Origin of the sequence: Chryseobacterium sp. SN22 (assembly GCF_008329705.1) — a bacterium.
Classification (GTDB): domain Bacteria; phylum Bacteroidota; class Bacteroidia; order Flavobacteriales; family Weeksellaceae; genus Chryseobacterium.
Genome location: NZ_VTSX01000014.1, coordinates 1 through 115,343 on the forward strand (window position 1 = coordinate 1; position 115,343 = coordinate 115,343).

Genomic DNA, 115,343 nt, shown 5'->3' on the forward strand with positions numbered 1-115,343 from the left:
GACAATTATTAGAACTTTTTTTTTCATAATTTATTTTAATTGTACGTTTTTTGTATATATTTTACCATTATCTACATTATATTTTCCTGCAGTAATTATATATTCATTGCCTAAAATAATATCTTTATCAAAAACTAATATGTTATCATTCTTTTCGGCTAATTTTATTGCATCATCAGTTAAATTAATTACGGCATAGCCTCCCTGAATATTTTTCACTTGATGGCTAAAAGAAGGATAATACAAACAAATACTTGTACTATAACTATAATGATGTCCAAAGATAGTACCTTCATGTGTTTCTTCATAACAGATTTTTTTTATTCTTATCCTTTGGACAGTTGGTTCGAAAGCAACTTCACCATCTATCACTTTATATAAACCAGCTTTCATCACAGATTCCTGTCCATCTGCTTCTAGGCTATTGTCTTTATCTATAAGAGTAATGTCTTCTTTAACTTCAATTTCAGATCCTGTAAAATCAGAACCATCATTATTTTTTAAATTTACAACGGCTACTCTTTTGCCTGTAACAATATAATGACATTCTTTATCTGACCAAATTTCAATTCCAAATGCGCCAACTGAACAACACGAAATTGTAGTGCAAAATAATAATCTTCGCTTTTTAGATGTGGCATCCCTAGTTGATTCTAATAATTCCTTCGCATCCTTATTAACATAATTTTGAGCAAAGCCAAAACTACTATAGGCTAATGCAATAATACAGATTAACTTAAATAAATTTTTCATAATAATTTAATTTTTAAAATTTTTAATTAATTTTTGTCATATAAACCCTGACATGGGATCTTTGGTAAGTTTTGAAGTGCGCACAACAAAACAAACATTTGTGTTTTTACCTTTCGCAAAGATGTAGTGATTCAATAAATTTTGCAAACAAGGCTTCTCTAAATTGATCAATTTCGAATAGCCACAATTCGAGATTGATCAATTTGGATATTCAAAATGCTGAAAATCAATGTTTAGTATAATTCTCTTTTTTATGAAAATAAAGCTTGAAAATTTGTAATTTTGCATCTCAAGTTATGCACAGATTATATCTCACTTTTCTATTGGCTTTTTGCCAAAGCTTATATTTCTCGCAAAGTATAAAAGGTTTTCATATTCCGGACTCTTTAAAAAGCAAAAACTTCGAGCAGCTAAAGAAGTCTTATGACAAGGTATTTAGAATAGACAACAGCAAGGCTGAATTATATGCAAATACGATTCTCAGCAAAGGAAAGAAGGAGAAGAATAATGATCTTATATATGAGGGATATTATAAAACAGCACATGTTAAAGGACTAAAATCTGAAAATGGACATCCTTATGCAGATACGTTACTCAATATCACGAGAAATATAGATACAAAAGAGTATCCTGCAAAAGCATATATTATAAAAGGTATTTTGTTTAATTATGATTGGAAATATAATGAGGCATTAGATTATTATATTGCTGCTCAAAAATTATCTAAAAACAAAAATCCGGATCAGTTTTATTATATCAAAAAGCTTTTAGGAATTCTAAAAACAGCCACTGATGAAAATAAAGAGGCACTTCCTCTTTTTTTAGAATATTATAACTATCAGAAGCAAAAAGTAAATACAAAAGACAAGGATATTAAAAGTTATATTGGATCTATATTTTCTCTGGCAAATGGCTATAGCAAAAACAAACAATATAAAAATGCTCAGATTTATATTAATATTGGGATCAAAGAATGTAACAGATTTAAGGACTATACCCATTATCCTTACTTTATATCTGCCACAGGGATTGCCAATTATTATTTAAAAAACTATAAAAAGGCTTCTGATAGCCATTTAGAGGCGGAAAAAAGTTTCGTCAAAAATAATGACTATGGAAATCTGGCGATCACTTATTATTTTTTGGGGAAGATTAATTATGATATTCATAAGGAAGAAATTGCCGTAAAATATTTTATTAAAGCAGATTCGGTTTTAGTACTGTCAAAAGACTTTTATCCCATCACCCGTGACGGATATGAAGTCTTAATAGATTATTATAAAAAAACCGGCGATAAAGAAAAACAGCTGCAGTATATTGATAAATTATTTTATGCAGATAGTATAATCAATAATAGTAAACAATATCTTTCAAAAGAAATTTACAAAAAATATGATACGCCTATATTGTTGGAGAAGAAAGAAAAATTAATCAATGAATTAAGCAATAAGAATTTTTTATTGTATTGGTGTTTAGGAATTGGTTTTCTAATTATTTCTGTTTTAGCATATATGTATATAAAAAATAAAAAGAAAATAAAAGAATATAAAAAACAGGCAGAGTTATTACTGGAAAAATCCAAAGAGGTGTCGATAGTTTTGACTGTTCCAAGTCATAAAGTTATAGAAGAAGATAATTTTAAAGAGGAAAAAGTTAAAAGTATACCGGATAAAAAGTTGCAGGATATAAAAACAAAATTAGAGCGCTTTGAAAGTAACAGAGACTTTTTACAAAAAAATATTACTGTGGATGGCTTAGCAAAAGATTTGGGAACAAATCGGGATTATCTTTCGAAGTTGGTGAATGAGCTTAAAGGGAAAAACTTTTCACAATATTTAAATGAGTTACGGATTAATCATATCGTAGAAGAATTAAATAATAATGAAAGACTGAGAAAATATACGATAGCAGCAATAGCGGATGAAATAGGCTATAATAATTCAGAATCTTTTTCCAATGCTTTCAGGAAAATAACAGGTACCTTGCCTTCTTATTATATAAAATTATTGCAGGAACAGGATTGATTTTAAATATTTGAAAAACAATAAATTAAACTAAATTTCATCTCGGAATTTACCAATTTCGAGATACGAATTTTTGATAGCCCGAACAAAAGGAGTTACTTTGCCTTGCAATTAAATACTAAGAAAAATAGATCAAAATGAGAAAAGAAACCGACATTGAAAAAAAACTATCTTTAAAAAAATTACAGCTAACTAAATTAAATCTGATAAGAGGTGGCGATGGAAATGATGGTGGAACGAATGGAGATACTACAAGTAAAAATTGTCCTCCTACTAAACCTGTAAAAGGAACTGTTGGTCTTGATGATGGAGTTACAGTTGCTCCTTAATCGCATAGCCTAACCTGACACTATGAAAACTCAGATTAATTTTTTATTAATGAAAATAACACTATTAATTTTAGTGTTATTTTCATTAAATTTTCAATCACAAAATTATTACTTTAAATTTCCTGGAAATATAGAGAACAGTTCTATTAATGATAATATAAAAAAGTTAAATGTCGAAATCTTAAGAATCTATAAAAATGGTGATAAAATTAAATTTAATGATAATATATTTCGGCTTTATATCCTAAATGGAGATTATAAAAAAGGACTATTTTATTTAAATGAATTAAAAGGCTTTCCTAAATACAAAGGTTTAGACTATCAAGAGATCATTGGAATACAGTTTGAACTATATGCATTATCTAAATTAAGTTCTGAAAATAAATCTTACCGAGATAAATTTGAGAATACATTTAATAGAAAAATAAACTCCATATCAGATAAGTCTAAAATTTATTTAGGCGATTTTTTCAGATATACAGAAGAAGCATTGAAAAATGACATACTTAAATTTATAAAAACCGATGTTGTAAATGACAGTATTTCCGAGGCTAATGCAGTGAAGCTCTGCCGTTATTATATTTCTTATATTATTGCAAAAGAAACCAATCATATTGCACTTCCCTTAATAGAAAAAGTGGATCGGGAAGAATATGCAATAAATGATAGTGTCATTATAAAAACAAAAAGTGGAAATGAGATTTCATTAGGCTTTTTAAGATATAAAAAAGGAGAAAATAAAGTTCCGACAATACTCAACTTTAGTATCTATAACAGAAGAAGGTTGAACAATAATGAAAAGCTCAACTCTTTGAGAGGATACGCAATCGTCAATGCTTATAGCAGGGGAGTTTATTTAAGTCATGATCAAATTACACCCTTTGAATTTGAAATAGAAGATGTAAATGAAGTAATTGATTGGATTACAAAACAATCCTGGAGTGATGGCAAAGTTGGAATGATTGGAGGAAGCTACGATGGTTTTAGCCAATGGGCTGCGGCAAAAAATCTTCACCCCGCTTTAAAAACAATAATTCCTTCGGCTTCAGTAGGCTTCGGAGTTGATTTTCCTATGTATAATAATTGTTTTAGTCCTTATATGTTACGTTGGCTAAGTTATGTAGATAAGAAAACACATTATGAAATTTTCAATGATGAGAAAAAATGGCTTTCTGTGTACAATTCTTATTACAAGAATGGAACTGCATTTAATAAATTAGATAGTATATATGGAAAAACCAATGTTATTTTCCAGAAATGGTTAAAGCATCCGTCTTTTGATGAATATTGGCGGTCTAAAATGCCTTATAAAAGAGACTTTGCAAAAATTAATATTCCTGTTTTAACATTAACAGGTTATTATGATGCTGACCAAAGAGGTGCTATGTACTATTACGATGAACATCACAAATATAACAAGAATGCAAATCATTACTTAGTGATTGGCCCTTATGGACATAGTGGGGTCATATCAGGAATAAATGAAGAATATAATGGATATAAAATTGATTCTGTTGCAAAAATTAATATTGAAGAAATTTCTTTTCAATGGTTTGATTATATTTTGAAGGAAAAGAAAAAGCCGAAATTTTTAAAGGATAAAGTAAATTATCAGGTTATGGGCTCGAATCAATGGAAAAGTGCTTCTAAAATTGATCAAATAAGTAACGGAAATTTAAAATTGTTTTTAAATAAAACAAAACTTGAAGAAACAGAGCCTAAGTTGGATTATATTTCTCAAATGGTAAGTTTTTCAGATAGAGCAGACACTTTACGAAGTTTTAATGATGAAAAAGTATTTAACGATAAGATATCTCCGGAATATTTAAAAGACAGACTGGTTTTCGAGAGTGATGTTTTTGAAAACTCTTTTGAAATAAACGGTAGTTTTACAGGGAATTTAAAGACAGCTATTAATAAAAAAGATATGGATCTTATTTTAACTGTTTACGAAAAATTATCTTCGGGTAAATATCTAAAATTATCACATGAATCTTTTGCACGGGCAAGCTATGCAAAAGATAATACTAAGAGAAATTTGTTACGACCAAATGTTGTAGAAAATATTCCGATAAAAAATACTTTTTTCACCAGCAGAAAAGTAGAAAAAGGAAGTAGAATTATTGTGGTTTTAGGCATTAGAAAGAGTGCAGATACACAAATCAACTACGGCACAGGAAAAGATGTAAGTGAAGAAACCATAGCAGATGCCAAAGAACCTTTGGAAATAAAATGGTATAATGACAGCTATATAGAAATTCCCGTAATGCAAAATTAAAATGTCCCAGTTTCCTTATCAATTTTTTGAAGAGTTCGCTGTCCGTACTCCTTTATTTTCATGCAAAGATTTTCAGAAAATCTTTAGTAATTTGGAAATTTCAAAAAGTAAACTAAAAGAAATTTGTTCCGATCCTATATTTCTGGAAGCTCTTTATCTGGCTTCACCTAATCTTTATGGTGAAGTAAACAAATGGCTTACTTTACAGAAAGAATCTGGATCAAAAGATTTTGAAAAATTAAAAAATACAATACTGAAATATTACAGCCGGATGAGCACGCGCTGTACACCATTCGGCTTGTTTTCCGGAGTAGGCTTAGGACAGTTTGTCCCAGAAAAATCAAGACCTTTCAATAAGGATAATAATGCAGTATCAATGAGTAGCCTGATACGTGATACCAAGCTGGATATGCATTTTCTTGTTTCCCTTGCTCGGCATTTTGAGAAAAGTCCGCAGCTCAGGAACAGGCTTACATTTTATCCGAACAATAGTATTTATAAAGTGGGCCGCAAAATCCGCTATATAGAATTTCAGTATAAGACCGGGAAAAGAGAATACCTTATTTCATCTGCACCGCTTTCCGAAGAACTGCAGCAGGTATTGGATTTTTCCCGGAAGGGGAAAACCATGCAGCAAATTGCACAGATACTGATCAATAAAGAAATAACAAAAGAAGAAGCTGAGGAATTCATTGAAGAGCTAATCGATAATCAGGTTCTTGTAAGTGAGCTGGAGCCTAATGTGTCCGGAACCGATTTCTTCGACATTATACTTTCTGTTCTTAATAAAATAAATGCAGAACATGAAGTACAGATTTTAACATCAACTAAAAAAAAGCTTGAAGAGATTGATCGTATTATAGGAAATCCCATTTCTCTTTATACAGAAATTGAAGAACTGATCCGTTCTTTTACAATAGATTATGAGCAGAAATATTTGTTTCAGACAGATCTTTATCGTGGGGCTGAGTTCACATTAGCCCCAGCCTGGAAAAAAGAATTAAAGAAAGGAATTTGCTTTCTGAATAAAATAACGTTACCACAAAAAGAAACTCAGCTTGAGCAATTTAAAAAAGCATTTTTAGAAAGGTTTGAAACTCAGGAAGTCCCTTTGTTAAATGCTCTTGATACCGAGATTGGGGTCGGATATCTTCAAAATAATTCGGCAAAGGGAATTCATCCTTATCTGGAAGATCTAAAGTTTCAGGGTTCCGGAAAAAAACAAAATTTACAGTTGACATTCAATTCTATTCACGGAATACTAAATGAAAAATTACAGGAAGCCTTATTAGAGCAGCAATATACAATTGAGCTTTCGGATGAAGATTTTAAAGATACCAATGACGAGAACTGGGATGATCTTCCCGGAACAATTTCTTTTATGGCTGAAATTATTTCAGATCATGGTGAGGAAAAGATGATACTGAGCGGCAGTACGGGAAGAAGTGCGGCCAATCTTTTAGGAAGATTTAGTTCAGAAAAATTGAAAGTCAGAGATTTAGCACAAATCATAGCAAATAAAGAAGAAGAATTTTATAGCGAATATATTCTTGCTGAAATTATTCACCTTCCGGAAGCAAGAATAGGAAATATTGCAAGAAGGCCGACCTTAAGGAAATACGAGATTCCCTTTCTTGCACAATCAGTTTTATCAGCTGATCATCAAATACCCGTAGATGATCTGCTTATTTCCGTGAAAAATAACAGAGTTGTATTACGGTCAAGGAAATTAAATAGGGAAATTAAGCCATATCTTACCAATGCCCATAATTATTCTGCCAACACTTTACCGGTCTATCATTTTTTGGCTGATCTCCAATTTCAAGATATTAGATGGGGGCTGTATTTCAACTGGGGTGGTCTAGATAATATTTATAAATTTCTGCCGCGGGTTGAATATAAGAATATAATTTTATCAAAAGCGTATTGGAATATAACAGAAAAAGACCTTGCTTTTTTATCTGAAAAACATGTAAACAAGAATCGTTTAATTTCAGAACTGAGAGCGTGGAGACTGAAAAGGAAAATTCCTGTTTGGATTCAATTGGTGAAATCAGACAATACTTTACCTGTTAATCTGGAAAACTATGATATGGCATCCCTTTTTTTACAAACCGTAAAAAAAGAAAAGACAATTATAATAGAAGAATTTTTGTACAATGAAAATGATGCTTATAAACGTGAATTCATTTTTCCTATGTACAAAATAAAAGCACTAAATAATGATGAAAAGAAAATTCGATCCGGGAAGCGAATGGTTATATCTTAAAATTTACACCGGGATAAAAACTGCTGATCTTATTTTAGAAGAATCGATAGGAAGCGTAGTACTGTTTTTAGAAGAAAAAAATTATATATTCAAATGGTTTTTCATTCGTTACAACGATCCGAAACCCCATCTTAGAATAAGATTTTTGCTAACAGACACAGAAAATTATAATGAAGTTTTAAAAAGTGTCACTGCTTCTCTTCAAAGTTTTACAGAAAGCGGAGAGATATCAGACATTGTCATAGATTCTTACAAAAGGGAGATTGAACGTTATGGAGAAAATACCATAGAAGATGCCGAAACATTGTTTCACAGTAACGCTAAGCTCACCCTGCAATGTTTGCATTATAATGATGAAGAAAAGATTATCGTGAGTTTGTTTCTGATTGATCAGATACTAAATAAAATTAACCTGTCTGTTCACGAAAAACTGGAATGGATCAGAAATTTTAGTGAAGCCTTTAAAAGAGAATTTAATGCAGATAAAAAACTTAATTCCCAGCTGGATAAAAAATACAGGAACTTTAAACCCAAATATTCGGATTTCTTAACTTCAGATGAATTTTCAGAAGATAGAAATGTAATCACAGCTAACATTGCAGACAGCTGTATGGCTTTATGTAATATTATTAATCATAATGCAAATCAATCTTTAGGAATTATTTTATCAGATCTTTTTCAGAGTATATTCCATATGAATATCAACAGGATTTTTATTTCTAATCAGAGACTGTTTGAGATGATCATTTATGATTATTTGCTGAGATATTATAAATCAGTTGCATTTTATGATGTTCATCAATCGTTATATTAATATTCAAAAGTTCTCTCGATTTAACAGGATAGAGACAAAAGGAATCACGCAACATTTAAAATTATAAAAAACAAAACCGCCGGAAACTTCCGGCGGTTTTGTTTATCATATTTTGTTAAATTCTATCTGAGGAGTCTAATGACAATTCACCTTACTATGCTCATGCGAGCTGTGATCTCCCGGCAAATGGCAGTCGCCCTGATTATCTTTAGAAACCGTCATGGCTTCTGCTCTGGGGGAAATGTAAGGAATGCCCAATTCTAAACCTCTGACAATAAACAGTCCTCCTAAAATAATCATGACAACCGGGATGGCTTTCAAGACTTTTACCCGGAAAGCCTGATTCATCAGGTTTCCCACCAAAACAACGGCAAACATAAACGGAAGGGTTCCCAATCCGAATAAAGCCATATATGATGCTCCCTGCCATATTCCTCCGCTTGCAAGGCTTGCGGTTAGAGCCATATAGACCATTCCGCAGGGTAAGAATCCGTTCAGTAGACCAGTGGTAAATCTGGAACGGTAATCTGCTTTCTGAAGCAATTTTCCGAGATTCGATTTTACTTTAAATAAAAATTTAGAAATAAAAGGAATCTTCGAGGCAAAATCTTTACCGCCAAAGGAAAACAGCGCCATGACAATCAATAAAATTCCTACCGCAATGGTAAGGTATTTTTGAAACCCGGCCATTTCAAATCCTTCGCCGATAATTCCCAGGATTGCTCCCAAAAGAGAATACGTAAAGATCCTTCCGAATTGGTACGTCAGGTTCTGAAGATAATAGTTCGTGGCCTGTTTCTTCGTTAATCCCATCGAAAGCGCAATTGGCCCGCACATTCCCACACAGTGGAATCCTGAAGCGAAACCTAATCCAATAGCCGATACAATAAGTGCTATTTCCATATCACATCATAATCGATTCGGTAGTCGGTCTTATCTTTGGTCCAGCTTAATCGCAACGTATAATTTCCCATTTTCAAAACCTGGGAAGGAATGATAAAAGATCGGTTGGCATCCAGCTGTACGGCTTTATGAACGTCGAGATTTTGGTCATCGGTTCTGTTTAATACAAATTTTACCGTAGTATTGGAGTTGTTGTAATCTTGTGGAAAAGTAATTTTAATACCTGCTTTATCCTGGCTATATACCGGTTTTTCCTGAAGCTTATCAGCTCTCTTCTTAGCATCGATGACATCCTGGTATTTCAGTTCTTCCTCATAGTAATTATCCGTTACCATTTCAGAATTTTTCTGTCCGTTCGGGAAAAGAAACAACATCGACAAAATAAATATAATAAATGCTGCTAATGCGATGAATACGCCATGCCCCCAACTAAAATTTTTCATTTCTTTCTGTATTGTTGTAAAAAAGCCTCACGACCAATCATTAGATCGTGAGGATATCTGATAGTTAAAATTGTAATTTAAAAGGTCCTTCAAAGTAAGTCTGGTAAGAGTCAATCAGCTTGCCGTTCAAATCATAAACTCCAATAGTGATATTCTGTTTGGAAAGATTCATCTCACTTTCAGGGAAACTGATATTTACTGTCCCTTTGGTGATTTTATCTCTTTCTACAGAAATTTTGCTTGACCCGCTGTAGATTACCTCTCCATGCTTCGGTTCAATAACTTTAATAGTTACTGTTTTCTTATCATTCGTTTTATTAAGGAAAGTATAGTTGTAGGTATTGGTAATATTTCCGTCTCTCACAAAGAAAGTGCTTCCTGCAGGCTTGATGAATTTAGCTTCCATCTCACCTCTGTTATACAAGAGATATCCTAAAAAGGCTGTCAAAAATACAAGAATTACTGCAAACCCTTTCATTCTTCCTGAGAATTTAAACTCAGTCTGTTTCTCGATCTCGTTTTCGGTAGCGTACCGGATCAGCCCTTTCGGCAATCCTACTTTTTCCATGACTTCATCACACGCATCAATACAGGCCGTACAGTTTACACATTCCAGCTGCTGTCCGTCTCTGATGTCGATTCCGGTAGGACAGACCACAACACATTGATGGCAGTCGATACAATCTCCTTTACCAACAGCTTTCCGGTCTTCACCTTTTCTCCATTTTGCCCTGTTTTCACCTCTGTTGAAATCATAGAATACATTCACCGTGTCTTTATCAATCAATACGCCCTGTAATCTTCCGTATGGGCAGACTAAAGTACATACCTGCTCTCTGAACCAGGCAAATACAAAGTAAAAGGCTGCCGTAAGGAGAATCATTACGATAAAATTGGTAGGGTGGGCGAATGGTCCTTCAGATACGATTCTGATTACTTCCTTATAACCCACAATATACATGAACATAAAATGGGTAATGATCAAAGAAATAAAAATGTAAATCGTCCATTTCAGTCCTCTCTTCCAGATCTTTTCGGTATTCCATTCCTGTCGGTCGAGCTTCATCTGCTTATTCCGGTCTCCTTCGATCGCATATTCTATTTTACGGAAAATCATTTCTAGGAAAATTGTCTGAGGGCAGATCCACCCGCAGAAAATTCTACCGAAAGCAATCGTGAATACAATAATAAATATCAGAGATGCTATGGCTCCCAAAGTAAGGATGAAAAAATCCTGAGGGTAGAAGGGTTGTCCGAATATAAAGAACTCCCTGTCGATCACATTAAATAAGATCAGCGGATTCCCATTAATTTTAATAAATGGTACCGCAAAATAAATCAATAATAAAATATAGCTTACAATATGTCTATAGTTGGTAAATTTTCCTCGGGGTTTCCTAGGATATACCCATTTCCTTTTCCCGGACTGATCCATGGTGCCTATAGAATCTCTGTAAGTTTCAGGGTCCAGAACCTGGCCCTGTCCGCCGCGTGCTTCTGTTTCTTCTATGTTTGACATTTGCAATAGTATTTAAAAAAGAAAAACATAATTCGTTACTATTTTTATTCTAATAACAAATTATGTTTCTCATATGCTTAATTTTTATTTAAAATTATTCTTTTTCCCAATGCGCTTCAGGTCCCTGAGGAGCTGCACCGCCCTGAGCTTCTGTTACCGGAGGTAATTCCTGGTTGATATGGTATACATAAGCTGCAATTTTTTCAATTTCAGCTCCCGAAACCTCTCCGTTTTTACCAAAGGCTCTCATCGCAGGATTATTAGGAGATCCGTTCCAGTCCATATGGAAGACGTTTTTAAATAACGTTTTCTCAGGCTGGTTGATCCAGTATTTGTCGGTAAGGTTCGGGCCTATACCGCCGCTACCGTCTTCCTTGTGACAAGATGCACAGTTGGTTTTAAACAATTCCTTACCTTCTGCAATATTATCGGCTGAATATTTAGCTGTTTCGATTGTTACAGGAGGCTGGGTTTTGTTATATAGATCAATTGCTGCAATCTGCTCTTTATATTCCTGCTCGTACTCGTTGATCGGGTGAGCGAAATCGGTAAAGGAGTAGGCTGCTACATACAGAATACAAAAAACGGTCCCAAAATAGAACAGGCCTACCCACCACTTCGGCAATTGGTTATCCAATTCCATGATTCCGTCAAAACCATGGTCGATAAGGATATCTTTTTCCTCAGCGGCAGACTGCTTTTTGAATGCTGCGTCGTATAGTCTCTTTAAATAAGGTACTTTTTTCTCAGCTAAATAAGCTGCTTTTTCTTCAGGAGATAATTTTTTGAACTTGTTGTTTTCAACAAGGTCTCCGATAGCTCCGTGGATGTAAGCCAGGATACCGGCAATGATCACGGTTCCCCAGAAATAAGGTGAGCTTAAGAACTGATAACTTTGTACAAACAGATAGTAAAAAATAACTAACAGTACTACTATGATTAGGATGTTTATAACAACCGGTGTTCTTTGTTTCATAATAAAATTAATTTTTTAAATTAAAATCGTCATCCTGATCATCCTGCAAAGGAGCTTCTTCTTCTTCCTTATAATATTTTTTAGGCTTGCTAAAAACATAAATTACCAGGCTGATGAAGAACAGCAAAAAGAAAATCAGAGCCAACGTCTGGTAAAAACCAGCATTGTCAGTGTTGGATAAGATGTCTTTAAAATTCTGCGGAATCATGATGTGAACCTTTAATATTAGTTATTACTTGCTGTTTTAATTTCCGTGGTCTTAATATCCGTTCCTAGTCTCTGAAGATAAGAGATCAGTGCTACCACTTCTTTTTTCTCCAGTTCTCCTTTAGGTCTCTTTGCATAAGCCTGCTTCAAATCCGGTGCCTCAGACATAATATCTCTTACGATTTTTGAAGCCTGGTTGTTAGCCCATGAATTAGCAGAGTCAATTTCAGCTTTGGTGTAAGGTACTTCGAAAGCATTCTTCATCAGCTTCATCTTGTCTACCATTTTAGACCGGTCAAGATCAGTAGCGATCAGCCAAGGATAACGTGGCATGATGGAACCTGCAGAAGTCGATCTTGGGTTATACATATGTTTGTAATGCCAAGAACTTGGGTTTTTACCACCTTCTCTATGCAAATCCGGTCCGGTTCTTTTTGATCCCCAAAGGAAAGGTCTGTCATAAACGAATTCCCCTGCTTTGGAATACTGTCCGTTCTTACCGTTGAATCTTACGATCTCGTCTCTGAACGGTCTTACCATCTGGGAGTGACAGGCGTTACATCCTTCTCTGATATAAATATCCCTACCTTCCAGTTCAAGCGGAGAATATGGCTTTACTGCTGAAATCGTCGGTACACTTTTCTTAAGGGAAAGTGTAGGGATAATTTCCACCATACTACCGATTGAGATTGTTAATAAAGATAGGATTCCCATCAATACTGGAGTTCTCTCCAGCCAAAGGTGAGTTCCTTCTCCCTCCTTACGTTTTCCGCTGATGTTCGCTAACGCCGGAGCTTCTGCCGGTACATCTTTCTGGAATGATCCTTTTCTCACCGTTGCTACCAGGTTCACCACCATTAAAATCGCTCCTGAAAGATAGAACAATCCTCCTACGAATCTCATTTTAAAGTAAGGGATGATCGCCGTTACAGTGTCCAGCCAGTTTTTCCAAACCAAAGTTCCGTCCGGATTGAACTGTTTCCACATCAACCCCTGCGTGAAACCTGAAATATACATCGGTACTGCATAGAAAATGATACCCAATGTTCCTAACCAGAAATGCCAGTTAGCCAGTTTTACAGAATATAATTTCGTTCTCCAAAGGATCGGGATCAGGTAATAGATTACCCCGAATGCCATGAAACCATTCCATCCAAGAGCACCTAAGTGTACGTGTCCGATTACCCAATCGGTGAAGTGACCGATTTTATTAATGTTTTTTGTTGCCAAAAGCGGACCTTCAAAAGTGGCCATTCCATAACACGTTACGGCTACCACGAAGAATTTAAGAATAGGATTTTCTCTTACTTTATCCCAGGCACCTCTTAAAGTCAGAAGCCCGTTCAGCATCCCTCCCCATGACGGTGCGATAAGCATGATCGAAAACCCTGTTCCTACAGCCTGAGCCCAGGCCGGAAGAGCGGTATACTGAAGGTGGTGAGGACCAGCCCAGATGTATACGAAGATTAATGACCAGAAGTGAATGATCGATAATTTATAAGAGAATACCGGCCGGTCTGCTGCTTTCGGTAAGAAATAATACATTAAACCAAGTACCGGTGTCGTAAGAACGAATGCTACGGCATTGTGTCCGTACCACCATTGTACGATAGCGTCTTTTACCCCTGCATAAGCCGAATACGATTTCCATCCTGTAAAAGACAGAGGAACCTCCAGGTTGTTGAAGATGTGCAGCATGGCTACTGCAATCCAAGTACCTACATAGAACCAGATGGCCACATAAAGGTGTCTTACCCTTCTTTTTGCAATGGTCAGGAACATATTTGCTCCGAAAATAATCCATGAGAAGGCGATCAGAATATCAATCGGCCATTCATGCTCTGCATATTCTTTGGAAGTATTAATTCCCATAAAGAATGTAACGTAAGTTACCAGGATCATAATCTGCCATGTCCAGAAATGGATCCATGATAAGGTGTCGCTGTACATTCTTGTTTTTAATAATCTCTGTAAAGAGTAGTAAACCCCTACATAAACCACATTCATTACGAATGCAAAAATTACAGTGGTCGTGTGCAACATCCTGATCCTTCCGAATCCGAATGCACCATGCGTATTTATCAATCCGTCGATACCGCCACCCAAACTTTTAATGGTAGTATCATCAGTCCCGAAAAAGAATTCCGGAAGCTCAGGATAGAAAAGCATTAATGCCGCCGTAAGCCCGAATAAAAACCCTATGATCCCGAAAGCTACGGTCGCATAGAGGAATGCCCGGACAATACTGTTGTCATAACTAAACTTTTGTGTTTCCATATCAACTATTCACTTTTATCTTCAATTTTATTATTTTCTCCTTTTTCTTTTGTGTTTTCTTTGTTGTTAGGTTCTTCTTTTTCCTTGATTTCATCGGAGTCGAACAGAATTCTCACAGCCGGGGACTCATCATCCTCAAACTGCCCTTTTCTTGCGTATATGATAAACACAACCAGGAAAACAGCAGCCAAAGAAACGCTGCAAAGGATCATTAAATACAGAATATCCATTAGACAACAAAATTAACCTATTTTCGGGGTTCAAATTTAATGAAAAATAATGACTTTCATCACGAAATACGGCTTTTAGCTAATTTAAAATCAGTCTAAATAAGCATGTTTAAGGCCGCTTTTTAAAATATTTTCTGCCCAGGATCCAGGTGGAGAGTGTTGTAAAGGAAACTACCGTAATTGAACTTGCGGGCATGATGAGCGCAGCAAAGAGAGGATGCATATGTCCTGTCACCGCGTAACTTAAACCAACGATATTGTAAAGAAAACTAATTATAAATGTGATTTTCACAATCGTGATCGAGCCTTTGCACACATTCAGGTACCGGTCGAGTTCCACTACCTTTTCCCCATTCATGATCACATCCGATGAAGGGGTAAAGCTATTGGAATCATCGGCAATTGCAATACCTACATTGCTCTGTTTCAGTGCGCCTGCGTCATTTAGCCCATCACCCAGCATAGCTACTTTCATCTTCTGGTTTTGAAGGTTCTGAATGTAGTTCAGCTTATCTTCAGGGTTTTGGTTAAATGCCATCGCCTTATAATTCGGAATCAGCTCTTTCAGTTGGCTTTCCTCTGAGGCATTGTCGCCGCTTAGAATATAAACTTTGTATTGGGTCAGCTTTCTGAACAGGTCTTTCAGGTTCTCACGGTATTCATTTTTAAAAATGAATTTCCCCAAAAACTGATTATTCTTACTGACATATACGGCAGTCTCAAGGTTTTTGGATTCCTGATTGTTATATTTTGCCGAACCGATCTTGTAAACATTTCCTCTTACACTTGCTTCATACCCTTTTCCTGAAATCTCTCTGAAATGCTCCGCCGGGAAATATTCATCCTTTACTTCAATAAATTCATACAGGGACTTGGAAAGCGGATGATTGGAATTCTTTAATAAAGTTTTGATATTCAACAGATCAGATTCGGAAATCTCCGTGCCTTCAAATCTGATATTCGATTTTTTACGATGGGTAATCGTTCCTGTTTTATCAAAAACAATCGTATCCAGTTTTGCGATTTTTTCAATCGTTAAGGTATCCTTCACATAGAATTTATTCCTGCCCAGAATCCTCATAATGTGTCCGAACGTAAACGGAGCCGACAAAGCAAGCGCACAGGGACAGGCAATAATCAGAATAGCTGAAATGACTTGGAACATTTTCTCGAGATCAACGGTCGCCCAGTAAATTCCTGCAACAAGCGCAATGCCTAAAATAATGAACGTGAAATATTTACTGATGGTATTCGTCAGCGTATCAAGTCCTGTTTCATGCTTTTTAAAGGCTTCTTTATTCCACAGCTGAGTCAGGTAGCTTTGGTCAACATCCTTGATTACTTCCAGTTCCAGCGATGAGCCAATCTGTTTTCCTCCGGCAAAGATCTTATCTCCCGGCTGCTTGCTGATGCTTTCGCTTTCCCCAGTGATGAAACTGTTGTCGATATTTCCTTCCCCATTGATCAGAATAGCATCTACCGGAATGATTTCCTGGTTTCTTACTAATATCCGGTCTCCGACTTTTACATCGGAAAGCAGGATGTTTTCCTGTTTTCCCTCAAAATCCACTTTCGTTACGGCAATCGGGTAAAACGATTTGTAATCCCGGTCGTATGAAAGCGCATTGTAGGTTCTTTTCTGGAAGATCTTACCCAGCAGCATGAAGAACAGAAGTCCGCACAGCGTGTCGAAATAGCCCGGACCGTAATTGGTGGCCACTTCGTACAGGCTTCGTCCGAAAAGCACAATGATTCCCAGTACAATCGGGACATCGATATTTACGATCCTGTTTTTAAGACCGTACCAGGCCGATTTATAATAATCCGATGCGGAATACACCACCACCGGAATCGCCAGTAAACACATCAAAGCTCTGAAAAGCCCTTTGTAATGCTCCATCCAGTAATCTTCGCCGCCGATGTATTCCGGAAAAGCCAGGAACATCCCGTTTCCGAAAGCAAATGCGGCAATGGCAAATTTTACCAGTAAGGATTTATCTAAATTTTCAACGTTTTTATCCGCTGTTTCAAGGCTGATGACAGGCTTATATCCTAAATTAGTTAAAAAACTAGCTAATTCGCTTAATTTTAATTCATTGTGATTAAAAGAAATCTGTAAGGTCTTTCTTGTAAAATTAACCTGGGAATATTTGATATTTTTGTTCAGGGTATGCAGGCTTTCCAGCAGCCAGATACATGAAGAACAATGAATAACGGGAATCTTGAAAGTCACCAGGCTGGTGCCGCCTTCCGAAAAATCCGTTACCTTATCAAAAATTTCCTGGGTGTCCAGGTATTCAAACTGTGAGGAGCTTTCGTCCGGACGGATCCCGGCCCGTTTATTTAATTCGTAAAAATTACTTAAGTTGTTGGTATTTAGAATTTCATAAACCGACTTGCAACCGTTGCAGCAGAAAGTCTTTTCATCAAACAGAATTCTTTCCTTTTCGATCCCCTGACCACAATGAAAACAGTTCTCGCTCACCTCCATAAATTATTGAACTACAAAATTATAACAATTTTTTTTGTTTATCGAGTTTAAAAGTTCTATTTTTGTGATAAATGTCATATAGAATGTCGCAGGAACAACAGATTGCAATTGAAGAGAGATTTGCCAGGGTTTTTAGTGATAAATCGTTCAAGGAAAGGCTTTCCAGCGCCGATTTTGAGAAATACATCAACGGTAAAAAGAAATTCTCTTTTCAGAAGCATGAAACTATTTTCGAAGACGGCGAAACACCGAAAGGCGTTTTTGTGTTGGAAAAAGGGGCTGCCAAGCTTTCCAAATCGGGAGCTTTCGGAAAAGACCAGATTTTACGGTTCATCAAAGAGGGCGATATCATCGGTTACCGCTCTTTGCTTTGCGGTGAAAACTTCCAGGCCAAGGCCGAAGCGATGACGGATATTGAAGCTACTTTTCTGCCGGCAGACATTTTCATGTATCTTCTGGAAGTTGATCCTCAGCTTTCTTTTGTAATGCTTCAGAAAATTGCCTACGAATTGGGGGAATCTTCCAATACCATTACCTTCCTGGCGCAGAAGACTGTCCGTGAAAGGCTGGCTGAAATCCTGCTGCTCCTCGAGCAGAAATTAGGTGTTGATCCGGAAGGCTTCATCAAAATTTCTTTAACGAGAGAAGAAATTGCCAACATTATCGGTACGGCTACCGAAAGTGCCATCCGCCTGATCTCCGAATTCAAAGGAGACCAGCTCATCGAAGTAGACGGGCGGAACATCAAAATTCTCAACCACGACAAATTAATGAAACTCGGTCACGTAGTTTTATAAATCATAAAAAACTTTAAGTCGGCTCAGTGCCGACTTTTTAACTTTTAAAAAATAGATACGTTATGTCTGTTCACTCTGAAATTAAAAAAGTTACCACAGAAACCTTGCGTAAAATGAAATTCGACAAGGAAAAAATAACGATGCTTACGGCATATGATTATACCACTGCGAAAATGGTGGATGCAGGAGGAATTGATGCTGTTCTGATCGGAGATTCTGCAGCGAATGTAATGGCAGGTTTTGAAACGACACTGCCCATTACCCTGGACCAGATGATCTACCATTCCCAAAGTGTGGTGAGAGGAACCGACAGGGCATTGGTGGTGGCCGACCTACCTTTCGGAACGTACCAGAGCAATCCTGAAAAGGCCCTGGAATCTGCAGTAAGGATGATGAAGGAAGGCGGTGCGCATGCTGTAAAGATCGAAGGTGGAAAGGAAATTTCAAAATCAATCAAGAAAATCATCAATGCAGGGATTCCGGTGATGGGCCATTTGGGATTAACCCCACAGTCGATTTACAAATTCGGGACCTATAAAGTAAGAGCAAAAGAAGAGGCGGAAGCGGAAAAACTGATTGCCGATGCACAGCTGCTGGAAGAATTAGGATGCTTTGCCGTGGTTTTAGAAAAAATCCCTGCGGATTTAGCTAAAAAAGTAACGGAAGCGGTTTCAATTCCTACCATTGGAATCGGGGCCGGGGCCCATTGTGACGGCCAGGTGCTGGTCTATCACGATATGGTGGGGATGAATAAAGGCTTCAGCCCGAAATTTTTAAGAAGATACCTGGATCTGTATACGGAAATCACCGGTGCCGTAGCGCAGTATGTAAAAGACGTAAAAGGCCAGGATTTCCCTAACGAAAGCGAAAGTTATTAATTCATGAGAAACCAACAGCAAACCCAGGGGGTTATTTCCATCATCGCATTGTTCTGCCTTGTTGTAGGATGGTTCAATCTTTTTTCCCCGGAAATCAATAATTTATTATCACGGAAAATTTTTTACGTTCTTATCGGAATCAGCTTCTTTCTGCAGGCTCCTTCCTTAAAGAACAGGAATTTCGTCTATGGAATGTATGCGGCCGCAGCCGTTTGTGTGCTGGGAGGATTACTGATCCCGGTAGGCTCAAGAATGGAATCTCTGAAAACCCTTGCCGTTTTTGTAGGCCTTATTCTTACATTTTCAGGCAGACAAGGTTATCGTCAATAGCGTATGGAGGAACAGATTGTATACGAAGATAACCATCTTCTGGTGATCAACAAAAAGGTCGGACAGCTAGTACAGGGGGACAAAACCGGCGACGAATCCTTATTGGAAGCCATTAAGAATTTCATAAAAAAAAGGGACGAAAAACCGGGGAATGTATTTCTCGGGCTGGTTCACCGGATCGACCGGCCGACTTCAGGGTTGGTTATTTACGCTAAAACGTCCAAGGCATTATCACGTCTGACACAGATGGTGAAAAACCGCGAAATTAAAAAAACATACTGGGCGGTAGTAGCAAAGGAAATGGTCCCCAAAACCCAGAGGCTGGTCCATTACTTAAAGAAAAATGAAAAGAACAATAAAGCCATTGTTTTCCCGAAAGCCACGGACGGTGCCAAAGAAGCGATTCTTACCTACCAGGTGATTAAAGCTTTGGAGAATTACCTTCTGCTGGAAATCGATCTTGAAACAGGGAGGCATCATCAGATCCGGGCCCAGTTATCCAAAACCGGCGTGCCTATTAAAGGTGATCTGAAGTACGGGGCTCCTCGCTCAAATCCCGATGGCGGAATCAGCCTTCACGCCCGGAAACTGGAATTCATCCATCCCGTGACCAAAGAAAATATAGAAATCACAGCACCGGTTCCGCAGAATGATGCCGTCTGGAGGGCTTGTGAAGATTAACTTAACATGATTACGGTATAATAAAGGGTTAAAAATATTTGATTACTAAGATATTAAATGCTTATCGGTAACGTCGGCCTTAACCCGATATAGTTATATTAAAGGTGTCTAAATTAACATCAGTCCGGATATTTTTGCAATGCAGCAGAGAAAAATTGTATCAAGAATTTTATAAATGAAACCTTCAATCGATAATTCGGAAACTTCGAATGGGTTCATTTATTAAATATTTGATATTTAAATAAATAGCATCGGGTTCACGTTAAATAAGCATTTAACTACAGTTATTCTTACTGATTAGAAACAATGCCGGTCTGCTGCTTCATACTCCGTTATGATGTTAGCAAAAACTTCCGGCATCCGGCTTGCCTCTTCCAGCCTCTATGCATAATGTATTGATTGTAAAATATATCCGTATAAATACCTACTGAAAAGACGGGATTTTCCCGGGCAGGGCTTTGCTTTTTTTAATAATTTTACGGGAGTAATTTTAAAACAAAAACCATGCTTACACTCGGACAATTAAAAGAAGCCACCTGCTCTAAATCAGACTATGCTTCCAGGTTTTTACCTTATGTAATCGAAACGTGCAATAAATTTTCCATCAACACACCTTCGAGAATGCTTAATTTCCTGGCACAGGTCGGACATGAAAGCGGCGGACTTTTTTACACGGAAGAACTGGCCAGCGGAAGTGCTTATGAAGGCAGAAAAGATTTGGGAAATACCCAGAAAGGCGACGGAATAAAATTCAAAGGCCGCGGCCTCATTCAGATTACCGGAAGAACCAATTACCAGGCGGTTTCCAAATCACTGGGCACGGATTTTATTGCGAATCCAACCCTTCTTGGCGGAAAAAACGTTACCAAATGCAGCAATGCCCAACTGGAAAACGCAGCGGAAAGTGCCGGATGGTTCTGGAATGCCCGGAAACTGAACGATCTTGCCGATCAGATTGATATCACCAAAAGCATCGATAGCGGAAACAATCTTGTGGTTTTTAAGAAAATCACCAAAGCCATCAACGGAGGCTATAACGGATTGCCGGACCGGCTGAACCGCTATAAAGCGGGACTGACTTATTTTCTTTAATAAAAGACATTTGTGACAAAGATTATCTCAACGGATAATCTTTTTTTTGGTCTGAATTGTATAGCCTTGAATTTCCAGCTCCATCATCCGGCCACCATCTTTCATCATCATCCTTTAAAAAAAATTTGCCCGTTCAGAAAAAATGGCTACCTTCGTCTCAGACTTTAGGGGTGTCTGTTGAAAAAGCAGGCTGAGAATTACCCTTTGAACCTGATCCGGATCATACCGGCGTAGGGAAAAGTGCAATGACTTTGCCGTACATTCTATTGTACCGTCATGGGCATTCCTAAAGCAGATAAAAAATTTAGGAATGGAACTCACAATCAACTACACCCAAAAAACTTTTGATGTACTTCCTGCTACACTGGAAGTATTACTGGCTATGGAACTTCCTCAAAAGCAGAAAGGCATTGCCGTAGCCCTTAACAACTGTATTATTCCGCAGCATTCCTGGCCGGAGACATTGCTCAATGACAAAGATTCTATTTTAATCATCACTGCCACTCAGGGCGGTTAATCCCAATAAAAACAAATTATATGGCTCATAACATCACCCGTTCGCCTTTTCCGAACTCAAAAAAAATCTACGTGAAAGGGGAAATCCATCCCATCCAGGTAGCAATGCGTGAAGTAGAACTCAGTCCAACGAAACTTTCCAACGGAACACGGGAACACAACCCGCCGGTTACTGTTTACGACACTTCGGGACCGTATACCGATGAAAATTCTGAAATCGACATTGAAAAGGGGCTTCCCAGGATCAGGGAACAGTGGATCCTGGACCGGAACGATGTCGAAATCCTGGAGGGCATTACCTCAGAATACGGTAAGACAAGGCTCGCCGACCCGAAACTGGATGAACTTCGGTTTTCTTACAACCATAAACCGAAAGTAGCGAAAGAAGGAAAGGAAGTTACCCAATTGTATTACGCCAAACAGGGAATCATCACTCCTGAAATGGAGTACATCGCCATCAGGGAAAACCAAAGGATCGAACAGCTGGAGACCGTTCCTGACGAAATGGCTTTCCAACATGCCGGAAACAGTTTTGGAGCGAGAACACCCAAAGGTAAAATCACTCCCGAATTTGTAAGGGACGAAATTGCTGCGGGAAGGGCCATTATTCCCAACAACATTAACCATCCGGAAAGTGAACCGATGATTATCGGAAGAAATTTTTTGGTGAAAATCAATGCCAACATCGGGAACAGTGCCGTTTCCTCAGGTATTGAAGAAGAAGTTGAAAAAGCGGTCTGGGCCTGCCGGTGGGGTGCCGATACGATCATGGACCTTTCCACCGGAAAAAATATCCATGAAACAAGGGAGTGGATCATCCGAAACAGCCCGGTTCCTATCGGTACCGTGCCGATTTACCAGGCACTGGAAAAAGTAAAGGGAGTCGCGGAAGACTTAACCTGGGAAATTTTTAAAGATACGTTAATCGAACAGGCGGAACAGGGCGTTTCCTATTTCACCATTCATGCCGGTGTCCTGTTGAGGTATATCCACCTGACGGCAAAACGGGTAACCGGGATTGTTTCCAGAGGCGGTTCGATTATGGCCAAATGGTGCCTTTTCCATCATAAGGAAAACTTCCTGTACGCGCATTTCGAAGAGATCTGCGAGATCATGAAACAATACGATGTTGCTTTTTCCCTGGGAGACGGTCTCCGTCCGGGTTCCATTGCCGATGCCAATGATGAAGCGCAGTTTGCAGAATTGGAAACATTGGGAGAGCTTACAAAGATTGCCTGGAAGCACAACGTTCAGGTAATGATCGAAGGCCCTGGCCATGTTCCGATGCACATGATCAAGGAAAATATGGACAAGCAGCTGGAAGAATGTCACGAAGCTCCTTTTTATACCTTAGGGCCTCTGACAACGGATATTGCACCGGGATACGATCACATCACTTCCGGTATCGGTGCGGCTATGATCGGCTGGTTCGGCTGTGCCATGCTGTGTTATGTAACTCCGAAAGAACATCTTGGGCTTCCGAACAGGGACGATGTAAAAGTTGGTGTAATTACCTATAAGCTGGCTGCCCATGCGGCAGATCTGGCAAAAGGCCATCCCGGAGCGCAGTACAGAGACAATGCATTGAGTAAGGCAAGGTTTGAATTCCGTTGGGAAGACCAGTTCAACCTTTCGCTGGATCCGGAGACCGCAAGATCTTACCATGATGAAACCCTTCCTGCCGACGGCGCCAAGGTGGCACATTTCTGCTCGATGTGCGGACCGAAATTCTGCTCGATGAAAATCACCCAGGAAATCCGTGAGTCTGCCGAAAAAGGAATGCTGGATAAATCCCAGGAATTCATCGAAAAAGGGAAGGAGATTTATATATGATCATTGTAATCACCCCTGAACAACCCGTCCCGAATGAAATTGAAATCATTAATGAATTGTTTCAGGAAGGGCTGGAGTTGCTTCATGTGAGAAAACCGGTGATGGATGCCGCAGCGATGAGAAATTATATAAAAAATATTGATTCCGGCTACCATGAACAGCTGGTTCTGTACAGCCATTATATCCTGGCTGAAGAATTTGGTACTTCCAGGCTCTACTTTAAAGAATCGGAAAGACCGAATATTCCGGATCATTTTTTTGAAGAATATATCGTATCGACTTCCGTGCATAGCATTAATTGCTTCAATACACTAGACGCCCGGTGGGAATACGCGCTGATCAGTCCGGTCTTTCCGAGTATTTCCAAAAGAGGTTATGGAAACGGTACGAAAATTCTGGAAAGCATCCGGCAGCGGGAAAATGACGATTCGGGACTTATTGCCTTGGGCGGCATCAATAAACATAACATCAAGACGGTTTTTTCAGAAGATGTTGACGGAGCCGCTTTGCTGGGAGCAATCTGGGAAAGTAAAGAACCTTTAAGAACATATATTCAATGCAGGGAGAACGCCCTTTTGTTATGACCGTTGCCGGCTTCGACCCAAGCGGCGGAGCAGGGATCCTTGCCGACTGTAAAACTTTTGAACAGCTAAGGGTCCAGGGATTAGGCGTGTGTACGGCCATGACAGTACAAACTGAAAACAGATGTTTAAATCTGGAATGGCAGCCCTTGGAACAGGTGGTGTCAGCCCTTGGGATTTTAATAAAAGAATATCCGGTTAAGGCAGTCAAGATCGGAGTGGTAAAGGATGCTGAATTTTTAAATGAGATTATCAATACCATTAAACTCCATGCTCCCGAAGCAAAGGTTGTCTGGGATCCGGTGCTGAAAAGTACTTCTGAGTTTACCTTTTTTGATTTGAATACGGTATCACAATTAAAAAATATTTTAAACCAAATGGATCTGATCACTCCCAATTATAATGAAAACCAGATTTTGCTGGATAGCAACCTGTTTGACCAGGAGGGGAGTTCCTGTGCGGTTCTGATTAAAGGAGGGCACCGGAAAGACTTGCCGGGAACCGATGTTCTTTGGGAGAAGGGTAAAGAAATTTTTATTTACCCAAATGAGAGAATATTAACTTATTATCCTAAACACGGCTCGGGCTGTGTGCTGTCATCTGCTATCGCGGCGCATCTGGCGAAAGGAGAACATATGGAAACTGCCTGCCGGCAAGGAAAAGAATACATTGAAAAATTTTTAACGGGTACTCCCGGTTTGCTGGGATTCCATTCCTGAAAAATTTCTTTATTAAATTAAAAAATAAAATGGAAAAACTACAATATATTTCGCAGGGCTTTACACAAGCCGAACAGGAATTCAATATTAAAAATGCCTTAGACAACGGGATCCAATGGATACAGGTCCGTTGGAAAAATTCTACTGAAAAAGAATTGATCAGACTTTGTGAAAATGTAAAAAAGCTCTGTTCGGAATACAAATCGGTGTGTATCATTAACGATCATGTTAAAATAGCAAAGGAGATCGATGCGGATGGCGTTCATTTAGGTTTGGATGACATGGCTGTTGAAGCAGCAAGATCTGTCTTAGGAGAAACCAAAATCATCGGTGGTACGGCAAATACATTTTCTGATGTCCTTCAGCGGATAAACGAATCCTGCGACTATATAGGTCTGGGGCCTTTACGTTTTACCTCAACTAAAGAACAGCTGAGCCCGGTCCTGGGTTTTGACGGCTATGAAACAATCATCAGGAACCTTCGGGAAAAATCAATTGAAATTCCAAAAATATTTGCAATCGGAGGAGTGGTTTTGGATGATATCAGACGGCTGCAGCAATCCGGGATTTACGGTGTGGCTGTTTCAGGGCAGATTACAAACCAGCCTTCGATGATCGGTGCATTTAGAAATGCTTTGTATCAGGAGGATATGATTTTACAAAACGGATAAAAATTTACCTATGAATAATCAGAATTTAATTATTGCCGGCCGGACTTTTGAATCAAGACTGTTCCTGGGAACCGGGAAGTTCGGTAACCTTTCGGAAATGACGGATTCCATCATCGCTTCAGGCAGCGAACTGGTAACCATGGCTTTAAAAAGGATCGATTCCCAATCGCAGGAAGACGATCTGCTGAATGCCTTAAAACCCACAAAAGCACATCTGTTACCGAATACTTCAGGCGCAAGAACGGCCAAAGAGGCAGTACTGGCTGCGGAATTGGCGCGGGAAGCCCTGGAAACAAACTGGGTTAAACTGGAAATCCACCCCGATCCTAAATACCTGCTCCCTGATCCGATTGAGACCTTATATGCGACGGAAGAACTGGCCAAATTAGGTTTTGTGGTAATGCCTTATATTCATGCTGATCCGGTATTGTGCAAACGCCTGGAGGATGTGGGAACAGCTGTTGTTATGCCATTGGGTGCACCGATCGGAACCAACAAAGGTCTGAAAACCCTGGATTTTTTAGAGATTATTATCAGCCAGAGCAACGTTCCAGTTGTCGTGGATGCCGGGATAGGAGCGCCTTCCGACGCGGCAAAAGCGATGGAAATGGGCGCCGACGCAGTGCTGGTGAATACGGCGATTGCCGTTGCCGGAGATCCCGTGCGCATGGCTTTAGCTTTTAAAGAGGGTGTTGTTGCCGGAAGAAGGGCATACGAATCAGGGTTGGGAGCCGTTTCAAAACATGCGGAAGCATCAAGCCCGCTGACTTCTTTTTTGTTTGATTAAATCTGAAAGATGAAAAGTTTTACATCTGTTTTTGAACAGTACCGGTGGGATGAAATCAAATTCAGGCTGGAAAAGGTAACGCTGTCCGATGTTGAGAGAAGCCTGCACAAAAACAACAGGACGATTGATGATTTCCTGAATCTCATTTCCCCGGCTGCTGCCGGGAAGCTTGAAGTGATGGCTGGGATAACGCAGCAACTCACTCAAAAACGTTTCGGGAAAACCATTCAGCTGTACGCACCGCTCTACCTCAGCAACGAATGTCAGAATATCTGTACGTACTGCGGCTTCAGCCTTGATAATCTGATCAGGCGCAAAACCCTGTCTGATACGGAGCTGATGATTGAAGCCTCGGTTTTAAAATCGATGGGTGTGAATCATGTGTTGCTGGTGAGCGGAGAAGCCAATAAGACAGTCGGAATCAGTTATTTTCTGAATGCCGTAAAACTGTTGAAGCCTCATTTTGCCAATATCTCCATTGAGGTCCAGCCGTTATCGGAGGCAGAATACCGTCAATTGCATGAAGCAGGGGTAAATGCCGTTCTGGTTTACCAGGAAACCTATCATCAGGAAGTATACAAAGAATACCATCCGAAAGGCAAAAAATCAAACTTCAGTTTCCGTCTGGAAACGCCTGACCGGATCGGGAAAGCGGGGATCCATAAAATGGGACTTGGGGTCCTGCTCGGGCTGGAAGACTGGAGGGTAGACAGCTTTTTCAACGCACTCCATATCGATTACCTTCAGAAGCAGTATTGGAAATCCAGGTTTTCCGTATCCTTTCCAAGGCTCCGGCCGGCGGAAGGCATTATCGAGCCGAATTTTATTATGTCTGATAAAGATTTATTGCAGCTGATCTGTGCCTACCGCATCTGGAACGAGGATCTTGAAATTTCCATTTCAACCCGGGAAAACGAAACGTTCAGGAACCATATCATTTCCTTAGGTGCAACGGCTATGAGTGCTGCTTCCAAAACCAATCCCGGCGGATATGCGGTAGACAAAGAAGCCCTGGAACAATTTGAAATCAGCGATGAGAGAGGCATGGAAGAGATACAAAGTATCATCAGAGAAGCCGGCTACGATCCGGTCATGAAAGACTGGGATACTGTTTACAGCGGAGTATAAAACGAAAAGACGATTAAGCTTTTATTAAAGAATTAAGCTTAAGTTGCGTGAACCCGAAGAAGAAATAAGGTTAATAGGCTGGAAGAGGGAAGCTGCAGGTTTCCTGTGTCAATGTTACACCAAAAGTATTGATGATCAGATGAAAACATTTGTCACTTCATCAGAGGGGACCTTGTTGAAATCTTTATTCAGAATTTGAATTTATACTTTCTGTTTTGATAACCCGCTGAATTTAAATTAAATAGGGTCGAATTCATATTGGTTTAAAAATTATGCATTGAGCTTATTTTATTCGCTTGCGAATACTTAATATTTCTTACCTGCTGAAATCAATCTTAAAATAAAGAAAATGAAAGGGGAAGATATTTTTGCCCGTTACAGCCGCCAGATTTTCATAGAGGAAATCGGACTGGATGGTCAGCGGAAAATCATGAATGCCAAAGTCCTGATTATCGGGGCGGGTGGGTTAGGCAGCCCGGTGATCCAGTACCTGGCTGCGGCGGGAGTCGGTAATTTAGCCGTAGCAGACTTCGATGAGGTGGAACTTCACAATTTAAACCGGCAGGTCATCCACCACGAATATTCAGTCGGCATTTCCAAAGTGAAAAGTGCGGAACAATTCGTTAAGAATCTCAATCATCATGTTAATTTTATCGGACATCGCCTGAAAATAGATGCTGCCAATGCGGAAGAATTAATTTCAGCTTATGATATCATCGTGGATGGCTCTGATAATTTCGCGACGCGATACCTGGTGAACGATACCTGTGTAAAGCTCGGAAGACCGCTGGTCTACGGAAGCATTCTAGGCTTTTCGGGCCAGGTTGCAGTTTTTAATTACCAGGGTAGCCACAACCTGAGGGATATTTTCCCGGAACCGCCTTCAGATGAAAACCTCCCCGACTGTGACAGCCTGGGGGTACTGGGCCCCTTGCCTGGGATCGTGGGAAGCATAATGGCCCATTTAGCACTGAACATCATCACTGATCTGCCTGTACCAGTAAACAGGCTGACCTTAGTTGATACATGGAACTGGACTTTTCAAACGGTGGATTTTTAAACGGAAATTTCATAGACCTAAGGTAGTTCAGATTAATAGGCTGGAAAAGGGAGGCTGGGTGCCGGAAGCTTTTTCGAATTAATGTCACAACCCAACAACCTAATTATCAAACCGAATTTTTTGTCAGCTGCTAAAAGAACTTTGTCTGAAATCTTGAATTATTCCGCTTTCTACTTTATTGAAATAATTGATCAGGTATTGGCTTTACTCTAGAGGAGCAATATCTGTGTAGCAGATCATTCCGCGGAAGTTCTATTTTTAACCGTTAAGCCCGGCAACGAGATTGATGGTAAGTGCCACGACAAAGGTATTCATAAAAAAGGCGAGCAGTCCGTGGATCATGGTGATTCTCCTTAAATTCCTGGACGTAATACTGACATCAGAGACCTGAAAGGTACAGCCCATGCAGAAAGAATAGTAAGCAAAATCCAGATAATCGGGGTGATAAGTTTCGTTTTCATCTTCCGTCGGAAATTTAAGTCCTCCGGCTTCCTCTTTTTTGCCGGAATCATCCTCATCATAATACTCGCGGGCATAATGAAAAACGTATTGGGTTTGCACCATCACCCAGGATAGGATCATTGCACCAAGAACGGCAGGAAGGAAATAGATTTCTTTTTGCACCCCTTTGTCTTTGGAAGTAACCAGAAAAAATATGGCAAACATGCTTGCTAAAGATGCAATGATGATGGTGGCAAAAACAAAAACGGCGTTGCCGTCATCGGCCCTGGCTTTTTTACGGATGTCATCCACTTTCCGGTGCAGGATCACCTGCCAGTCAAGGAAAAGGAAGACCAGAGAAAACGCCAGCCAGCAGAAAATCAGAATGATCATTGGTTTAAGGTCCAGCCTGAAAATCAAAAAGAAAACCACGGCAGCGGCCAGAAGACTAATGATGCCTCTTTTCACAGGGCTAAGGCTTAATAACAAGCTTTCCTTTGTTTCAATTTTTGCCATCCGGAATTTTTTTTAAAAATAGAGAAAAATCTTTTGCGCTGCACCTGGTAAAAGGGAAATTAAGTTTTTTTTAATAGCGGAAGTGACGACCTGAATAAATAATAAGCCCCTTTAATTTTTACATTAAAAGGGCTTATTATTTCTGTTTATTTAAACGGTTTACTGCCCCTGCGGAACCATTCCGCCGTTGTCATCTTTTTTGCTTTCTTTCAGGATGCTCTGGTCTTCTTTTGCCAGCTTGTTTCTGGTTGGAATTTTATAGTTTACCGATAATCCGAAGTTTCGGGTGTCATATTTATTTCTCATGTAAACCGATTGTCCCTGCGGCGGATTGGATCGGACCTGCATCACCTGCCCGTTGAAGATATCATTGGCAAATACGGAAACCGTCAGTCGGTTATCCATAAATTTTTTCGTCAGTGTCAGGTCAAAGGAGTTATTGAATGGTTTTTCTGCCGTAAAATAAAAATATCCGGCTTTAGGTGTCAAATAACTGTAATTGGCCGTCAGCTTGATTTCCTTCGGTAAAATAATCTGGGTCATGATATTAAAGATCCAGAAACCTTTATTGTCCAGATCGGCAATATCATGTTTCTGATAACCGGCATAGATGTACATAAAGTTGATCTTATCCGGATTGAAGTTGAACTTCATGATCTCGCTTAACGGTTTGCTGAAAATCATAAACGGAACCGGCAGTCCGACATTGAAATTATGGATTTTCATTTCCGATATGTTGATCTGCTCGTTGAAAAGGTTTTTCCCTTCCCTGCGGATGATCTGGGCTACCTGGTTTTTTGCTGAGCTCACACTGTAGCCGATGAAGGCATAGTCGAAAGCTGAAATTTTCAGTTCGTAATTGTCAAAGATCGTAGGCTGTAGATTCGGGTTACCCGTCACCTGAGTGTTCGGGCCCTGGAAAGTGACATTATTGGGATTCAGGGCGGAAATGCTCGGCAGGCTGATCTTTTTGTTGTAATTGGCTGTTACGTGCACCTGTTCCATCAGGTTGTACTGAACGCTGGCATTCGGGAATAATTTAAATTTATTAAAAGGCAGCAAACCGGCTTCTACCAGAACATCATTATTGTTCTTATCCTTTTCATAATATCTGGTAATTCCTGAAATATCATAGTTTTCGGCTCGGGTTCCCAGGATAAAATCGAATTTTTTCAGTTTGGCCTGTAATTCCAGATAGGTAGCGGTGGTTTGTCTCTGATAATCGAGGTTCGTGATTCCAAAGCTTTCCGTTTTAAAGTCCTGTCTTTCATATAACCCTCCCAGGCTTACCTTACCGCCGTCCATCAGCTTGAGAGGCTGTGAATAGTCTACTTTGAAATTGGCAATCCGCATTGTAGAGGAGTTGCTTAGAACCCGTCCTAATGAAAAGGCATAGGGTTCTTCAGGATTAGAATATGCCCCGCTTCTAAAAATATTGTCCTGATCAAATTGGCTGTCGGATTTTGTGTAGCCAAACTGAAAATCAAGCTTCTGCGTTTTTTCTGAAAATCTTTTCTGATAGGTTATAACGGCTTCCTGTCTGGTATTAAGCGTATTTGCAGCATCCGAAGCATCAAAATAAAAGTCTCTGTACTTATATTCCTTCGGATCAGTATTCGGAATCAGCTCTTTTTTCTCGCCGTCACCATGACTTAAAGTATAATTATCATTGTTGTTATGGTAAATATCGTAGTTTAAAAGCAACCGGTCCTGTCCGAGATCGAAAGTAATTCCGGATTTTGCAAAATATCCCCGGCCATAGCGGTTGGTATCGCTGTATAGCAGGGCATCCTGATCGGTGCTGAGCATGCTTTCGCGGTAATTCTGGCCGACGTTCAGCTGCCAGCCGAAAATTTTGTTTCGGGCATTCAGGTTCAGGGAATTGCTGGTGCGGCTTCTGAATTTATCGTAATTGGTGAAAGAGTAGTTTCCGGAATAGGTAGCGGTTAAATATTTATTGGCATTCTTATTCGTAATGATGTTCATGATCGCGCCTCCTGAAGTTGCCGGGAATTCCGCACCGGGCTGGGTAATCACTTCAATCCGGTCCACCGAATTGGCAGGCATTCCTTCAAGGAAGGAATTCAGTTCGTTGGAAGTGATATTCAGAGGTCTTCCGTTGAGGTAAACGTCCAGTACCTTACCCTGGTACATCATGCCGGCAATATCGGTAGAAACCAGGCCGGGAAGTTTTTTGATTCCTTCCAGCACATTCCCGTTGTTCAGCTGGGGCTGTTCCGAGAAATCGAAGATTGTACGGTCGGCTTTTTGCTCAACGGCTTTTTTAGTTTTGGTAATGACAACGCCTTCGATCTGCTTCTCTTTAGTCGCCTGGGTATTGGTTTTTTCCTGGGCGGAAGCAAAGGCCAAGCTCAGGAAAGATAAAGTAATAAGTGTTTTTTTCATGCTCTTTCAATTCGATTGATTAGACACCGGAAAACAGATTTTGTTACAGGTCCGGAGAAAATTATGAATCTTTGATCAAAAAGCTTGCTTTAAGCTTAACAATATTCTTAATGATTAGAATTTAGTTGATATGAAGCTTATATCCTTTCCTTTTCTTCAAAATTAATGGTCTTTTTCCGGATCTTCTTTTTTTGGCCTCCGAAAGTATAGTTTACACTCAGCCGGAAACTCCTGCCGTCCCAGTAATTATTGATTTGATGAATGCTATCGGTAAAATAGATATCACCACGGAACCGCTGGGCAAAAATATTGGTGACGGTCGCATTGATCTGCAGCTTCTTTTCCATCAGGAAAAATTTAAGACCTGATGAAAGATCGGAGAAATTATGATAATAGTAATTTACATTCCGGGAAGGCAGGCTCTGTTCGTAGTTCAGGAAAAAAGCAAGGGTTTTGGTTTTATTCAGGGTAAAGGTATTGTTGATGGAATAACTGAATGAATTCCCTTTCTGCGGTTGGGCATCCAGCCCGAAAATTTCCGAACGCTGCCTGCTTGCGTTTACTGCTATTGTAGACTCCCAGCATTTAAAAAAGGTATCGGTATAGGAAATAGTAAGCCCGAAGGAATTATTGTTATAATAATTCAGATACGTTGAGATCTGTGAAAGCCCGTCCTGGAAAGAAACCTGCCCGAATGCATTTTTAAGTCTCATATAATAAAGGCTTGTGGTCAGCTTGTTGTTAAAGGTGTAGCCCAATTCCAGGTTATTGATATAGGACGGTGTCAGCAGAGGATTTCCGGAAGAATAGGAATAAGGGTTGGAATACCATCGGAACGGATTCAGGCTGCCCATTCCCGGGCGGTTGATCCTTCTTGAGTAGGCCAGGCTGAAAATATTTCTATCTTTTTTGTAAGAAACATAGGCAGACGGGAACCACCGGCCGTAACGATATGAATTTGCGGTGCCTGTAGAAGGCGTATAACTTTCTGCCGACGTATTTTCGTAGCGGAGACCGGCTTTGGTTTCCCAATGCTCCCCAAAATTTTTAGCATAACTGAAATAAGCGGCATAATTCTCTTCCCTGTACCGGAAAAGATCGGCCCTGTTTTCATCAGACACATACCCGTTCCCGGCAAGATTGAAATATTTTAAATCGGAATTGTTTTTAAACTGATTAAATTTCACCCCGGTTTCAATGGTTCCGAAAGAAAACGGAAGTTCAAGGTCTGCCTGTGCGGAAAAGATCTGCGGTGAAACCAGGGAAAGGGTTTTTACATTCTGCAATGTATTGTCGGAAAGCTTCTGGGTAGCAAAGTTAACCTCCGTATCTGAATTGTTTTTGTAAAAATTTCCTGTAATGCTTAATTTCTTTCCTAATGAATCCAGTTTCAGGTCATAATAGGCGCTCAAGGTATGGGTAGGTTCCTTTTCGCGGTGGAAAGTGTTGGTGAGAAGGTTTTCTTCCTGGCCGGCCGGACTGATATTCCTGGTTCTGTTGACGATATCCATTCCGGACCTCTGGTGGGCATAAAGATATTCGAATCCGGCTTCAGAATTTTTGCTGATTTTATAGGATATGCTGATGCCGGGTGTCAGTTCGTTCCACATATCCCTTCTTACGGAGCTGCTGTAATTCCGGGTTGCCCCGATCATGCTGTAATTTTCATCGGACCTTTTGGCGGAGTCGTAATAGACCAGTTTCAGGCTGCTGCTGAATTTTTCGGTCTGGTAGCTCAGGATTCCGTTGTCGCTGAATCCGGAGTAAGTCCTCTGGATCAGGTTGGAGCTGATGCTGCCGCTGAATCCCAGGTTCGGATTTTTCTTCAGGATGATGTTGATCAGTCCGCTGTTGCCCTGGGCTTCGTATTTTGCCGGCGGTGTGGTGATCACTTCTATTTTGGCAATATTTTCCGAACGGATGGATTTCAGGTAATTCAGCAGGGCCTGTCCGGAAAGGTTCAGCATCCTGCCGTTGATCATCACGTTCACGCTGCTTTTCCCGACGATAGAAACAGAGCCGAGATTTTCATCCACTTTGATCATCGGAACATTGGCCAACGTTTCCGAGCCGTCCATTCCCTGTGAAGCGATGGAAGCTTCCACATTAAAGATCATCCGGTCGGCTTTCCGCTCCAGCAGTTTTTTCTTAACCAGGATTTCAATTTTTTCAATAGTCTGAACGCTGTCTTTTTTTACTTGTGACCAGAATAAGGAAGAAACCAAAAGGCAAGCTAACACAGGAATATTTTTCATAGTAATTTTTTTCGACAAATGTATTTTGATATAGAATAGGATAAAACAGCATTTAGACATGCATCGGTTTTCATCCGATCAACCTTATTTCGTCGATAATTTCAGACGTTTCGCCGATTCCGATGCAGAAAATGCCGTGGTCCTGACTATTTTTGAGCTATGAAAAATGTTATTCTTATTTTCAGCTTAATGTATGCGCATTTCTGTATGCCGCTTCACCGGGTGGATGTATGGAAGACCCTGACGGTACATCCGGGGGAAAATCTTTACATTAATGAAGTAAAAGCTCCGGTGACCCTGGAAATAAAAAATCTTTCCGATAAAGAAATCCATCTGTCCTCAAAGCTCACGATGCCCCAAAGTATTGCGGTAGGATCCGGATTCAGATACCGGTTGCCGAAAAAAGGCAGCCTTACAATGGAAAACAGGAATACCGTAACGGTTTCGGTATATTTGCATTATTCCTCCTCAAAAAGTATTTTCGTTAATAATAAAGAATTACGATGAAAACGTATAAACTTGTTTGGTTCCACATTTTTTTCTGGACAATTTATATTATCGGATCGGTAGTGATCCCTTATTTCGTATTTGATTCTGAAAAATCCCTTACCTTTAAAATCACTTTTTTCCTTACCAGCTTTATATCCTTTTATGTGAACTATTTTATTATTGTTCCCCGGTTTTATGAGCCGGATAAAATCTACAAATCCGTTATTGCCTTTTTGCTGAGTGTAACGTGTTTTGTGATCGTGCGCTATTCTATAGAAGAAGTCTTGCTGCCAGCGACGTTGGGATTCAGGAACTATGATCCCGATACGGGAATTGCCTTTTATTTTTTCGATAATATTTTTTTCAGCAGCACCGCCATTTTCATCAGTACGACATTTTGGTTCCTTCAGTATTTTATCCATGCAGAATCTGAAAAAGCGGAGCTCATCGAAGCCAGGAAAACGGCAGAGCTGCAGGCCTTAAAAACCCAGATCAATCCGCATTTTATTTTTAATTCGTTAAATAATATTTATTCGCTGGTGTACCAGAATTCCGAAAAAGCTTTGCCTGCCATTGAAGAACTGAGCCGCCTGCTGAGGTACAGTACGAAAGACCTTACCGAAGATTCTATTACTCTGGATAAAGAAATCGGGTACATCGACAGCCTGACCGCTCTGGAAAAACTCAGGATTAAAAAACCCGAACTGTTGATCTTTGAGAAAAAAATCAGCCATCCCGGACTGAAAATTTCCCCGATGCTTTTGGTGCCGTTTGTGGAAAATGCTTTTAAACACGGAGATTTCCGTGATAAAGGTTTTGAAATGAGGATTTCCGACGATAAGAAAATATTGCATTTTTATCTGTTAAACTATAAAAGTGAAAGGATGAAAGATGAGGTTTCCGGAATCGGAATTGAAAACGTCAAGAAAAGGCTTTCTATCCTGTATCCCGGAAAGCATGAACTGGATATAAAAAATTCGGATACAGAATTTACAGTTGATTTAAAAATAGATTTGCGGAATGATTAAAATTAAATGTGTCATTGTAGATGACGAACCGCTGGCCATTTCGCTGCTGGAAAGCTATGTGAATAAAGTGCCGTTTCTGGAAATGGTTTTCTCTACGGAAAATCCGGTCGAAGCAATGGAATATGTTCAGAAAAATGAGTCCGATTTAATTTTTCTGGACATCCAGATGCCGGAACTTACCGGAATCAATTTCATGAAAATCCTGGGAGATAAAAAGAAATACATTTTAACCACCGCTTATTCCGAATATGCATTGGAAGGGTATGAGCATCACATTATCGATTATCTGTTGAAGCCGGTCCCGTTCGAACGGTTTTATAAAAGTGCGCTGAAAGCACAGGAACGTTTCACAACCGCAGAAAGTAAAGAAGAGACGCATTTTTTCGTCAAGTGTTCAGGTCAGCAGCATCGGATTAATTTTAAAGATATTCTGTATGTGGAAAGCATCAGGGACTATATTAATATTAAAACAGCAGAACAGGAATATATCGTCCTGGACACCTTAAAATCGATGGAGCAGCAGCTTCCTGAAACATCTTTTGTGAGAATCCATAAATCGTTTATTCTCAATTTACATAAGATCCATCATGTTGCCGGCAAGAAAGTAATACTGGTATCCGAACATGAAATTCCGATAGGCGAGAGCTACCGGATGGGTTTTCTGACGAGGATAAAGTAAACTTGAAATAATGGTTGGAAGAGGTGGGTTGGATGCGGGAAGCTCCTTTTTCAGAAATACGCTCACAAGTATTGAATAATCAAGCTAATTGTTTGTTATTCTATTTAAAACTTAATGGCCTACTTTGTTTTTGTTTCATAACTAAATGAATTGGACCTTAATACGGTCAGGTTCACATTGTTTTAGAATCCCGGAGGAGCAGCTTTTTACAGGGTAGAATAAAATCCCATCAGAAATGTTATAACAAGTACCCGAATATCCGTTACTTCATGATTAATCTCAAACATAATTTCGGGAATCAAAAAGTAAAAAAAACAAAAAACAGAAATAAAAACCGCCGGACAAAAGAGCTTGTAAAAGTAATTGAAGATGATCAAATGATTGTCATTCATAAAAGTCTATAAACAATCATATTTAACGAATCCAAAGCAGAGATCAGGGAAGCAGGAGACGGTAAGTTTCTTATATTAAATAAAAAAGCAGTTTCAAACGAAACTGCCTTTTTCTATTAAGAATTAATGTTATTATTAATTTTTTTCCTGCTGTTTGATCAGGTTCAGGGCAGAACCCGCTTTAAACCATTCGATCTGCTGGTTGTTGTACGTATGGTTGGCCATGATCATGTCTTTGGTACCGTCTATATGGATGAATTCCAGCGTCAGCTGTTTACCAGGAGCAAACTGGTCAAGGTCCAGGAAATTAACTACATCATCTTCCTGTACTTTATCATAATCCGCTTCATCAGCAAACGTCAGTCCAAGCATACCCTGCTTTTTCAGGTTGGTTTCGTGAATCCTCGCAAAAGATTTTACTAATACCGCTTTTACGCCAAGATGTCTCGGCTCCATTGCCGCATGTTCTCTGGAAGATCCTTCTCCGTAATTCTGGTCTCCGACAACAATCGAAGGGATTCCGGCAGCTTTATAAGCTCTCTGTACGGCAGGAACTTCACCGTATTCACCGTTCAGCTGGTTTTTCACCTTATTGGTTTCCATGTTATAGGCATTTACGGCTCCAATCAGCATGTTGTTGGAAATATTATCCAGGTGGCCTCTGTATTTCAGCCATGGTCCTGCCATGGAAATATGGTCGGTGGTACATTTGCCGAAAGCTTTGATCAGAACCCTTGCTCCGGTAATGTTCTGGCCATCCCATGCAGGGAATTCTTCAAGCAGCTGAAGCCTGTCTGAAGTCGGGCTAACATCCACTACTACGCCTGAACCATCTTCAGATGGTGCCTGATAGCCATTATCTTCTACGGCAAAACCTTTAGCCGGAAGTTCGGAACCTTTAGGCTCATCCAGTCTTACCTGTTCTCCGTTTTCTGCGGTTAAGGTATCGGTAATCGGGTTGAAATCCAGTCTTCCGGAAATTGCCACGGCAGCTACCATTTCAGGAGAAGCTACAAAGGCGTGGGTATTCGGGTTTCCGTCTGCTCTTTTTGCAAAGTTTCTGTTAAATGAATGGATAATGGAGTTCTTCTCACCTTTTTCAGCGCCTTCCCGATCCCATTGTCCGATACAAGGCCCGCAGGCATTGGTAAAGATCCGGGCATTCTCAAATTTTCTGAAAGAATCCAGGAATCCGTCTCTTTCTGCAGTATATTTTACCTGTTCCGAGCCCGGGTTGATTCCTAAGATGGCTTTTGGCTTAACCCCTTTTGCTACGGCATCTTCTACGATAGAAGCTGCTCTCGAAAGGTCTTCGTATGATGAGTTGGTACATGAACCGATTAAGGCCCATTCAACTTCCAGCGGCCATCCATTGGCTTCCGCTTTGGCTCTGAATTCAGAAACAGGCGTTGCCAAGTCCGGAGTAAACGGTCCGTTCAGGTGAGGCGTAAGTTCGGAAAGGTTAATCTCAATTAATTGATCAAAATATTGTTCCGGATTAGCATATACTTCAGGGTCGCCGGTTAAGTGCTCGGCAATCTGGTCTGCGGCATCCACAACATCCTGTCTTCCTGTAGCGGCAAGATATCTTCTCATCGAATCATCATACCCGAAAGTGGAAGTGGTTGCACCGATTTCAGCACCCATATTACAGATAGTCCCTTTTCCGGTTGCCGAAAGCGATTCCGCTCCTTCACCGAAATATTCTACGATGCAGCCGGTTCCCCCTTTTACGGTAAGAATTCCTGCTACTTTTAAAATTACATCTTTCGGAGCTGTCCATCCGCTCATTTTACCGGTTAATTTTACTCCGATCAGTTTAGGCATTTTAAGCTCCCAGGCCATTCCGGCCATTACGTCTACGGCATCTGCACCACCTACCCCGATGGCGACCATTCCCAAGCCTCCGGCATTCACCGTATGGGAATCGGTACCGATCATCATGCCGCCCGGAAAAGCGTAATTTTCCAATACCACCTGATGGATGATTCCTGCTCCCGGTTTCCAGAAGCCGATTCCGTATTTGTCACAGACAGAGCTCAGGAAATTGAAAACTTCCGAGTTTTTGTTGATTCCTTCCTGCAGATCTTTATCTGCCCCTACTTTTGCTTGGATCAGGTGATCGGCATGTGCTGTAGAAGGAACCGCTACTTTTGCTTTTCCGGCCTGCATAAACTGCAGAAGTGCCATCTGGGCCGTAGCATCCTGCATAGCCACGCGGTCCGGAGCAAAATCTACATAAGAATTCCCTCTTTCATATTCCTGGGTTGCATTTCCTTCCCATAAGTGGGTGTAAAGAATCTTCTCTGAAAGTGTAAGTGGTTTTCCCGTAATTTCTCTTGCTGCTGCAATTCTTTCAGGATAACGCTGGTACACTTTTTTGATCATGTCAATATCAAAAGTCATATCTAATTTATTTTTTCTTTCTTATAAATTTTTCAGCTTCATTAAGCGAAAAATACGATTTCTTTAATTCAGCAAAATCTGTTCCTCCAGTATATAAAGAAAAAGAAATATGCTGTAATCAAATAATTAATAGCCATCAATTTAAGAAAAAATAAGATTTTGATCATTGATATAGGATAAAATAATAATTCGGCAGTCTTAAATAGAAATATTCTAAACAAAAAAGAAAGATTCCAATCCATGCGGATCGGAATCTTTCAGTATCATGTAAACAGTCGTGCTGTTTATATTAAAATTAATGGGCGCTTGTGCTGGTAAGCTCTTTGATGGAAGGGACAAAAGTCGTCAGGTCGATGCCTTCTACAGCGGTTTTGTATTCATCAATGCTCGGGATTCTTCCCATGATCGCAGAAAGTACCACAACCGGAGTTGAAGCCAGTAAAGATTCTCCTTTTTTACGTTCGGAATCTTCCACGACTCTTCCCTGGAACAGACGGGTAGAAGTAGCCAAAACGGTATCTCCTTTTTCAGCTTTCTCCTGGTTCCCCATACAAAGGTTACATCCCGGACGCTCAAGATACATCATATTCTTGTATTCAACGCGGGCTTCTCCTTTCGGCGAATTATCATCAAATTCAAAACCTGAATATTTCTCAAGGAATTCCCAGTCGCCTTCCGCTTTCAGTTCATCGATGATGTTATACGTAGGAGCCGCTACCACAAGCGGTGCTTTAAATTCTACTGTTCCGTTTTTCTTTTCAATGTTTTTAAGCATCTGGGAAACGATCTTAAGGTCACCTTTGTGAACCATACACGATCCTACGAATCCAAGGTCTACTTTTTTCTCTCCTCCATAGAAAGTCAGATCTCTGATAGTATCGTGCGTATATCTTTTGGAAACGTCGTCGTTGTTTACATCAGGATCGGCGATCATCGGTTCTACGATCGCATCAAGGTCTACCACAACTTCAGCGTAATATTTAGCATTGGCATCCGGAGTTAAAGCCGGTTTTTCTCCTGATCTGATCTCGGCGATTCTCTTGTCGGCTTTATTGATCAGCCCCTGAAGAACCTGGTTTCTGTTATCCATTCCTTTGTCGATCATGATCTGGATTCTGCCTTTGGCAATTTCCAGCGATTCGATCAGGGTGTCATCTTCGGAAATACAGATTGAAGCTTTTGCTTTCATTTCTGCAGTCCAGTCGGTAAAAGTGAACGCCTGGTCAGCAGGAAGCGTTCCGATATGAACCTCAATGATTCTTCCCTGGAATACGTTTTCCCCGCCAAACTGCTTCAGCATCTGCGACTGGGTTGCATGAACCACATCACGGAAATCCATGTGCTCTTTCATGTTTCCTTTGAACGTTACTTTTACCGATTCAGGGATCGGCATGGAAGCTTCACCGGTGGCCAGGGCCAGGGCTACGGTTCCGGAATCAGCTCCGAAAGCTACCCCTTTGGACATCCTGGTGTGGGAGTCTCCTCCGATGATGATCGCCCATTCGTCGATCGTAATATCATTAAGAACTTTGTGGATAACATCCGTCATGGAGTGGTATTCACCTTTCGGGTCACGGGCCGTGATCAGACCGAAATCGTTCATAAATTTCATTAATTTAGGGATATTCGCCTGCGCTTTTTTATCCCATACGGAAGCCGTGTGGCACCCGGACTGGTAAGCTCCGTCAACAACGGGAGAAATTACCGTTGCCGCCATGGATTCCAGTTCCTGTGCGGTCATCAGACCGGTGGTATCCTGGGAACCTACGATATTTACCTGTACTCTGACGTCTGAACCGGCGTGAAGAACTTTACCCGGAGTTACTCCTACGGCATTTCTGTTGAAGATTTTCTCAACGGCGGTCAAGCCCTGTCCGTCGTGGGAGATTTCCTTGGACGGCGCAAAAACCTGAGGTGCTTCAATCCCCAGTACCTGAGCAGCAAAAGTCTGCAGCTTTTTACCGAAGACGATGGCATAAGAACCTCCGGCTTTGATGAATTCCATCTTTTGCGGTGTGAACGATTTGGAAAGGTCGATCAGTTCTTCGTTTCCTCTATAGAGTTTCTTTTCTTTGGTATTGATGGTTAAAACCGTTCCGGTAGCCACTGAATAGGCTTCTTCCAAAACGATTTCACCGTTTTCGTTACGAACCGGGTTTCCGTTTTCATCGGTTTTTTTAACCCAGTTTTTAAGGTCGATCCCGATTCCTCCCGTTACGTCTACAGTAGTAAGGAAGATCGGGGAAATCCCGTTGGTTCCTCCTACAATCGGTGCGATGTTAACAAAAGGTACATAAGGGCTGGCCTGCTTACCGGTCCACAACGCTACATTGTTTACACCGGACATACGGGACGAACCTACACCCATGGTTCCCTTTTCTGCGATCAGCATAACGCTGGCATCAGGATGCTGGGTCTGCAGCATTTTGATTTCTTCCTGCGCCTCAGGCGTGATCATGCATTTTCCGTGAAGCTCACGGTCTGATCTGGAGTGCGCCTGGTTTCCGGGAGACAAAAGGTCGGTGGAGATATCACCTTCTCCTGCGATGTAGGTTACCACCTTAATTTCTTCGGCTACTTCCGGAAGCTTAGTGAAAAATTCTGCCTGGGCATAGCTTTCAAGGATTTCTTTTGCGATTTCGTTACCGCTGTGGTAAGCTTCTTTCAGTCGGTTGGTATCCGCTTCATAAAGGAAAACCTGGGTCTTAAGAACTGCTGCAGCCTGATGCGCGATCGCTTTATCGTTTCCAAGGGCCAGATCCAGCAATACTTCGATGGATTTACCACCTTTCATGTGAGACAAAAGCTCAAAGGCAAAATCCCGGGAAATTTCTTCTACTATAGATTCACCAAGGATAATTTCTTTTAAAAATTCAGCTTTTACGCTGGCGGCACTGGTCGTTCCGGGCAAAGTATTGTAGATAAAAAATTTAAGAGAATCGGCCCTGTGCTCATTGGCCTTGTCTTTGATCTGTGCGATGATCTCGCTCAATAATTCAGCACTGTCAATAGGTTTCGGGTGAAGCCCCTGATTTTTTCTTTCTTCAATTTCTTGGATGTAATCCTGATAAATGTTCATAATAATAGAAGTCTTTTCAATCTTAAAAAGAGATTATAACGGTATTCCGGTATCCGTAAAAGTCAGAAGAAGAATCGGTTATAATCCGTAATTATTTCAGAAGGTGCTCAATAACAAGATATTCCGGATCCTGACGTAAAAGAATTTTGCACATGGTAATGTCAAAAATCTGGTTCAAAGATGATTTTTATTATTTAAACCCCTGAAAAGGTTTCCAAATTTACGGAATTTTCGTATTTTCTATAACTTAATTTATTTAGATTCTTTATAAATATGTATTTTATATTTTCTATTTTTGCCTGAATTTTACAGAACCAGTGGTGATTATGAAAAATGTTGTTTCGATTTTAGGGGTTTTTATTTCGATTTTTGTTTTTTCCCAGACTAAAACGGTAAAGAAATTACCGGTGAAAAATATAGCCAGAACAGCGGTGGGCCAACCTTCTGAAAAATCAAAAATGAATCCGGACCTGCCGGTACTGAATAAAGAGCTCCCTCTTTTGATTCCTAAAAAGAAAAATGGCAGTTTCGGGTATACCAACCAGAAAGGGAAATTCATTATTCAGCCTGAATACCATATTGCCGTATTTTTCTATGAAGACTGCAATCTCTTAAATTCACCCATTGAAAAGCTGAGAAAGTTCGGTACGGCCGACTATGCTACTGTAGAAAAAAACGAAATTTCCTACCGGATCGACCGGACAGGTAAAAGGGTGTACCAGTACAAACAGGCGGACCTCGGGAAATGTGTTCAGAGAGATTATGTCCAGCAGCTGTATCAGGGGTTTACGATGAACGGCTTTTATGGCCTGATCGAAAAATCGACCTTCAAAAATCCGCAGGATTACAGACAGTTCAAAATTTACCCGCAATACGAATACCTGTTTATTCTGGAAGGGGACGATGTCGCCCATCCGATGATCATTGCTTCCAAAAACAATGCTTTCGGGGTAATTGATATCAACGGTAACGTGATCATTCCGTTCGAGTATGCCGACATCAAAAGGAATTTCAGCTGGAAGCTCGGCCGGATGTTCGAGGTTTCCAAAGACGGCAAAAACTATTTTTACATCGACCAGCGGAACAAGGCATATTGACGGTAACATTTATAGGTATTTAATACATCATATTCAGGCAAAAATTTTCCATTTTTTCAATAAAATTTTGTTTGTTATTTATCGCACCGTAAATTTAAGCCATAAGCCATAAGCCATAAGCCATAAGCCATAAGCCATAAGCCATAAGCCATAAGCCATAAGCCATAAGCCATAAAATTCTCATAAATTTTTCTTAATTTTGCACCTGAAATAAAGGGGTGCCGTCAAAAGCTGAGATTAAACCCAATGAACCTGGAACGGGTAATGCCGTTTAGGGAATTTAAATGTACCAATGTGAAAATTTAGCCATGTACCAATGCTTATTGTTAAACTGGTAAACCGAATACATTGTTATATTCGTAATCTGCCCCTTTTATTCATTAAATGTTAAAATTTATAGAATGAAAGGATTATTTTTTTTAGGGCTTACCGTCGGCGCATTCGCCTTCGTCCAGGCACAGAATACCGATTCCATACAGATCAGGGAAATCGAAGCCGTTAATTTTACCAAAAGACTTCCTGTTGCCAAAGAGATCATCAATGTTCAGAGGGACCTTGACAGCAGAAACCTTGGCCAGGATCTTCCCATTTTGCTGAAAAATCAGACCTCTGTGATTTCAACTTCCGATGCCGGAAACGGGGTAGGGTATACCGGATTCAGGATCCGGGGCGTGTCGGGGACGGCCATCAACGTGATGATGAACGGGGTTCCGTACAACGATTCCGAGAGCCAGGGGACATTTTTTGTGAATGTGCCGGACCTTACCAGTTCCGCATCACAAATTTTAATCCAGAGAGGGGTCGGCACGTCAAATAATGGGTCGGCAGCTTTCGGGGCAAGCATCAACGTGCTCTCCAAAGATCCGGAAGATAAGTTTTATGTAAAAACCGACGACAGCTACGGCTCGTTCAATACCTATAAATATGCTGCGGAAGTGGGCTCCGGCAAATTCTGGGGCAACCGGCTTTCGGTGATGGGAAGATATACCCACATCAATTCCGATGGGTACATCGACCGGGCTTTTTCCAAGCTGAATTCTTACAATTTCACCGCCTTGTTTGAAGAAGGAAAAACAAGAATCCGTCTGATGGCTTTCGGAGGAAAAGAAAAAACCTACCAGGCCTGGAACGGGATCGACCGCAAAACCTGGGAAACCGATCCGAAATTCAATTATTCCGGGGCAATTTATGATGCCGACGGAAATATTTCAGGATTTTACAACAACGAAACCGATAACTACAGGCAGAGCCACTACCAGTTGCTCTGGGAACAGAAATTCAGTGACCGATGGAATCTCGAAACCACATTGCATTACACCAAAGGAAAAGGATATTACGAAAACTACAAGCAGGGCGATCCTTTTGCAAGGTATAACCTGCCGGATATGAACGGCGAAGATTCTTCCGATTTCATCAGAAAGAAATGGCTGAATAATGATTTCTACGGAATAGTTTCCACATTGTATGGAAAATTAGGGATTGTGGATGTTAACTTTGGCGCCGTGGCCAACCAGTATTACGGAAAGCATTTCGGAAATGTAACCGGCGTTTTCCTGCCGCAGATCAAAGAATACGAATATTACAGAAACCGTTCCGTGAAAAACGAAGTCTCAGGATTTGCCAAAGCGTTGGTTAAACTGAACGATTTCGAGATCTTCGGTGATCTTCAGCTCAGAAATGTGGATTACGATACCAAAATTATCACTGCCGGCGACGGCGAAGGAGCAGACCTGAAAAAGAACTGGCTGTTTTTTAATCCGAAAGCCGGAATCAATTACCGCATCGGAAACGGCAAAGTATTCCTTTCCTACGCGCATGCCCACCGCGAACCGAACCGTGACGATTTATTGGCCAACAACGATGTGAAAGCGGAAAAACTTCATGATTTTGAAGCCGGCGTGGAAAAACAATTCGGCATCGTTTCGTTTACTGCGAATTTGTATTACATGTATTACGTCAACCAGCTGGTGTTAAACGGCGAACTGAACAATGTCGGTGCTTTCATCCGGACCAATTCCGGGAAGAGCTATAGAAGCGGTATCGAGCTGGGGGCATTGGCCAAGCTTTCAAAGCAATGGGAGATCAATGGAAATGTGAGCTTCAGCAACAACCGGAACCTGGATTTTAAAGTTGAAAATACCGAAGGTATTCAGGATCTCGGAAATACCCAGATATCTTTTTCGCCGGATATCATTGCCAACCTGGCCCTGAAATTCAACCCGAATAAAAATTTCCATTTTTCCCTGATGAACCAGTATGTAGGGAAACAGTACCTGGATAATTCCGAAGACGAAAACCTTCAGCTGAAAGACTATTTTCTTACCGATTTCAATGCGCAGTATCAGTTTAAAATCAAAAACAACAATATTGCCCTCAAGCTTTTGGTCAATAATATTTTCAATAAAAAATACATCAACAACGGTGCGGTATGGGATGGCGAACCGTCCTATTTTTCACAGGCCGGGACCAATTTCATGTTCGGGATCAGCTGGACCATCCGGTAATCTTCAGGCTATATATTTAAACCAAATTATAGTAAGTAAAAAGTTAGATTTTTCAAGGCTGCTCCGGCAGTCTTTTTTATTTTATCAGGAGCTTAATCGCGCTATCCACTGTATCTTTATTGTGACGGCCTCCGCTTTGCTCCATCCGCCACAATAAAGGATGCCGTTCCTATCGCGGCTAGGACATTCGTGATCCTTATTGTCATTTGATATTCACAACCATGGCCATTATATGATTAACCTTAAAATTTCCGGCATCCGGCTTCCATCGTCCGACCAATTAATCAGAGTTACTTTGAGTTTGCGTTAAACTTAAGATCCTGAAACAGCGCTCATGCACCAAAAGTCCCGAAAAAGTCATAAATTTGCTGCCAGATGAATATTTCAGCTTACATTTTAGAATATTTGAAACAGTTCGGAACCGTTACGGTACCGGATTTCGGTGTTTTTTCCCTGGAAAAATCCAAGGCGGTGATCAATTCCGAAAATGGGAGTATTCTTCCTCCTGCCAGCACCATTGTCTATGCTCCGGATTATGAAGCGAAGTCGGATGACCTGGCAGCATTCATTGCGGGACAAAAACACATGACCCTGGAAGCCTCAAAAACCGACCTTCAGATCCAGACGGATTTCTGGAAGAAAAAGCTTCAGGCCGAACAGACGCTGGAAGTTCAGGGGCTGGGAACCGTTTATATCGAAGACGGAACCACCCATTTCACAGGACAAAGGCTACAGTCGGACCATCCGGATTTTTACGGACTGGAAGAGATCCGAATTTCAGATATGCAGGCCCATAGCCCGAAATCGGCCGTTGCTTCAAATGCTGAAAAGGATTATAAGTTTAATAAATCGATTCTCTGGGCGTTCCTGATTATCATTCCGGTGCTTGGGATCATCTATGTCGCCTACACCCAACAGGAACTGCTGTTCGGGGAAAAATCGTTTGATAATACCAACATTTCGGTACAGACGAAAACCCACAGGATTCAGGAAGATACGGTGAAGGTTCAGCAGCATATGGCTCCGGCAGCTGATTCTTTAAAGAAAGATTCCGTTATTCAGAAAACCGTTCCGGTGCAGCCGGCAGCTAAAAGCCAGACCAAAAACCAGGCAATTCCAAACAACACTAAGAAATAATGGCAAAAATAAAAAAAGCGTCAGATTCCCTGACGGTTATGACGAATATTGTCCTTCCCAACGATACCAACCAGCTGAGAAACCTTTTCGGGGGCGAACTGTTGGCCAGAATGGACCGTTGTGCTTCAATTTCCGCAACCCGCCACTGCGAGAGAAGGGTAGTGACGGCCTCCGTAAACCACGTATCCTTCGATCATCCGATTCCGGAAGGCGGAATTGTAGTGATGGAATCCAAGGTCTCCAGGGCATTCTCCACTTCCATGGAAATTTATGTGGACGTCTGGCTGGATGACCCGATCAACCGCAAAAAGATCCAGACCAATAAAGGAATCTATACCTTTGTCGCCGTAGATGAATTCAACCGTCCGATTCCGATTCCCGATATGGAGCCGGAAACCGAGCTTGAACAGGAACGATATGCCGCTGCTTTAAGAAGGAAAGAACTTTCCCTCATCCTTTCCGGAAGAATGAAGCCGTCTGAATCCATCGAGCTTAAAAAGCTTTTTCAGGAACCTACGGAATAATTTCCTTCAGGGACAGCCCGCAGAAGATTAATGTTACGATTACAGATACAGCCGACAGAACTATTTGTCGGTTTTTTATTGCTGTTTCCGGGGAGGTCTCAAGATAATCATCATTTTTGCTGAACATTTTCTGAGGAAAGTAGATGGTCCATCCTATAAAAACCAGGAGCAGGGCATTAACAGAAACGTCCAGCCATAAAAATATTTTATTTCCGAATCCATCAGGGCCTCCCTCAGAATAATGGATCGGAATGGTTTCCGGAACGGAAGGATATTTCATCAACAATACAATACTGTAGGTCACGAGGAGAAATACGGAAATTCCGAAAATAATTTTAGGTAACTTCATAAGAACGTAAAATTGAAAAATTTTATCCTGCAAAATCAGTTTCTATTTCTTTCTAACTTACCTTTGCATTAACAAATATAAAGAATTATGCATTCTATGAGAGTACTGCTTTTAGATAAGAACCATCCTTTGATTACCGAACAGCTTAGTGGGAAAAATTTTATTCTGGAAGAAGATTTTACATCTTCCTACGATGAGGTGTGCAGGAAAATTGAAAATTACGACGGGGTGATTATCCGCAGCAGGATTCCTCTGGATAGAAATTTTTTACAGAAAGCAAAAAACCTGAAGTTTATTGCCAGGGTAGGAGCAGGAATGGAAAATATTGATATTCCGGTGGCTGATAAATTAGGCATTAAGCTTATTAATTCTCCTGAAGGAAACCGGGATTCTGTGGCAGAGCATGTGGTTGGGATGCTGCTCATCTTAATGAACAGGCTGTTCATTGCATCTCAGGAAGTAAAAAACGGCATCTGGCTTCGGGAAGAAAACCGTGGTGATGAACTTTTAGGGAAAACTGTCGGGTTAATTGGTTATGGGAATATGGGGAAAGCTACGGCAAAGCGATTGTCAGGCTTCGGATGTAAAGTAATTTTCTACGATATTTTACGAGACCTTTCCGATGAATTTGCTGAACAGGTTTCTTTGGAAGAACTGAAAGAGAAAGCTGAAGTTTTGAGTTTACATATTCCACTCACCGATGAAACGCATTATCTCATCAATGATAATTTTATTTCTGAAATGAAGAATGACTTCTATTTCATAAATACCGCCCGGGGAAAAAATGTAGAAACGAAAAGTTTAGTCGGAGCATTAAAATCAGGCAAAGTGAAAGGAGCCTGCCTTGATGTCCTGGAATATGAAAAATCTTCCTTCGAAAACCTGGAAACGGAAAATGAAGACCTGAAATATCTTCTGGAATCTGAAAAAGCCATTGTTACACCACATATTGCAGGATGGACGGTCCAGAGTAAAGAAAAACTGGCGCAGGTGATTGTGGATAAAATTATTGCACAGTTTGGCTAGCCGGTTAATTTTATCTGATCATTAAACCCATACAGGTTTTTAGATGCCATTACTTGTGGAGATGATAAAATTTTAACGGTCTGCTGTGCTGAACCGGACGGAATTTTTTTAATAAAATGCTTAGATCAAATGATTTAATTTTTTCCATTTTTACTTTATGTTAAATAATTCATAATGTAGAGCCAATAGGTAATAATTATTTTGAGTTTTATTAAATTGCCGCTCATTTTGAAATTCCTGAGAATGCGTAATCTTGTCCTTATTGTAACGGTCTTTTTATCTCTTTTTTCCTGTAAAAAAAAATCTGAAAGTCAGGAAACGGTCACCGGAAGTACGACCAACCTACCCAATTACGGAAATGTAGATTTAAGCAAGGCATTTACACCGGCAGAAAGCCGTGTTGATGATAAAGCATCACTCGTGCGATACATCGACCAGTATTATAAAAAAGTATGGGAGAGAGGCGATCTGAGCGGAGGAATTCTGGTCGCCAAAGGGGATGATATTCTATACGAAAATTACCGGGGTTTTGCCAGGGAGGGTAATCAGAAACCGATAGACCGGAATACGCCGCTTCATGTAGCCTCGGTTTCTAAAACATTGACGGCGATGGCGATGATGAAGCTCATCGAGGCAGGCAAAATTAATTTATCGGATCCGCTGACAAAATTTTTCCCGGGGTTCCCTTATCCGCAGGTTACCGTTAAGACCTTACTTGATCAGAGAAGCGGTCTTCCTAAATACGAATATTTCATTACCAAGATACAGCCGGCTCCGGCAGAGCTTTCCAAGACTTTTCTTACCAACGGGGATATCCTGAATATGCTCGTTAAATACAAACCTGCTTTGGCGAGAGATACCGACACGGGCTTTATGTACTGCAATACCAATTTTGCCATGCTGGCCCTGCTGATTGAAAAAGTAACCAAGACCCCTTTTCCTCAGGCTATGAAGGAAATGGTATTTGAGCCTTTGAAAATGAAAAATACCTACATCTTCCAGGAAAAAGATATCCCAACGGCTTCACAGTCTTTTTATTACGGGGGAAGCAAGCTGTACCCTCTGGACAGGCTGGATCTTATCTACGGAGATAAAAACGTATATACAACGCCGAGAGATTTATACAATTTTTCAAAAGCGATGTTTTCAAAAGATTTCCTGAAACCTGAACTGATGGAACAGGTGTTTACACCATACAGCAATGAAAAGTTCGGGATGAACAACTACGGCTTCGGTTTCAGGATGAAGATTTTTGATAACGGGGAAAAGCTGACTTATCACAACGGCTGGTGGCATGGGACCAACTCGGTCTTTGCCCATTTGCTGAAATCCAAGGTGACGATCATTGCCATCGGGAATAAGTATTCCGGCAAGGTATATACGGCATTGGCCCTGTCGGGATTGTTTGAAGATTTCCCACCGCAGAAAGACAAGCTTCACAGCATCATGAGTGACGAAAAAGACACATTGAAAAGTCATGGCGAAGTTTATGGAGAATAATGTTTATTTTTGCGTAAACATATTCATGAAAAGACTCCTTTTTTTATTCGTTATCGGTTTCCTGTTGCAGTCCTGTGCAAGAGTGGGTTCGCCTATCGGCGGGTCGAAAGATACGCTGGCTCCGAAGTTTTTAAGCTCAAATATTGATACGGCAAGGGTAAATGTACCGACGGATATTAAGGAACTCCGCCTTGATTTTGATGAATATGTGACGCTGAAAGATGTCAGCAAAAACCTGATCATTTCTCCGCCGATCAAAAACATCACCCGGATTATCCCTTCCAATATTGCCAATAAGTTTATCCTGATCCAGTGGAAAGATACGTTGCAGGCCAATACGACCTACAATTTCAATTTTGGGAATTCCATTGGCGATAACAACGAGGGAAATATTCTGCGGTACTTTAATTTTGCCTTTTCCACTGGAAGTAAGCTGGATGATCTGTACATCAGCGGTGATATAAAAGACGCTTTGTCGACCAAGAAACCGGGAGAAAACAAATATGTTGTGGGATTGTATCAGGTAAAGGATACGATGAATTACAAGCAGAAGCCTTATTATATTACCAAGGTGGATGACGACGGCTATTTTGAACTGAATTACCTGTCACCGGGAAAATACAGGATTATTGCTTTTGAAGATGAAAACGGGAACTCCATCTACGATCCCGGGAAAGAAAAAGTAGGATTTCAGAAAGACCCAGTTGTGGTAGAAAAGTCAATCTCAGGGCTGAATCTTAAACTATACCCATCCAGAAGGCCGGTAAAATACCTTGAGATGAAGGAAGCCCCGGGTGGCGTACTGATGGCATTTGAAGGCAAGCCGGAAGACATAAAGGTTCAGCCGTTGAATGAAAAAATAAAAGACTATAAAGTAACGCACGCTCCGAAATCCGATACGGTAAGAATCTGGTTTGATGCGGTGAAAAGCGACGTGGGTCAGACGGCTACGGAAAACCTGAAATTCGGCTATAACGCCGGGGCAGGGAAAAAAGATTCCCTGTATAATGCCTCGCTGTTTTATAAGTACAATGCCAAAAATGCAATGGATATCAACAGCGATAACGGGGGAAGCCTGCTTCCGCCGGGAGAAGAATTTAAGATGGTATCCAATTATTACATCGATAAGATCAATACGGATAAATGGATTTTCAGGGCGGCGGGCGACAGTTTGAGTACCCTTCCGTTCACAGCAAGGATCTCAGAAAAAAATCCGTATCAGATTCTGGTAAAGGCAGATTTAGTGGCGGGTAAAAAATACCAGCTTACCGTTCCGAAAGAAACCGTTTCTTCGTTCTATGCTAAAAATTTCCAGTCGAAGCGCTTTGATTTTGAAGCGGATAAGGTTGAAAATTACGGAAGCCTGAAATTCATTTTGCAGAATGCACCTGCTTCCGGCTACTGGATTCAGCTGTTGGATACTTCCGATAAGGTGCTTTACCAGAAATATACGAAAGGAAGCGAGGTGAAATTCGATATCCTGAAACCGGGAGAATATATTGTAAGAATTCTGGTAGACAACAACGGCAACGGCTATTGGGATGAAGCGGATTTCCAGAATGATGCTTTTGCGGAAGATTCTTATATTTATTATAAAACGGCAGTGGTAAGGCCGCTTTGGGACAGTAATGAAAATTGGGATCTGAAAGATACCCGTGTTCTTGATACGTCAAAATTAAGTTTCCCGAAAACCAATACCAGTACCGCCACGCCGCAAGATACCCAGAAACCGGATGTAAGAAGCAACAATACCCTGCTTTCGCCTACCGGATCAAAGCAGCTCACAAGATAATATGAAAATGTTTAAAAAAATCCTGTTCTGGAGCCTGATCGGGTTTGCAATGATTCAGTTTGTCCCGACAGATAAGGTGAATCCGCCGGTTGACCTTAAAGTGAACTTTATCGACGTCCGGAAAACGCCCGCAAAGATTCAGGGATTGCTGAAGGGAGCCTGCTATGATTGTCATTCCAATGAAACCGTCTATCCCAAATATGCTCATATCGCACCGATTTCATGGTCAGTAAAAAGCCACGTGAACGAAGGCCGGGAACACCTTAATTTATCCGTTTGGGGAACATATAACAAAGACCTGAAGGAAAGCATGCTGAAAAAAGCGGTCCAGACGATTCAGAATAAAACGATGCCAATGCCGGGATATATCGTTTACCATGAAGAAGCAAATCTGTCGGATGCGGAGAGGGCTTTGCTCGTAAAGTATTTCGATGAAATACTGAAATCCGGATCGTATTAAAATAATGTGAATTCGAAGCAGAACTCGGTTAACAGGCTGGAAGAGGGAAGCCGGATGCTGAAGGTTTCTCTTGTCGGAATATAATTAAAGGAATTGATAATCAAACGAAGCCGCTATCCGTTCTATCAAAAGTCATTCTGTTTAACCCCTGACTTAACAGTCTTATTTTTATTTTTTTAGTTAAATAAACAAGTGAATATAAGTTGAGGATGTCCGGATTTGCTTTGTTTTAAAGTCCCGAAGGGACGGCTTTCTACAGGATAGGATAAAATCCTGTCAGAAGCATTATAACGAAATCAGCTAATAAACCGGGATGTCGGAATTTCCTTTCGTCAGGAACAAAATTGTTTGTCATTCTATCGAAGGGAATTCTATTTAAAATCCTGACTGAATAGCTTTAATTTTATTTTTTAATTAAGTAGGGTTTTGATTACAAGTTGAATATGATTGGATTTACGTTAAATAAAAATCCTCCGCAGATTCATCATCTGCGGAGGATTATATTTTGAAAGAATATCATCAAATCTTCTTCAGGTAGCTTTCAAAAAACTTTTTCTGAGAATCAAAGGCCAGGTCTTCCAGCTGAAGTTTTTGCAAAGGGATCCAGATCGCTTCCGAAATTTCAGAAAGCTCCAGATTTACTTCAAATTTTTCCGGAACGTTATATTCATAAAAAAGATCGATGGTATTATAATCGATTTCTTTATACTGGTACACATTCGGAAGGCTGGTCAGATATTTTAAATTTGAAACATCCACATCAAGCTGCAGCTCCTCAAAAAGTTCCCTTTTACAGGTTTCTTCGGCACTTTCCCGTGGATCCACAAAACCTCCGGCAAGATCCAGTTTCCCTTTTTTCGGGTCCCTGTTTCTCCGGGTCAGGTAAATTTCATCTTCATGGCGGATCACCACGGCTACCGCACCGGCCACATTGTTGTACAGCGTAAAATTACAGTTGGGACAGCTCCATTTTTTCTCGCCGTCCCAATTGAGGGATTCTTTACCGCAACTTGGGCAGTATTTTAATATTTTCATTGCGCAATTTTAGCATTTCTCGGATGGTACGTGAGAATTACATCACGAAGTTCTTCCGTTTTCAGGTGGGTATATACCTGGGTTGTGGTAATGCTGGAATGGCCGAGCATTTCCTGGATGAACCGGAGATCGGCACCGTTCTGAAGCAGATGAGTAGCAAAAGAATGGCGGAAAGTATGCGGCGAAATTTTCTTGCTTACGCCGGCTTTGTCAGTCAGTTCCTTGATGATTAAAAATACGATCACCCTGGACATCGAGGTTCCGCGGCTGTTCAGGAACAAGGTGTCTTCATGCTTCCTGTTGACCTTGCTTTTGGAACGGATATCTTTGATGTAGCATTTTATCAGTTCTGCCGTATAATCGGCCAGCGGAACAAAACGTACTTTATTTCCTTTCCCGACTACTTTAATGTACTGTTCTCTAAAATTGATGTTGGAAATTTTGAGGTCGATAAGTTCCGAAACCCGGAGCCCACAGCCGTACAGCACTTCGATGATGCACTGGTTTCTCTTGCCCAGGTCCGTATTTACTTCTATGGCACCGATAATTTTGTTGATATCGGTAAGACTTAGCGTATCCGGCAGATAAAGGCCGAGTTTAGGGCCTTCCAGCAGGGAGGCCGGGTTGTCTTCGCGACATTCGTCTTCCAGTAAAAATTTGAAAAATGCTTTGATGGAAGAGATCCACCTTGCTTGCGACCTTTCGCTGAACTTCTGTTTGGAAAGGTTGAAGATGTATTCCTGCAGATTTTCATAATCGATAGAATCCGGACCGATATTTTCCAGATCTTCTTCTGCGTACTCTTTTAATTTCTTGATGTCCCGGATGTAGGCATCTAATGTGTTTTCTGAAAAGTTTCTTTCAAAACGTAGGAAGATTTCAAAATCCTTAATTTTTTCATCCCAAGTCATTGTTGTGTTATTTTTTTAGTTCATAATCCGAAATTTGCTCTATTTCAATCTGATGGTTTCTTAAAAATGATATTCCGTCGTCGTCCGAGTACTCGTTGATATAGACCAGCCGCGCAATCCCGGCCTGTAAAATCAGCTTGCTGCATTCTTTGCACGGAGAAAGCGTTAGATACAGGGTGGCGCCTTCTGCCGACTGCGTAGAGGCGGCCAGCTTTAAAATAGCATTCGCTTCGGCATGCAGTACATACCAGTGCGTCCTTCCTTCATTATCCTCACAGCAGTTCTCAAATCCTGAAGGCGTACCATTATAACCATCTGAAATAATCATCCTATCTTTTACGATAAGAGCCCCTACCTGCTTTCGTTTACAGTAGGAAAGTTTTGCCCATTCCTGGGCCATTTTTAGATAAGCTTTATCAAACTTATTCATACAGCAGCATTGTTGGTTTTCGAAATAATTTGTATTAAGGGTAAAAATCAGAAGCTTGGTTTTCTTTTTTCCAGAAACGCCGAAACTCCTTCTTTTTTATCGTCCATTTCAAAAAGCTCTCCGAAATAGCTGATTTCGGTTTCAAAGCCTTTATCCGTATCCGAAAGGTTGATTGCATGAATTGCTTTTGAAATTGCCATGGGTGAATTGTTGGCAATGGTCTGGGCCAATTCTTTTGCTTTTGTTAATAATTCTTCAATAGGGTAGACCTCATTTACCAGTCCGGTTTCCTTTGCTTTTGCCGCAGGAACCATTTTGGCAGAGAAGATCATTTCATTGGCAATACCTTTTCCTACTAGCTTCGGCAACCGCTGGGTTCCTCCGTATCCGGGAATCAGTCCCAGCGTAACTTCAGGAAGCCCGAGTTTTGCATTTTCCGATGCATATCTGATATGGCATGCCATGGCAAGCTCTAGACCGCCACCTAATGCAAAACCGTTTACGGCTGCAATTACAGGCTTGGTCATATTTTCGATTTTGTTAAATAAAGAGTTTTGTCCGTTCCGGGCCAGTTCTTCTGCCTGATCCTGGCCGAAATCACTGAATTCTTTAATATCTGCGCCGGCGACAAAAGATTTTTCGCCGCTTCCGGTAAGGATAATTACCCGGCAGATAGTATCGGAATCCAATTCGTCCAGAGCCGAACTAAGTTCACTGATTGTTTTGGCATTCAGTGCATTTAAGCTTTCAGGTCTGTTTATCGTAATGATAGAAATTCTATCTTCTTTTTGCAATAATATATTTTCGTAACTCATTTTCCACTAATAAAATATTATTCGGCGCAAATTATGAAATTTTTTACAAAAAAAAGGAAAAAGTATTGATCTTTTTTCCTTTTAAATAAAATTATATGTTAACTTCTTATTTGGTATGGTTCATCATATTCGCGTCAATAACAACATTGAGCTGGGATGCTACTTTCATGCCAAGCTCAATGTTGGCCCTGAAGAAATGACACAGCTGACGGTTAATGATTTCTTCTCTTTTCGGTCCGGTAATCTGTTTCATACTTCCGACAATATTGTTCACAAGGTTATGACGTTCTTCAGGAGCCATGGCTTTTGAATATAATAGTCCCGGCTGGGTATAATGGTCATCATCGTTTTCGTTCCTGTTGTAGTTGGCCACATGGGCACTGTCCAGTTCGTATTCGTAGTTCTTGTAAGCGTAATCCGGTTTGATGTCATCAAAGCTGTTCGGATGGTAGTTCGGTTTATCCTGATAGTGACTGGAATCTGCCATAAATCCATCTCTCTGATAATTGTTTACAGCAAAAGGGCAGCGGTTTACTTCCAGCTGATGGGCATTTACCCCTACTCTGTACCGGTGGGCATCCGGATAGGAAAATAATCTGCTCTGAAGCATCTTGTCGGGCGAAAAACTGATGCCGTTGATTAAATGGCTTGGCGAGAAAACAGATTGTTCCACGTGGGCAAAGTAATTCACGGGTATTTCGTTCAGTTCCATTTCGCCTACTTCAATCATCGGGAAATCATCGTGGAACCATACCTTGGTAATGTCAAAAGGATTCCATCTGAAATCCCTGGCCTGCTCTTCGGTCATGACCTGGATATACATGGTCCATTTCGGGAAATTTCCTTCTTCAATGGCATTGCAAAGGTCTTCCTGCGCAAAATCCGGATTTTCACCGGCCATTTTTACCGCTTCATCATTGGTGAAGTTTTTAATACCCTGTTTCGTTACAAAATGGAACTTTACCCAGATCCTTTCATTCTTATCATTAATCATGGAATAAGTATGCGATCCGAAACCATGCATGTGTCTGTAACCGTAAGGGGTTCCCCGATCGGACATCAGAATGAGTACCTGATGCAAAGATTCCGGGTTCAGGCTCCAGAAATCCCACATCATTGTAGCGCTTTTCAGGTTGGTTTTCGGAAGCCTTTTCTGGGTGTGGATAAAATCAGGGAATTTCTTGCCGTCTTTAACGAAGAATACAGGCGTGTTGTTTCCTACAAGGTCCCAGTTTCCGTCTTCAGTATAAAATTTCAGCGCAAAACCTCTCGGATCCCTTGCCGTGTCTGCACTTCCTTTTTCTCCGCCCACGGTAGAGAAACGGGCAAACATCCTGCATGAGTTTCCGACCTTTGAAAATAATTTTGCTTTGGTATATTGAGTAATATCGTGAGTAACCGTAAATGTTCCGTAAGCGCCTGTTCCTTTGGCATGAACAATTCTTTCCGGGATTCTCTCCCGTACAAAATGCGCCAGGTTTTCCTGTAAAATAAAATCCTGCATCAATACCGGCCCTCTCGGACCTACGGTTTGCGAATCCTGGTGCTCGTAATAGGGCGAACCGTTGCTTGAAGTTAATTTTTTAGAATCCATAATAGTTGTAATTTGTATAAAATAATTTTCGGAGTGGTATTTGATGATGTAAAGGTACTAATAATCAAAATTACTTGAATTTTTAATTGTCAATAGCAAAAACATTTTATCTTTGTAATAGATAATATTAATCAGATGAATATTCAGCAACTGGAGTATCTTATCGCTGTGGATAAGTACAAGCATTTTGGTAAAGCAGCTCAGGCATGCTTCATTACCCAGCCTACGTTAAGCGCTATGATACAGAAATTCGAAGATGAGCTGGATGTAAAGGTTTTTGACCGTACCACGCACCCGATCCGGACCACGGATGTAGGACTTCAGATCATCGATCAGGCCAAGGTAATTATAGAATCTGTCAATGAACTGAAGAACAAAGCCAACCTTCTGAATAATATTCTGGGCGGTACCATCAATATCGGAATTATCCCTACAGTCTCTTCATTTATTTTACCGACTGAGATCTTCAAGTTTCTGAAAGACAATCCGAAGATCCAGATGAATGTAAAGGAGATGACAACCGATAATATTATCAAATCTTTAAAAGCAGGGGAGCTGGATGCCGGAATCATCTCAACGCCTTATGATGCAGCAGATGAATTTTATCAGGATTTCCTGTTTAATGAAGAGCTGATGATCTACAGTTCAGAAACGGAAAACAATAAAAAAAATTCTTATGTAGTCCCTGAAGAACTGAATGTAGAAAAGGTATGGCTGCTGGAAGAAGGAAATTGTCTGAGAAATCAGTTTGAAAACATCTGCCATCTGAAAGAAAATACCTTAAAGCCGAAAAACCTTGACTTCCTGGCGTCCAATATTCAGACTTTGGTGCATATGGTAGATAAAGTAGGCGGGATCAGCATTTTGCCGGAACTTGCCCTGAACCAGCTTTCCGAACAGCAGAAAAAGAATGTATACCGGTTCAAGAAGCCTTTTCCATACCGGGAAATCAGCATTATTTATTACAAACCAACCTTCAAGCAGAAAATTATTGACGAATTATCGCATTCGATCCGTACTTCCTTGGAGAAAAAACTGAATTACAACGAAAGCCCGAAAGAATTCGTAAGCATAAAACCCCAATAGTTTTTTTATCGTTAATGGTTCTTAAACCGTTAATTTCAAGAAAATTATAATTAGCAGGCAAAAATTTTGAGTATTAAAAAATAGTACTTAAATTTGCCAACGTTTACGGACGAGGAAAAATTTGACCTGATTGCAACCTCTATAAAAAAATGCTAAAACAGTATTCTTTTTTAGGCCTTTAGACAATTATTCTTATTTTCCTCGTAAATTTTAATCTCAAACAACAGAATAACATGTCTTATTTATTTACATCTGAATCCGTTTCAGAAGGACATCCGGACAAAATTGCCGATCAGATATCCGATGCATTAATCGATCACTTTTTAGCATACGATAAATCTTCAAAAGTAGCTTGTGAAACACTTGTAACGACAGGGCAGGTGGTTCTGGCAGGAGAAGTGAAGTCCGATGCCTATCTTGATGTTCAGACCATTGCAAGGGAAGTCATCAACGGAATCGGTTATACCAAAGGGGAATATATGTTCAACGGGGATTCCTGCGGGGTTATTTCTGCGATCCATGAACAGTCTCCGGATATCAACCAGGGTGTGGACAGAGCGGTTTCTGATGAGTCTTTTGAAGCAAAAGCCAATGCTCAGGGAGCCGGTGACCAGGGAATGATGTTCGGGTATGCTACCAATGAAACGGCTAATTATATGCCTTTGGCACTGGATCTGGCCCATACTATTCTTAAGGAGCTTTCTGCCATCAGAAGAGAAGATACGGAGATCAGCTACCTTCGTCCTGATGCAAAAAGCCAGGTGACAATCGAATATTCTGATGACCATAAGCCTATCCGAATCGATTCTATCGTAGTTTCTACACAGCATGACGATTTCGGGGCAGAAGAAGAAATGCTGAACAAAATCAGGGAAGATATTAAAAATATCCTGATCCCGAGAGTAGTGGCTTTACAGCCTGAAGAAATCAAAGCTTTGTTCAACGATCAGATCAAATATCACATCAATCCTACAGGGAAATTCGTTATCGGAGGGCCTCACGGGGATACCGGTCTTACGGGTAGAAAAATCATCGTGGATACCTACGGTGGAAAGGGGGCTCACGGAGGCGGTGCTTTCTCAGGAAAAGACCCATCCAAAGTAGACCGAAGCGCGGCTTATGCAACAAGACATATTGCTAAAAATCTTGTGGCTGCAGGTGTTGCTGACGAAGTTCTGGTGCAGGTTTCTTACGCAATTGGGGTAGCAGAACCTTGCGGATTATACATCAATACGTACGGAACAGCAAAAGTGGATCTGAATGACGGGGAAATCGCTAAGAAAGTTTCTACGATTTTCGATTTGAGACCTTATGCGATCGAGCAGAACTTAAAGCTGAGAAACCCGATTTATCAGGATACCGCTTCTTACGGACATATGGGAAGAGAAAGCTATACCGCAAGCAAAACCTTTAACAAAGGGCATAAAAATGAGCTTACCCTGGAGAACCTTGAATTCTTTACCTGGGAGAAATTAGACAAAGTAGACGAAATTAAAGCCGCTTTCGGAATTTAATTTTTAAAACTGATATAATAAATGGCTGCTTTATCTTTACGGTAAGGCAGTTTTTTTTATTTTTACATAGAATAATAATTAAAAAATGATGAACGCCAGATCTGCCATTGCAATCTTATCCGTATTTTTTCTGAGTACCTTTGCCAAAGCACAGCTTACCGTACATAAAATGATCAATGTCGGCTATACCTATCAGAACCAAAGCTTCGGAGAAGTGGGGGGAAAGCTGCTTTTCCTAAAAAATGATGATGTGATTTACCGTTTGGGTGCTTCGGCACTGATGGGATCCGTGCATTCTCAATTTGCCATCATGCCGAAAGTTTCTGCCGATGTCCTGATGAATTTTGAAAGAAACGTCGATTTCTATCATTCTTATTATTTCCTGGTTGGTGCTGAGGGAACCAATAAATATATCGCTCCGAAGATCGGTGTTTCACTTTTCGGGATCCTGGATCTTACCGGCGGGTATGCTTTTCCGGTAGGAAACAGCGGAATCCACGGTAAAGAACTGAGGGGTCTGAATGTTAATTTTACACTAAATATCCCTACTGTATTCATTCACGATATGTTTAAGTGATTTTTTTTAAATTTTTCTTGTAAAAAGTTAATAAATAGTTAACAGTTATTAAAAATTTATTATATTTACAACATAGAAAAATTGTATCCGCCTATTGATTATACTTTACTCTGAAGAATTGTTTTGTATTTACAGCTGAAGCCAGATGAAATATCTGGAAAATTATCTTTGGCAAGTATATTTATTGAGAAGAAGTTATGAAATCAAAATCGGATAGTTTACTAATTTCCCTTTACCAGAAAGGAGACGAAGCGGCGCTGTCTACCCTTATTCACCGCCATCAGAGAGAACTGTTTACATTCATTTTTTACAAAATTAATGATGAAGATTTGGCAAACGATGTATTTCAGGATACATTCATGAAGATTATCGTGATGCTGAAGGAAGGACGTTACAACGAGGAAGGTAAATTCATTCTTTGGGCTAAAAGAATTGCCCACAATCTTATTATCGACCATTTCAGAGCAAAAGCAAAAAATATCAAGGTTTCCGAAACGACTTTCGAAACTGATGAATATTCTATTTTTGATCTGCTGAAAGAACCTTCTGAGAATATAGAAGACCAGCTGGTGACCAATCAGATCCAGGAAGACCTGTTGAGGATGCTTCAGTTTCTGCCAAAGAACCAGCAGGAAGTAATTAAACTTAGGTTTTTCGACGGGCTGAGCTTTAAAGAAATAGCAGACCATACGGACATGAGTATCAATACCACGTTGGGACGAGTACGGTATGCACTGATTAACCTGAGAAAAATCATGGATGAAAATCATATTATCTTGACCCGATAGATAATAATTTCGGAATATTCTCGTTTTAAGGAAAACATTAGTCGCCTATGAGAAAAAATGATTCCTTAAAAGTGAAAGCTTTGAAACCTAAGAAACAAACCATTGAGTTTTTGCTCAGCTTTTCAAAGAGTGTCGAGGTTGTGAAAACCCCGGGCAAGAATTATCCGATTTCCAAAAATTAAAATTATTAATTTTGTGCTGTATGAAAATTCAGCACATTTTTTTTGATCTCGACAATACGCTCTGGGATCATCGCCGGAACGCTTATCTTACCATCAGAGAACTTTTTGAAAAAGAAGAGATCGGCTTGAAATACAGCATTGATTTTAATGAATTCCATTCGGCCTATCACGAAATCAATGAGAAGCTTTGGGAGGACATCCGGGACGGGATCATCAATAAGGAGTATCTGAGGAAGCACCGTTTTTACGATACGTTCAGACGCTTTGATGTGGATGATGAAGTACTTTCTATGTATTTCGAGGAACATTTTCTGGATAAAATCCTCAACCATAATGAACTTGTAGAAGGAGCAGAATATATTTTGGAATATCTTAAAACCAGGCATTACACGTTACACATCATTTCCAATGGTTTCAAAGAAGTAACGGAGCGGAAATGTATTTTATCTAAAATCGATGCCTATTTCCAGACCATTACCAGTGCGGATACCGTCGGCGTAAGAAAGCCGCGTCCGGAAATTTTCGAATATTCCTTAAATCTTGCCGGAGCTCAAAAAGAAAACAGTATCTTAATTGGTGACGACTGGATTGCCGATGTTGTCGGAGCCCAACGTTTCGGGATGGACGTTATTTTTTTTGATGTCCTGAATGAAAGCAAAGAAGAAGACGGGCTAAAAGTGATTAAGCATCTTTTGCAGATTAAAGAATATTTATAAAAATTTCGGCGGTCCGTTTTAAACGAGACCGCCAAAATAATATCTTCAAGTGTAGGGTATTAAAGCCCCAGGCTTTGCCTCACTTTCTTTATCGTTTCCGTAGCAATCACTCTCGTTTTTGCCGCTCCTTCCTGAAGCCTGGCTTCCAGTTCGTTCAGATTGTTCATGTAATACGAGAAGATTTCCCTTTCTTTCTCGAATCGTACCAGGATCAGCTCCAGCAATTCTTTTTTCGCATGGCCGTACCCAAAGTTTCCGGCTACATATTTGGCTCTTAAAGCTTCGGTCTGTTCAGGCGTTGCTACCAGCTGATAGATTGCAAATACTTTATCAGTATCAGGATCTTTCGGCTCTTCCAGGGATTTGGAGTCGGTTTCAATGCTCATGACCTGTTTTTTAAGCTCTTTTTCAGGCAGGAAGATATTGATGATGTTCCCTCTGGATTTAGACATTTTATGACCGTCTATTCCCGGAACATATTTGGTGTTTTCCTGAAGCTCGGATTGAGGCAGCACAAAAACTTCTCCCATCTGGTTGTTGAAACGGGAAGCCACATCACGGGCAATTTCCAGGTGCTGAAGCTGGTCTTTTCCTACAGGAACGATCTCCGCGTCGTACAATAAAATATCGGCAGCCATCAGGACCGGATAGGTAAACAATCCTGCATTCACATCCTGCAGCCGGTCTGCTTTATCTTTGAAAGAATGCGCTAACGTTAATCGCTGGTACGGGAAAAAACATGATAAATGCCAAGAAAGTTCACAGGTTTCAGGAATGTCGCTCTGTCTGTAAAAATAGGTTTTTTCGGTATCCAGCCCACAAGCAAGCCAAGCCGCAGCAATCTCGTAGGTATTCTGTTTCAGTTCTTTCGCGTCCTTAATCTGGGTAAGCGAATGAAGATTAGCGATAAATAAAAATGATTCGTTTCCTTCCTGCTTGGATAGCTCAATTGCAGGAATAATCGCACCCAGTAAATTCCCAAGGTGCGGGGTTCCGGTGGCTTGAATGCCGGTAAGAATTCTTGACATTGTTTAAAATTTATATTTAAAATTAATGAATTGCAAATTTAATTATTTCTTCAAAAGAGAAGGCAGTCTGGATTGAAGTTTAAATTTTATTAGAAGAAGTGTTGACTTTTATTTAGTCATATTAAGGAATCTGAATCTTTTTTCCTCCAAACTTCGGCTCTACGCCTGTCATAAGATCCAGATATGCTTTTGTTTTGGCGAGGTATTCCCGGACATTGGTTTTAAAACCTGCATATTTGTTGACGTCCGGAGCATTATAGCCGTAAGCCTCCATCCCATGTTCACGGGCGAGGAATACAGCCCTTTCGTTATGGAATTTCTGCGAGATAATGATCAGCTTATTCTGTCCGAAAATTTCCTTTGCCCTCACCACGGAATCCAGGGTCCGGAATCCGGCAAAATCGAGAAATATTCTGTTTTCGGGAACTTCGTATCTGATCAGTGCCTGCTGCATATCTTCCGGCTCGTTATAGTCTTTCCGGCTGTTGTCTCCGCTTACAATAAGATACTGGATTTTCCCGCTTTTGAACAGGTCGGCAGCAGCGCGGATCCGGTGCAGGAAATAAGCATTGGGCTGGCCGTTATCCAGGTTTTTACTGGTGCCCAGCAGCAGGGCGGTTTTCGTATTGGGAAGGTCGGCAATCAGGTAAGAAATATAAGGGTCGCTATTTCTTTTCATGCTGTAATTGGCCCAGGCGATAAAAATAATTCCTGCAACCAAAAGAAGCAGGAAAATTTTAAGGATGTTTTTAATTAATTTTTTCATTGTGTATCAAAAACTTTAAAACTCCAGTCCGTTTGGAAAAGCTTTTTTTCTGAAAATCAATAAAAGGGCAGCGCCTACGGTAATTGCGGAATCGGCAACATTGAAAATATATTTGAAGAATTCAATGTGCTTTCCGCCGATCAGCGGCCAGCTTTCAGGGACATTCCAGTCGACAATCGGGAAGTGGAGCATATCCACCACGCAGCCCTTCATAAAGGTGGAATAGCCTTGTCCGAAAGGTACGAAGTGCGAAATACCGCCGTATCCGATCCACCGGCCTGTGCTTTCATCAAAAACCGTTCCGCTGTCGAAGATCATTCCATAGAACATTCCGTCGATTAAATTTCCGATGGCGCCTGCAAAGATCATGGCCATAGGAATCAGCAGGTAATTCGATTCGCCCCGCTGAAGCCATTTTTTGAATAAATAAACCATTCCTCCGATCAGGCAGATCCTTACGATCACCAGGAAATATTTACCGATAATTCCTCCGAAATGAAACCCATAAGCCATCCCCGGGTTTTCTACAAAAGTCTTGTTAAAAAATCCCTGAATAACGGGAATGCTTTCATTCAGCTCAAAATGCGTTTTTACATACATTTTGGAAGCCTGGTCGATGAGTAAAATAAGAAAGGTTACAAGTGCGATCTTCTTCATTACAGGCCTTTTGGTTTAGAAGGTTTTCCTATTTTCTCATTTTTCCGGTCAACGATCTTTTTGATCGTCTTCTCATTGTGGTGCGTGTTTTTCGTATGGAATTTCTCGAATTTGATGTTCATTTCCTTTAAAACGCTTTTCAGGGCGTTCAGTTCCATGGCATTCTTGGTGTGCACAATTATGGATTCCATTGTCTTGATATAAGTTTTCTATTTTCTGGAGAGTTCGTCGAGTCTTTTCCTGTCTTTTTCAGACAGGTCATTCACTCCGTTTTTGCCCATCTTGTCCAGCAGACGGTCGATTTCTTTTTCCCGGTCGCGTTTTTCGGAATTGAATTGGTCATCGATTGTATAATTTCGCTTTTCATCCGGAAAGAACCTGTTTTTGATCCGTTCCCTGTTGAAAAACGCCAGTACGGCAACAACAATAATTCCTAAAATCAATATTTCGCTCACGGGCCTATATTAAAAAATCAGGTTTATAAAGTATTCCTTAAAATACGATATAAACCCAATGTATTGTAGATAACCGGATGGTTATTTCTGCATATTTTTCGCTTCGATGCTTAAGGTAGCATGAGGAACGGCAAATAATCTTTCTTTAGGAATAAGCTTGCCGGTCACCCTGCAGATCCCGTAGGTCTTGTTTTCAATTCTGATCAGAGCGTTTTTCAGATCACGTAAGAATTTCTCCTGTCTGCCTGCCAAAATAGAATTCTGTTCCTTGCTCAACGTCTCAGCTCCTTCTTCAAATGCTTTGAAGGTAGGGGAAGTATCATCCGTACCATTATTCTGGTCGTTGATGAAGCTTTCTCTGATCAGTTGCAAATCCTTTTCTGCTTTCTCTATTTTTTCCCTGATAACTGCTTTAAACTCCTGTAAATCAGCATCGCTATATCTTACTCTTTCGTCTGACATAATCATTTTTCTCTTTTTTAATAAAATTATGAAATGGAAATTGAAAAACAATAACTATATGTTAATTTTTTTCAACATTTATCTTAAAATTAACCTCATCTATTTCGATTTCGTTAAAATTTGAAAGTGAAGATACAATTTCTATTTTATTTGACAAGACTTCCGAAGAAATATATTGTTCATTCTTCCTGATATCTTCAAGGAAGGGTGAGTTTTCCTCCAGGAAGATGGTAATTCTGTCCGTTAAATCAAAATTTTTCTCTTTTCGCAGGTTCTGGATTCTGTTGATGAATTCCCTCGCGATCCCTTCCGATTTTAATTCTTCTGTCAACGTCAAATCTAGTGCCACAGTTGTTTTCCCGTCTGAAGTTACCGTCCATCCCGGGATATCTTTAGTGGAAATTTCTACATCGTCCAGCGTAATTTCATATCCCTGGATCTCAAGCTTTCCTTCTTTTTCAAGCTGTGAAATCTGTTCCGCTTCAAGGCCGGCAATCGCTCCGCCTACCGTTTTCATGTCTTTCCCTAATTTAGGACCCAGTGCTTTGAAATTCGGTTTGATCTGTTTTACAATAAGATGCGAAGCTTCCTCGGCATTGATCAGCTGGAGTTCTTTTACGTTAACTTCCTGCTTGATCAGCTCTGCAACCGCCAGGATCTGTTCCTCCGTTTTCTTATCTAAAACCGGGATCAGTACTTTCTGCAATGGCTGACGTACTTTCACGGTTTCTTTCTTTCTCAAAGAGAAAACCATACTGGTGATGTTCTGTGCAAGATGGGTCTTTTCAACCAGATCCTGATCGATCAGGCTTTCATCCGCTATCGGAAAGTCGGTTAAATGGATAGATTCCGCTGCATCTTTTCCGGTTACTTTATTTAAATCCTGGTACAGTTGATCCATAAAGAACGGAGCAATCGGTGCAGATAGCTTGGCCACCGTTTCCAGGCAGGTATATAAAGTCTGGTAAGCGGAGATTTTATCTTCCGAATAATCGCCTTTCCAGAAACGTCTTCTGCACAGTCTTACATACCAGTTGCTCAGGTTGTCATTCACAAACGTATTGATGGCTCTGGCAACTCTCGTCGGTTCGTAATCTTCGTAGAAGGCTTTCACTTCTTTAATCAATAAATTCAGTTCCGATAAAATCCACCGGTCGATTTCCGGACGGTTTTCCACTTCTTTTTCAGAATAATTAAATCCGTCAACATTTGCATATAAAGCAAAGAAAGAATAGGTGTTGTATAAGGTTCCGAAGAATTTTCTTCTCACTTCGTCGATTCCTTCGATGTCAAATTTCAGGTTTTCCCAAGGGTTGGCGTTGGAGATCATGTACCAACGCGTCGCATCCGGTCCGTAAACGGCCAAGGTTTCAAACGGGTCTACGGCATTTCCTTTGGATTTAGACATCTTTAGTCCGTTCTTATCCAGAACAAGCCCGTTGCTCATTACGTTTTTATACGCTACCGAATCGAATACCGCTGTTCCGATCGCATGAAGCGTATAGAACCATCCGCGGGTCTGGTCAACCCCTTCCGCGATAAAATCAGCAGGGAAGGCCTTATTATTGTCGATCAGCTCTTTATTCTCAAAAGGATAGTGCAGCTGCGCATAAGGCATCGACCCCGAATCGAACCAAACGTCGATCAGATCGCTTTCACGCTTCATCGGCAATCCTGAATCCGAAACAAGGATAATCTTGTCAACGATATTTTTATGAAGATCAACCGACTCATAATTCTGTTCAGACATATTTCCGATAATGAAATCTTTAAACGGATTTTCTGCCATAAGTCCCGCCGCAACGGATTTTTCGATTTCATTGTACAATTCTTCTACGGAACCGATGATTTTCTCTTCCTGTCCGGAACCTGTTGAAGAATCCGTTCTCCAGATCGGCAACGGGATTCCCCAGTATCTTGAACGGGAAAGGTTCCAGTCGTTTACATTTTCCAGCCAGTTGGCAAAACGGCCTTCTCCGGTAGATTTCGGCTTCCAGTTGATTTCTTTATTTAAATCCACCAACCTTTCTTTTACGGCCGTCATTTTCACAAACCATGAATCCAGCGGGTAATACAATACCGGTTTGTCCGTTCTCCAGCAGTGCGGGTAGCTGTGGACATATTTTTCTACTTTGAAGGCTTTATTTTCCGTCTTCAGTAAAATCGCCAGCTCTACATCCCAGGATTTCTCCGGGGCAGTGCCTTCATCGTAGTATTCGTTTTTGATATATTTCCCGGAGAACAATTCAGGAACATTTTCCCCTTTGATAAATCTTCCCTGAAGATCTACCAGCGGAACCAGGTTGTCGTTTTCATCTTTTACCAGCATCGGCGGAACTTCAGGTTTAGCCATTTTGGCAACCCGTGCATCATCCGCACCGAAAGTCGGCGCCGTATGAACGATTCCCGTACCGTCTTCCGTGGTTACGAAGTCGCCTGAAATTACCCGGAAGGCATTCTCAGGATGATCATTCGGCGTAAACCATGGAACCAGCTGTTCGTACCGGGTTTCTACCAGTTTTTCTCCGGTGAATTCTTTTAAGATTTTAAATGGGATGATTTTATTTTCAGCGGAATAATTCGCAAAATCTTCATCTGTCCCTTCAGTATATTTTTTACCGAAAACTTTGGGCAGCAATACGCGGGATAAAACAACGTTTACCGGCTCAAAAGTATATTGGTTGAATGTTTTTACCAGGACATATTCAATATCTCTTCCTACGGTAAGAGCCGTGTTGGAAGGAAGCGTCCATGGAGTTGTCGTCCATGCCAGAATGTGTACGTCGCCGTCTACATCATTGAATAGTTCGGAAGATTCTTTTTTTACCTTGAACTGGGCCACCACTGTGGTATCTGAAACATCGTGGTACGTTCCCGGCATATTCAGTTCCGCCGAAGAAAGTCCGGTTCCGGCTTTCGGAGAGTACGGCTGAATCGTATATCCTTTGTACAATAATTCTTTATCGTACAGTTGCTTCAACAGCCACCACACCGTCTCCATATATTTTGATTTGTACGTGATGTACGGATCCTCAAGATCTACCCAATATCCGATTTTTTCGGTCAGGTTGTTCCATACGTCCGTATAGCGCATGACCGCTTCGCGGCAGGCTTTGTTGTAATCTTCAATCGAAATTTTTTTGCCAATATCTTCTTTGGTGATTCCTAATTCCTTTTCCACACCAAGTTCTACCGGAAGTCCGTGGGTATCCCAACCCGCTTTACGGAACACCTGTTTTCCGTTCTGGGTCTGGTAACGACAGAAAATATCCTTTAATGCCCTGGCCATTACGTGGTGAATTCCGGGCATACCGTTTGCTGAAGGCGGACCTTCATAAAAAACAAACTCGGGCTGCCCCTCACGGATCTCAACACTTTTATTGAAGGTTTTATTCTGCTTCCAGAATTCCGAGATGTTCTCGGCGACGTCAATAAGGTTGAGGTTTTTGTATTCTTTAAATTGGCTCATTGTATTAGATCAATATCGTTGATTAATTAAGTTGGCAAATTTACTAAAATTTACCGGTTTATAATATATGTTTTATTTTGATATTTCCAATGAAAATGTTCTGTTTCAGAAAAATAAAGTGGAGTAAGTGGCCAATGATGAATGAGTGAATTTGTATTACTTCTTGTTGTGTTAATATACTACCTATCTGTTTCTTGCTCTGTTATTTTTTCTCTTTCAGATTTGAAATTAAATCTATAAAATTTACAGCTCAAAAAAATCAGCTATTTCTATATATCTATGAGGACCTTGTACATATAATAAATCTAAAGTATCCGCATCCGCATAAACTTAGAATGATTTTCCATAAATATCATCTGATAGACTTATAACAACAACATCTTTTACAGAATCATCTCTTAATAAGTCCTGCTCCTCATATCTTGAACATATTATTGATAGGGTAGGATCTTTTTTTATAAGTTCTTTCACTTTCTTTAGTGCGTCAGCTTCTTTTTTTTCTTTATCTATCATGGTCAATACTATTTTATAATTATTTTGCTTATATCTATTCATAGTTTTTTACAATCTTTTATTGCTTCATTAATGTTTTTTCGCTTAGTCTCATATCTTGTGGACTAAATCTACCTTTGCCAAATAAATCTATCCATTTATTTTGCTCTTCCAATATCTTATCATAAACGTATTTTTCTTTTATATAAGTACTTATTGCTCGGTCTTTTTCAGGGATTTTTCGTGTTAAGAGTAGTTTTCAAATTCTTGTAATTTTCTATTATTTGGTATTTCAATAATCTGTTCTCCTGTTAAGTATCGCTTTCTTCCTCTTAAATAATCCTCAAAATGCATGCATTCATGAAACATTTCTAAGTCTGTAACATCCTTTCTGATCCAAATAGTTGGAGGTATCTGTTCGGAAAGTAATCTTATTTTATCAAATATCAATATAAAATAACAAGAACCACCCGAAGGTGACTTTTCGTTATTGAAAATCGCTGAGTCTTGTCATAAATGGACAACTTTTGATTTAAAAAAAATTAAGAATATCTTCCTGCCTCGTATTCTTTAATATAATAATCAAGACTTCCCAAAGTGCCGAATTCTATGATCTTACCATTGTTATTTTTTACTAGGAAAGGAGCATTACCTAATAAAATATTGTATCTCTCATCTCTTGTTTCGTAATAGATTTTAAGAACGTATCTGAAATATATTCCATAATTCTTTTAACCATTGCTTCTTTAGGAGCTATTAGTTCTCCTATATTACCATCCAGGGTTTTTATATGGTGGCTGGCAATTTCTATTACTTCTTGTTCTGTTAACATGTTGATTTTTATTTAATCCGAAGTAAGTCTTGATATTAAATCTGATTAGGATCCCAAACACCATATGACGCGGGTTTCCATGTACCATTCTCATATCCTTTAATATAGTAATCAACATCCATAGCAGTACCAAATGGAATAACAATACCGGTATCATTTTTAATCAAAAAAGGCCCATTACCTGCCAATCGATGTTTCTTATAATCTTTAGCTCCATAAAAATAAATTCTTCCATAAGGTTTATCAATTATAATATCTTTGGGAATAATTAATTCTACGTTTATATTTTCAGATATCATTTTTACATATCTTTCCGCGATTTTATCTATTTCTTTTCTGTTTAATATCATTAGTATTCATATTGTGAAATGAAATTAAATTCATTGACTTTACAATTCAAAAAAGTCAGCTATTTCCATATATCTGTGAGACCTTGTATATATAATAAATCTAAAGTGTCCGCATTCGCATAAACATGGAATGATTTTCCATAAATATCATCTGATAGACTTACAACAACATCTTTTACAGAATCATCTCTTTAGTCATGGAAATTACCCTTATTTATCAAATAATAATATAATTTAGTGAAAAATAAAAAAGCCACCCAAAGGTGGCTGTGCATTATTCCAGGCTACTATTTGACCCTAAAATGTTAGTAAATCTTCCTGCTTCGTATTCTTGAATATAATATTCTTCAGATTTGCTGGTTCCAAATACGACAATGTTTCCTGTTTTGTTTTCTACCAAGAAAGGAGCATTCCCAAGTAAAGTATTATAATCATCATTTCTAGTGTCATTATATTTTTTGGTATTGTAGAAAAATATAATACCATAAGGCTTTTTTATTGCCTCATTATCTAAAATGACAAGATCTAATCCACTTTTCTCTTTTCTTTGTTTCACGTAATTTTTTGCGATTTCTATGACTTGTTGTTCTGTTAACATCATGATTTTTAATATAAGAGTAAATCTATTAATTTTGATTAGGATCTCAAACACCGTATGACGCAGGTTTCCATGTACCATCCTCATATCCTTTAATATAGTAATCAATATCCATAGCAGTAACCAAATGGAATAACAATGCCGGTATCATTTTTAACCATAAAAGGTCCATTTTCTGCCAATCGATGTTTCTTGTAATCTTTAGCATGGTAATAATAAATATTTCCATAAGATTTTTTAATTGTAAAGTCATTGTTCACCATTAACTCTACATTAATTTCTTTTTTTATTTGCTTTATATACTTATTTGCTATATCCAGCATTTGATTGTCTGTTAGCGATTGACTCAAATGGAAAAATTGTGATTTTAAAAAATTAAAAGTATTTTCCCGCTTCATATTCTTTAATATATTCATCCATACTTCTGGATGTTCCAAATTCTATCATTTTGCCAGTGCTCTTTTCTATTAAAAAAGGGGCATTTCCTAAAAGTTTTTCTTCCCAATTTTTAGTTTCCCAATATTTTTTTGAATGATATATAAAGTATATTCCATAATTTTTTTTGATCATTAATTCCTGTGGAAGAACAAGAGGTTCTCCGATTTTTGGTTCAAGGGTTGCTAAATAAGTATTAGCAACCTCTATTATTTCATTTTCTGATAACATCATATTAACTTTTTTCTATTGCTTATTCAGCTATTAAATAAATATCCTTTCACTTAGTCATGGAAAATTAATTTATTTTATCAAATATCAAATAACAAAAAACCACCTGAGGGTGGCTATAAGTTATTGAAAATCGCTGAGCCTCGGCATATCCGGCCATCTTCCTGCTTCGTATTCCTGAATATAGTAGTCAATGGATCTATTTGTCCCAAACACTATAATTTGACCAGTTTTACTTTCTACTAAGAATGGGGATTATCCTATTAGCTTGGTTTTTTCTATTTTTGTCTTCTATAAATTTTTTTGAGTTAAAATAAAATATTATTCCATTCTCTTTTTGAATTGAACGTTCCTCTGCAATAGTAAGTTCTATTTCCCATTTTTGACTTAGTTTTCTTATATAATCTTTTGCGATTGCGATAATTTTTATTTCTATTAGCATATGGATTTTTACAAATATTAAATCTGATTAGGATCCCAAACGCCATGAGTGCTAGGTTTCCATGTACCGTCTTCATATCCTGTTATATAATATTCTACATCATTAGAAGTTCCAAATTGAATGACTAAGCCAGTATCATTTTTTACGAGAAATGGCCCATTACCCGCTAAACGATATTTAGAGTCTTTTGGTCCATAAGAATAGATATTTCCATAAGGCTTAATTATTGTAAGTTGTTCAAAAATAATTAGTTCTATATTTATTTCTTCTTCGTTTAATTTTATGTATTTTTTTGCTATTTCTAGCATTTCTATTGCTGTTAACATAATTTTTTTAATTTATTTTTAAATATTCAAAATATTTATAATCTCCTATTTTAGCGATTGTTCCAAATTGCCCATCAATGAATTTTGTTCCATTTTTTTTAGTAATATTAAAAACATGCCCTTTTGGGTCTAATTTGTTTTTGTAACAATATACAATTCCTATTTCACCTTCAATCATATTTTTCTTAAGATCATCAATGGTTGTAGGAACGAAAGAACTATTATATATTTCTTCTAAGACATCAACATTTTGTCCTTTAGAGTGTAATGCAGCAGAAAAATTTCCGGTTTCTAAGTATTCTACTACTTTTTGAACTACATTAACACAATTAGAATCAGAAATCATCACAACCTCTCTATCAACTATATGATGATTAAAATAAGGTAATACATCATAAATATAATCAATTGCATTTTCAGCAGTGATTGTAGTTTCCTCAAGAACTTTTAGCCCAGCTTTAAATTCATCTGCGGTAAGGCTAATGCGTGGTATAGTATTCTCCGCCATCCCAGCAAGCCGGCTAAATTCTTCCTCAAGTTTGCCAATATCTCCTCCTGCTTTTCTATAGACATAATCTAAAAAAATATTGGTTCTTGCAGATGACTTTCCTTTGAAAAATAATTTTCCCTTATGAAGTACGCCTATCTCTTTCGCAGCATTCTCCACAAAAAGCACTCTCAGCTTTTCAAAATCAGCAGCATGCGTGGTGATGCTTTTTATACCATCCTTTGAAAGAACGCTTAATCCGTTTTTAGAATAATTTCTTAAAGGAAACGAATATAATGCATTTTTAAGTAACTTTTGTAAGCTTTCCTGTTGACGCGGATATCTGGATGTATATAGGACTTCTACGGTAACATCCAGTGCTTTTTCTGCCTTTGGCAACATGCTCGCCATGGCACTTGCTGTGCCTTGGGCTAAATAGATGTCATCCCATAACTCCAGAAGTTTTTTCCCCTTAGTGGTGAATTTAAGTTCATCTCTGAGCCGGGTCTCTATATAAAAATCTGAAAGGGCCACTCCGATGTCTGCATAAGCCGCATATAAAGGCAATCCCGAGACTCCGGATTCAATGGTTGCCAGACTGGCTGAAATTACCATGAGATCCGCGGCGACGCGGAGACACTTCAACGCATCTTCAGCAGCTTTTCTCTGAGCGATATGATAAAGAAATAAGGCCGGGACTTCAGTATCGGTTTCACGGGTCTGAACCTTACCGGTACGAAGTTTTTCCTTTTCATACACTTTCAAGTGCAACATATCCAGAGGTCTGAATTCTCCGTTTTCAATTTCATTTTCAGCTTCAATTTTCTCTGTTTTCAGATTAAATACTTTTACCGTATTGATCAGGGTGACGATATTATCCAGGTCTCCTTCCATCAAATATCCCGTAAGCTCACAATGTCTTTCTATCGTATCAGAATCCCTGCTGACGCCCAATGCGAAAAGAGAACCTCTCTGCAGAGGTTGGTGGGTATCATCCGTTGCATGTTGAGCCTGCATGAAAGCGGTAACATAGATGACAAAAAGCTCTTTGTTTTCAAACAACTGACCATGGGCAGCCTGATTAATACCTGAAATAATACCTTTTCCCATGTACACACTTTCTCCATCCAGAGAATGATAAATGTGAAGAATGAGCTTAGGGTCGTTTTTAATCTTTCGATAAACGAATTCCCCGGATATTGCCGTAAGGATACGGATTGCATACCGGCTCTTATCTCTGAACGGCTCTGCTGCCAGAGCAGCGGCTTTGCCTATTGAATCTACATTACGGATTAATTGGGAATCAAAATTTAAAAACTGTAAAAAATGATCCCATAACAGCTCGTCTGAAAGCTTCTTTGCTTTTCCTTTATAATCCACTCCGGTCAGGGCAAAATTTGGAAGCTGGTTATAAAAGAACATCAGGTCATCAATAGAGGTAAGTCCGTTTCCGGCCTCTTCAAAATGGGATATAAGTGCAACCTGTGCCTCCTGTCGATGGTACGGAAAAAGGTAAGTGATAGCCGCCATATAGTCTTCTGCATCACTCAGCCTGATTTGTATGGCATCAGGAGATTCTGAAGAATAATGAACAGTGGCTTCCGTCTCATTTATTACGGTTTTTGTGGCTTCCCGATGATAATTACGATAAGGGATGTTGATGGTGCATTCTATCTTTCTCTCCCGGATTCTGATCGCCGTATGATGGGTATATTTTCGGGGGTCAATATAACCCGGGCTTACATTCACCCAGACCTTTTTGTCAATACGTTCCAGAAAAGAGTTTTGAAATTGTTTTTCATCCAATTTAGGCTCCCGGATAATTAATTTCTCAATCATTTTAGCCTTTACTCTTACATTATCGATCTTTGCCGGAGGGATTTCTTTCAGATTTACTTTTTCTACTTCCTGAGAATAATTGATGAAATTTTTCTCCGCATCAAACAGGTAGGTGTTGAAATCTGTTGAAGAAGCGAGTAATGAGAAAATCTTTCTTTCATCCACCCACAGGTTGGTAAAAAAGGGTTCTATGGAATTGGTGGCAATTTTTTCTCCTCTCATATCGGCCCATATCTCCCGGGCGATCTTATCAAAATCGTCCATTCCTTTTAAAGTATTTTTAAAATTCATAGTCAGGTTTTTTCATGATTAATATTTTATGATGGTTTACTTAATGGTTTCAGATGAATAATGGTTTCAGCCACTATCTCAACCTTTCCGATGCAAAGATCAATGCCGGTAACGACAAAACTTGACGTATAAAAAATAATTTTTGAAAATCCAATAACAATATTTTAACCAGGAAGCCGGACTTTATTTTTAAGGTTCATTGTTCAATAGTCTTTTAATTTTAAATAAATTTGTCCTCTAAAAAATAAGAAGCCTTGGAATTTCATCCATCCATCGAAAAAGCATCCGTTCAGGAGATAAAAAAAGTGCAGGAGCAGAAGCTTCAGGAGCTGTTGGCGTATCTTGAAATGCATTCGCCTTTTTACCAAAGGGTATTCAAAGAAAACAGTATTCAGGTTGCCGACATTCGGACCCTGGAAGATCTGCAGAAAATCCCGGTGACAACGAAAAATAATATCCAGCAGAACAATGACGACTTCTTCTGCATCACGCCGGATAAAATCGTGGATTACAGTACCACTTCCGGTACTTTAGGGGATCCTGTAACGTTCGGGTTGTCCGATAATGACCTGGAGCGGCTGGCGTATAATGAAGCGATTTCCTTTGCCTGTGCCGGAATTCAAAAAGGCGATGTGGTGCAGATGATTACGACCATCGACAAAAGGTTTATGGCCGGGCTGGCTTACTTTTTAGGATTACGGAAAATGGGAGCCAGCGTCGTCCGGATGGGGCCGGGAATCCCGGAATTGCAATGGGATTCTATCTTCCGGTACAAACCGAAATACCTGATTACCGTTCCTTCCTTCCTATTGAAAATGATCGATTATGCCGAAAAACACGGAATCGATTACCGGAATTCCAGTGTGTACGGAGCGGTGTGTATCGGCGAAAGCATCAAGAACCAGGATTTCACGGATAATATCTTATCAAAAAAAATCAAAGAGAAATGGAATATCAAGCTTTTCTCAACCTATGCTTCCACCGAAATGAGTACGGCCTTTACGGAATGTGAACAGCAGATCGGAGGGCATCATCACCCAGAGCTGATCATCACGGAAATCCTTGATGATAACGAAAACCCGGTAAAAAAAGGAGAAAGCGGAGAATTGACCATTACCACTTTAGGAGTAGAAGCTCTGCCGTTACTGCGCTTTAAAACCGGCGACATCGTAAAAGCGTACTATGAGCCGTGCCCATGCGGAAGGAATACCATGAGGCTGGGACCAGTGCTCGGACGAAAACAGCAGATGATCAAATACAAAGGAACTACGCTCTATCCGCCGGCGATGAACGATATCCTGAACGATTTCAACAACATTCTGTGCTACCAGATCGTTATCCAGTCGAATGAAATAGGGTTGGACGAAATTATCATTAAAATAAGTACAGACAGCGGTTCCGAAACGTTTGTAAATGAAGTAAGAGATCATTTCCGGGCAAAATTAAGGGTAAGCCCGAAAATTGAAATTATCGATTTCGAGGTGTTGTCCAAAACCGTATTTCATCCGAACAGCAGGAAACCTATTACTTTCATTGACTTAAGAAACTGAGATTAACATTCTATCAATTAATGACACATGAAAAAATTAGCATTAGCCTTTTTGGTCTTCTTGACGGGCATGGCCTACGCACAAAAAATGAAAGTGATTTCCGGTAATTTTGATTTCCTAAAAGGACAGACTGCGCTGAATCTGAAGATGGATTACAGCCACATGACCTTTTATAAGGAAAATATGGATGAGGCAGCCTACATTGCCAAACAGGAAAGCGATATCCGGAAAGCCGGTAAAAGTCCGGATGAATTTGAAAAGTGGAAAAAAGACTAGAAATATTCCAAGAACACTCAGTTTGTAGACAAATTTCTGGCACCGATGAATAAAAATACGGACATTAAAACCTCTGTCAACAATTTATCTGCAAAATATACCCTGATTGTTGAAACCGTCTGGATTTATCCGGGATGGTTCGCAGGCATCATGAACCAGCCGTCGAAACTGAGCACGCTTCTTAAATTTGTAGAAACCGCAGATCCTTCCCGTGTTCTGCTGGAAATTGAAAGCAAAAATGCGCCCGGCGATAATTTTGTAGGATTGCCAAATAATAACGACCGGATTTCGGAGGGATATGCCAAAACAGCAAAGACTTTGGCTCATATGATCGAAAAGAAGACCCGATAAAAAATCAGATAAAAAGAAATACGCTTCCGGTTTGGAAGCGTATTTTTTATGCCTGTTGCTTTTCCGTTTTAATGAATTCGGCTAAATTTTTTATCGCGGTATCGTGTATCCTTACAAACGTATTCTTTTTGTTCCAGACGTAGCCGGCCAGCACGGCGCAGATCTTTCTCTTCACATCGGGGTTTTCCGGCTGGTGGAAAAAAAGTTCCTGAAGATTTCCGGTGTACCATTCTTTCACATAAGTTGTAAAAACATTCACACCGTATAAAATATAATCCGAATATTCTTTCTGCCAGTCGATGGTTTCACCGTTCAGCTGGCGTAAGGCTAGTTTGGCGGCCAGCATTCCCGATTCCGTAGCAAAAGCCATCCCCGAAGAGAAAACGGGATCCAGGAATTCAGAAGCGTTGCCGGTTAAGGCAAACCCGTCCCCGAATAATTTTTTTACCGAGCAGGAATAATCTTTCAGGTGCTTCGGCTCAAACAGAAAATCCACATCCCCGAAACGCTTCACATAATAATCCGAAAGGGAAATCGCTTTTCTTAAAGCTTCTGCCGTATTTCCGTTTTCGGATAATTTATCAATATATTCCGTAGGCCCTACAATGCCGACACTTGTATTTCCGTTGGAGAAAGGGATTACCCAAAGCCAGACTTCCGTTTCAATAATATCAAATGAAATCAGGGTTCCTTCAGTTCCTTCTTCACGGTTGAGGTCTTTTACATGGGAGAAGATCGCAGAGTGAGGCGATAGTTTCGATGGCTTTTCAAGATCCAGAAGCCTTGGCAGTACCCTTCCATAGCCGCTGGAATCGATGACGAATTTGGCATGGATCTCTTTTGTCTCGCCGTTTTTGGTTCTTACGGTCGTTATGGAATCTGTCCCGTTGAATTCGATGCCGGTCACTTCGGTCTCGAATTCCAGATCAATCCCCTTGTTGATCACCTCCTGAGCCAGGACATTGTCAAAATCGGCTCTCGGAACCTGCCAGGTCCAGTCCCAGCCTTCCCCGAATTTATTACTGAAATCAAAGATGCATACTTCGTTGCCTCTTAAAAAACGGGCACCCAGCTTTTTCTCAAAGCCCATTTTATCCAGTGCAGGGAATAATCCGGCTTCTTCAAAATGATCCATGACCCGCGGAATAAGGCTTTCTCCGACCACCAATCTGGGAAACTTCGTTTTTTCAACAACTTTTACGCTGACGTTGTTCTTCTTTAAGTATGAAGAAGATACGCACCCGGAAGGCCCGGCGCCGATTACAAGAACGTCAACAAATTCTTTGCTCATCTTTGATTTTTTATTTTAATAATAACTTCTATCTTTGCCGCAAAATTAATGACAATTAATTAATAATTACAAAATTATCTTATTATTACTTTTTAATTAATGAAAATAAATAACTTTTTAACACTGAGCGACTTTAAAAAGGTCATCATGGAGAATGAAAAAATAGAACTGGATGAAATGCTTCTTGCCCGGGTGGATGAAAGTTTCAGTTTTCTGAAAGAATTTTCAAAAAATAAAGTAATATATGGAGTCAATACGGGCTTCGGACCGATGGCCCAGTTTAAAATCAGTGACGAAGATACCCATCAGCTTCAGTATAACCTGATCCGGAGCCATTCTTCCGGGATGGGAAATCCGCTTCCTGCTGATGAGGCAAAAGCATGTATGCTGGCAAGACTAAATACATTGTCCCTTGGTAAATCAGGAGTTCATCAGTCAGTTGTAAATTTACTTAAAGAATTAATAAACAGGGATATTACACCATTGATCTTTGAACACGGAGGCGTAGGCGCAAGCGGTGACTTGGTACAGCTCGCACACCTGGCTTTGGTCCTGATCGGTGAAGGGGAAGTTTTTTACAAGGGAGAAAGAAAAGCGACGAAAGAAATATTTGAAGCGGAAGGTTTGGAACCGATCCAGGTAGAAATCCGGGAAGGACTGGCCCTGATGAACGGAACTTCCGTGATGTCGGGAATTGGGGTGGTTAACGCACATAAAGCAAATCAGCTAACTGATATTTCTTTAAAATTATCCTGTGCGATTAATGAAATCGTCCAGGCTTATGACGATCACTTATCAGAAGTGCTGAACGGAACCAAGCTTCATGCCGGCCAGCAGAAAGTGGCCGCAAAAATGCGTGCCCATTTGTCCGACAGCCAGCTGATCCGGAAAAGAGCCGACCATTTATATACCCATTTTGAAGAACAGGAAAAAGTGTTCAAAGAGAAAGTTCAGGAATATTACTCTTTGCGGTGTGTGCCTCAGATTCTTGGTCCTGTTCTGGATACTTTAGAATATACCGAAACCGTACTGGAAAATGAGATCAATTCAGCCAACGATAATCCGATCATCAATGTGGAGGACCAGCATGTTTACCACGGCGGAAATTTCCACGGCGATTACATTTCGCTGGAAATGGACAAGCTGAAAATCGTGGTGACCAAACTGACGATGCTCGCAGAAAGGCAGTTGAATTATCTTTTAAATTCTAAAATCAATGAGATCTTACCTCCGTTTGTGAATCTGGGGAAATTGGGATTTAATTTCGGAATGCAGGGCGTGCAGTTTACGGCTACTTCCACAACGGCAGAAAGCCAGATGCTTTCCAATCCGATGTATGTTCACAGCATCCCGAATAACAATGACAATCAGGATATTGTAAGTATGGGAACCAATGCTGCCGTGATCTGCAGAAAAGTTATTGAAAACGCTTTCGAAGTGCTGACGATTGAAGCGATCACTATTGTTCAGGCTATCGAATATCTTGGCTTTCAGGATCAAATATCATCGGCAACAAAAGAGCTGTATGACGAAATAAGAAAGATCATTCCCGCGTTTTCCAAGGATATGGTCATGTATCCGTACCTGGAAGAGGTGAAAAATTATCTGAAGAGCCTGTAACTTCCGGCTTATAATAGTTGTCATAAAAGAATATATATTAAAAACTAAAACTTACATACGCAACACATGAAATGTGCAATCATCACAGGCGGCTCCAGGGGAATCGGAAGAGCGATCTGTATCAAACTGGCAGAAGAGAAAAATTACCATCTGCTGATTAATTATACCTCCAACGAAACGGCGGCAAAAGAAACGCTGGCCAAAGTTGAAGAACTGGGCGCTACGGGAGAGATCCTGAAATTCGATGTCGGTAATGCCGAAGAAACACAGCAGGTTTTAAACCAATGGCAGGACAACAATCCGAAAGCAATCGTTGAGGTAATTGTAAACAATGCAGGAATTACCAGGGACGGACTTTTCATGTGGATGCCGAGTGAAGACTGGAATGCAGTGATTAACACAAGCTTAAATGGTTTTTTTAATGTAACGAATTTCTTCATCCAGAAGCTGTTGCGCAACAAATACGGAAGGATCATCAATATGGTTTCTGTTTCCGGCGTAAAAGGCACGGCCGGGCAGACCAATTATTCTGCTGCCAAAGGAGCTGTGGTAGGTGCTACAAAAGCATTGGCCCAGGAAGTGGCAAAAAGAAATATCACCGTGAATGCAGTAGCTCCCGGGTTTATCAGAACCGATATGACGCAGGAATTCAATGAAGATGAACTGAAAGCCATGATTCCTGCCAACCGGTTCGGGGAAGCGGAAGAAGTGGCGGATCTGGTGGCCTTTTTAGCTTCGAAAAAATCATCATATATTACAGGTGAAGTCATTAATATTAACGGAGGAATCTACTCGTAAATTAAATGTAACAATATACCAGTGTACCAATATACCAATGAATACGGATTGATAAGAATTGTTACATTGCTAGATTGATACATTGTTAAATTTAACAACATGGAAAACAGGGTTGTCATTACCGGAATGGGAATTTATTCCTGCATCGGAACTTCTTTGGAAGAGGTGAAGGAATCTTTATTTCAGGGAAAATCCGGTATCTTTTTAGTGGACGAAAGAAAAGAGTTCGGTTTCAGGTCGGGGCTTACAGGCGTTGTCCCCAAGCCGGATCTGAAGAATCTCCTGAACCGCAGGCAGCGGGTGAGCATGGGAGAAGAAAGCGAATATGCTTACATTGCCACTCTGGATGCCTTAAAACAGGCAGGGATAGACCAAGAGTTTTTAGATCATAACGAAGTCGGAATTTTATACGGAAACGACAGTGTCTCCAAAGCCGTTGTAGAATCGATAGACATTGCCAGAGAGAAAAAAGATACGACCCTAATGGGCTCCGGAGCGATTTTTAAATCGATGAACTCTACGGTAACGATGAATCTTTCCACGATTTTTAAATTGAGGGGAATCAATCTTACCATCAGTGCGGCATGTGCCAGCGGTTCGCATTCTTTAGGGCTGGCTTTTATGATGATTAAAAATGGCTTCCAGGATATGATTGTCTGCGGAGGTGCGCAGGAAACCAATAAATATTCGATGGCGAGCTTCGACGGGCTGGGTGTTTTCTCAGTACGGGAAGACGAACCGACGAAAGCTTCCAGGCCTTTCGATTCCGGAAGGGATGGCCTGATCCCGAGCGGCGGCGGTGCAACGCTGATTGTTGAAAGTCTCGAATCGGCACAGAAAAGAGGCGCGAATATCCTTGCAGAAATCGTAGGGTACGGTTTTTCTTCAAACGGCGGACATATTTCGACCCCGAATGTCGACGGACCGGCCCTGGCCATGGGAAGAGCTCTGAAACAGTCGGGCTTGACGGCACAGGATATCCATTATATTAATGCCCACGCAACTTCTACACCGATAGGTGATGCCAATGAAGCAAAAGCGATTTACGAAATTTTCGGCAGTGAAGTTCCGGTAAGTTCCACAAAATCCATGACCGGGCACGAATGCTGGATGGCAGGTGCAAGTGAAGTTATTTACTCGATCCTGATGATGCAAAATGATTTTATCGCCCCGAATATCAATCTGGAACATCCTGATGATGAGGCCCAAAGGATAAATCTGGTAGCTGAAACAAAAAGTCAAAAAATTGACGTATTTTTGTCGAATTCTTTCGGATTTGGGGGAACCAACTCCGCATTAATCGTAAAAAAATTTAATTAAAAACATGGAAAGGGAGAAAATTATCGCGATCGTGAATGATTTTTTAGTGAATGAATTTGAGGTGGACGGTGATGAGATCAGCAACGAAGCCAATTTAAAGACAACGCTCGGGCTGGACAGCCTGGATTATATTGACATGGTGGTGGTTATCGAATCCAATTTTGGTGTAAAGCTTGGCGAAGCCGACTTTAAAAAGATGGTGACATTCGATGATTTCTATACCACGATTGAAAACAAAATCACAGAAAAAAATAAATAATCTGATAATGTATCAATGAAACAATTGTTATACCGTTACATTGATATATTGTTACATTATTAAAACTAATGCTATGAACAAATGGAAAGGCAAATCCAGAGGAACCATCCTGGGATACAGGATTTTTGTCTGGTGCATCAGAAATATCGGGATCCGGAGTTCATATGCCGTCCTGTATTTTGTGGCTTTCTACTATTTCCTGTTCGAAAAAAAAAGCAATATCTATTACCGCTATTATTTCAGCCAGAGACTGAAGTACGGATACTGGAAAACAAAACTCTCCTTATTTAAAAATTACTTTACCTTCGGAACAGTTTTAATTGACAAAACCGCTATCTCGGCCGGGCTACGGGATAAGTATACCTATGAATTCGACGGAATAGAAAACCTCAGGAACCTTTTGACTGAAAAAAAAGGAGGAGTTCTCATCAGTGCCCACATCGGAAATTTTGAGATTGCAGAACATTTCTTTGCCGATATCGATTTCGACTGCCAGATCAATCTGGTGACTACCGATCAGGAAGTTACCGTCATTAAAGAATACCTTGAAAGTATTTCCGTAAAGGAAAGCAGCATCAAGTTTATTTATGTAAAAGAAGATATGTCGCATATTTTCGAGATCAATGAAGCTTTGTCTAAGAATGAGCTCATCTGCTTTACCGGCGACCGTTATTTTGAGGGCTCTAAGTTTCTGGAAGGCGAATTGCTCGGAAAAACTGCAAAGTTCCCGGCCGGGCCATTCCTGATTGCTTCGAGGCTGGGTGTTCCGGTGGTGTACGTTTATGTGATGAAAGAGAAAAATCTCCATTACCATTTATATGCTAGGGTGGCTCAAAACATCAAAAAGCGCGATGCCCAGGGGCTTCTCAATTCCTATACCCGGAATCTGGAGTCCATGATCAGAAAATATCCTCTTCAATGGTTCAATTATTTTGATTTTTGGGATGATATTGATTAATTTTCCTAATTTTACCCCAGAATAAAACTAATATTTAACTCAAACATTAAGTGATTGAAAAAGTTAAAATGTAAGTCATAAGTTGCTTTTATCTTTGCTAAGTGTTAACACATTTGCGAACTTAAAAACATTCAGCAGCTAAGAAAAAATCTTTGTGCACTTTGCATTTTAAAATTCAGGATCACTAAACACAGCTTTTCCCTTGAATAAAGAATTCGACATACTGGTAATCGGCAGCGGGTTGGGAGGTCTTGTTTCGGCGCTTGTTCTCGCGAAAGAAGGCCTGAAAGTCTGTGTCCTGGAGAAGAATAACCAGTATGGCGGCAATCTCCAGACGTTTTCCCGGGACAAGTTGATTTTCGATACCGGTGTCCATTATCTGGGCGGGCTCTCCGAAGGGCAGAACCTCCATCAGTATTTTTCCTATCTCGGTATTATGGATGATCTGCAGCTTCAGCAGATGGATAGGGCTGGCTATGATAAAATCACTTTTGGGGACAATCAAACCGAATATCCGCATGCACAGGGCTACGACAATTTTGTGGAACAACTGGTCCGGCATTTTCCTGAAGAACGGGAAAACGTGCAGAATTACTGTAAAGAAATCCAAAGGGTCTGCAGCCAGTTTCCGAGATATAACCTGGTAGGGAAAGAACAGTATAATGAAGAAATCCTGCATCTTAATACCAGACGGTTTATTGAATCCATTACACCGAATAAAACCCTTCAGTCGGTTTTACTGGGCTCGAATTTTCTGTATGCCGGAAATTCTGAAAATGTACCTTTTTACGTACATGCCTTAACGGTAAACTCATACATCCAGAGTGCTTATAAATGCATTCAGGGAGGAAGCCAGATTTCAAAACTATTGATTCGGAGGCTTCGTGAACAGGGTGCGAAAGTTCATAAGCATTCCGAAGTTTCAGAATTTATATTCAATGAAAACCAAACCTTAACTGGTGTAAAAACTTCGGAAGGAAGAGAATACCATGCAAAAAATTTTATTTCCAATATAGAAATCCGGTCTGCCATCAGGCTGATCGGAGAGGATCGTCTGAAGAAATCTTTTCTGAACCGGATCAAAAGCTGGGAACCGGTATCCTCCTGTTTCAGCGTTTACCTGGTACTGAAGCCGCAAACCATTCCGGAATTCAATTATAACATTTACCATTTTTCCAGCGAAGAATCGGTATGGAATGCCTACCACTACCAAAAAAATGCCTGGCCGGAAAACTATATGCTGTCCTCAACCCGGTCTAAACACTACCCGGATTTTGCCGAAAGCCTGACGGTTATTTCCTATATGGATTTTGAGGAAGTGGAAACCTGGAAAAATACATTCAATACCGTGGTGGAAGAGCAGGACCGTGGGGAAGCGTATGAAAAATTCAAGCTCGAAAAAGCGGAAAAGATAATTATTGCCGTGGAAAAGAAAATCCCCGGCCTGAGGCAGTCGATTAAAAGAATATATACATCGTCCCCTTTATCGTACCGGGATTATATCGGAAGTTTTAAAGGGAATATGTACGGCTATATGAAAAGTTCGGAAAATCCCCTGAAAACAATGGTTTCCCCGAGAACGAAGATCGATAACCTCTTTCTCACGGGCCAGTCGGTGAACATGCACGGGATTTTAGGCTGTACCATCGGTGCTTTCAATACCTGTGCAGAAATCCTGGGTAAAGAAGTGATTGATGAACGGTTAACCCAACTGATTAATAAAAGCAAAGGTGAAGAAAAATAAGATCTGCGGTTTGATCGAAACTCATTTTTCATACGGTCAAAAGATACTATTTCTTTGCCTCTGTCTTATCCTGAACCTTATCCTCGCTTCCTGTGGCGTAAGAAAATCGGTAAAGCATGTTCCGGATATCAAGCCTTATCCGCTTGAAATTCCGAAAGTGAATAAGATCAACGATTCCACCTTTCGCTTTAACCAGAATTATTTAGTGAAAAACAGACAGCAGCTCTGGGAATTGTATATCAAAGGAAATGCTTTGCAGCTCGGGTATAACAACGGTGCTCTGACGCAAAACCTAATGCAGAAACAGGAAGATGTATTTTTCTCAAAAGTGGAAGGTTTTGTCCCGTCAAAATTCAAACAGAATCTTTTAAGAGGTTTCCTGAAATGGTACAACCGGAAAATGTACCTCAATATCCGGGAAGATTACCAGGCAGAATTGTACGGATTATCCCGTTATTCATCAGACCGATATAATTTTATCGCACCAAAATTCCTCAGAAGCATGTACCTTCACGGTGCCCATGACATCGGCCATGCGATGCAGGACCTGATGATGGTCGGTTGTACGTCGCTTGCGGTCTGGAACGAAAATACGGAAGACGGCAACCTGCTGATTGGCCGTAATTTCGATTTTTATGTGGGTGATGATTTTGCCAGGAATAAACTCATTGAATTGGTAGAACCGGAAAAAGGAATCCCATACCTGTCCGTGAGCTGGCCCGGAATGATCGGGGTAGTATCCGGAATGAACAGAGAAGGTATTACCGTAACGATCAATGCCGGAAAGTCTAAAATTCCACTGACGGCCAAAACACCGATTTCTTTGGTAACAAGGGAGATTTTGCAGTATGCGAAAACTATTGACGAAGCCATTGCCATTGCGAAAAAGCGGAAAGTTTTTGTATCGGAATCGATTCTGGTAGGCAGTGCGAATGATAAAAATGTGGTGATTATCGAAGTTTCCCCGGATAATTTCGGCGTCTATAAAGTAGAGAATACAAGTAAAGTGTTTTGTACCAATCATTTCCAGTCGGAGGCTTACAAAAACGATAAGCGAAACCGGAAGCAGATCGCTGAAAGCCATTCTGAGTACCGCTACGAAAAGCTGCAGGAGCTTCTGCAGGAGAACAAAAAAGTGAATCCCGTAAAGATGGCTGCAGTTCTGCGGGATAGGTCAGGGCTGAAAGGGGAAAAGATCGGTTATGGAAACGAAAAGGCGATTAACCAGCTTCTGGCGCATCATGCGGTAATCTTTTCGCCTCAGAAAAAATTGGTGTGGATTTCTGCCAATCCATATCAGCTGGGAGAATTTGTCTGCTATGATCTTAACGAAATTTTTTCCGGTAAAAAGCCGGTAAACGGAACGATGGCGAAGTCTGAACTTAATATTCCGAAAGATCCTTTTTTAGATTCCCAAGACTTTAAAGACTATGAAGAATTCAAATTTGCCAACGCTGAAATCAGTGATGCGGTAAATGATAAGACCCTAGAACTTACCGACGGGTTTATCCCGTATTACCAGTCACTGAACCCTGATTTCTGGCTGGTCTACTCTCAGGCCGGGAAATATTATTTCAATAGAAAAGAATATTCCAGAGCAAAAACCGAATTTGAAAAAGCATTATCCAAAGAAATTACCACGGTTCCGGATCGGGAGAATGTCGAAAAATATTTAAAGAAGACGGGGAAGAAGCTGAAAGGTCAATGGTGAATTTTGCTTCGCACGTGAATGATGAATTTGTCAATAGTGAATTTTCTATTCATTAAGCAATTGAAGTTAGAACTTTTATTATATGTTTGTAATAGCCTAATTATCAGCGGTATAAAAATTTACCTTCTTTGAGGGTATCAAAAAATATGAAAGAATTTTTGACGGGGTGGTTTTAAAAAGGTGAATGGTCAATAGTGAATAGGCAATTTTGTTTTGCGAGTGAATACTGAATACTGAATTTTCCTTGAATGAAAATAAATTAGTCAATGCTGAATTCACATTTCGTTCTCTTACTAAACTTCAAAAATTCACCATTGATATTAGACCAATATGGAAATAAAAGACTGCCGCCCTAGCCCCGATAGGAACGGCATCCTTTTTCTGTAAGGGCTTTGAAAAAAGGAGCGGGCGAAAAAGATATAGTGGATAGCGGGATAAAGCTCCTGAAAAAATCAGGTGTTGTCCGGGCTTACCTTATTTAGGAAAAAGAAGGTGATGATCCACGTCAATGCAGACGCAGAGATAGCCAGAATCATGCTTCCGATGACATATTGCAGAAGGTTGTTTTTAACCAGGTCGAAATTCAGCTCCTGGCTCAGGATGTTGCTGTTGCCATCTACAAAAGGTGCTCCAAGGAACAGGGAAGCCGCGATAATAAACGGAATGAACGGCGGCAGGCTCACGTTGGAGGCAAAAAAGGCCAGAACCTTATTGAGCTTGAAAAGTACTGCCAGCGAAATAACGATCAGCGTATGGAAACCCCAGAAAGGGGAAAAGCCAACAAAGACGCCCAATGCAAGGGAAAATGCTTTTGTCCGGTTGGTGCCGTCGCTTTCCAGCACATCTTCCTTGATGAATCTGCGGATGCTTTTTTTCCTGAAATTATGGATGAAGTTCCGCGGGATGATATACAGTAAAGTGATTGCTACCAGAATCGTATTAAGGATACTGATGCGTGTAAAATCCCTGAACGGCCTGAAGTGCGATACCCTTTCCGCGGGATCATACAGCACTTTTACCGGTACATTTTTTACCGGCACGTGCCTCCAGGCAGTTCTTACGATGATCTCGATCTCAAATTCAAATTTCGGAGTAAAATATTTTTTCGGAATTTTATGCAGAGGATACAGCCGGTAGCCGGACTGGGTATCTTCCAGCCTGATGCCCGTTTCAAACCAGAACCAGAAGTTGGAAAACCGGTTTCCGAAACTGCTTTTCTTTGGGATGCCATCCTGGGCCATGTTGCGGTTCCCGATAAGCAGAACATCTTCTTTTTCAAACATCAGGGTTTCCACAAAAACAGGAATGTCATCGGGATAGTGCTGTCCGTCAGAATCGATGGTAACGGCGTAATGGTAACCCAGCTCTTTCGCTTTTCTGAAGCCGGTTTTCAGGCCGTTTCCCTTTCCTTTGTTTTCCGGTAAATGAATAACCTGAATCTGAGAATACTGGGCTAGTATTTCCCTGGTGGAATCGGTAGAACCGTCGTTGACCACAATAATATCCTGTGTATAATCGAGTACGCCGTCAATCACCCGTTTCAGGGTTTTCCCGTTGTTGTAAGTCGGTATTAAAACACAGATTTTCTTTGCGGAAATGGCGTTCCGCACTTCAGGAAGGGTCATTATTTTATTTTAGGTTTGCTCTTTCAGCGGGCGTGATGGTCTTGGATTGTGCAGCAAACCTTTTGATGTAGTTTTTCAGGGCAGCATTCTGCTTGCTGTAATGGGTCAGCAGAAATGCTTTATCTTCTTTTAAGCTTCCCCGGTAGCCCACGATTTTTGGGATATTTTCCTGAACGCTCATCCGGATTACCCTAAGTTCCGCATTGTTGGGATTGCTTTTGATTACCGCTTCAAGGCTGGTTGCCCCGGACTTTACGAAGGCTTTCCGGTTGGACTTGGTAATTTTGGCTTCCATGATCTGTGCCGCTGCTTTATACCCCTGAATCACTGCATCCGACCCGGAGGCTTTTTCAGCAAGATTGATAAAAGATTCCGTATTGGCATTGGAAGCATTGGCTTTCGCATAGCTTTCTCTTAACGATTCGAGGTTTGACTGGAAGAAAAGGACAAAGGCGGTGATCAGTGAAAAAATCAATTTCATGAGGTCAATTTTTGGTAGTTAACTGACATTTTTAATGCAATAGTCTCGCCAAAAAAGGTGGTATTTTTTACCTTCACATCCCCGTCGGTTTGGGTAATGTCCAGCTGCAGCTTTAAGTCCGGTGTTTCAAAAGGATTGATGATCGCCATGAATTTGATATTGGAAGCCGTCTTCAGAAACAAAGGCAGACCGGTAAATTCTTCGGAAAGTTCCTTTACAATCTGCATCATGCAAACGCCGGGCGTTACCGGATTTTCCGGAAAATGGCCTTTAAAAATTTCATGGTCTTTATTCAGGGAGATGTAGGCCGTATAAGCTCCGTTTTCTCCTTGTTCGTAAGATTGCAATATATAAAAATCAGTAAGAATGGTCTGCATACAATTATTTTTTCATGTTAAAGGTATAATACACGCCGGCCTGGAAAGTAACATTTGTATGGTTGTTATAGACATGGACAAATCCTTTTTTAATACGGGCTTCGATCCCAATATTTTTTGTAATGTCGTAACCTGTACCAAATAAAATACCTAAATCGGCATCGGTCGTAAAATCTATATTTTTATGATCAGTTAATAGCTCAAGAGTCGGCCCAAAATGAATATTAAACTTATCAAAATAAAACTTATTCACCATTGCTGCACCTAAATAAGATACGGTTACGGTTTTTGAAGGAGCAGAAGAATCTTGGCTTTCAAACTTTGCGCCCTGGCGAGAGTAATAAAGCTCAGGTTGTAATGCGTAGATTTTAGCGAACCTTATATTGCCCTGAAAACCAATATAAAGATCTGCTTTGGATTTTATATCAAATGTATTATAGCCATAATAATAATAATGATTAGAATCTGTATAGTTCCAGGCCTGATGAGCAGGTCCATCTGAAAAATGAGAAATATTGGCCCCGATTCTGATTCCCGGATTAAAAGTTACCTGCGAGAAAGCAATGGCTGAAATGAGTAAAGCAAATAAAGAAATAATTTTTTTCATGTGAATTATTCGTTTTCGGTTATCTGAAATAGTTTGATGTTTATTTTAAAATCTTTATGCTGTAGATTCAGGCTGTCTGCGAAGATATGTTTTTTTGCCTCAAAAGTAAAATCGATTTTCTCCTTATTATTTTTCATGTAAGCAATTTGTTTCAGCAATTTGTTCTCTTTATTAAAGAATAAATAATATTTCTTCCGGCCGATTTCCGAAAGATAAATGCTGGATTTTCCGTTTTCAAAGGTTTCGGTGACAGGGTACTGTTGTCTTAAAAGTTCCCGGAAATCGTTTTTCAGGAAGTTGATGACGATCTTTTTGTCCATATCCGGAAGCACATAATTGAGCTTAAAATCATTTTCCGAAATTTCAAAATCGATTAGTTTATTTCCGAAATCCGAAGTCAGTACCACCCGGTGGGTTGTTGTGTTAATTTTTTTTAATATCAGGATTCCGCTGATATGATTTTTATAAATGTCCATCTGGCATTTATAGACGTAATCTTCCTGTGAGGAGAAATACAGATTCTCCACCCGCTTTTCCGTATTCAGAACAGGTTTTGCGCCTGTAATCTTATAGGTTTTACAGGAGATGCACAGGATAAAAAACAGGCTATAAGCTGAATTCTGAAGCAGCAACCGGCGCATTGATCCTGGTATTTTTGAAAACGATATTGGTGGTGTCTCCCGAAGCTTCCGTCATATTCACCTGTGAAACCGTCGACTGGCTTTTAGAAAAATACAGTTCAATCTGCTTGATGTATTTCAGCAGCTGGGCGGATTTAGGCGTAAACCGGGCAATATTGAAACTGCCGTTTTTCAGGTAGGCTACGGAAAATTCCGGATCACTGAACATCTGCCCGTTGGAACTGCCCACGATCAGCTTGTTGATTTTCTCGAATGTTTTGCTCCTGGCATCTACCGCGGACTTTTTACCCTGATCGTTGATGAAAATTTTATTATCCTTAAAAACAATGCTGTACTGATACGGTTTGGTATACTTCCAGCTCAGCATATTCGGGGTTTTTAAAGACATTCTTCCGTAGGTAACAATGTTTTTATCCAGAAAATCCATTTTTTTGGTCTGGGTAAAATCACTCTGTAAAGTTTTGATCTCTTTGGTTTCGGAAGAAACTCTGGTTACGAACGCTTTGGCTTCTGCTCCCGACATGGCGGTGTTCTGTGCAAAAAATAAACCTGAAACGGATAATCCTATGATGATGAAAATATTTTTAATCATTGTTTTTATTTTTAGGTGAATAAAATCTGTCTGATCTTAAAAATCTTTGATTTCTGTAACTGATGTGTGCTTATGAAAGCTGATCCATCATAAACTTTAATGAGCATACCAGAATCTTTTGTGATTTTTGCGATTTAAACAGGTTCAGTGTTAAACTATTCGATGGTGAAAGTCGAATACTTTTCACGTTTCAAAAATACTAATAAATTTACCAAAACATTATACGTTTTTTCTGAAGTGTCGTGAAGAAGAATAATGCTTCCGGGCTTCAGTCCTTTAGTTACTTTCCTGTAAATTTTGTTTTCGTCTTCGGTAATGGTATCCAGTGAACGGACGCTCCAGCCGATGCTTTTCTTGCCGGTTTGCCTGATCGATTTGGCAATATTCGGATTGGTAACCCCGAAAGGCGGACGGTATAGATCGGTTCTGAAATTCCCGGTTTTCAGGATAACTTCATCGCATTTTTCGATCTCTTCAACCATCTTTAAAGTCGACAAAAAACCGGTTTGGTTGGAATGGGAATAAGTGTGGTTGCCGATGGTATGGCCTTCTGAAATGATCCGCTGAAAGGTTTCAGGATATTTTTCAATCTGTTTCCCAATACAGAAAAAGGTTGCTTTTATTTGGTTCTCTTTTAATATATCTAAAAACTTCGGGGTAAATTCCGTTGGGCCGTCATCGAAAGTCAAGGCAACTTCCTTGATTTTTGTTCTTCTGTGCGTCATACTGTTGACAAAATAGCCGAGCCCGATATCAAAGGAACTCCAAACAACTATTGCAGAAAACATCAGGAAACAGAACAGATATACCCAAAATGTACCTTGGAGCGCATAGATAAAAACGTTGCAGAATAGGTAGAATACAATAAAATAGTAATGTTTCATTACACTTTTTCGTTATCAATATTTAGTTTGTCTATATTTCCTTGACCACTTGCTCCAATTGACGGGCAAGCTGATACAAAATCAGATAATCTGTGCAAGCGGTGCTTGCACTATTGGAAATACGGATGTTATTTCTGAAAAAGACCATATATTACCTACAGAAAAACCTTTATTAAGCTTTTTCCAATAAAATCAGGCTATGGTCATTTCCGCCAAGATGATTGTAAAGTAAAATATTTCTTACCTCTTCTTTTTTCACCTTATTAATTCTCATCACTTCCGGGATTTCCTGTTTTTTCAGGATCTGGCAGGCCATGAAGGTTGAAAAACCGCTGGCGGTATTATACTCTCCGCTTAAATGCTTGTAATAAAGCAAAACGGAATCTGTAAACCGGTCCATGGCTTTTGTATAGTAAACATCAGATTTCGCATCGCCGCTGAATCCTAAAATAACAGCGTCAACGTCGTTGAAAGTCAGGTTGTTTTTGGTTAAAAACGATTCAATAAACGGCTGGGTTTCTTCCAAATCCAGCCGGTTGCTGATTTGAATGTCTTTCAGCCGGGCATAGGAACTGTCCTTTTTTTCTTTGCTTAAGATAAAAAAGCTGGCACCTTCTCCCCAGACAACGCCGTTTGTGGTGGAATGCAGATAATCAGCAGGAAGATCTTCCTGCTTTTTGATGGTTTTGTTTAATTCATACAATCCCATGGTCCTCTCGGTCTGTTCATCAGTAGAACCTACCAAAACATGTTCTGCTTCACCGTCGGTGATCTGAAGCTTTGCATCCAGCATCGAAAATTCCAGTGAGGAAGAGGAGTTGACGTAAGTAAAATTGTAGGCGTGGCATTGTAAGCCTAAGGCAATCTGCCCGGCTACCGTGTTGTGGGTGGACTGGATAAAATAGGTCGGGGTCAGAAACTCTTCGTTATTGTCCAGCACGTTCTTGAGGAACTTTTCAGAATCCTGCGAGCAGCCCATTCCGGTTCCGACGATAATGGCATCCGGATTTTCGATTCCGGCTTCTTTCAGAGCGTATGAAGAGGCTACGGAGCTCATTTTTACCGTTTTAGACATTCTCCGGATCATTGCCGGAGGAATGAATTCTTTATAAACCGGTTCAATGGCTTTCAGTACCTGTCCCGTGTTGGCAGGCTGAAGATCCTGGAAGGAATTTTCATTTAAAGTGTCCTGTACGGAAATGCAGGCCGCACTGTTGATGTAAACGGCACTCATAATTTCGAGAAAATTAAGGTTGAACAATTCCCTCCGAAACCGAAAGAATTGGAAAGGACATGGTGGATGCTTTTTTCTTTAAGCTCCATCACCGGTGTCAGATCAAATTCAGCCATTTTGGTTTTAAAATTAAGATTCGGAAAAATAATATTGTTTTGAAGGGCCAATAATGAATATACTGCCTCAATGCCTGCCGCTGCAGCCAGCGTATGGCCGGTAAATGCTTTGGTAGAACTGAATTCAGGAACCTTTCCTTCTCCGAAAATCCGGATCATTGCGATGCCTTCCGATAAATCGTTATTCGGTGTTGCGGTTCCGTGAACGTTGATGTAATCGATATCTTCTTTAGCCAGGCCGGAGACTTTCAATGCTTTTTCCATGGCCAGGTAAGCACCCTGCCCGTTTTCCGAAGAAGCGGTCTGATGGTGCGCATCATTGGCATTTCCGTATCCTGAAAGGTAGCCGATTACTTTTTTATTTTCTTTTTGTACCACTTCATCCGATTCCAGGACAATGAAAGCCGCAGCTTCCCCCAGATTCAATCCTTTACGCTCATTGTCAAAAGGTGTGTTGTATGAATCGGTAAGAATCATCAGCGTGTTGAACCCATTTAAAGTGAATTTCGAAAGGGCATCAGTTCCGCCGACGATTACCCGGTCCAGTACTCCGTTTTTAATGAGCTTGGCTCCCATCATAATCGCATTAGCCGCTGATGAACAGGCGGTGCTGATGGTGGATACCATACCTTTGAGTCCGAGGTAATCGGCAATCAGCAAAGATGAATTGCCTGCATCATGGGAGTCGATATATTTTTGCTTATCGGGAAATTCTTCGTAGGTGTAGAAATAGTTTTCAGTGATATCCATTCCGCCGACGCTGGTTGAGGAAATCAGTCCTGTTTTATATTGGTTAATATCTGAAATTCCGGCGCTTTCGATGGCTTCTTTTGCGGCAATCATCCCCAATAAAGCGGTTCGAGTCGCATTCTTCGCATCTTTCAGCTCCAATCTTTCGACAAGCGATTCATTAGACAGTTTGATTTCGCCGGTCTTGATATGTCCCGCATGACGCGTTTCAAACAATTGGATGTCTGAGATCCCGTGTTTTCCGGATTGTAACGAATTCAGGTTTTCCTCCACGTTATTTCCAATGGAAGAAATGATGCCCATTCCCGTGATGGCAATTTTTTGACCCATTTTTCTGGTTAATGTAACAATGTATCCATCCAACACTTTACCAATATTGTTACACCGTTAGATTGATACATTGTTAGATTGAATTATTTTGTTCTGTTTTCTTCGATAAATTTCGCCATGGTATCGATGGAAGAGAAAATTTCCTTTCCTTTTTTAGGATCGGATAATTTAATGCCATATTCTTTGTCCATAAGAACGATCAGTTCAAGAGCGTCGATCGAATCCAATCCGAGGCCTCCGCCGAATAACGGATCCGTGTCCTTGATTTCTTCTACTGCAATGTCTTCCAAATTAAGAACTTCGATGATTTTGTGTTTTAATTCTTCTCTTAAGTTTTCCATATTTTTAAAATTTACCAATGTGTCAATCTACCCGTTTACCAATTGGTTACTACTGAATATGATTGTTACATTGTTATACTGTTATATTATTAAATTACACAGTCAGCAAATATACAAAAGCTTTATAACTTTCCTGATATAGTTCTGTCCAGCCGCACAATACTTTATCGGCTTTTCCCGACTGCAGCAGCTGTTGTGCATAATCATTTAAGAATTCTTCATCAAACGCATCCAGTACGAAAAAAGCATTTTCGGTTTGCATTTTATGCCGGATGCTGATTTCACCTACGCAGATATTGGGCAAAGTATATACAAAAACCGCCGGGCTTGGAAAATAATTTTCCTTAGAATTGATGCTTTCCTGATACTTAAAATCAGTATCCAGACTCGATGACCGGTTGGATAATACCAGAGCGGTGCGGCTGTGATCTTCGTTATTCAGAATCATTTCAGACGCCAGGAACGCCAGTTTGCTCAGGTTATCCATTTTATGAAATTTAGGATAGCTCAACTTCATTGTTTTATAGGCTTCTTTGGCAAAATCTGAAAAATTTCCGGCAGGGAACTCAAAAACGATTTCGTTATTCAGAATAATTTTTGAATTTTCGATGAGGCAGGTTTCTGTTTTCTTCATGAATAAGTTTAAAATAAGGATTAAGTCTTGTGCTCCGGGTTTGATGGACGTTCAAAACGAATAGAATAATTAATTCATCATCTATTATGTCAAAAATTATTATTTACATCTTTTCCAAAACAACAGCTGCGTTACATCCGCCAAATCCGGACGCAGTTTTCAGGATATACCTGATTTCCGAGCGCTGATTTTCTCTAATAATATGCAGCGGTTGGGAAATTCCCTGTTCCTCAAAGTTTCCGGATGTGATCAATGTGCTGTTCCGGGCACTTTCCATGGATATAATGCTTTCCAGTAATCCCGCTGCTCCCAGGCTGTGCCCGTAATAAGCCTTCAGGCTGTTTAGGGGAACCTGCTGCAGATCCATCCGGTTGAAAGCGATGGCTTCCATTTCGTCATTGTAAAGGGTAGCTGTTCCGTGGGCGGAGATAAAGTCGATTTCTTCTGCAGTGACCTGAGCTTCTGTCATTGCATTCCTGATGCTGGCAAACAGACCATCACCTGTTCTTGACGGGCCGGAAATATGATTGGCATCATTAATGGCTGAATCTCCCGAAATCCTGAAACTAAACTTCTCGTTTTCTTCCGGTTTAGAAGTGATAAAAACAGCTGCCGTAGCTTCTCCCAGGTTAATGCCATCCCGGTTTCTGTCGTAAGGCTTGCAGATCGATGTTCCTATGGCCTGAAATGAATTGAATCCCGAAATCACAAATTCTGAAATTTCGTCTCCGGCCACCACAAAGGCATCCTTGTATTTTCCTACCTGGATCATGTTTTTCGCTACGGCCATCGCCATCACTCCGGAAACGCAGGCATTGGAAATCACAACAGGTCTGGATTCAAATCCGAAAAAATCGGCAATCTTCTGAGCTAGGGCCGAAAGGTAGGCTCCCTGTGGCAGAGCCTGTTGCTTTCTAAGCAGGGTTATATTCCCTTTTGTTGTGGATAAAATAAAAGCCGTATCGTCTGAAACCGGATGTCTTTCGACTAAAGGTTTAAGGCTCAGCAAAAACATTTTTTCCAGCCTTGTGAAATCATGATTGTCTTTCTGTTCTCCGCTGAAATTTTTGATAAATTCTTCATTCAGTCTTTCAGTATCAATCATCGAAGCATAAAAAGCAGGCTGGTTTTCGATGATGTCGTGTAAGCCTACGCCGGATTTTCCTTCCAGAAGAGCCTTCCAGTTGGAGGAAACATCAAAACCTAAAGGAGTCACACAGTGATAATCGGTAATGTAAGCTGCTTTCATGATAATCCCATTTTATCTTTCCACGCCTGAAAAAATTCAGGATTATACAGGCATAAATTGTTGTCAGAATCAAGAAAAACCTGAATGGTTTCTCCGGAACAGACCAATTGATCTTCCCGGTTAAAGAGTTCATACCGGTAAATCAGTTTGGCAGATACCGAATTTACGAAAGTGGTGACGATTCTGAAGGTTTCCCCATATTTTAATGGTAAAAAATGTTCGCAGGTGCTTTTTACGATCGGGGTAACAAACCCTGCGTTCTGAATATCAAGATACGTCAGACCGTGCTGTCTTCCGAAAGCTTCCCTTCCGTCTTCAAAATAAACGATATAATGGCCGTGCCAGACAATTCCCAGTGGATCGGTTTCGTTAAATCGTACCCGTACTTCTTCGGTACATGTTAATAGATGTTCTTTAGACTGCATTTTGTTTTCTTTCGTAAAATAATGAGATTCCCACCATAGCTACATAGAATAAGAATAAGAAAATGATTTCTTTGGCAATGCCGCCAATGCCGCTGTTTCTGAGAATAATGTCGTAATAAGCATTTAATCCCCAGTTCATCGGGGAAAATTTGGCGATGGTCTGCATAAATTCAGGCATCAGGAATACGGGAACCCAGATTCCTCCGATCGCTGCCAGGACCACGACGGAAGTCGCTCCGAATGGAGCAGATTGTTCCTGGGTATCGGCAACGGTTCCCAGCAATACGCCGAAACCAATGGCTGCAAGACCGGCAAAAATGGTCACAACAATCATTTGGAACATTTTTCCGCTTACATCAAACTTAGGCAGATCCATATATGGGAAAAGGTAAATCCCGACGGCCACCATCAGTAAAAACTGGATAACACAGATAATGAGATAAGTAAATGTTTTTCCTAAAATATGAATATAATAAGGAGTAGGACTGATTCTCGCTCTCACACTGGTACCCTGGCTTTTTTCCTTAACTAAATTAATCGATAACGGTACGACAATAAAGAAGATTGCAAACAAGGCCCACGCCGGAACATTGTGCTGAACAGAATTCGGCATTACGTCCATTTCTCCTTTTTTGGGGATGATTTCCTTAAAACCGATCAGGCTCTTGTTCTTTGAAAGATCTTCCGTGGTTCCCAATTGATCCTGGAAGGCTTTATAGATTTTTTTATTTTCGATTTCAAAGACCATTTTGTTGATGGAATTCATCACATTATTCTTAAATCCGATATTGGTCGCCGGATCGAAATACAAATGGATGTCCTTTGAGTTAGGCGTTTCTTTCTTTACTTTGGCAGAATCGGTTTCAAGGCCGAATGAACTGACGATCGCCTGTACTTTGGAATCGATATTGGAATTGATATCCTTGGTTAAATGTTCAGGAATAATGATGGCCATCTGATAATCTCCGGAAAAAACCGCATTCTGAGCGGATTTTTCATTGAAGTCAGTGAGCAGTTCAAAGCTTTTGCTTCGCTCAAGTTCCTGTTTTATATTTTTTGAAACTTCGGACCGGTCGTTATCCACGAAAATGACCGGAATTTTGGAACCCTCCAGATTTTTAAACGTGGAATCCTGAATCAGGGTAATCGTGATGATCAACAGTAAAGGCATCACAAAAATAATGACGATTCCTCCGATGTCTCTCTTCAGCAGAAGGATTTCTTTAATGAAGCTTCTCCATAATTTATACAACAACATCTCTTAATTCTTTTCCTGTTAATGAAATAAATACATCTTCTAAATTTTCCGCATGGCCCACTTTACTGATCAGTTCTTCCGGGGTTCCTGAGGCGTGAATCCTTCCGTGATCAATAATCGCAATCCGGGTGCAGAATTGCTCCGCTTCGGAAAGATGATGAGAAGTATAAATAATGCAGGTCCCTTTTTTATTCAGATCCAGAAGATAGTCGATAATGGCTTTTTTGGACTGGACATCAACACCCACGGTCGGCTCATCAAGAAACAGGACCTTCGGATTATGAAGCGTTCCGGCAATCAGGTTGCATCTCCGTTTCATCCCTCCTGAAAACTGTTCTACTTTTTTATCAGCAAATTTAGACAGCCCCATGATCTCCAGGGATTCCTCAATGGAAATTTTTAATTTTTTAGGGCTTAAACCGTAAAGACTCCCGAAGAACATCAGGTTTTCCCTTGCCGTCAAAGTAGGATACAGTGCATATTCCTGCGGAACAATCCCCATAATCTGCCTGAGTTTGAACCCGTTCTTCTGATGAGACAGCCCGTCTATGGTGAACTGTCCCGAAGTTGGTTTTATTAATCCTGAAAGCATGGAAATCAACGTGGTTTTCCCGGCACCGTTGGGACCAAGAATTCCGTAGATCTCATTTTTATCGATGGCTAAAGAAATATCGTTGACGGAAAAATCTTCCGCGTTTTTGTACTTCTTGTACAGATTTTTTATTTCTATAAAATACTCCACGTCAGATCGCTTTTTTTAGTTTCTTATAAAAAGCTTCTTCCAGATCGGCAATATGAAGCATGGTTTTTGAAAGCTGGTTGTAGATGTCACTTTTGGAATTCCTGTTTTTATAAACCCGGGCTATATCCACGGCAAAATCTCTCCAGAGGTCGCCAATCATAGTAATCTCTTTGGACAGTTCATTCAGCTTGTCATTTTTAAGAATGACCGCTGCTTCCTGAAGGAATGCCCCGTAAATAAACCTGAACCCGCCGCCGCCGGTACCAATTTCTTCCTGCATCCGGATCAGCTGCCCCAGGTAATGATTAGTAGTTTTCGTTCCTTTTTTGGCTGCCCATTTCGGGATGCTTTTCGCGACCCACCTCATGGCTTTTACGCCAATGATCGGGACGGGAGCCAGCATATTTTTGCAGGTATCTTTAATACCTTTTTTAATCGCTTCTTCCAGGTTTACATGTTCCGGAATATAGGTAGGGTAGTACATATGGCCTTTCGGGGGAAGTGCGCCTTTGGCATATCTTACTTTTTCAAGTTCAGCTTCGGTAAGGGTGGTGGTATAATCCATTACCGGATCGCTGATCAGGAATTTACCGTCTTCTTTGCCATATACCACCAGATTGTGGGCGTTAAAATGGAATTTATATTCTTCAGGAAAATAAGTGAGATTGAAAACCCCTACTTGCAATCCCGTCGGTATATTGTTTTCCAGGTTTTTTTCAAGTGCTTTGCGGGCTTCTTGCGGATTGGAAAATTTCAGCCTTTTAATTTTAATTCCCAGTCTTTTGGCAGCTTTGCTGAAAATAGCACCGGGCATCGGACGGTAGCTGAATCCGGGTGCGAAATTTACTTTTAAAAAAGGAAGATACACAAAGAATAATCCGGAACCGATCCCGAAGATCATGGGTTCGCTGAGTTTCAACCCTTTGTTTAATAATAAATTGGAGGCAACACCATTCTCGCAATGCGCAGTCTGATGGTGTTCAAAATTAAGTTTCATTCTTAGCTTGGTTTTACGGAACCCGGAAAGTTCCTTTTTATTTTCCGTTGAAGTTTTTCAGCTCATCCACTGAAATCCCGAAAGCATCGGCATACTTTTTCAGTACGGAGTCGCTTAGTGTTTTAAATATTTTGGGTTTACCGTGCCTTTTCACACGCCATTGCCACATGCCGACGTAGGCGGCCAATACCTGAAGATCCATTTTATTCAGTTCCATAAAATAAACAATCGGGCTTACGGTATGGTTGGCCACATTTCGCCTGGCTTCTTCAATTCTTTCGTTGATCAAAGCTAAAGATTCGTCCAAAGCAGCTTTTTTGGCTTCCCAGCCGATGCTGTTGGCCGTCGTATAATTGTTATTTTCATCCGTTACATACAGGACCTCGGTCATATTAGCGGATTTTAAATTGCTTTCGTCCTGTGGAAGATCTTGCTTTTTCACTCAAAAATTGCGTTAGATTGTGGTTTAAATGAATTCGCTAAGATAATAAAAATGCAGAACATAGTACCATCCTGATTTTAGGAGCAGCAATTAAGAGCATAAAAAAAGTGAGACCTTAGAGCCTCACTTTATTCATTATCGTTGTACCGGATGTACAGGCCTGCCGGCGCAGGCGCAATAAGCAGAATACATGACCACTGCAAAAAACGGTGCTGTAGCGACAAATCCGATTCCGCAGAGAATAATCCCGATCCAGGAAAGGAGCATGCCCACAAATCCTGTAGCCAGTAATGTTCCGTAATTTTCCTTCGCCAGGTTTACCGATCTTTTCAGCGCTTCCGTAGCCGATGCATTTTCAAAAAGAAGGACCGGGTAGCCCAGCATCAGGAAAGGATAGACAAAGAAGAACGGAATAACGCAGAAAAACAGAGCCAGCCCGGAAATAATTCCGGAGATAAGGGTGAAAATAACAATGTTGATGAAATTCTGACGGTAGCCGATGAAAAGATCAGAAAACTGAGCCGGTTCCCTTCTCCTGTATTTATCAACAATATAAATTAGCCCCACGTATAGCGGTGACGCCAGCAATCCGAAAAGTCCGGACAGAGACAGGTACATCGAAAATCCGGGAATGGCGAAATAATTAAAGCTGGAATAATCCGCACCATTATTTTTCATTTCGTCTACCATTTCTACAGAATCGAAACCGATCAGTCTCTGGATCAGGTAAGATCCGGCAAAGTAAATAAGCATGGCAATAATACCATACAAAGCCACGCCTTTATACATTGCAAGAGAATGATTGATAATGGAAGAGGTTTTCTTTTCAGGGACAAAGTCCGGTTTGTCGAAATCAGTAATCTGAGCCATATATATTATTTTTGTGATTGTATTTTGAAGGTATATCAAATAAAGTGCTGATCTCAGATTGTGTGGTATCTATAAGGTAACAAAAGCCATAAAAAACCGCTTCGTAAAAAGCGGTTTTCTTTATTTTAATTTTTTATGGCGTTACTTCCTGAATAAACAGATTGATTTCCGATCGGAGCAGCAGTTCATCTTCCAGAAAGGTTTCACAGAAAATCTGGCAGATGTTTTCAAACTGTGAAATCAGTGAAGCCCTGGAAATAATAGTGCTTCCCACCTTTGGCAGGGAAAAGATTTCTATTTTTTTAATGTTTGTGATAAAACCAATTACTTTGGTATCCGCTTCAGGATTTTCAAAGAAGCTCTGTCCTAAAATCGAAGAGCAGGTCTGTGCCGAATTTTCAATCAGTCCTGCTTCCACAAATAGCCCTTTATCTACAAAAATATTATCTTCTTTTATTTCAAAGGAAGTAATCACTTTTTCTTTGGTGAGTTCCAGAATATAATCCGTCATCAGCATTGGTTTGCGGTGCGGCAGAAAATTGTGGATGTTGATGATATTTTCTTCCTTAATTTCCATAGTCTTACATAATAACAGTTTTCATCTGAGATCTTGCGATCACCTCATCATTAAGCGTTGTCACCACATCCACCAGCGTTACCCCCATCATTTCGTTGATAATGGATATTTCAGATTTCAGGCGGTCACCGGTTTTCGGCAGTGCTATGGCTTCAAATGTTTTGATGGCACCGATGTATCCTGTAGGGGCTTCCTTGCCAAGCAAGTAAAATTTATAACCGGTATGCAAGGCAACACTCTGTGCCTGATGTTCTACTAATCCTGAAGCCTGAAAAATACCGTCCAGGACGAAAATGTTGTCTTCCCTGATTTCAAAACCGGATACCAGATGGGATTCGGAATATTCGGCAATGCTGCTTACCATAACGAAAGGGGAGCGCTGCGGGATTAAGCTTTCAACAAATTGCGGATCGGAAGTAGGCAGTCTGTTTTTCATTTAGCAAACGGTTAATAAAGCACAGGAATAAGAGAATCTTCCGCTTTCAGGGACACAAAGCAATACCTTTTCACCTTTCTTCAGTCTTCCGGAGTTCATGAGTTGTTCCAGGGCGATAAAAATGGATCCTGCCCCGATGTTGCCAACCTCGGAAAGGTTGTAGAACCATTTTTCCCAAGGGAAATCCAGTCCAACATTGGCAAATTCCTCTTTCAGACCTTCTTTGAAGTAGCCGGAAGAGACATGGGCCAGGACATGGTCTACCGTATCCGGGTCCAGGTTATGCTTATCAAAAGAACTTCTTAAACTTTCAGCTCCCTTTACCAAGATGTATTTATCCAAAATTTTGGTATCCTGTTTTAATGCGAAAATAGACTGCTTCAGCCATTCGTCGGAAGGATAGTCTGCCCAGGATTTCAGGCTTCCGTCTTCCTGCTTTTCGGTTCCTGCATACATACAGGCTTCGATTTCATGAGCATAAGAATAGAAATCAATAAATTCTATTTTTAAAGATACTTCGTCTTCTCTAGGCTGTCCTTCCAGAAGGAAAGCGCCGGCGCCGTCGGATAACATCCATCTTAAAAACTCCCTTTTGAAGGCAATGATCGGTCTTTCTTCCAGTAAAGCCAGGTTTTCTGCTTCATGGTTGAATTTATCTGCCGTCATCCATGCCGACATTCTCTCCGAACCGACACAGACCGCATTTTTATGGACGCCAGCCTTTACGGAAAGAAAACCGTAGTTCAGGGCATTCATCCCGGAATTACAGAGCCCGGATGCTGTATTGACCGCTATAGATTTATTCATATCAAGCTCCCCGTGGATCATCGAAGCATGAGAGGGCTGGATTTGATCCGGGGAAGAAGTTCCCACCGAAAGCAGCTCCATATCCTCTTTCCTGAATTGGTCATCAAAAAGGCCCTTCACCGCGTTCGCCGCAATCTGTGCGTTGGTATGGGTAGGATTTCCTTCTTTGTCCAAAGCATAATATCTCGTCGTAATTTTATTATTCCTCAGGATAATTGCTTTAGCTTTGGAAGGAGCGCCGTTTATATAACCAAGATACGTTTCCATTTCATCATTAGAAACCGGTTCATTGGGTAGATAGGTAAATGCTTTTGTTATAAATACGTCGTTCATTCTATTTTAAATTAATTCCTTGTAAATATTCTCTTTGTTTTTTTCTTTTAAACCAAAAAATGGGGGTTGTTAATAAGTGTAAAACCAGCACAACAGGTGAAATAAGCCATATTGCAGCCATCAAATATACCTTAAAGAATTTAATGAGCAATGGGCGTTTCTCTTTTTTCCTGATGATAAGGTTTGACCAGACCGTGAAAATTTTGTTTCCCACTTTTTCCACTCTTACCAGAAATGCCCGGATTTCCATAGCCCCGTTTTTTACCAGATCGGGCTGCAGGGTCTGCACTGTATTTTCTGAAAAATGCTTTTCGATAATGGTTCCGTATTTTCCGGCGCCTGCAATTTCCTGATCCGAAACACCGGCTGCCGGAAGCATGCCCGATTTTTCTTTTTTTCCGGTCGTCATCCAGCGGAGAATCGTAAGTACGCTGGTATAATTGTCGTGGCGGTCTACCAGAGCGATGTTTCCTACCAGTTTTGCATTCAGGTTCTTTAAATAAACTTTCAGCTTTTCCTGGGAAAGCATCCACATGTTTCTTGTTCCTGAGATGGTCACTACCGGAGTATCTTTTAAAATACTTTCTGCGTATCCGCTTTTCAAAAATGAAATAACCGGGATGGAAGGGGTGAGGTACCAGACCTGATAGCCGAAAAGGACCAGATCGAATTTTTTATTCAGCACCTCTTCCGGTGGGGGAAGGATCTCGCTGGGGATCTGAAGGTAAGATTCCGGAAACGTATTGAAAAATACATCACTACTCCACGGGAAAGGGAAGTCCTTCTTCAGTTTTATATTGTAATAGGTTACTTCATATTCGTCGTTCTTATCTTCAAAAGGACGGGCGATATTTCTCATGATATCTTCCAGTTGTCCCGACTGAGTATAATAGATGACGAGTATATTTTTCTTCATAATTCCATTTATCAGGTTACAAAAATATGCTTTTCCTATGTATTATTTGGAACTAAATATTTTTAATGTCTCAGAACCAAACTTCAGGTTGTAATTTGTTGGATTACCTTTATTATTCATATTAATAAAGACAATAATTTCAGGAAGCTCGGGCAGGGTATTGAAGTCGAAGCTTTCATCGGAAACAAGAAGAACATTTATTTTCTTGGTGATTTCCTTCAGATTATTCACATACTGGATCTTTCTCCTTTTTACCAGATATGTCTGTCTGGCAATCCTTCTTTTTTCTTCATTTTTTATAAAGCTGAAAACTCTTCTGCCGGCCTGTTGCAGGGTCAGCAGTACATCTTTTTGGCCGAAATCATCTGCCAGATGTAAAATGTTGGCATCTTTCGGAATATGTTTGTTCAGTTCGAAGTAAACGGATTTGTTCAGTTTAAAATCTTCTTTTACCGCCTGCACAACTTCATTGTCTTTATATAAATAGGCTAAAAATAATTTTCTCCCAAAATAATTTTCATCTTCCAGCTCATTCCTGAATGCCGCAAACTGCTCCCTGAAAAAAGCGTTAATTCTTTTCGTTCTTTCTGAGTATGTTTGTCCGAAACTCTCGTCTTCCTTATGGATCCTTTCACCAACTTTTACAGTAATGTCTCCATCATAAATAATGAAATCTCCTTTCGGCTGCACTTCGGAATTCCCGTGGATATACACCGGAACGATATCCAGCCCGAATTCTTCTGCAATATAAAAAGCGCCCTTGTGAAACCTTTTGATATCATTGGTATAGGAGCGTTCCGCTTCGGGAAACACGACCAGTGAATAACCCTGGTCAACTTTTTTCTTCAGCTGCTGCATCCCATTTTCGATACCCTGGGAAACCGGGTAAAAGCCTAAAACCCGCACAATTTTCCCGAAAACCGGGGAGTTGTATACCCAGTCATTGACAAGGAAAATAATTTTGTGCGTGGTCATCGCCATCGTCAGCGTGTCCAGGAATGATGTATGATTGGCAATCAGTACCGCCGGCCTGCTGAAATCCTCATTCGGGTTTTTAATGAACTTCTTCTTTACAAATGGATTCGTATAAAGGACAGAAGTTAAAAAGCGGGCGATGATTAATTTAATAAAATTTAAGGTCCGGCCTTTGGATTTCTTCACAAAAATGCTTCCGATCACCGAAAAAAACAGTCCGCCCAGCCCGTAATAGACAAAGGACAGGACCGAATTCAGGAACAGCCTGAACGTAATCGGGGAGAGTCCTTTCTTTGCCCGGTTGGTAATAAGCAGCCTGAACCAGAAAGGGTATAACGTTGAGGTAATGATGATCACGGAAAACATTCCGATCAGAGCCACCAGGGCCAGTGAATGAAGGGCTGGATGTTTGGCAAAAATCAGGGAACCGATGGAGAGAATGGTGGTAAAGACCGCCAGAATAATGGAAGTCCTGTAAGTCGGAAGCTCATTTTTTCCGGTGGTATGCTCTTTCTGCATGGCCTGGGTAAGGAAAATACTGAAATCGTCTCCCACTCCGAAAACGAGGGTACAGACCACAGTGCTGAAAATATTTAACTCAAGTCCCAGGAAATAGAGGATTCCGGCCGTTACGACTCCCGTTAAAACAATCGGAAACATGGTAAGGACCGTAAGCTCAAAATTCCTGAAAAAGACGATGATCGTTAGAATAATGGCCAAAAGGGAATAATTGATTAAGGTATTAAAGTCTCTTTTCAACAGCCCCAGAAAGTTTTCATTCATCTGCTGCCGGTCGATGGCCAGCGCTTCATGTTTATTTTCAACATCTTTAATGAAAGCGTCTCTTTTATTCTCGTCTACCTTTACCACGTTGGAAACCGTGTAGAACCCATTTTCCTGGCTCAGGAATTCCGGGATCTGCAAGGCTTTTATTTGTTCGTAATCTTTCAGGTCCAGCGTCGTGTAGCTTTTGTTTAAATTTTCATTAAACTGATCAAATGCCGAGCTGTTGAACCCGAATTGATTTCCGTTTTTAACCAGTTCCGAAACCGTTTGGTTTTTTTTATCCGGACTCCAGAATTTTTTCCAGGCGTCAATTTTTTTCTGCTGGTCTTTTTCAGACAGCACCACATTACCGATCGAGTTGTAGCTTAGTATTTTCCCTTCTGTTTTCTCTTTTTCCAAGAACCTGCTCAGTTCGGAGTTTCTGGCCAGGGCTTCGTTCTCAGAATTTCCGTAGGAAATCGTGTATATGGATTTGGAAGTAATGTCGGATAGCTTCTGGAGCTTCGCCTCGCTGATCTTCAAATCTTTCGGAATATAATTGAGGTCGCCGATGTCTTCATTGAAACCTACTTTCCTGAAACCGAACAAACAGGCAATGATGATAACGGAACAGATAATGATTAAAGGTTTATTTTTCTCATAAGGATAAGATCCAATTTTATCAATGAAATTGATGTTGACGTACTCGCCTTTTTCCTTTGGCCTATAAAGCTGGGGAACAATAATCAGGGCAGTAACCGAAGATAAAATAACGGTAATTGCTGCAAAGAGACCGAGGTCCTTCAGGGCTTCCGAACGTACAAAAATAAGGCAGAGAAAGGATACGGCCGTTGTGGCGCTGCTTAAAATAATCGGCTGCGTGATTTCCTTGTAAAGTTCCTCAATATTATTATTGTGCTTGTAATGCGTGAGAATATGCAGGGCATAATCGATGGTAATCCCGATCAGTATCGCTCCCACACTTAATGAAATGGCTGAAATTTTATCCTTAATAAAATACAGGATCAGTAAAGCGAGGAGCACCGAAAAAGCCGTCGGCAGAAATACGATAATCGGGGTGAAGAAATTCCTGAAGTAATAGATCAGCAGAATCAGGAGCACCGTCATGGAAATCATTACGGTATTCCTGATGTCTTTTTTGATCTGTTGGGCATTGGCCACGGCAATTACCGGCGATCCGAAATAGCTGATCTGCGTTTTTCCTTTAAACCGGGTGTTGAGGTTATCCTTTATTTCATTCAGCCGGTTGATAAAAGCTTCGTTATTTTTGGTATCATTGCTTTTATTCCTGGGATCAATAAACAGAAGAAGGTTTTTTCCGTCTTTAGTAACAATGTAGTTGTCTTCGAGCCTGAAATCTTTACTGATGTTCAGGGCGTTGAGCTTTTTAATTCCTAAAAAAGTAATGCCGAGCGGATCTTTTTTAATGAATTCTTTCGTTACAAGGCTGGTAGGGGATGCCAGGGAAACATAATTGCTTTCAACCTGCCGGGCGATGCTGTCTTTCTGGAGCTTTTTTTCAATTTCACGGTAATCGCTTTCGTTTAGGAATAAAGGAAGGTTCTGATTAACGAAATCAAAAGTTTCCGAAATTTCACTGTCGTTTACTTTTCCCTGGACGGAACCGATGTATTTCTGCAGGGATTCAGTCTTTTTCAGAAAAGAATCGGCGGTTTCCGAAAGCTGGAAGTCTTCTTCCTTCGATTTCTTTTCAATAATAACAATGATCTTGTCTGAAAAATTAAGCTGCTTCAGGACTTTTGCCGTAAGGTCCGATTTTTCACTTTTGGGAATGATTTGGTTGATGTCTTCTTCAAAATTAATCTTTGAAGCGAAGAATCCGCATACAACGGCAATTCCGATAGCAAAGAGCACGGATAAAAGCCTGTTTCTGGAGATCAGATAATATAAAAAGATAAAAAACCGGTGCATGGCATGTAAAAATCAAGTTTGCAAATTTAAATTTTTCGCCATTAGTGCAAAATGTTTTAACAATAAGTTTTCCTTGAAAATCAATAAAATATTTAGTCGAAATGAAAAAAAAATCTACTTTTGCAAAAGTTCCCGACTGATGAAAATCCATTTTAAGACAAAATAGCTAAGTAATAAGCTTAGATTTGATATGTTTAAAATATTTGATGAAAAAATAAACGGTTTTTTATTCATAATCGTTTTTCCTTTCCTGCTGTTCTTCATATCCTATTACGGATTTGAGACCTCTTATGTAGTGGGCATCAAATCTTGGGAAAAAGTACCCGACTTCATGTTTTCATCAGTGTATGCGTACCGTGTCATTCCGAATTACCTGAGTGTGCATGTGACGGAAGCTTTGGCCTATATTGTAAACAACGATCTTTCTTTTGCCAAAGCCTTTATTATTAAACAGGGGTCTTTTTTTTATCACAGCATTTTTCTGATCAACGTTTTCTTTTTCATGCTCACGTCTGTGGTGTTGCACAAAATTTTACAGATGCAGCCTGCTGGGCTTCTTTTAAATGACAAAGTAAAGCAGATGGTTCATTTGATCGCGGTGTTTTTTATTGTGATCATGCAGTATGTACCCACCAACTGCGACTGTATTGCCCTCTTTTTTTATAGCCTGGGAATGCTTTTTACCCTGAAATACCTGGAAAAAAGAAAGCCTGTGGATCTCATTTTGTTAAGTAGCATTATTTTTATCTCCACCTTCGTCAGAGAGACGGCCTGTCTGAATATTGCCTTTTTCGCAGCTGTCTTTATCGAACCGCAGGAACTGAAAAGGGGGAACTTTGCCTTCGTTAAAGAATGTATGTTTCTGGTGGCTGCTTTTATCATCCCTTATATCGGGCTCCGGTGGCTTATCTGGCAGCATGCTTCATTTGCAGAAGGAATATATTGGGTTAAAAATTTTACAAGTCCTTATAATATTCTTGGACTTTTGTTTGGAATATTAAGTATCCGGTTTGCGTACGGGTTTTCTGATGAATCCGGAAAGAGGACCATCAGGAAATACCTGTTTTTCTCTTCGCCTTATCTGATGATGATAACTTTAGTGGGGCTTTTCTGGGAAACCAGGTTATTTATGCCGCTGATTCTTACGGGATTCGTGGCGGCATCTTATCAGTTTAAAAAACATTATATCTAGGAATGCATTTATTACATCCATATTACATTATTGCCCTTATCGTTATGCTGTTTTTCAGCTATCAGGAAGTTTTCCATCGTAAGGTCGATAAAAAAGCGCTTTGGTTTCTGGGAGCATACCTGATCATTATCGCCGGACTCCGGGATAGTGTGGGACCGGACTACGGAAGTTACCGGGGGATTTATATTTACTCAGATACCAAAGATTACATCACTTTTGTTTTTACGGCCCTTCACCTGGAACCTCCTCAGCCGATGGAGGTGGAATGGCTGTTTGTGCTTATCAATAAAATTCTGCTTAATATCTTTGATGCCCCGTTTTATATGCTGACGCTCGTCATCGCTGCCATTGCCATTTTCTTTAAGATAAGATATATCGACGATAATTCATTTTACCCTTTTACCGTAATGGCCATGCTTTTCATTCCAGGGTTCTTTATTGGGGAAAGCGGACAGATCAGGCAGAACTTAGGGTCTTTCATCGTATATTTCGCGATACGGTATATTAAAGAGCGGAAATTGTGGGCATACCTGTTGTGTATTTACCTGGCAGGTGGTATCCACACGGTATGTTATCTGTTTTTACCAATGTACTGGCTGGTACGTTTTCCGATGAACAAAACACTGATGCTGATCCTGATCATTACTTCAATATTTTTATCACCTTTCGAGGTCTACCGGGCATTTGGTGGCTTTCTGAGTAATATTTCAGCTGATAATGCAATATCCGTAGGGTTCAACGGTTACGTGGATGAAAGTGTGGAGAGGCTGAACGGAGGGTTCGGTATTCCCGAAGCACTGATGGCGATTCTTACCTTCTTCCTGTTTGCGTTCGATACCAAGATGGTTGAAAAATATCCCTATTACGAATATCACAGGATGTACGCCGTTATGGGAATATGTTTCTTCTTTATTTTCAGGAACAACCCGATTTTCGCTTCGAGGCTTGCAGGGACATTTGTGGGGTTTGGTTATATTATTATTCCGAATACCATGTATGTGGTTTCCAATAATACCAAAAAGATGATTTATCTTTTTATTTTCTCTTTCGTGATATTCAATTTCATCGTTTTTTCGAGTTTCAGGAATATTACTTCCGGAAGATTTACGGCTGAACAGTATAAAAACCATTTGCTGCCTTAATATCCGAACTTATGAGTGCACCTAAGAAAGAAAGAATTCTGGTACTTGACGGTCTAAGGGGGCTGGCGATCCTGCTGGTGCTGCTTTTTCATGGCTATTATATCTGGTTTGATTATTATCCTTATAAAAAACTCTATGCAGATCATATCCTGTTCAAATATGGCAGTCTCGGCGTCCAGCTGTTCTTTCTGATTTCAGGTTTTGTTATCTTGATGTCGGTAGAACGGACAGGCCGTTTCTGGAAATTTCTTAAGAACAGATGGATCCGGCTTTTTCCGAGTATGCTCATCTGCAGCCTGATTGTGTACTCTACCGCGCATTTTTTCCATGAAAGGCCGTTTGGGATTCCTCCGTTGAAATCCATTCTGCCCGGTATTACCTTTATCAACAACAGTATCCTGGAAAAGATTTTCAATACCGATTTCCCTGTGCTGGAATTGTCTTTCTGGTCCCTGTTTGTTGAGGTAAAATTTTATATCATTTTCGGGGCACTTTACTTTCTTTTCAACAGGAACGTTGCATTGGGAGGAATTTTTTTAATTTATCTTTCGGCGCTTGCCCTGCAGCTGCTGTGCCTGGGAAATATCTTTCATGAAACGTCGTGGATGAAAATTTATATCGGCTCGTTTATCCATTTTGGATGGTTTGCAGCCGGCGCACTTACTTACATCTATTTTTATAACAGGGAAAAGAAATACCTGTGGATGCTTATTTCTGCTACGTTTTCTTCTCTGCTGTACGTTATTAAATTCCAGGATCCGGTGATGCTGGTATATCTGGTTGTGCTTTGCCTTATTTTTTACTTTGCCCTTTTCCGGAAAAGTTTTGGGTTTATTTTTTCAACCCGGTTCTTTAAATTTATCGGTTTTATCAGCTATCCGCTTTATCTGCTGCATGAGAATATGCTGGTAGCATTAATTATTAAGTTCCATCATTATTTTGCCGGGATTCCCTATTTTCTGCTTCCCGTTATTTCCTGTATTTTTATTGGAGGTATGGCAAGTTTGGTTGCTTATTTCATAGAACCGGCTTTTCAGAAAGTGTTGAAAAAAATAATCTAATTTTGCCTTTTTCTTTTATTATATACCATCTATAATTCAGTCATTTTTTTTGTCTGTAATATCCGGCACACCTCCCGGAACTTTTCGCCAATTTCTAAACTTTATTCAATATAGAGTGATATCGGTACTGGCAAAAGGCATTTTTTTTCCGGTTTGATTTATATCATCTATGAAATTTTATTATTAATATTTTATAAAATATTTTCAGCATCTGATCACTGTATTGAAAAATAATGTATTTTCGTAATACTTAAGTTGAAAAAGTAATTTCTTCACTAATAATTGAATACTTTTAATGCACTTAATGTTCTAATTGCTTTATGTATTAATTATTTATAAAATAAATTGATTTTTTTTAACAAGGGTTTAAATGTTGTATTAACAAGTACATACACACAAAGTTTAAAGAAATGGAAAAGTCAATTAAAAATGTGGCAGCAATCTTATGCTGTCTGGCAACGCATGGCATCTATGCCAAAGAAATCGCAGGAGAAAAGAAATCCGATTACTTTGAAATATCACGGAAAACCTATTTCAAAACATCAGATTCACTAGTTAAACCTTTAATTACAGACAGAAAACAGATCAGTGATGAAAAAAAATCTACTATTTCAAATGAAAAACTTCTTACCAACCCAACCGGAAAAGCAGTAGACTGGACCAGAGCGCCAAATAGTTACATTTTTGATCCTACCCAGGATGTTGACGGCCTTTATATTCCTGTAAGAAAAGCATATGCTATGTGGGAACAGGATAAAATACTAGGTGGATCGGCTATTCCAAGCGGGAAGCTTACGGCTGATGTTTTGTGGGAAGATGTTCACGGGCTGGTAAAGTCCGGCGTAAGCTATACCCTGGAAGTCGTGGACGCCGGTCAGAATGCCAAAATTAAAATTCCGATCAATAAAGCTAAAAAAGGAAATGCCGTGGTTGCTTTCCGGGTAAACGGACAGATCTTCTGGTCGTGGCACATCTGGGTAACGGATGATCCTTCCAACGGATCTACCTATAAAAGCTATCCTGATGTCAAAAGGCAAAGAGCAGATGGAACTGTTGAAACCATTCCGGATTCAGACTGGGGCTGGATGGACCGTAATCTTGGAGCTGTAAGTGCTTCCATTACCGCAAACGACTGGAATAGAAACGGAGGCTTATTGTACCAATGGGGCCGGAAAGATCCTATTCCGCCGCTGGTGTACCGGGGAAATGATTTTTATGAAGTTTCCGGATCCGTCGGACGGGTAAGACACCGCGGGGCAAAAAATTTTACCGGTGCCGCCAATTTTGATAATCTTCGGAAATTCGTCCTGCTTTCCAATGCTACGATTGCAAATAATATCCAGCTTGCGGTAAAAAATCCGTTAAGTTTGATTTACGTAAATAAAGACGACAATTCAGGACCTGCTTATTACAACAACAATCCAAACCTGATGGTGAACTGGTTCGGAAGAATGCCGGGCCTGAACGACAGCAGATTGCCGGAACTTAATCTGTGGTCTGACAATTCTCAGGGAGTTGTAAGTAATAATTACAACAATAACGCTGCAGCGTCACCTTACAGAAATAAATCTTCCTATGATCCATGTCCGAACGGATGGAGAATTCCCTCGGTTCTGGTGGCTAATCTTGCTTCCGGAAGCTACGTGGATGACATCCGGGTTGATTATTCGCCATTTGGTGTACGCACGAATACCCCTAAAAATGTTTTTGAATCAAATACCTACCATATCATAAAACCTACTGATTCCGGCGTACCAAGTTTTATGACGAATTTTAAATTATATCCAAATTTCGGCTTCGACCTTTCCAATGCAGGAGGATACAATATGGGAATCTTCCCGGGAACAGGAGGGATTTCTATTCTGGCACACCAGGGTCAGTATACCGATCAGCATCAGGTTGCTTTATGGACTGCTACAATGCCGAAGTTTTTCGATACCACTCCTGCAGTAAGCGCACGATCGCTTTTCATGATTCCGGACAGGCAACAGTCTGATATTCCCGATTCGAGCCAGCCGAACGTAAAAGGAAGATACTGGTATTTTCCGCTGGCTTCTGCCAATACTTCTGATGCCAATGCATGCAGGTGTATTAAAGATCCGCTGTATGTCGTAAACGACTACGATTTTCCAACCGAATATATTGTTTCGGAAATAAATTATACCGAAGGGATAAATAACCCGAATACATACCAGGTGGTAAAGAATACCGCTGCGTTTATCGTAGAGATTCCTGTAAGCAAGGCATTTTCAGTACAAAGCCAACTGCTGAATAATAAAGATATTCTGAACACTGCCAATTTTAATAGCCTTAAAGCCAATGTCCTTTGGACAACCAATACCGGTCTGATTAATAATGTAACGGTCGTTAATCCTTCTCCTGGTTCATTGGATGCCATTGCATCATCAAAGATTGCAGTGGCTGTCAATCCCAATCAGAGCGGAAACGCAGTTGTAACCTTGCATAACGGAAGTATTTCAAATCCGATATACTGGTCATGGCATATCTGGGTAACAGATACTGCTGTTGGCTCCTACAACTACACTACAGAACTGCCGGTATCTTCCGTAACAAATTATGTAAATTATATTCCGAAAGGGGATAATATATTCGAAACGGAGTTTATGGACCGTAATCTGGGAGCTACTGATGCATTCCCGATCGTTGCAAATCCGTTTACCCCCACTGCTGCGGAACTGGCAAAAATAAAAGCTTCCACAGGACTTCATTATCAATGGGGACGAAAAGATCCGCTTCCTGTTTTTCAGTATGCGGACGACCGTGCGTCTTACTCCGTATTTTTAGGCACAGCTACGGCAACCGGAACATTAAATTATACAACGCTTACCAATGCAGCCTATAATAATGTATCCGGAAGTTACATCATTCCTTATAATACCTATGCCAATTCTGCCAATGCGAATGTGACGTCAGCAGATAAAGTTTCGGATAAAATCGCGAAAGTATTAACGTATTCCGTGAGAAATCCTCTGGTATATATGATCCCAAGTACTTTTGCCCCTTATAACAGTACAACTCCTGTCTATACAAACGGAACGGACTGGCTGGCAAACGAACCCAACCTTGCTCCTGACCGTTGGGGAAGAGGTGGTACAAAGTCACCTTTCGACCCATGTCCTGCTGGCTGGAGAATTCCTGACCTTACAGGCGTTGCGCCGGGCGGGCAGGACTTCGGATTTACACCGTGGTATAAAAAAGACAAGGTGGTAACTACTGCA

The 115,343-nt window shown here is 40.3% G+C and carries 108 protein-coding genes and 2 riboswitches (1 of these 110 running past the window's edge); of the genes, 48 read left to right on the forward strand and 60 right to left on the reverse strand.

What is annotated here, in order from left to right:
• Positions 1-30 precede the first annotated feature (30 nt).
• Positions 31-753 carry a hypothetical protein gene (locus FY557_RS10680; RefSeq protein ID WP_149247244.1) on the reverse strand — a complete coding sequence of 241 codons (723 nt, stop codon included), beginning with the start codon at positions 751-753 and terminating at the stop codon, positions 31-33.
• A gap of 296 nt (positions 754-1,049) precedes the next feature.
• Here FY557_RS10680 and FY557_RS10685 point away from each other — a divergent pair, with 296 nt between their 5' ends.
• From FY557_RS10685 to FY557_RS10705, 5 genes are all read left to right on the forward strand, one after another.
• Entirely contained in the window at positions 1,050-2,777 is a 1,728-nt protein-coding gene (locus FY557_RS10685) for a helix-turn-helix domain-containing protein (protein ID WP_149247245.1), read from the forward strand.
• Between the two features lie 137 nt (positions 2,778-2,914).
• Entirely contained in the window at positions 2,915-3,106 is a 192-nt protein-coding gene (locus tag FY557_RS10690) for a hypothetical protein (RefSeq protein WP_149247246.1), read from the forward strand.
• 49 nt (positions 3,107-3,155) lie between these two features.
• Positions 3,156-5,384 (forward strand): CocE/NonD family hydrolase, encoded by a 2,229-nt coding sequence (locus tag FY557_RS10695; RefSeq protein WP_185151703.1) that lies wholly within the window; start codon positions 3,156-3,158, stop codon positions 5,382-5,384.
• Between the two features lies 1 nt (position 5,385).
• A complete protein-coding gene (locus FY557_RS10700) occupies positions 5,386-7,653 on the forward strand; it encodes a lantibiotic dehydratase family protein (protein WP_149247248.1) in 2,268 nt (755 codons plus the stop codon).
• Positions 7,607-8,467, forward strand: a complete 861-nt coding sequence (locus FY557_RS10705) for a thiopeptide-type bacteriocin biosynthesis protein (RefSeq protein ID WP_228451772.1) — start codon at positions 7,607-7,609, stop codon at positions 8,465-8,467. The genes FY557_RS10700 and FY557_RS10705 overlap by 47 nt, the downstream gene beginning before the upstream one ends.
• 135 nt (positions 8,468-8,602) lie before the next feature.
• Here FY557_RS10705 and FY557_RS10710 read toward each other — a convergent pair whose 3' ends face one another.
• From FY557_RS10710 to FY557_RS10745, 8 genes are all read right to left on the reverse strand, one after another.
• Positions 8,603-9,370: a sulfite exporter TauE/SafE family protein gene (locus FY557_RS10710; protein ID WP_149247250.1), complete on the reverse strand. Its 768-nt coding sequence runs from the start codon at positions 9,368-9,370 to the stop codon at positions 8,603-8,605.
• Positions 9,361-9,813, reverse strand: coding sequence for a FixH family protein (locus tag FY557_RS10715; protein WP_149247251.1), 453 nt, complete (start codon positions 9,811-9,813; stop codon positions 9,361-9,363). The genes FY557_RS10710 and FY557_RS10715 overlap by 10 nt, the downstream gene beginning before the upstream one ends.
• 64 nt (positions 9,814-9,877) lie before the next feature.
• Positions 9,878-11,332: a cytochrome c oxidase accessory protein CcoG gene (gene ccoG, locus FY557_RS10720; RefSeq protein WP_149247252.1), complete on the reverse strand. Its 1,455-nt coding sequence runs from the start codon at positions 11,330-11,332 to the stop codon at positions 9,878-9,880.
• 94 nt (positions 11,333-11,426) lie between these two features.
• Positions 11,427-12,308, reverse strand: coding sequence for a cbb3-type cytochrome c oxidase N-terminal domain-containing protein (locus FY557_RS10725; protein ID WP_149247253.1), 882 nt, complete (start codon positions 12,306-12,308; stop codon positions 11,427-11,429).
• Between the two features lie 7 nt (positions 12,309-12,315).
• A complete protein-coding gene (locus FY557_RS10730) occupies positions 12,316-12,516 on the reverse strand; it encodes a CcoQ/FixQ family Cbb3-type cytochrome c oxidase assembly chaperone (RefSeq protein WP_146940745.1) in 201 nt (66 codons plus the stop codon).
• Positions 12,517-12,533: 17 nt separating this feature from the next.
• Positions 12,534-14,792, reverse strand: a complete 2,259-nt coding sequence (gene ccoN / locus FY557_RS10735) for a cytochrome-c oxidase, cbb3-type subunit I (RefSeq protein ID WP_149247254.1) — start codon at positions 14,790-14,792, stop codon at positions 12,534-12,536.
• Positions 14,793-14,797: 5 nt separating this feature from the next.
• Entirely contained in the window at positions 14,798-15,022 is a 225-nt protein-coding gene (ccoS, locus tag FY557_RS10740) for a cbb3-type cytochrome oxidase assembly protein CcoS (RefSeq protein WP_149247255.1), read from the reverse strand.
• Between the two features lie 109 nt (positions 15,023-15,131).
• The gene (locus tag FY557_RS10745; RefSeq protein ID WP_149247256.1) at positions 15,132-17,507 is read right to left on the reverse strand and encodes a heavy metal translocating P-type ATPase; all 2,376 of its coding nucleotides are present in this window, start codon (positions 17,505-17,507) and stop codon (positions 15,132-15,134) included.
• Positions 17,508-17,596: 89 nt separating this feature from the next.
• On the opposite strand from FY557_RS10745, the gene FY557_RS10750 reads away from it, so the two are divergent.
• From FY557_RS10750 to FY557_RS10810, 13 genes are all read left to right on the forward strand, one after another.
• Entirely contained in the window at positions 17,597-18,310 is a 714-nt protein-coding gene (locus tag FY557_RS10750; RefSeq protein ID WP_149247257.1) for a Crp/Fnr family transcriptional regulator, read from the forward strand.
• Between the two features lie 62 nt (positions 18,311-18,372).
• Complete coding sequence (gene panB, locus FY557_RS10755; RefSeq protein ID WP_149247258.1) at positions 18,373-19,188, forward strand: 3-methyl-2-oxobutanoate hydroxymethyltransferase; 816 nt, start codon at positions 18,373-18,375, stop codon at positions 19,186-19,188.
• A 3-nt stretch (positions 19,189-19,191) separates the two neighbouring features.
• Entirely contained in the window at positions 19,192-19,518 is a 327-nt protein-coding gene (locus FY557_RS10760) for a hypothetical protein (RefSeq protein ID WP_149247259.1), read from the forward strand.
• A gap of 3 nt (positions 19,519-19,521) precedes the next feature.
• Positions 19,522-20,199 (forward strand): RluA family pseudouridine synthase, encoded by a 678-nt coding sequence (locus tag FY557_RS10765; RefSeq protein WP_149247260.1) that lies wholly within the window; start codon positions 19,522-19,524, stop codon positions 20,197-20,199.
• Positions 20,200-20,703: 504 nt separating this feature from the next.
• A complete protein-coding gene (locus FY557_RS10770; RefSeq protein ID WP_149247261.1) occupies positions 20,704-21,291 on the forward strand; it encodes a glycoside hydrolase family 19 protein in 588 nt (195 codons plus the stop codon).
• Positions 21,292-21,447: 156 nt separating this feature from the next.
• A riboswitch (TPP riboswitch) is annotated at positions 21,448-21,545 on the forward strand.
• A 56-nt stretch (positions 21,546-21,601) separates the two neighbouring features.
• A complete protein-coding gene (gene thiS / locus FY557_RS10775; protein WP_149247262.1) occupies positions 21,602-21,808 on the forward strand; it encodes a sulfur carrier protein ThiS in 207 nt (68 codons plus the stop codon).
• Positions 21,809-21,828: 20 nt separating this feature from the next.
• Complete coding sequence (gene thiC / locus FY557_RS10780; protein WP_149247263.1) at positions 21,829-23,640, forward strand: phosphomethylpyrimidine synthase ThiC; 1,812 nt, start codon at positions 21,829-21,831, stop codon at positions 23,638-23,640.
• The gene (locus FY557_RS10785) at positions 23,637-24,224 is read left to right on the forward strand and encodes a thiamine phosphate synthase (protein ID WP_149247264.1); all 588 of its coding nucleotides are present in this window, start codon (positions 23,637-23,639) and stop codon (positions 24,222-24,224) included. The genes thiC and FY557_RS10785 overlap by 4 nt, the downstream gene beginning before the upstream one ends.
• Positions 24,197-24,940 carry a hydroxymethylpyrimidine/phosphomethylpyrimidine kinase gene (locus tag FY557_RS10790; RefSeq protein ID WP_149247265.1) on the forward strand — a complete coding sequence of 248 codons (744 nt, stop codon included), beginning with the start codon at positions 24,197-24,199 and terminating at the stop codon, positions 24,938-24,940. The genes FY557_RS10785 and FY557_RS10790 overlap by 28 nt, the downstream gene beginning before the upstream one ends.
• Positions 24,941-24,969: 29 nt before the next feature.
• Positions 24,970-25,611: a thiamine phosphate synthase gene (locus FY557_RS10795; RefSeq protein ID WP_149247266.1), complete on the forward strand. Its 642-nt coding sequence runs from the start codon at positions 24,970-24,972 to the stop codon at positions 25,609-25,611.
• Between the two features lie 10 nt (positions 25,612-25,621).
• Positions 25,622-26,398 (forward strand): thiazole synthase, encoded by a 777-nt coding sequence (locus tag FY557_RS10800; protein WP_149247267.1) that lies wholly within the window; start codon positions 25,622-25,624, stop codon positions 26,396-26,398.
• Between the two features lie 9 nt (positions 26,399-26,407).
• Complete coding sequence (gene thiH, locus FY557_RS10805; protein WP_149247268.1) at positions 26,408-27,526, forward strand: 2-iminoacetate synthase ThiH; 1,119 nt, start codon at positions 26,408-26,410, stop codon at positions 27,524-27,526.
• A gap of 349 nt (positions 27,527-27,875) precedes the next feature.
• Positions 27,876-28,586 carry a HesA/MoeB/ThiF family protein gene (locus tag FY557_RS10810; protein ID WP_149247269.1) on the forward strand — a complete coding sequence of 237 codons (711 nt, stop codon included), beginning with the start codon at positions 27,876-27,878 and terminating at the stop codon, positions 28,584-28,586.
• Positions 28,587-28,844: 258 nt separating this feature from the next.
• On the opposite strand, the gene FY557_RS10815 is transcribed toward FY557_RS10810, so the two are convergent.
• From FY557_RS10815 to FY557_RS10825, 3 genes are all read right to left on the reverse strand, one after another.
• Complete coding sequence (locus tag FY557_RS10815) at positions 28,845-29,543, reverse strand: DUF1345 domain-containing protein (protein ID WP_149247270.1); 699 nt, start codon at positions 29,541-29,543, stop codon at positions 28,845-28,847.
• A 159-nt stretch (positions 29,544-29,702) separates the two neighbouring features.
• On the reverse strand, positions 29,703-31,949 hold the full coding sequence (locus FY557_RS10820) for an outer membrane beta-barrel protein (RefSeq protein WP_149247271.1): 2,247 nt from the start codon (positions 31,947-31,949) through the stop codon (positions 29,703-29,705).
• Positions 31,950-32,086: 137 nt separating this feature from the next.
• The gene (locus tag FY557_RS10825; RefSeq protein ID WP_149247272.1) at positions 32,087-34,204 is read right to left on the reverse strand and encodes an outer membrane beta-barrel family protein; all 2,118 of its coding nucleotides are present in this window, start codon (positions 34,202-34,204) and stop codon (positions 32,087-32,089) included.
• 159 nt (positions 34,205-34,363) lie between these two features.
• On the opposite strand from FY557_RS10825, the gene FY557_RS10830 reads away from it, so the two are divergent.
• Genes FY557_RS10830 through FY557_RS10840 form a run of 3 tightly spaced genes read left to right on the forward strand, consistent with a single transcriptional unit; the run spans position 34,364 to position 36,400 of the window.
• A complete protein-coding gene (locus FY557_RS10830) occupies positions 34,364-34,711 on the forward strand; it encodes a hypothetical protein (RefSeq protein ID WP_149247273.1) in 348 nt (115 codons plus the stop codon).
• Positions 34,708-35,721 (forward strand): sensor histidine kinase, encoded by a 1,014-nt coding sequence (locus tag FY557_RS10835; protein WP_149247274.1) that lies wholly within the window; start codon positions 34,708-34,710, stop codon positions 35,719-35,721. Before FY557_RS10830 ends, FY557_RS10835 begins: the two co-directional genes overlap by 4 nt.
• Positions 35,714-36,400, forward strand: a complete 687-nt coding sequence (locus FY557_RS10840; protein WP_149247275.1) for a LytR/AlgR family response regulator transcription factor — start codon at positions 35,714-35,716, stop codon at positions 36,398-36,400. Before FY557_RS10835 ends, FY557_RS10840 begins: the two co-directional genes overlap by 8 nt.
• A gap of 527 nt (positions 36,401-36,927) precedes the next feature.
• On the opposite strand, the gene FY557_RS10845 is transcribed toward FY557_RS10840, so the two are convergent.
• Both FY557_RS10845 and FY557_RS10850 read right to left on the reverse strand, forming a co-directional pair.
• Positions 36,928-39,198 carry an aconitate hydratase gene (locus FY557_RS10845; protein WP_149247276.1) on the reverse strand — a complete coding sequence of 757 codons (2,271 nt, stop codon included), beginning with the start codon at positions 39,196-39,198 and terminating at the stop codon, positions 36,928-36,930.
• A gap of 295 nt (positions 39,199-39,493) precedes the next feature.
• A complete protein-coding gene (locus FY557_RS10850; protein ID WP_149247277.1) occupies positions 39,494-42,277 on the reverse strand; it encodes a bifunctional aconitate hydratase 2/2-methylisocitrate dehydratase in 2,784 nt (927 codons plus the stop codon).
• A gap of 326 nt (positions 42,278-42,603) precedes the next feature.
• Between FY557_RS10850 and FY557_RS10855 the strand changes: the two genes are divergently transcribed.
• The 4 genes from FY557_RS10855 (at position 42,604) to FY557_RS10870 (ending at position 47,539) form a co-directional block, all read left to right on the forward strand.
• Entirely contained in the window at positions 42,604-43,374 is a 771-nt protein-coding gene (locus FY557_RS10855) for a WG repeat-containing protein (RefSeq protein WP_149247278.1), read from the forward strand.
• Between the two features lie 205 nt (positions 43,375-43,579).
• Positions 43,580-43,670: riboswitch (TPP riboswitch) on the forward strand.
• 105 nt (positions 43,671-43,775) lie between these two features.
• Positions 43,776-45,878, forward strand: coding sequence for a TonB-dependent receptor (locus FY557_RS10860; RefSeq protein ID WP_149247279.1), 2,103 nt, complete (start codon positions 43,776-43,778; stop codon positions 45,876-45,878).
• Between the two features lie 375 nt (positions 45,879-46,253).
• Positions 46,254-47,015 carry a hypothetical protein gene (locus FY557_RS10865; protein WP_185151704.1) on the forward strand — a complete coding sequence of 254 codons (762 nt, stop codon included), beginning with the start codon at positions 46,254-46,256 and terminating at the stop codon, positions 47,013-47,015.
• Positions 47,015-47,539, forward strand: coding sequence for an acyl-CoA thioesterase (locus FY557_RS10870; protein ID WP_149247280.1), 525 nt, complete (start codon positions 47,015-47,017; stop codon positions 47,537-47,539). The genes FY557_RS10865 and FY557_RS10870 overlap by 1 nt, the downstream gene beginning before the upstream one ends.
• Here the strand turns inward: FY557_RS10870 and FY557_RS10875 are convergent.
• Positions 47,529-47,888 carry a DUF1648 domain-containing protein gene (locus tag FY557_RS10875; protein ID WP_149247281.1) on the reverse strand — a complete coding sequence of 120 codons (360 nt, stop codon included), beginning with the start codon at positions 47,886-47,888 and terminating at the stop codon, positions 47,529-47,531. The two genes, FY557_RS10870 and FY557_RS10875, sit on opposite strands and share 11 nt — an antisense overlap.
• Positions 47,889-47,984: 96 nt before the next feature.
• Here FY557_RS10875 and FY557_RS10880 point away from each other — a divergent pair, with 96 nt between their 5' ends.
• The 4 genes from FY557_RS10880 (at position 47,985) to FY557_RS10895 (ending at position 52,666) form a co-directional block, all read left to right on the forward strand.
• Entirely contained in the window at positions 47,985-48,914 is a 930-nt protein-coding gene (locus FY557_RS10880) for a 2-hydroxyacid dehydrogenase (RefSeq protein ID WP_149247360.1), read from the forward strand.
• 243 nt (positions 48,915-49,157) lie between these two features.
• On the forward strand, positions 49,158-50,414 hold the full coding sequence (locus FY557_RS10885; RefSeq protein WP_149247282.1) for a serine hydrolase domain-containing protein: 1,257 nt from the start codon (positions 49,158-49,160) through the stop codon (positions 50,412-50,414).
• A gap of 25 nt (positions 50,415-50,439) precedes the next feature.
• Positions 50,440-52,206: an Ig-like domain-containing protein gene (locus FY557_RS10890; RefSeq protein ID WP_149247283.1), complete on the forward strand. Its 1,767-nt coding sequence runs from the start codon at positions 50,440-50,442 to the stop codon at positions 52,204-52,206.
• 7 nt (positions 52,207-52,213) lie between these two features.
• Entirely contained in the window at positions 52,214-52,666 is a 453-nt protein-coding gene (locus FY557_RS10895; RefSeq protein ID WP_317131783.1) for a heme-binding domain-containing protein, read from the forward strand.
• 519 nt (positions 52,667-53,185) lie between these two features.
• Here the strand turns inward: FY557_RS10895 and FY557_RS10900 are convergent.
• From FY557_RS10900 to FY557_RS10920, 5 genes are all read right to left on the reverse strand, one after another.
• The gene (locus FY557_RS10900; protein WP_149247285.1) at positions 53,186-53,701 is read right to left on the reverse strand and encodes an NUDIX hydrolase; all 516 of its coding nucleotides are present in this window, start codon (positions 53,699-53,701) and stop codon (positions 53,186-53,188) included.
• Positions 53,698-54,612 (reverse strand): site-specific tyrosine recombinase XerD, encoded by a 915-nt coding sequence (gene xerD / locus FY557_RS10905; RefSeq protein WP_149247286.1) that lies wholly within the window; start codon positions 54,610-54,612, stop codon positions 53,698-53,700. The genes FY557_RS10900 and xerD overlap by 4 nt, the downstream gene beginning before the upstream one ends.
• 7 nt (positions 54,613-54,619) lie before the next feature.
• Positions 54,620-55,042 carry a deoxycytidylate deaminase gene (locus FY557_RS10910; protein ID WP_149247287.1) on the reverse strand — a complete coding sequence of 141 codons (423 nt, stop codon included), beginning with the start codon at positions 55,040-55,042 and terminating at the stop codon, positions 54,620-54,622.
• A 47-nt stretch (positions 55,043-55,089) separates the two neighbouring features.
• Positions 55,090-55,857 (reverse strand): enoyl-CoA hydratase-related protein, encoded by a 768-nt coding sequence (locus FY557_RS10915; RefSeq protein WP_149247288.1) that lies wholly within the window; start codon positions 55,855-55,857, stop codon positions 55,090-55,092.
• Between the two features lie 106 nt (positions 55,858-55,963).
• Positions 55,964-57,451, reverse strand: coding sequence for a catalase (locus tag FY557_RS10920; RefSeq protein ID WP_149247289.1), 1,488 nt, complete (start codon positions 57,449-57,451; stop codon positions 55,964-55,966).
• A 135-nt stretch (positions 57,452-57,586) separates the two neighbouring features.
• Between FY557_RS10920 and FY557_RS10925 the strand changes: the two genes are divergently transcribed.
• From FY557_RS10925 to FY557_RS10945, 5 genes are all read left to right on the forward strand, one after another.
• Positions 57,587-58,537: a LysR substrate-binding domain-containing protein gene (locus FY557_RS10925; protein WP_149247290.1), complete on the forward strand. Its 951-nt coding sequence runs from the start codon at positions 57,587-57,589 to the stop codon at positions 58,535-58,537.
• Between the two features lie 233 nt (positions 58,538-58,770).
• A complete protein-coding gene (metK, locus tag FY557_RS10930; RefSeq protein WP_149247291.1) occupies positions 58,771-60,051 on the forward strand; it encodes a methionine adenosyltransferase in 1,281 nt (426 codons plus the stop codon).
• 85 nt (positions 60,052-60,136) lie between these two features.
• Positions 60,137-60,628, forward strand: a complete 492-nt coding sequence (locus tag FY557_RS10935; protein ID WP_149247292.1) for a hypothetical protein — start codon at positions 60,137-60,139, stop codon at positions 60,626-60,628.
• 197 nt (positions 60,629-60,825) lie between these two features.
• Positions 60,826-61,416, forward strand: coding sequence for an RNA polymerase sigma factor (locus FY557_RS10940; RefSeq protein ID WP_149247293.1), 591 nt, complete (start codon positions 60,826-60,828; stop codon positions 61,414-61,416).
• Between the two features lie 202 nt (positions 61,417-61,618).
• Positions 61,619-62,314, forward strand: coding sequence for a YjjG family noncanonical pyrimidine nucleotidase (locus tag FY557_RS10945; protein ID WP_149247294.1), 696 nt, complete (start codon positions 61,619-61,621; stop codon positions 62,312-62,314).
• Positions 62,315-62,373: 59 nt separating this feature from the next.
• Here FY557_RS10945 and trpS read toward each other — a convergent pair whose 3' ends face one another.
• The 16 genes from trpS to FY557_RS11025 all read right to left on the reverse strand — a co-directional run bounded on the left by trpS (position 62,374) and on the right by FY557_RS11025 (position 75,474).
• A complete protein-coding gene (gene trpS, locus FY557_RS10950) occupies positions 62,374-63,342 on the reverse strand; it encodes a tryptophan--tRNA ligase (RefSeq protein ID WP_149247295.1) in 969 nt (322 codons plus the stop codon).
• Positions 63,343-63,463: 121 nt separating this feature from the next.
• Positions 63,464-64,108 (reverse strand): vancomycin high temperature exclusion protein, encoded by a 645-nt coding sequence (locus FY557_RS10955; protein ID WP_149247296.1) that lies wholly within the window; start codon positions 64,106-64,108, stop codon positions 63,464-63,466.
• A 15-nt stretch (positions 64,109-64,123) separates the two neighbouring features.
• Entirely contained in the window at positions 64,124-64,765 is a 642-nt protein-coding gene (locus tag FY557_RS10960) for a lipoprotein signal peptidase (protein ID WP_149247297.1), read from the reverse strand.
• Complete coding sequence (locus FY557_RS10965; RefSeq protein WP_146940793.1) at positions 64,765-64,956, reverse strand: DUF2683 family protein; 192 nt, start codon at positions 64,954-64,956, stop codon at positions 64,765-64,767. Before FY557_RS10965 ends, FY557_RS10960 begins: the two co-directional genes overlap by 1 nt.
• Positions 64,957-64,974: 18 nt before the next feature.
• A complete protein-coding gene (locus FY557_RS10970; protein WP_149247298.1) occupies positions 64,975-65,220 on the reverse strand; it encodes a DUF6576 domain-containing protein in 246 nt (81 codons plus the stop codon).
• Positions 65,221-65,301: 81 nt separating this feature from the next.
• A complete protein-coding gene (locus FY557_RS10975) occupies positions 65,302-65,682 on the reverse strand; it encodes a TraR/DksA family transcriptional regulator (RefSeq protein ID WP_146940795.1) in 381 nt (126 codons plus the stop codon).
• A gap of 61 nt (positions 65,683-65,743) precedes the next feature.
• Positions 65,744-69,151, reverse strand: coding sequence for an isoleucine--tRNA ligase (ileS, locus tag FY557_RS10980; RefSeq protein ID WP_149247299.1), 3,408 nt, complete (start codon positions 69,149-69,151; stop codon positions 65,744-65,746).
• 330 nt (positions 69,152-69,481) lie between these two features.
• Entirely contained in the window at positions 69,482-69,706 is a 225-nt protein-coding gene (locus FY557_RS10985; RefSeq protein WP_149247300.1) for a hypothetical protein, read from the reverse strand.
• Positions 69,707-70,295: 589 nt separating this feature from the next.
• Entirely contained in the window at positions 70,296-70,475 is a 180-nt protein-coding gene (locus FY557_RS10990) for a hypothetical protein (protein ID WP_149247301.1), read from the reverse strand.
• 35 nt (positions 70,476-70,510) lie between these two features.
• Positions 70,511-70,825: a hypothetical protein gene (locus tag FY557_RS10995; protein WP_149247302.1), complete on the reverse strand. Its 315-nt coding sequence runs from the start codon at positions 70,823-70,825 to the stop codon at positions 70,511-70,513.
• Positions 70,826-71,099: 274 nt separating this feature from the next.
• Positions 71,100-71,426 carry a hypothetical protein gene (locus FY557_RS11000; RefSeq protein WP_149247303.1) on the reverse strand — a complete coding sequence of 109 codons (327 nt, stop codon included), beginning with the start codon at positions 71,424-71,426 and terminating at the stop codon, positions 71,100-71,102.
• 101 nt (positions 71,427-71,527) lie between these two features.
• The gene (locus FY557_RS11005; RefSeq protein ID WP_185151706.1) at positions 71,528-71,860 is read right to left on the reverse strand and encodes a hypothetical protein; all 333 of its coding nucleotides are present in this window, start codon (positions 71,858-71,860) and stop codon (positions 71,528-71,530) included.
• Positions 71,799-72,092: a hypothetical protein gene (locus FY557_RS11010; RefSeq protein ID WP_149247305.1), complete on the reverse strand. Its 294-nt coding sequence runs from the start codon at positions 72,090-72,092 to the stop codon at positions 71,799-71,801. The genes FY557_RS11005 and FY557_RS11010 overlap by 62 nt, the downstream gene beginning before the upstream one ends.
• A gap of 229 nt (positions 72,093-72,321) precedes the next feature.
• Positions 72,322-72,531, reverse strand: a complete 210-nt coding sequence (locus tag FY557_RS11015; protein WP_149247306.1) for a hypothetical protein — start codon at positions 72,529-72,531, stop codon at positions 72,322-72,324.
• A 17-nt stretch (positions 72,532-72,548) separates the two neighbouring features.
• A complete protein-coding gene (locus tag FY557_RS11020; RefSeq protein WP_149247307.1) occupies positions 72,549-72,857 on the reverse strand; it encodes a hypothetical protein in 309 nt (102 codons plus the stop codon).
• A 7-nt stretch (positions 72,858-72,864) separates the two neighbouring features.
• On the reverse strand, positions 72,865-75,474 hold the full coding sequence (locus tag FY557_RS11025) for a hypothetical protein (protein WP_149247308.1): 2,610 nt from the start codon (positions 75,472-75,474) through the stop codon (positions 72,865-72,867).
• 254 nt (positions 75,475-75,728) lie between these two features.
• On the opposite strand from FY557_RS11025, the gene FY557_RS11030 reads away from it, so the two are divergent.
• Genes FY557_RS11030 through FY557_RS11040 form a run of 3 tightly spaced genes read left to right on the forward strand, consistent with a single transcriptional unit; the run spans position 75,729 to position 77,651 of the window.
• The gene (locus tag FY557_RS11030) at positions 75,729-77,024 is read left to right on the forward strand and encodes a phenylacetate--CoA ligase family protein (protein WP_149247309.1); all 1,296 of its coding nucleotides are present in this window, start codon (positions 75,729-75,731) and stop codon (positions 77,022-77,024) included.
• 27 nt (positions 77,025-77,051) lie between these two features.
• Complete coding sequence (locus FY557_RS11035; protein ID WP_149247310.1) at positions 77,052-77,300, forward strand: hypothetical protein; 249 nt, start codon at positions 77,052-77,054, stop codon at positions 77,298-77,300.
• A 45-nt stretch (positions 77,301-77,345) separates the two neighbouring features.
• On the forward strand, positions 77,346-77,651 hold the full coding sequence (locus FY557_RS11040) for a hypothetical protein (RefSeq protein ID WP_149247311.1): 306 nt from the start codon (positions 77,346-77,348) through the stop codon (positions 77,649-77,651).
• A 46-nt stretch (positions 77,652-77,697) separates the two neighbouring features.
• Here the strand turns inward: FY557_RS11040 and FY557_RS11045 are convergent, their stop codons facing one another.
• Positions 77,698-78,942, reverse strand: a complete 1,245-nt coding sequence (locus tag FY557_RS11045; RefSeq protein WP_149247312.1) for an NAD(P)/FAD-dependent oxidoreductase — start codon at positions 78,940-78,942, stop codon at positions 77,698-77,700.
• Positions 78,943-79,041: 99 nt separating this feature from the next.
• Between FY557_RS11045 and hutH the strand changes: the two genes are divergently transcribed.
• The 7 genes from hutH to FY557_RS11080 all read left to right on the forward strand — a co-directional run bounded on the left by hutH (position 79,042) and on the right by FY557_RS11080 (position 87,352).
• A complete protein-coding gene (gene hutH, locus FY557_RS11050) occupies positions 79,042-80,562 on the forward strand; it encodes a histidine ammonia-lyase (protein ID WP_149247313.1) in 1,521 nt (506 codons plus the stop codon).
• A gap of 66 nt (positions 80,563-80,628) precedes the next feature.
• Positions 80,629-81,360 (forward strand): 3-oxoacyl-ACP reductase FabG, encoded by a 732-nt coding sequence (gene fabG / locus FY557_RS11055; RefSeq protein ID WP_149247314.1) that lies wholly within the window; start codon positions 80,629-80,631, stop codon positions 81,358-81,360.
• Positions 81,361-81,459: 99 nt separating this feature from the next.
• Complete coding sequence (locus FY557_RS11060) at positions 81,460-82,680, forward strand: beta-ketoacyl-[acyl-carrier-protein] synthase family protein (RefSeq protein WP_149247315.1); 1,221 nt, start codon at positions 81,460-81,462, stop codon at positions 82,678-82,680.
• Positions 82,681-82,684: 4 nt separating this feature from the next.
• Positions 82,685-82,939, forward strand: coding sequence for an acyl carrier protein (locus FY557_RS11065; RefSeq protein ID WP_146940807.1), 255 nt, complete (start codon positions 82,685-82,687; stop codon positions 82,937-82,939).
• A 73-nt stretch (positions 82,940-83,012) separates the two neighbouring features.
• On the forward strand, positions 83,013-83,897 hold the full coding sequence (locus FY557_RS11070) for a lipid A biosynthesis acyltransferase (RefSeq protein WP_149247316.1): 885 nt from the start codon (positions 83,013-83,015) through the stop codon (positions 83,895-83,897).
• Between the two features lie 202 nt (positions 83,898-84,099).
• Positions 84,100-85,641 carry a phytoene desaturase family protein gene (locus FY557_RS11075; RefSeq protein ID WP_149247317.1) on the forward strand — a complete coding sequence of 514 codons (1,542 nt, stop codon included), beginning with the start codon at positions 84,100-84,102 and terminating at the stop codon, positions 85,639-85,641.
• Between the two features lie 43 nt (positions 85,642-85,684).
• Positions 85,685-87,352 carry a C45 family autoproteolytic acyltransferase/hydolase gene (locus FY557_RS11080; protein ID WP_185151707.1) on the forward strand — a complete coding sequence of 556 codons (1,668 nt, stop codon included), beginning with the start codon at positions 85,685-85,687 and terminating at the stop codon, positions 87,350-87,352.
• Positions 87,353-87,804: 452 nt separating this feature from the next.
• Here the strand turns inward: FY557_RS11080 and FY557_RS11085 are convergent, their stop codons facing one another.
• From FY557_RS11085 to FY557_RS11195, 23 genes are all read right to left on the reverse strand, one after another.
• Entirely contained in the window at positions 87,805-88,977 is a 1,173-nt protein-coding gene (locus FY557_RS11085) for a DUF2062 domain-containing protein (protein ID WP_149247318.1), read from the reverse strand.
• A gap of 4 nt (positions 88,978-88,981) precedes the next feature.
• Positions 88,982-89,458: a hypothetical protein gene (locus tag FY557_RS11090; RefSeq protein ID WP_149247319.1), complete on the reverse strand. Its 477-nt coding sequence runs from the start codon at positions 89,456-89,458 to the stop codon at positions 88,982-88,984.
• Entirely contained in the window at positions 89,455-89,835 is a 381-nt protein-coding gene (locus FY557_RS11095; protein ID WP_149247320.1) for a 3-hydroxyacyl-ACP dehydratase, read from the reverse strand. The genes FY557_RS11090 and FY557_RS11095 overlap by 4 nt, the downstream gene beginning before the upstream one ends.
• Before the next feature lie 4 nt (positions 89,836-89,839).
• On the reverse strand, positions 89,840-90,442 hold the full coding sequence (locus tag FY557_RS11100; RefSeq protein ID WP_149247321.1) for an outer membrane beta-barrel protein: 603 nt from the start codon (positions 90,440-90,442) through the stop codon (positions 89,840-89,842).
• Positions 90,443-90,447: 5 nt separating this feature from the next.
• The gene (locus FY557_RS11105) at positions 90,448-91,083 is read right to left on the reverse strand and encodes a hypothetical protein (protein ID WP_149247322.1); all 636 of its coding nucleotides are present in this window, start codon (positions 91,081-91,083) and stop codon (positions 90,448-90,450) included.
• On the reverse strand, positions 91,049-91,675 hold the full coding sequence (locus FY557_RS11110) for an outer membrane lipoprotein carrier protein LolA (RefSeq protein ID WP_149247323.1): 627 nt from the start codon (positions 91,673-91,675) through the stop codon (positions 91,049-91,051). The genes FY557_RS11105 and FY557_RS11110 overlap by 35 nt, the downstream gene beginning before the upstream one ends.
• Positions 91,676-91,830: 155 nt before the next feature.
• Positions 91,831-92,559, reverse strand: coding sequence for a polysaccharide deacetylase family protein (locus FY557_RS11115; protein WP_149247324.1), 729 nt, complete (start codon positions 92,557-92,559; stop codon positions 91,831-91,833).
• A 172-nt stretch (positions 92,560-92,731) separates the two neighbouring features.
• Positions 92,732-93,793: a beta-ketoacyl synthase N-terminal-like domain-containing protein gene (locus tag FY557_RS11120; RefSeq protein WP_149247325.1), complete on the reverse strand. Its 1,062-nt coding sequence runs from the start codon at positions 93,791-93,793 to the stop codon at positions 92,732-92,734.
• Positions 93,790-94,989, reverse strand: coding sequence for a beta-ketoacyl-[acyl-carrier-protein] synthase family protein (locus tag FY557_RS11125; protein ID WP_149247326.1), 1,200 nt, complete (start codon positions 94,987-94,989; stop codon positions 93,790-93,792). Before FY557_RS11125 ends, FY557_RS11120 begins: the two co-directional genes overlap by 4 nt.
• Before the next feature lie 83 nt (positions 94,990-95,072).
• Positions 95,073-95,330 (reverse strand): phosphopantetheine-binding protein, encoded by a 258-nt coding sequence (locus FY557_RS11130; RefSeq protein WP_149247327.1) that lies wholly within the window; start codon positions 95,328-95,330, stop codon positions 95,073-95,075.
• A 94-nt stretch (positions 95,331-95,424) separates the two neighbouring features.
• Positions 95,425-95,964: a 3-oxoacyl-ACP synthase gene (locus tag FY557_RS11135; RefSeq protein WP_149247328.1), complete on the reverse strand. Its 540-nt coding sequence runs from the start codon at positions 95,962-95,964 to the stop codon at positions 95,425-95,427.
• A 103-nt stretch (positions 95,965-96,067) separates the two neighbouring features.
• Entirely contained in the window at positions 96,068-97,213 is a 1,146-nt protein-coding gene (locus tag FY557_RS11140; RefSeq protein WP_317131784.1) for a beta-ketoacyl synthase N-terminal-like domain-containing protein, read from the reverse strand.
• On the reverse strand, positions 97,210-97,638 hold the full coding sequence (locus FY557_RS11145; RefSeq protein WP_149247330.1) for an acyl-CoA thioesterase: 429 nt from the start codon (positions 97,636-97,638) through the stop codon (positions 97,210-97,212). The genes FY557_RS11140 and FY557_RS11145 overlap by 4 nt, the downstream gene beginning before the upstream one ends.
• Positions 97,628-98,896, reverse strand: coding sequence for an ABC transporter permease (locus tag FY557_RS11150; RefSeq protein WP_149247331.1), 1,269 nt, complete (start codon positions 98,894-98,896; stop codon positions 97,628-97,630). The genes FY557_RS11145 and FY557_RS11150 overlap by 11 nt, the downstream gene beginning before the upstream one ends.
• Complete coding sequence (locus FY557_RS11155) at positions 98,883-99,638, reverse strand: ABC transporter ATP-binding protein (protein WP_149247332.1); 756 nt, start codon at positions 99,636-99,638, stop codon at positions 98,883-98,885. Before FY557_RS11155 ends, FY557_RS11150 begins: the two co-directional genes overlap by 14 nt.
• Before the next feature lies 1 nt (position 99,639).
• Positions 99,640-100,635 carry a BtrH N-terminal domain-containing protein gene (locus FY557_RS11160; RefSeq protein ID WP_149247333.1) on the reverse strand — a complete coding sequence of 332 codons (996 nt, stop codon included), beginning with the start codon at positions 100,633-100,635 and terminating at the stop codon, positions 99,640-99,642.
• Positions 100,636-100,672: 37 nt separating this feature from the next.
• Positions 100,673-101,077 carry a hypothetical protein gene (locus tag FY557_RS11165; RefSeq protein WP_149247334.1) on the reverse strand — a complete coding sequence of 135 codons (405 nt, stop codon included), beginning with the start codon at positions 101,075-101,077 and terminating at the stop codon, positions 100,673-100,675.
• A 135-nt stretch (positions 101,078-101,212) separates the two neighbouring features.
• Positions 101,213-101,947 carry a beta-carotene 15,15'-monooxygenase gene (locus FY557_RS11170; protein ID WP_149247335.1) on the reverse strand — a complete coding sequence of 245 codons (735 nt, stop codon included), beginning with the start codon at positions 101,945-101,947 and terminating at the stop codon, positions 101,213-101,215.
• Between the two features lie 133 nt (positions 101,948-102,080).
• Complete coding sequence (locus tag FY557_RS11175) at positions 102,081-102,524, reverse strand: ABC transporter permease (protein WP_149247336.1); 444 nt, start codon at positions 102,522-102,524, stop codon at positions 102,081-102,083.
• A 4-nt stretch (positions 102,525-102,528) separates the two neighbouring features.
• Positions 102,529-102,960, reverse strand: a complete 432-nt coding sequence (locus tag FY557_RS11180) for a hypothetical protein (protein ID WP_149247337.1) — start codon at positions 102,958-102,960, stop codon at positions 102,529-102,531.
• Positions 102,961-104,100 (reverse strand): beta-ketoacyl-ACP synthase III, encoded by a 1,140-nt coding sequence (locus FY557_RS11185; protein WP_149247338.1) that lies wholly within the window; start codon positions 104,098-104,100, stop codon positions 102,961-102,963.
• A gap of 1 nt (position 104,101) precedes the next feature.
• Entirely contained in the window at positions 104,102-105,016 is a 915-nt protein-coding gene (locus FY557_RS11190; RefSeq protein ID WP_149247339.1) for a dialkylrecorsinol condensing enzyme DarA, read from the reverse strand.
• A gap of 42 nt (positions 105,017-105,058) precedes the next feature.
• On the reverse strand, positions 105,059-108,709 hold the full coding sequence (locus tag FY557_RS11195) for an MMPL family transporter (RefSeq protein WP_149247340.1): 3,651 nt from the start codon (positions 108,707-108,709) through the stop codon (positions 105,059-105,061).
• 190 nt (positions 108,710-108,899) lie between these two features.
• On the opposite strand from FY557_RS11195, the gene FY557_RS11200 reads away from it, so the two are divergent.
• From FY557_RS11200 to FY557_RS11215, 4 genes are all read left to right on the forward strand, one after another.
• Positions 108,900-109,901, forward strand: a complete 1,002-nt coding sequence (locus FY557_RS11200) for a hypothetical protein (protein ID WP_149247341.1) — start codon at positions 108,900-108,902, stop codon at positions 109,899-109,901.
• 2 nt (positions 109,902-109,903) lie between these two features.
• Positions 109,904-111,043 carry an EpsG family protein gene (locus FY557_RS11205; protein WP_149247342.1) on the forward strand — a complete coding sequence of 380 codons (1,140 nt, stop codon included), beginning with the start codon at positions 109,904-109,906 and terminating at the stop codon, positions 111,041-111,043.
• Between the two features lie 11 nt (positions 111,044-111,054).
• Positions 111,055-112,104, forward strand: a complete 1,050-nt coding sequence (locus tag FY557_RS11210) for an acyltransferase family protein (protein ID WP_149247343.1) — start codon at positions 111,055-111,057, stop codon at positions 112,102-112,104.
• A 410-nt stretch (positions 112,105-112,514) separates the two neighbouring features.
• Positions 112,515-115,343, forward strand: partial view of a T9SS type A sorting domain-containing protein gene (locus tag FY557_RS11215; protein ID WP_149247344.1) — the 5' portion only. The gene runs 681 nt beyond the window's last position; only the first 2,829 of its 3,510 coding nucleotides appear in the window; it begins with the start codon at positions 112,515-112,517; the stop codon falls past the right edge of the window.

Excerpts from the sequence above, each read along its gene's own strand:
- FY557_RS11190 (WP_149247339.1), bottom strand. The coding sequence starts at position 105,016 with ATGAAGAAAAATATACTCGTCATCTATTATACTCAGTCGGGACAACTG.
- FY557_RS11130 (WP_149247327.1), bottom strand. The coding sequence starts at position 95,330 with ATGGAAAACTTAAGAGAAGAATTAAAACACAAAATCATCGAAGTTCTT.
- FY557_RS10820 (WP_149247271.1), bottom strand. The coding sequence starts at position 31,949 with ATGAAAAAAACACTTATTACTTTATCTTTCCTGAGCTTGGCCTTTGCT.
- FY557_RS11170 (WP_149247335.1), bottom strand. The coding sequence starts at position 101,947 with ATGGCTCAGATTACTGATTTCGACAAACCGGACTTTGTCCCTGAAAAG.
- FY557_RS11065 (WP_146940807.1), top strand. The coding sequence starts at position 82,685 with ATGGAAAGGGAGAAAATTATCGCGATCGTGAATGATTTTTTAGTGAAT.
- FY557_RS11010 (WP_149247305.1), bottom strand. The coding sequence starts at position 72,092 with ATGATGTTATCAGAAAATGAAATAATAGAGGTTGCTAATACTTATTTA.
- FY557_RS10885 (WP_149247282.1), top strand. The coding sequence starts at position 49,158 with ATGCGTAATCTTGTCCTTATTGTAACGGTCTTTTTATCTCTTTTTTCC.
- thiS (WP_149247262.1), top strand. The coding sequence starts at position 21,602 with ATGGAACTCACAATCAACTACACCCAAAAAACTTTTGATGTACTTCCT.
- FY557_RS11070 (WP_149247316.1), top strand. The coding sequence starts at position 83,013 with ATGAACAAATGGAAAGGCAAATCCAGAGGAACCATCCTGGGATACAGG.
- FY557_RS10795 (WP_149247266.1), top strand. The coding sequence starts at position 24,970 with ATGGAAAAACTACAATATATTTCGCAGGGCTTTACACAAGCCGAACAG.
- FY557_RS11110 (WP_149247323.1), bottom strand. The coding sequence starts at position 91,675 with ATGATTAAAAATATTTTCATCATCATAGGATTATCCGTTTCAGGTTTA.
- FY557_RS11100 (WP_149247321.1), bottom strand. The coding sequence starts at position 90,442 with ATGAAAAAAATTATTTCTTTATTTGCTTTACTCATTTCAGCCATTGCT.
- FY557_RS11195 (WP_149247340.1), bottom strand. The coding sequence starts at position 108,709 with ATGCACCGGTTTTTTATCTTTTTATATTATCTGATCTCCAGAAACAGG.
- metK (WP_149247291.1), top strand. The coding sequence starts at position 58,771 with ATGTCTTATTTATTTACATCTGAATCCGTTTCAGAAGGACATCCGGAC.
- FY557_RS10810 (WP_149247269.1), top strand. The coding sequence starts at position 27,876 with ATGAAAGGGGAAGATATTTTTGCCCGTTACAGCCGCCAGATTTTCATA.
- FY557_RS10855 (WP_149247278.1), top strand. The coding sequence starts at position 42,604 with ATGAAAAATGTTGTTTCGATTTTAGGGGTTTTTATTTCGATTTTTGTT.
- FY557_RS11145 (WP_149247330.1), bottom strand. The coding sequence starts at position 97,638 with ATGCAGTCTAAAGAACATCTATTAACATGTACCGAAGAAGTACGGGTA.
- FY557_RS10710 (WP_149247250.1), bottom strand. The coding sequence starts at position 9,370 with ATGGAAATAGCACTTATTGTATCGGCTATTGGATTAGGTTTCGCTTCA.
- FY557_RS10940 (WP_149247293.1), top strand. The coding sequence starts at position 60,826 with ATGAAATCAAAATCGGATAGTTTACTAATTTCCCTTTACCAGAAAGGA.
- FY557_RS10985 (WP_149247300.1), bottom strand. The coding sequence starts at position 69,706 with ATGAATAGATATAAGCAAAATAATTATAAAATAGTATTGACCATGATA.
- FY557_RS11150 (WP_149247331.1), bottom strand. The coding sequence starts at position 98,896 with ATGTTGTTGTATAAATTATGGAGAAGCTTCATTAAAGAAATCCTTCTG.
- FY557_RS10770 (WP_149247261.1), top strand. The coding sequence starts at position 20,704 with ATGCTTACACTCGGACAATTAAAAGAAGCCACCTGCTCTAAATCAGAC.
- FY557_RS11210 (WP_149247343.1), top strand. The coding sequence starts at position 111,055 with ATGAGTGCACCTAAGAAAGAAAGAATTCTGGTACTTGACGGTCTAAGG.
- FY557_RS10920 (WP_149247289.1), bottom strand. The coding sequence starts at position 57,451 with ATGGATTCTAAAAAATTAACTTCAAGCAACGGTTCGCCCTATTACGAG.
- FY557_RS10860 (WP_149247279.1), top strand. The coding sequence starts at position 43,776 with ATGAAAGGATTATTTTTTTTAGGGCTTACCGTCGGCGCATTCGCCTTC.
- FY557_RS10760 (WP_149247259.1), top strand. The coding sequence starts at position 19,192 with ATGAGAAACCAACAGCAAACCCAGGGGGTTATTTCCATCATCGCATTG.
- FY557_RS10945 (WP_149247294.1), top strand. The coding sequence starts at position 61,619 with ATGAAAATTCAGCACATTTTTTTTGATCTCGACAATACGCTCTGGGAT.
- FY557_RS10765 (WP_149247260.1), top strand. The coding sequence starts at position 19,522 with ATGGAGGAACAGATTGTATACGAAGATAACCATCTTCTGGTGATCAAC.
- FY557_RS10830 (WP_149247273.1), top strand. The coding sequence starts at position 34,364 with ATGAAAAATGTTATTCTTATTTTCAGCTTAATGTATGCGCATTTCTGT.
- FY557_RS11085 (WP_149247318.1), bottom strand. The coding sequence starts at position 88,977 with ATGACCCTTCCTGAAGTGCGGAACGCCATTTCCGCAAAGAAAATCTGT.
- FY557_RS10700 (WP_149247248.1), top strand. The coding sequence starts at position 5,386 with ATGTCCCAGTTTCCTTATCAATTTTTTGAAGAGTTCGCTGTCCGTACT.
- FY557_RS10695 (WP_185151703.1), top strand. The coding sequence starts at position 3,156 with ATGAAAATAACACTATTAATTTTAGTGTTATTTTCATTAAATTTTCAA.
- FY557_RS10850 (WP_149247277.1), bottom strand. The coding sequence starts at position 42,277 with ATGAACATTTATCAGGATTACATCCAAGAAATTGAAGAAAGAAAAAAT.
- FY557_RS10900 (WP_149247285.1), bottom strand. The coding sequence starts at position 53,701 with ATGAAAATATTAAAATACTGCCCAAGTTGCGGTAAAGAATCCCTCAAT.
- FY557_RS11015 (WP_149247306.1), bottom strand. The coding sequence starts at position 72,531 with ATGCTAATAGAAATAAAAATTATCGCAATCGCAAAAGATTATATAAGA.
- xerD (WP_149247286.1), bottom strand. The coding sequence starts at position 54,612 with ATGACTTGGGATGAAAAAATTAAGGATTTTGAAATCTTCCTACGTTTT.
- ccoN (WP_149247254.1), bottom strand. The coding sequence starts at position 14,792 with ATGGAAACACAAAAGTTTAGTTATGACAACAGTATTGTCCGGGCATTC.
- FY557_RS11095 (WP_149247320.1), bottom strand. The coding sequence starts at position 89,835 with ATGCAGACCATTCTTACTGATTTTTATATATTGCAATCTTACGAACAA.
- FY557_RS10895 (WP_317131783.1), top strand. The coding sequence starts at position 52,214 with ATGTTTAAAAAAATCCTGTTCTGGAGCCTGATCGGGTTTGCAATGATT.
- FY557_RS11060 (WP_149247315.1), top strand. The coding sequence starts at position 81,460 with ATGGAAAACAGGGTTGTCATTACCGGAATGGGAATTTATTCCTGCATC.
- FY557_RS11140 (WP_317131784.1), bottom strand. The coding sequence starts at position 97,213 with ATGAAAGCAGCTTACATTACCGATTATCACTGTGTGACTCCTTTAGGT.
- FY557_RS10960 (WP_149247297.1), bottom strand. The coding sequence starts at position 64,765 with ATGAAGAAGATCGCACTTGTAACCTTTCTTATTTTACTCATCGACCAG.
- FY557_RS11120 (WP_149247325.1), bottom strand. The coding sequence starts at position 93,793 with ATGAGTGCCGTTTACATCAACAGTGCGGCCTGCATTTCCGTACAGGAC.
- ccoG (WP_149247252.1), bottom strand. The coding sequence starts at position 11,332 with ATGTCAAACATAGAAGAAACAGAAGCACGCGGCGGACAGGGCCAGGTT.
- FY557_RS10790 (WP_149247265.1), top strand. The coding sequence starts at position 24,197 with ATGCAGGGAGAACGCCCTTTTGTTATGACCGTTGCCGGCTTCGACCCA.
- FY557_RS11125 (WP_149247326.1), bottom strand. The coding sequence starts at position 94,989 with ATGGGTCAAAAAATTGCCATCACGGGAATGGGCATCATTTCTTCCATT.
- FY557_RS10725 (WP_149247253.1), bottom strand. The coding sequence starts at position 12,308 with ATGAAACAAAGAACACCGGTTGTTATAAACATCCTAATCATAGTAGTA.
- thiC (WP_149247263.1), top strand. The coding sequence starts at position 21,829 with ATGGCTCATAACATCACCCGTTCGCCTTTTCCGAACTCAAAAAAAATC.
- panB (WP_149247258.1), top strand. The coding sequence starts at position 18,373 with ATGTCTGTTCACTCTGAAATTAAAAAAGTTACCACAGAAACCTTGCGT.
- FY557_RS10730 (WP_146940745.1), bottom strand. The coding sequence starts at position 12,516 with ATGATTCCGCAGAATTTTAAAGACATCTTATCCAACACTGACAATGCT.
- ccoS (WP_149247255.1), bottom strand. The coding sequence starts at position 15,022 with ATGGATATTCTGTATTTAATGATCCTTTGCAGCGTTTCTTTGGCTGCT.
- FY557_RS10705 (WP_228451772.1), top strand. The coding sequence starts at position 7,607 with ATGATGAAAAGAAAATTCGATCCGGGAAGCGAATGGTTATATCTTAAA.
- FY557_RS10865 (WP_185151704.1), top strand. The coding sequence starts at position 46,254 with ATGAATATTTCAGCTTACATTTTAGAATATTTGAAACAGTTCGGAACC.
- FY557_RS10715 (WP_149247251.1), bottom strand. The coding sequence starts at position 9,813 with ATGAAAAATTTTAGTTGGGGGCATGGCGTATTCATCGCATTAGCAGCA.
- FY557_RS10875 (WP_149247281.1), bottom strand. The coding sequence starts at position 47,888 with ATGAAGTTACCTAAAATTATTTTCGGAATTTCCGTATTTCTCCTCGTG.
- FY557_RS11040 (WP_149247311.1), top strand. The coding sequence starts at position 77,346 with ATGAATAAAAATACGGACATTAAAACCTCTGTCAACAATTTATCTGCA.
- FY557_RS11205 (WP_149247342.1), top strand. The coding sequence starts at position 109,904 with ATGCATTTATTACATCCATATTACATTATTGCCCTTATCGTTATGCTG.
- FY557_RS10685 (WP_149247245.1), top strand. The coding sequence starts at position 1,050 with ATGCACAGATTATATCTCACTTTTCTATTGGCTTTTTGCCAAAGCTTA.
- FY557_RS10690 (WP_149247246.1), top strand. The coding sequence starts at position 2,915 with ATGAGAAAAGAAACCGACATTGAAAAAAAACTATCTTTAAAAAAATTA.
- FY557_RS10845 (WP_149247276.1), bottom strand. The coding sequence starts at position 39,198 with ATGACTTTTGATATTGACATGATCAAAAAAGTGTACCAGCGTTATCCT.
- FY557_RS10750 (WP_149247257.1), top strand. The coding sequence starts at position 17,597 with ATGTCGCAGGAACAACAGATTGCAATTGAAGAGAGATTTGCCAGGGTT.
- FY557_RS11105 (WP_149247322.1), bottom strand. The coding sequence starts at position 91,083 with ATGCGCCGGTTGCTGCTTCAGAATTCAGCTTATAGCCTGTTTTTTATC.
- FY557_RS11175 (WP_149247336.1), bottom strand. The coding sequence starts at position 102,524 with ATGGAAATTAAGGAAGAAAATATCATCAACATCCACAATTTTCTGCCG.
- FY557_RS11035 (WP_149247310.1), top strand. The coding sequence starts at position 77,052 with ATGAAAAAATTAGCATTAGCCTTTTTGGTCTTCTTGACGGGCATGGCC.
- FY557_RS10990 (WP_149247301.1), bottom strand. The coding sequence starts at position 70,475 with ATGTTAACAGAACAAGAAGTAATAGAAATTGCCAGCCACCATATAAAA.
- FY557_RS11115 (WP_149247324.1), bottom strand. The coding sequence starts at position 92,559 with ATGAAACATTACTATTTTATTGTATTCTACCTATTCTGCAACGTTTTT.
- FY557_RS10825 (WP_149247272.1), bottom strand. The coding sequence starts at position 34,204 with ATGAAAAATATTCCTGTGTTAGCTTGCCTTTTGGTTTCTTCCTTATTC.
- FY557_RS10955 (WP_149247296.1), bottom strand. The coding sequence starts at position 64,108 with ATGAAAAAATTAATTAAAAACATCCTTAAAATTTTCCTGCTTCTTTTG.
- FY557_RS10925 (WP_149247290.1), top strand. The coding sequence starts at position 57,587 with ATGAATATTCAGCAACTGGAGTATCTTATCGCTGTGGATAAGTACAAG.
- FY557_RS10935 (WP_149247292.1), top strand. The coding sequence starts at position 60,137 with ATGATGAACGCCAGATCTGCCATTGCAATCTTATCCGTATTTTTTCTG.
- FY557_RS10995 (WP_149247302.1), bottom strand. The coding sequence starts at position 70,825 with ATGATATTAAACAGAAAAGAAATAGATAAAATCGCGGAAAGATATGTA.
- trpS (WP_149247295.1), bottom strand. The coding sequence starts at position 63,342 with ATGTCAAGAATTCTTACCGGCATTCAAGCCACCGGAACCCCGCACCTT.
- FY557_RS11185 (WP_149247338.1), bottom strand. The coding sequence starts at position 104,100 with ATGAACGACGTATTTATAACAAAAGCATTTACCTATCTACCCAATGAA.
- FY557_RS10815 (WP_149247270.1), bottom strand. The coding sequence starts at position 29,543 with ATGGCAAAAATTGAAACAAAGGAAAGCTTGTTATTAAGCCTTAGCCCT.
- FY557_RS10840 (WP_149247275.1), top strand. The coding sequence starts at position 35,714 with ATGATTAAAATTAAATGTGTCATTGTAGATGACGAACCGCTGGCCATT.
- fabG (WP_149247314.1), top strand. The coding sequence starts at position 80,629 with ATGAAATGTGCAATCATCACAGGCGGCTCCAGGGGAATCGGAAGAGCG.
- FY557_RS11000 (WP_149247303.1), bottom strand. The coding sequence starts at position 71,426 with ATGATGTTAACAGAACAACAAGTCATAGAAATCGCAAAAAATTACGTG.
- FY557_RS10915 (WP_149247288.1), bottom strand. The coding sequence starts at position 55,857 with ATGAGTTACGAAAATATATTATTGCAAAAAGAAGATAGAATTTCTATC.
- FY557_RS10880 (WP_149247360.1), top strand. The coding sequence starts at position 47,985 with ATGAGAGTACTGCTTTTAGATAAGAACCATCCTTTGATTACCGAACAG.
- FY557_RS11135 (WP_149247328.1), bottom strand. The coding sequence starts at position 95,964 with ATGAAGAAAACAGAAACCTGCCTCATCGAAAATTCAAAAATTATTCTG.
- FY557_RS10800 (WP_149247267.1), top strand. The coding sequence starts at position 25,622 with ATGAATAATCAGAATTTAATTATTGCCGGCCGGACTTTTGAATCAAGA.
- FY557_RS10910 (WP_149247287.1), bottom strand. The coding sequence starts at position 55,042 with ATGAATAAGTTTGATAAAGCTTATCTAAAAATGGCCCAGGAATGGGCA.
- FY557_RS11180 (WP_149247337.1), bottom strand. The coding sequence starts at position 102,960 with ATGAAAAACAGACTGCCTACTTCCGATCCGCAATTTGTTGAAAGCTTA.
- FY557_RS10835 (WP_149247274.1), top strand. The coding sequence starts at position 34,708 with ATGAAAACGTATAAACTTGTTTGGTTCCACATTTTTTTCTGGACAATT.
- hutH (WP_149247313.1), top strand. The coding sequence starts at position 79,042 with ATGAAAATAAATAACTTTTTAACACTGAGCGACTTTAAAAAGGTCATC.
- FY557_RS11020 (WP_149247307.1), bottom strand. The coding sequence starts at position 72,857 with ATGTTAACAGCAATAGAAATGCTAGAAATAGCAAAAAAATACATAAAA.
- FY557_RS10965 (WP_146940793.1), bottom strand. The coding sequence starts at position 64,956 with ATGGAATCCATAATTGTGCACACCAAGAATGCCATGGAACTGAACGCC.
- FY557_RS11090 (WP_149247319.1), bottom strand. The coding sequence starts at position 89,458 with ATGAAATTGATTTTTTCACTGATCACCGCCTTTGTCCTTTTCTTCCAG.
- thiH (WP_149247268.1), top strand. The coding sequence starts at position 26,408 with ATGAAAAGTTTTACATCTGTTTTTGAACAGTACCGGTGGGATGAAATC.
- FY557_RS10680 (WP_149247244.1), bottom strand. The coding sequence starts at position 753 with ATGAAAAATTTATTTAAGTTAATCTGTATTATTGCATTAGCCTATAGT.
- FY557_RS11200 (WP_149247341.1), top strand. The coding sequence starts at position 108,900 with ATGTTTAAAATATTTGATGAAAAAATAAACGGTTTTTTATTCATAATC.
- FY557_RS11045 (WP_149247312.1), bottom strand. The coding sequence starts at position 78,942 with ATGAGCAAAGAATTTGTTGACGTTCTTGTAATCGGCGCCGGGCCTTCC.
- ileS (WP_149247299.1), bottom strand. The coding sequence starts at position 69,151 with ATGAGCCAATTTAAAGAATACAAAAACCTCAACCTTATTGACGTCGCC.
- FY557_RS10890 (WP_149247283.1), top strand. The coding sequence starts at position 50,440 with ATGAAAAGACTCCTTTTTTTATTCGTTATCGGTTTCCTGTTGCAGTCC.
- FY557_RS11160 (WP_149247333.1), bottom strand. The coding sequence starts at position 100,635 with ATGAAACTTAATTTTGAACACCATCAGACTGCGCATTGCGAGAATGGT.
- FY557_RS11025 (WP_149247308.1), bottom strand. The coding sequence starts at position 75,474 with ATGAATTTTAAAAATACTTTAAAAGGAATGGACGATTTTGATAAGATC.
- FY557_RS10785 (WP_149247264.1), top strand. The coding sequence starts at position 23,637 with ATGATCATTGTAATCACCCCTGAACAACCCGTCCCGAATGAAATTGAA.
- FY557_RS10870 (WP_149247280.1), top strand. The coding sequence starts at position 47,015 with ATGGCAAAAATAAAAAAAGCGTCAGATTCCCTGACGGTTATGACGAAT.
- FY557_RS10975 (WP_146940795.1), bottom strand. The coding sequence starts at position 65,682 with ATGTCAGACGAAAGAGTAAGATATAGCGATGCTGATTTACAGGAGTTT.